The sequence below is a fragment of the [Eubacterium] eligens ATCC 27750 genome (assembly GCF_000146185.1).
Lineage (GTDB): Bacteria > Bacillota > Clostridia > Lachnospirales > Lachnospiraceae > Lachnospira > Lachnospira eligens.
Window position 1 is genome coordinate 1,682,397 of record NC_012778.1, and the last position, 115,343, is coordinate 1,797,739.

The window sequence follows — 115,343 nt, forward strand, 5'->3', positions numbered from 1 at the left end:
GGTGCTGTTATCTGGCATCCGTCATCCCAGTATACCTTATATCCATTGTATTCTGGAGGATTGTGGCTTGCCGTAACCATAATACCTGCTGTACAGTGAAGTTCTCTTACTGCAAATGAAAGTTCTGGTGTTGGTCTTAATGAAGGGAATATGTATACCTTAATGCCATTAGCCGCAAGACAAAGAGCTGCTTCCTGCGCAAATTCTCTTGACATTCTTCTATTATCATGAGAAATAGCAACACCCTTATCCTGTGTTCCTTCCTTGATAATAAAATTAGCTAACCCCTGAGTTGCCTTTCTTACAATGTATACATTCATTCTGTTAGTACCATTGCCTATGACACCTCTCAGTCCGCCTGTTCCAAACTCAAGATCCTTATAGAATCTGTCCTCAATCTCTTTCTCATCTCCTGCAATTGATTTGAGTTCTGCACGTGTGTCTTCATCAAAATATTCATTCTCACACCATGCTTTGTAAGTTTCCATATAACCCATACCCTTTACCTCTTTTCTTGATTTATATTAGTCCTGTAAAGCTTTTCTAAAGCTCTCAGAAACTGCTTTCAATGCTTCTTCTTCGTCCGGACCTTCTGCTATGAGAGTTATCTCATCTCCACAGCCAACGCCTGATGCAAGAATAGATATAACACTCTTTGCATTAACAACCTTATTCTTAAATGTGAATGTAATGTGTGAATCAAATTTAACAGCTGTATCACACATTGCTCCTGCAGGACGAAGATGTATTCCTAATGCACTTCCAACTAGTATCTTCTCACTTACCATATGAATCACCTCTCTGTTGTATTAGTTGTTCCAGCTTTTGTAGCAGTCTCTTCTGCCTTTGTTTCGGAATTATTACTTTTTAACTCAGCTTTAACCGTTAAATCCTTACTCTTCAATGTATAGCCTTCTGGTAATTTAACATCAAGCTTGACATTAACTTCTCCTGATGTTGTATAATCAGACAGACTTGCACTGACTGTTATTCTGGATGCATCCAGTGTTGCTGTATTATCAGCATTTCTTTCAACATCAATATTAATTGTCTTATCTATAAAATTATAACTCATACCTGTGTTCAAGCCAACAACTTTAATGTCTGATGTATTGAAAACTATCTTGTCTGAACTAACCGGTACAATCTTCACTGTTATTTCAACCCTTGAGTTATTCAATATATGAAGTGATTTATCAATGTAATTATCAAGTGAAAACTTAAACACTCTGTCCTCTGACAAATCTTCCACATTAATATTGCTGGCAGGAATGACTATTTTCTCCAGATTATTCAATGCATTTTCATCACCATATACCTGTACCTGATTCTTATTATAGGTTATTGAATTTACTCTATATCCATCCTTTGGTGTTCCGGATGTCTGTGCCTCTATAGATACATTTTTAAATCTGACAACCTGTGCTGTATAACTTACAGATGTCTGTGACATATCTATTGATTCATCCTTGATTTCATTAGCATCGTCATCATACAAATGAATATCTGCATCACCATGTACATCCCCTGTTGCTCCTGTGACATCATAAGAAATTCCTGCATATGATATTGTATCAATAACAGATGATGGTCCAGTCACTTTAATTGATGCCGGATTCAGCGACTCCTTTACAACCGCATGTCCATCTGCCGGATTTCCCGTTACATTAGTAACAACATTGACAGTTTTAGTATCCCTGTTCTCTATACTCAGTTTTACAGCAGATGTCTTAGGTGTTGCTTCTACACTATTAAGCACCTGACCATTCTGCACGACAGATACATGAATATCAACATAATCTGCAAAAGCACTTATTTTACTAAGATCAGCAGTTGCTACAATATCACTTGCCTTAATATTTGTTACAACACTCTTTGGACCACTTACATATACGGAAATCTTTCCTCCCTCCACAACCTCATAACTGTAATTCTTATCAGTAAGGCTTTCGGTATTAATTAACTGAACCGTAACATTACTGAATGTATAGCTTGTGGTAGGGTCATATATATTAACGATAATAGTCCAGAGAACAACTGCAAATACAGCAGACAATATTTTCAGACTAAGATTTTTAAACATCTTTTCCTTCATGCTTCAGCCTTCCTCTCCATATTCTGAACGACTTCACATCTATGGTCCTTCTGCGAAGATATTCTAATTTATTTCTAAGAGAATCTGCATCAATATCATGAATAAGCTCTCCGCCGACAGCAACTGAAACCTTGCCTGTTTCTTCTGATACAATTATCGTCATACTGTCTGTAACTTCACTTATTCCTACCCCTGCACGATGTCTTGTTCCCAAAGATTTATTAAGATTACCATTGTCAGAAAGTGGAAGATAACAAGTTGCAGCAACAACCCTGTCTCCTCTTATGATAACTGCTCCATCATGCAACGGAGTGTTATGCTCAAATATATTAACAAGAAGCTGGCTTGTAACAATACCATCCACCGCAATTCCCGTCTTTTCATATTCTTCAAGAATCATATCCTGTTCAACAACGATAAGTGCTCCTGTGTAAGCAGCACCCATGTCATAACATGCTCTTACAATCTCTTCAGCAGTCTTACTACTGAACCGTTCACCTTTATCCCTTCCATCACTGAACCTGAACAATCCAAAAACGATTTTTTTACGTCCAAGCTGTTCCAAGGCTCTTCTTAATTCAGGCTGAAAAATAATAACAAGCGCAATAATTCCAACACTTATTGTCTTACCAGCAATCCATAAAATAGTCTTAAGATTAAGAATATAAGCAAATATTGCAAATAAAGCAACAACTATAATTCCTCTTAGCAAAACCCATGCCTTAGTTTTCTTAATCCAAACCATTACATTATATAAAACAAAGGCAATTATAATTATTTCTATAATATCAGTCCATGTAATATGCGGAATATATAATTTAACCAGATAATCCTGTATGAAATTATTCAATATTATCTCGCCTCCATTTTATAATCTGTACAGCAATATATTGCCATTTATTATTTATCATCATTATCATAGAAAAGAATATCATCATCTTCTTCAGCTGATGCTGCCTGATATCCTGATTCTGCCCTATGTGAAGAAGTTTTCTTCATATCTCTTATATCTGAAGTTTTCTTTGTTTTCTTTGCATTTATGTGTTTAATTCTTACATCCTCACTTGCAACATTAAGTTTAGGTACAGCCTTAACATAGTAATAATATTCATCATCTTCATACTGTACATATTCCGTTCTCTTATAATCCAGAGCAAAGAACACAACATTGCATACATAGGCTACAGCAGCACCAAGTACAACACCAAGTATCATAAGAATAATACTAAAATCAGACTTAAATGCTATCTGCAACACAACAAGCATAAGAAATTCTGTAACGCTGCCAGCAACTATTGCAATTTCCCATGCATGATTAATCTTCTGTCTTCTTATGATGTAAACAACAAGAATTGTTATTACAGCTGCTATTACCATTACCAGCATCTGCCTGTTCTTAAGAAGACTTTCAACAAGATAAGTTATCTGCTTCATACTTTCTGTTATTGACTGATTAGATATAGCTGCCTCATAATCACTTGCAGTTCTTATAATATAATAAATAATTATTCCAAAACCTACCGGTATAACTGAAAGTGCTGTTGTGCATAATCCAATAACAACTGGTATTGCAAATGGAATTTTCATCCAGCATAAAATAGCTGTTATAATAAGTATATATGCTGTCTTTGGTGTAAATCTGAAATACAGCAGATACATAAGCAATACTATACATAATGTAAGCAATGCAAACTCCGCTGAGATAGCATATAAATGAAACAACATAAACATTGAAAGTATTACAAGAGTAAACCCTCCTGGCAAAAATGCACATACAACAGAAAGTAATATTGCAAATATAGGATTTTTTAATTTATCCATATATCCAATACTTGCATTAATCATCAAAAATGATATAAGTGCAATAATAAACCTTGCTGCTGGTACAATATATGTATTGTATTTGTTATAAAATGTTTTAAATCTTTCCTTGAATTCTAATAAAAATGCCATTGGAGCCTCCTACTAATTATTTCTTTTTCTGTCCTGTATAAAATCTTTCCAGCTTATTAAGCCTTGAAAAATATCTCTTAAGTCCCTTTCTTGTATGTTCATATCTGTAATAATACACAATACCAGAAATGATACTGAATACTATAAGCATAAGCACATAATATAATGATATCTTCTTGGCAAGGCCTACATAATCCAGATTATTTATCTGCTGTATCATTCCTTCTGCATTACACAGGAAATACATTGTCAGAAGTATTATAGCCGCAAATGTTGTTGCAATAACAGTCTTAAGAATTCCAAAAGCAATATAGTCGCCCTTGAAATATCTGGCTGTCTTTAACATACTTTTTCCTTCATTCTTTTCATATATTGCCATTTTGGTCATCATCTTAATTTTATTCTCATTAAGCAATTGTTTCACCTCGCAAGTTTAATGTTTTTAATTACATATGGTTAAATATAACATATTTTCTCTTAATTGTATATTACAATTTGAGAGTGTCCCCCACCTGTTGCAACAACAATACGTACCATTCTGTTATCTACAGTAAACGTTCTGTCTGTTGATGCAGATACATAACTATTCCATACATAAGAAGAATTTCCTGGTAATAAATTCTCAATTACACTTTGAATTCTGTTATCAAACGCAGCACTTCTCTGCTTTATATATATAATGGTTACATTACTCTGTGTAACAATCTCACCATAGTAAATTCCATCCTGTCTGCATACATACACATTTGATACAGTCTGCTCAAATCCATTACCAGAAAGCATACTTCCTATATCATCAGAACTATTTCCACCTTTCTGGCTGTTATCAGTATTGCCCGGAACTGACTGGTTATTTTCTGATGTAACACCACCTGTCTGACTATTTTCTGATGAAGAACTGCCTGTCTGTCCGTTTTCTGATGAAGAACTGCCTGTCTGTCCGTTTTCCTGCTGTCCATGACCTAAACCTGTACCGATACCTACCTGTTGTCCATGTTCACCTGAACTATCATATGTATTACCTTTTCCATTATTATTATTTCCTGTATACACAACAAATCCATTAGAAGAACCTTGCGACACTTTTGTGATTCCTTCTACAACCACGGCGTCAGATACACTTCCTACTGTAGCAGTAAGAGTTGCTGTTCCAACTCCGTTAATTGTTATTACACCATCCTTATCCACAGAAAACACCTGTTCATTACTGCTTGTCCATATAAGTGATTTCTCATTATCATCAGGAGATACTATTGCTGTAACCTTAAGGCTTGTTCCTACAGGAATAGCTGTATTTTCAAAAAGAATATCAATCTGTGTTCCTTCTTTAACTTCATATTCATCCTGAGCCTGTGATGGTTTAAGATTAATTTTACTTACATTAACATCTGCCTGCTGTTCATTTCCATCTGATTTATTAAATGATATTATTAAAACAACAGCCAGTACTACCGCAAGAATTATTCCCATTAATATAATAACTGTTGTACGCTTTATTTTTATATTTCTCATAATTTTCCTCATAAAAATATTATATTCAATACACATTATAATATAACAATTCATTCCACTTGTAAAAGAAAAAATGGATGATATACAATTTAATAATCTGTATATCATCCGTATTATGTCAGAATTCAATCCGTATTACAGTTCCCTTATTAATTTCACTGTCAAGATAAATTCTTGCATCATGAAGTTCAACAATATGCTTTACAATAGCAAGACCGAGTCCTGTTCCACCAGTTTCCTTTGATCGGCTCTTGTCAACTCTGTAAAATCTTTCAAACACCCTGTCCTGCTGATCCTTAGGAATTCCTATTCCATCATCAGTTACCTCTAGCCTTGGCTTCCCATCTACCATTCCCGCAAACACTTCCACATGTCCACCTTCTTTATTGTATCTTATTGCATTCTGTACAAGATTATCAATAAGCTCTCTTATCATATCCTTATTGCCGCGGATCATGCAGGCTGAACCTCTATATGAAAAATATATTCCTTGTTTCTGTGCATTAACCTGCAGAGACTCTGCACAATCCTTAACAAACTCATATAAATCAAAATTCTCATACTGTCTTGGCATTTCGCTGTGGTCTAATTCTGAAAGCCTTATAATATCATTAATTAATGATAATAATCTTTCTGAATTACGCTTAATCTCATGTGCAAAATGTATCCCCTGTTCATGACTTACCATCTCATTCTCAATAAGCTCTGCATAGCCTGAGATTGCGGTAAGAGGAGTCTTTAATTCATGTGATACATTTGCAGTAAAATCCTGTCGGCTTCTTGCAGCAGCAAGAATATTCTCATGCTGTGTCCTGATTTTCTCTGCAAAAGGGGCTATTTCTTTATATACAGGCTTCTCCTGTACGGAATCCATATTCTTAGCCATTCTTTCAATAGGCTCAATAAGTGTCCTTGTAAGTAATTGTGAAAGAACGATACACACTACTATAATTACTGCAAGTATTCCTGTTACAGCCGGAAATACATTGCCAAACACACTTAATAAACTGCTTGCATCACAGGATACTCTTATAACAGTCCCATCCTTCTGTTTTAGAGCATAATAAAAGGTATTCATATCCATCGTGTCAGAATTTCTTACACACTGACCATGTCCGGTATGAAATGCGTCCTGTATCTCAGGTCTGTCTTTATGATTAGGCATTACATTAATATCATTATCATTATCAAAAAGCACCACCCCATCTGAATCTATCCAAGTAACCCTGAGATTATTAATTGGAAGCTTTACATCTGCATATTGCGCTGACTTTTCAAAAACTCCCGTTTCCATGAGTACTTCTGCATTAGTTCTCAATCCGGCCTGGACCTGTTTCTTAAACAACCCATAATATATAAAAGTTATTCCAATAGCTGTAGCAAGAACTGCTATAACTGCTATTCCAATAAGCCTTAAATTAATCTTCTGCTTCATATATCCACCCTGTTCTGTCTGTTAATTATATCAGGCTACTCTATAACATATCCTACATTACGCACGGTTCTTATACGCGAGCCTGCATCACCCAACTTCTGTCTTAAAGTCTTAATATGCATATCCACAGTTCTTGACTCACCTTCAAACTCTGTTCCCCATACCTTAAGTACAATAGAATCTCTTGAAAGCACTATATTCTTGTTAGCCATAAGATATCTTAACAATTCATATTCTTTAAATGTAAGTTCAACCTGCTTTCCTGAGACCGTAACCACATGCCTTTCATGATTAAGTTCAATCTCTCCTACATCAAGCACGCCTGCCTCGTCTGTTTCTGTTCTTCTAAGAAGTGCTTTAACTCTTGTAATAAGCTCCATTACAGAAAACGGCTTCTTAATATAATCGTCAGCACCATCCTCAAGTCCCTTTATCATATCAAGCTCTGTAGACTTTGCCGTCACCATAATAACCGGCAGTCTCTTAGTTGCAGAATTCAGTCTTAACTTCTTAATGATGTCATAACCACTTTCATCAGGAAGCATAACATCAAGCAACACAAGGTCCGGAAGAATCTCATCAAGCTTCTTAAAAAACTCTTTGGAACTTCCAAATGCACCTACCATATGTCCACTGTTCTTAAGTGCAATTGTCTCTATTTCCCTTATGCTTTCATCATCCTCAACTATGTATATAAGAGCCATATTCTCATCTCCTGTTCTAGTCAGCTTTCTTTAATTCCGGAAGCTGATACTGTTTATAATACTGTCTGCATTCTTTTGCAAACTGAGGATTATCCTCATTAGTAAGATGCTCCAGATATCCATGTGTTTCAAAACCATTATCTCTTACTTCAATCATACATACAGCAACATTAGAGCAATGGTCTGATACTCTCTCAAAATTCGTCATAATATCTTCGAGTATAAGTCCTGTCTCAATTGTACATCTGCCTTTTCTTAATCTGTTGATATGACGCTGCTTAATTTCTAAGTTCAGACCGTCAATAACCTGTTCTAACGGCTCAATATGCTTTGCTGCCTCAATATCCTGATTTTCAAAAACCTGTACTGTGTTACTAACTATATCATGTACCGCTTTTGCAAATGTTTCAAGTTCTTTTCTTGCATTCTGTGAAAAAGATGACTCCTTGCTGTTCATCTCTTTTGCAGATTTTGCAATATTAATCGCATGGTCAGATATTCTTTCAAAATCACTCATGCAGTGAAGAAGTATTGAAAATGTATGATTATCATGTCTTGATAAATCGCAGTTACCAACCTTTACAAGATATGAACCAAGCTTATCCTCATACTTATCGACATCTTCTTCCATTACCACAACCTCATCATATGCAGCATCTGAATAATTATTAATAATGTCCAGTGCCTTATCTAACGCTCTCTGTGACAGATGTGCCATCTTCACGGCAGTATTCCTGCATAACTCCATCGCAACTGCAGGAGTCTCTAAAAATCTTTCATCAAGTGCTGCAAGATCTGCTGCCACACCTGTCTGAATAACTTCCTCATGTTTTCCATCCGGAATAGAAAGAGTTGCAAGCTTCACAAGCAGATTAGAAAATGGGAAAAGTATAATTACACATCCAATATTAAAGAGACTGTGAATCACTGCTATTCCTGCTGCATTTGCCGGTGTTGATAAAAATTCAAAATGAACAAACATATTCAGGCTGTAAAATATAACCATAAATATAACTGTACCAATCATGTTGAAATAAAGGTGTATCATTGATGCTCTCTTGGCATTCTTCTTTGCACCTACAGAAGATATAAGTGCTGTTACACATGTACCTATATTCTGTCCCATAATAATAGGAATTGCTGTTGCATAGTTAACCGCACCTGTTACACATAACGCCTGCAGTATACCAACCGATGCAGATGATGACTGTATAACTGCTGTAAGCACTGTACCTGCAAGAAGTCCGAATAACGGATTAGAAAACAGTGTAAGCATACCCGTAAACTTCTCATTGTCAGCCAGCGGTGCAACTGCGCCACTCATAGTTTCCATACCGAACATAAGAATTGCAAATCCAAGAAGAATATTACCTATATCCTTTTTCTTAGAATTATCCTTGCAGGTCATAGTCATAATTATGCCAATAACAGCAAGCACAGGTGAGAATGATGATGGTTTTAAAAGATTAATCCATCCTGCTCCACTTATACCTGTAAGTGATAACATCCATGAAGTCACTGTTGTACCAATATTGGCACCCATAATAATACCTACAGCCTGTGAAAGCTGCATAATACCTGAATTAACAAAGCCTACAACCATTACCGTAGTTGCAGATGATGACTGTATAACTGCTGTTACAGCCATACCAAGCAATACTGCCATAATTCTTTTAGAAGTAAGTTTTTCAAGTATCTGTTCTAATTTACCTCCGGACAGCTTTGCTAAGGAATCTCCCATGACATTCATTCCATATAAGAACAAAGCCAGTCCGCCTGCCATCGTAAGTACACCAAAAATATTCATTTTACATAAGCTCCTTTTTGAACGACTTTTTCACATATCATGTGTATTCTAAATGAGCATTGTAAAATGTATTATGTAAGTTATGTAAAATTTATGTAAAATTTGCAGCCACGTTTCTTATGCGCTCTGCATCAACAGGTTTTGATATATGTGCATTCATTCCAGCATCAAAAGCTGCCTTTACATCATTTGAAAATGCATCTGCTGTCATTGCAACAATCGGTATATCCTTTGCATCAGGATGCTTGAGCTGTCTTATGGCTTTTGTTGCCTCATATCCATCCATATTAGGCATTTGGACATCCATAAATATCAAGTCATACTGACCTTTTACCGAATGACTAAATGCATTCACGGCTGCCATTCCATCCTTTGCAATGTCACATAATGCCCCCTCGGACTTTAAAAATTCTCTCATCATCTCCGCATTAATAACATTGTCCTCTGCCACAAGGAATTTCTTTCCCTCAAGCACCCTGCTCTGTTTAATATCTTCTTGTGTCATATTGGCTGCATACCCTGTACCACTCTGAATATTTGTTTTCTTTTCAGAAATCATGAATTCCATTGTAACTTCAAATGTACTTCCTTCACCTTTCTTGCTTTTAACCTTTATAGTTCCTCCCATAAGGTCAATAAGGTTCTTTGTTATAGGCATTCCAAGTCCTGTTCCCTGCACATTATCAGTCACATTATTATCTTCCCTTGTAAAAGGTTTAAATATCTCTTTAATATAACCATCGCTCATTCCTATTCCGTTATCAGATATTTTAAACTTATACTTTGCAAACTGACTTCCTGTATGATTCATCCCTCTTATTTCAAATGTTATCATCCCATACTCTGGCGTATATTTTACGGCATTTGATAAGATATTCAGGAGTATCTGGTTTAAACGCAGTTTATCTGTTTTAATCCAGCCATATTCTACATTATCTGAGCTGATTATAAGTGTCTGCTTTTTCTGTTTTGCCTGTGGTCTTATAATGTTATCTATTTCCTGAACAATATCAGCAATATTTACATCACTTAAATTAAGAGTAGTATTCCCTGATTCTATTTTACTCATATCGAGAACATCATTTATAAGGTTTAACAAGTGCTGGCTTGATATCACTATCTTCTCAGCATATTTTTTTACTTTATCAGGGTTCTTTTCATGTCTTAATAATAACTGCGAAAATCCCACAATGGCATTCATTGGTGTCCTTATATCATGGCTCATATTAGCAAGAAACTGGCTTTTAGCAAGATTTGCAGCTTCTGCTGTATGAAGTGCATCCTCCATATGTCCTCTTATCTGCTGCTCATAGGTTCTATCAGAAATAATTACGACAAGGACATCATCCCCATCCTTATCCATATGATAACAGCCCTGTTTAAATAATCTGTACTCATTTGAATCAGCAGGCTTTATCCAGTATTCATTGACTACAGATTCTCCTATATCTAGTCCGGTAATATCATTCCAATCCGGGATTTCCCCCTTCTTATCAAGTTTCTTAAACTCATCTGTAAGTTCTGAATATTCATCATTTTTTAATCCCAGAACTCTCTCAATATTTCTGCTGACATAAAGTTTACGCCAATCGCCCCATGAAAGCATAATATATACATCATCAAGATTTTTTGCCATAATAGAAAATAAAATATCCCGCCTTGATATTTCGTGATTCTTTTCACTGATATATCTTCTGTAGTATGTATACAATACAACAACAGCCACTATAAAAAACAATCCACCTATCTGCATAGCCATCCACACTGTTCTCTGTTGTACTGCAACAATGCTTGAATTTGCAATTCTTATAGGAACCATTGATATAAGTCCCCAGTTATCAAAACCAACAGGAACATACACAAGGTAATACTGGCGGTTATCCAATGTAAATTCCATCTCACCAGACTCGCCAGCCTTAACGTCCTGCATGAATCCTTCAAGCGACTTTCCGTAAAAATCCGCATTTTTCAAATGATAAAATATATTCCCCCCTGTATCCATGCTTCCTTCTGACTTCAAAACTATATCGCCATTAGCATATACTATGTAACTGCTTGTATCCTTAGCAAATGCCTTGATTCCCAATTCTCTGTTAATACTGTCTGTATTGTACGAAACAGCTATTGAACTATAAGAAAAACCATTAATATATGCCGGATCTACAGGTATGGCAAAAAACATAACTTCATCACTGCCAGGATTTGAGCCGTCAACTATAACACTCTCCCTGTTTATAACAAGGCTCTTCCATGTATTTCCAAGCTCAAGATATCCCCTCCTGCCTGCCGATGACAAATAGTTACAGTCATCATCTACAAAATAAAATTCTGTATAATGCCACTCATTTTTCCATTCATTCAGAAAAGATCTGATATCTTCTTCATTTCCATCAGCCTCATTTATAAAATCGCCTGTCATTCGCAGCAGCTTCCATTGCTGCCCGGTTATCTGAAGGAATTTCTCACTTACCTGTTTATATACTTCATTAAGATTTCTCGAACTTGTCTCATATAATTCCTTTTTCACATTAACTGAGTAATTAAATAATATAATACCGACACACATAAATACAGCTATTGCCACTCCAACTGCTGCAAAAAAATATATGCCATTCTCATTTTTCTTCATCTGGCTTATTTCCTTTCCTCTGGTCAATCAGCTCTTTTCTATATATGCCTGTGGTTTTGGTAGTTTACCGCCATCTATAAAATACTTCAGCCATTGCTCTGACACACCAGTTGTATGAACTATATATCCGTCATATTTTCCCCCTTCTTTTATGTCAGTATCCTGCTTGTACATATGTACTCCACCATGTTCTGACATATCATAATTATATGCGCGTTCCAGCAAAGTATGACCAGAAACATCAACATAACAAAAAGAATATGTTTTTTCGTCAGCAATTGACTCTCCATCAGCAATAATATCCAGAAGGTGCATTTTTCCATCATCATCTCTTGATATCTTCATTGTAAATCCGCTCGATGCAGGGAGCATGTCCCATGATATCGGGTCATCATCACGCCCGCAGCCTTCCACAAGGCAACGCACAACATTTTTTATCTCAGCTCCCGTTGCGTCCTTTGTATAAAACTTTACTCCTCCACCCATAATAAGTGCCTGAAGCTGTGCCGCTGTATAATCCCCCTTATATATGTCACCTGCATTCATTGCTGCAGGCGCAATAAGCATGTCTGCACCACATATTTCCCGCAGAATATTAACTCTTACTGAAAATGACTCACTTCCTGTATCCGTAGATTTCCATGTATATTCTCTGTCAAATGTGGTTACAATATTTCCTTTTTCTTTAACATAATTATAATTATCATTAAATATTTTTACCGCCTGTCTGGCATCGCATTCATCACTTCACTGCTAAAAAAATATCTTACTATATCAAGTGCCAGTTCTTCACGCTTTCCTGCCCCCTTTAGTTTTCCGTTCATGGCTACTGAATATCCTGGTGTACTGAAATACCAGTCATCATTTTCTGTCTCCCCAAAATATGGCAGCAGCATAAGACTGGTCATTCCTTCAGCCTGATATTCAGCAATATTGGTGCTCTGGCGTATCATTGCCACCCTGCCTGACACAAAATCTTCGAATGTAACTGAATATCCTCTACTGACATCTTCTACCTGCACACCCGTATCTTTAAATACCTGTTCAAGTCTTGAAAACAACTGCGTTCCCAATTCATCAGGCAGATAATCAACATTTCCTTCTGATGCATCGTTGCGCCAAATTCTTCCTTTTGAACTCTGAAGCAATGGTATCGACCATGCCTGAAGCATATATGAATCTGTGCAATCATATTTGTAATCTGTTGCAAATCCCCTTATACCATATTCTCCAAACTTGTTGCACGCTTCAACAAATGTATCATAATTGTAAGGAAGCTGTATTCCATACTCATCAAAAAGTTCAGTATTAGCCAGTATTCCCTCAACACTTGCCGAACCAGGAAGCCAGTTTACTGAACCATCTTCATTGGTAAACCCATCAAGATATACTTTGTAAAACATATTTGTAATATCTGTCCATGAAAAATCATATAGATATTCTTCTGGATTAATATCATAGTCATCATCAAGTGTTGAAGTCTGTGTCCATGACGATGCATCTATTATTATATCTGCAAGGTCATCATTTACTGCTGCATCATTAAGATACTGTGCCCCTCCCCTGCTTATTACAAAATCAAATTCGACATCCGGGAAGTGTTCTTTCAACATTCTTCCTACACTTGCAAGCCAGTAATCCTGGTCAAGCTGTACAACAATTCTTTGTTTTACTTCCTTACTGTTCTTTAATGGCATACTGCATGACATCAAAAAAGCTCCGCAGAATACTATCATCAGCAAAACACACATTACCCTTTTCATTATATCCTCCAAAATGTTCTAATCCTATGTTGCTTAATAATAATACTCTTTATTTTTGTCGAAATATGTCGAATATAGTTATAACTATTATTACATCCAAACTATTACTTAAAAAAATATATCAACCGCACTTATACACATCAGCTTAAAATAATTTATTTTGTCAGAATTGCCCGCAGAATATAATTGGTGTATTATTTTATAAAAAGATATCAGAATATTATTATAACTTAAAAAATACAGGAGGGCTTATGTGTACAGCAGCTACTTATAAAACTAAAGATTTCTATATGGGAAGAACACTAGATTATGAATTTTCTTATGGTGATGAGGTGACTGTAACACCTAGAAATTATCCTATTAATTTCAGATTTATGGGTGTAAGGAATAACCACTTTGCGATGATTGGAATGGCACATGTGGCTGACGATTATCCTTTATATTATGAAGCATTTAACGAAAAAGGGCTTGGCATGGCCGGTCTTAACTTTGTTGACAATGCAGCTTACAGCGAACCGGACCTAAGAGGTCTTAACGGAGAGAGTAATATTGAAAATGTTGCCGTATTCGAATTCATTCCGTGGATATTATCGCAGTGTGCGACAGTTGACGAAGCGAAAGAAAGACTGCAGTTTATTAATCTTACCAACACTCAGTTTAATGAAATGTTTCCATGTGCTAATCTTCACTGGATTATCGCTGACAAGGAAAGCTGCATAACTGTTGAATCCATGTCAGACGGACTTCATATATATGATAACCCTGTTGGCGTGCTTACTAATAATCCGCCATTTAACATACAGATGTTTAATCTTAACAATTACATGGGATTATCTGCAAAACAGCCTGAGAGCAATTTCTCGGACAGACTTGATTTCAACAGATACAGCCGTGGTATGGGTGCACTCGGACTTCCTGGGGATCTGTCATCTCAGTCAAGATTCGTAAAGGTGGCTTTTACTAAGATGAATTCTGTTTCAGGTGACGATGAGAAATCAAGCGTAAGCCAGTTCTTTCATATATTAGGCAGCGTAGACCAGCAGCGTGGCTGCTGTCAGCTAGACGATGACAAATACGAGATAACAATATATACCTGCTGCTGCAATACAACTAAAGGCATATATTATTACACATCATATGACAACCATCAGATATGTGCTGTTGATATGCATAAGGAGAACCTTGACGGTGATAAACTGGTTCGCTATCCACTTATTACTGATGGCGAGATAAGGGCTGTTAATTAATATATATACCTGACAAAACGAGCTGGACGTTTAATTACCATCCAGCTCGTTTTTAACACATTTTTCTATGTCGTACGCAATCTCAGTGCATATATCTTTTCCTATTCCTGCTGCTGTTCCAACAGCAGCCAGCTCCTTAATTCCTGGATTTCTTCCATTGCCGTCTACTGTAGTAGTATGTTCCCCATAATATGTCGTACTATAAGTCAGGTCATATGCCGGGCTTAGTCTCCAGCCATCATTATTTTCATCATATATAAATGTAAAATTCTTTGAATGATCATCTCTGTTATGTGCAAACACATTAAAACACATTCGTCGGTACATATTCTCTATATCATGCTTATTGTCCCTTGTTAATATTTTTGTTAATTTCATAAGTTGGTGATAATCCATATTGGGCTGCCTGAAATCCAGTTCAAGAAGCGCTGCTGCTGTAAGCATATGGATTCTGTGTTCTCCAAATGAATCATTCTTACGATCAAATCTTTTAGTTCCAAAATATCCATCACATATATCAGATGGAAAAAGTCTGGTCTCTTCCATATCAATTCCACACTGCTTTGCACACTGTGAATATCGGTATTCCATCAGCCCCGCATTCTTTCCATCAACATGAGCAGGAAACTTGATAATCCAATCCTCGCCATCTATCTTAGTCATAATTTTAGGTCTTGCTCCACCACTTGTTCCACCAAGCCTGTATAATTCATCAAGCTTGTCAGAATATTCAGTATTAAGAATTTTCTGACACTGTTCAGATAATTCATCAAGACTGCTGAGTTTTTCCTGCTTTGGCATATCCAATTCCGGTCTGTATGTTAATGCTCCCATTCCTGATTCTCCAACAATTGCAAGCCTGTCAAGCATACTCACATTGTCTATATTACATCCCTTTTCTTTTAACATCCTGTCAAGCAGCAGCTGTCCCCATGCATCAGGCAGACTGTCTGCAAATACTCCCCATAAACCATTAAAATATTCTTTAACAGGGACACATACTTTCTTTTCAAGGGGCAATGAAAACGGACTTATTGAAAATCCGTTCTCCAGCCATTCATCTGCATATTCAAATGCAGCCTTTCTTTCGTTCGTCATAGCAAGAGTTCCAACAAGCCTGTCATGATAAAAAACATTTATAACTCTATCTTCTCTCATTAATTACCTCCTCAATACTGTTATAAGGAATCTCCGTAAAAATGTTTCTTAAATCATCAGCGATATTAAGTGCTACAGCTATCTTAGTCAGCGATAACAGTGAAATCTGTCCTGTTGTTTCAAATCTTTTTATCGAGCCAAGACTGACATTGCTAATCTTAGAAAGCTTCTCCTGTGAAATGGAGCGTCTTTTTCTTATTAGTCTTACCCTGTCAGCTATTTTTTTATCCAGTTCTTCACATGTCTCCCAGACATATTCATTCATATATTGATCTCTCCTTATGTGCAAACATATATATAATATATTAGCCGGTTTTCTGATATATATGCATTTATAGCTAATATTTTATCTATAATTATTATAGCACATAACTTAATATATTCAATCCTCTCCTTGCCAACTTCCCAGAATATGTTATTATATGATAGATTATTATAAGTGTTTAAAGCACAGAAAGAGGAATATATGTTAGTTTATGACGCTAATGCCAATTCTGGCAGCAATGCCGGTTTTGAGTGTACCTATACAACTTTTAAATCTGACAATTCTACAGCTTCACCAGAGAACCCAATCCTTGTTCTGGATAATTCTGAGAAAAAGTGGGATGAGACATCTTATGGTTTATTCACTAACCCTTATAAAAAGACTGCATTTGATTTCCAGATTAACGGTGAATCTTTTACAAGCAATATCTTAAAGATTGATTCAAGATTTACAAGCCTTATCAAATGGCTTGGTGAGAACAGAGTTAAAGTAAAGCTTACAGGTGCTAACTCATCTGAAGGATATAATGTATACAAGATTCAGGAAGTTGCATTTGGCAATGGTAACAAGTTATCCGCTGAAGACGGTTTTCTTCAGTTTATGATTGAAAGATTATTAGAGAGCAGTGCCGTTGCAGAAGACAATAGTGAAGAGCCTGATGAATCTGCTGATGATATGAAGCTTACAAGCCTTACAAGCATATCAGATTTTCTTAACTGTGCAGGAAGCACGCTTCCTGAGAATATCCGTTTATGGGCAAGACGCAATCTTGTTGTTGCCCGTTCAAGCGAGGTAACTCCTGAGGAGAAAAGACATGCACAGAGAGCACTTTCTATCATGCTTAATATTAAGTGGAAGAGCAATTACTTCGAATCAATTGACCCTGTGGAAGCAAGAAGAATTCTTGACGAAGAGCTTTTTGGTATGGAAAGTGTTAAACAAAGAATAATTGAGACAGTTATTCAGATTAACAGAACACACACTCTTCCTGCATATGGTATCCTTCTTGTTGGTCCTGCCGGAACAGGTAAATCACAGATTGCCTACCTTGTTGCCAAGATTCTTAAAATGCCTTGGACAACTCTTGATATGAGTTCAATCAATGACGCAGAACAGCTTACAGGAAGTTCAAGAATATACTCCAATGCAAAGCCTGGTATTATCATGGAAGCATTCAACATGGCTGGTGAATCTAACCTTGTATTCATTATCAACGAGCTTGATAAGGCAACTTCAAGTAATGGTAACGCCAACCCTGCGGATGTACTCCTTACACTCCTTGATAATCTTGGATTCACTGATAATTACATGGAGTGTCTCATCCCAACTTCAGGCGTATATCCTATCGCCACAGCTAATGATAAGGATAAGATAAGTGCACCGCTTCTTTCAAGATTTGCAGTAATTGATATTCCTGATTACACAAGAGAAGAGAAAAAGACAATTTTCCTTAAATATTCACTCCCAAAGGTTCTTAAAAGAATCGGACTTCACGAGGATGAGTGCCTGGTGTTTGATGACGGACTTGACGCTGTTCTTGATTACTGCAAGGATACTACAGGTATCAGAGACCTTGAACAGGCAGCAGAACATTTAGCAGCACATGCTCTTTATATGATCGAGGTTGAGCATGCCACAAGCGTTTCATACACAGCAGACATGGTAAATGAACTCTTTTAATTAAATTATTCAAACCCGATAACAAATACATGATATACAATAAGGAGCTGATATCACTACGATAACAGCTCCTTAAATAATCTTTACATATGTAATTGTAATTATCAGTCATTTCTTAACTTAAACTGTGCAACCATCTCACTAAGAGTTGTAGCCTGTGCTGTAAGCTCTTCACTTGTAGCTGATGTCTCCTGTGATGTTGCTGAATTAGCCTGTACAACTTCTGCAATTCTTGCAATTGCAACATCCGCCTGCTCCATACCTGCAGCCTGACTTGTAGATACATCTCTCATCTTCTTGGCACTCTCTGCGATAGACTGAACACCATCAACAACTTCCTTAAGTGAATCAGATGCCTTAGTAGCAATCTTATTCCCCTCTCCAACCTCGTAGATAGAAGCTTCTATAAGATTTCTTGAATCTACCGCTGACTTAGCACTCTGCTCTGCAAGTGTACGAATCTGGTCAGCAACTACTGCAAATCCTCTGCCTGCATCACCTGCTCTTGCAGCCTCAATGGAAGCATTAAGTGAAAGAAGGTTAGTCTGGCTTGCAATACTTTCAATCTCTGAAATGATATTGCCAATCTTCTCAGAAGCCTCACTGATACGAGCCATTGCCCCCATAAGAGCTTCCATGCTTTCTCTGCTGTTTTCTGCTGTATCAGCATATCTCTCTGCTTCTTTATATGAATTTTCCAGCTGTTCTGCTGTCTTCTGTATACCTTCATTAAGATCATTAATGGTTGCCTGCATCTCTTCGACTGTTGCAGCCTGATCTGTTGCACCTTCTGCAAGCGACTGTGCAGCATCTGAAAGATTAGCAGAACCTTCTGCCACCTGTTTAGAAGCATCTTCAACACCCTTTAATGTTGAATTCATCTGACGGTTCATGTTACGAATTCCAAGTAACAATGCATTGAATGCACCTGTATACTGATCTTCATGTTCGGTTGCGATAGCGAAATTACCATCTGCCATCTCTCCCATAAGTTTTCCGGCATCACTGATAATATTATGTAATCTTTCTGCCATAGCATGTGCACTATCTATGAGATCGGATATCTCATCTTTAGTCTCAACTTCAGGGAATGGTGAATCCAGATCTCCCTGTGCAAATGTCTCGAATCTGGCCATCATTCCATCTAACGGCTCTTCTATACTCTTTGCAATCGCATGTGCTGCTTTAGAAGCAACAACAACTACCGCAGCTATAATTCCAATTGCAGCAACAATCGCTATTATAAGAAATATTTCAAGCTTTAATTTTTCTGCATCACCTTTAGCAACATTAGTGTCCATAAGTTCATTAAGTGCATTATCAAGTGCCTCATACTTAGGTGCCGTCTCATTCAGCATCATCGACTGAGCCTTCAGTGACTGATTAGAATCTGTCGTAGCTCCCAGCTTTATAACTTTCTCATCAATTTCCTTATATTCAGCCCACGCCTTATCAATCTTATCCATACATTCCTTGCCAGCCTTACTAGACATTATAGGTCTTATCTGTTCAAGCTTGGCTTCAAATGCTTCGACATGCTCATCATGCTGCTTTTTCATTGAGCTGATAAGACTTACTGAATCATATCCTACAACTCCCCTTGAAGCTCCTCTTATCTCTGCTGCCTCAGACATAGCTGTAGCAATATCTCCCTGAGGGAATGCGTAACGCTTCAGCACCCTGCGGTAATCCATAGACATATAAATCATCATTGCACTTATAACAACTGCAACTACGGAGAACGCTATGATTATCAGTCTAAATACATAATTCAAACGCCCCTTTATATTCATATTATTCATTTTCTTTAACATCTTATAACTACCTGCCTTTCCATATGCATCATTTGTACAATGTATTTAATTGTTCCCTATTTCATTCAATTAACATATTATTCCTAATTTTAATTTTTTTCAAGGTATTTTCACAAAATACTCATATGTAATTGTCTGAGTCCGTCTATTTCATCACACAATTCCCTGCTTGAGCAAGTTGAACAATCCATTGTAAGACCGTTAAATATGTTGTTTAAGGAGTCAGTTATCTGTTCACATCTGTGTGCTTCACTTTTTAAAAATATGTAATCAATATCCTGCTCCGTGACAAAATATATGCTTACAGCCTCAACCTCAGGACGCTTCCTGTAGGCATTGATAAGCCCCTGTCCTACCGCTGCAAAATTAATCCCATGCGAAACTGCTTCCTTACTCACTCTCACAGGTTCTCTTTCCCTGACTGCTGATATTCTCATCATATATCCTTTAGGAAATGCATGGTATCTTACATAATCAGTTGCCCTCATTGAAGCATACAGTGCATTATCATCATGATTCTTAATATATTCACCATCCAGCCTGATTACAGTAATTCTTGCATATGAAATATCATTCTTAATATCACACAGGTCATCACCCACAAGATACACAGCATCTTCCGGCACAAGTTCCTCATCCTGTGTAAATGCAATGGCACTTACCGCTGCATTGCTCCCACCGCCAAGCTCATAAACCATCTCACTTTTAAGGATAAGATTCTCTTTATCAGTCATCTCCCACACTCTCTGTAATGGAAGTCTCTTTGCTCCATGATTTTCAAGCATTGATGTCAGCTTCTTTATCTCACCATCATATAAATCCATCGGCTGTTTCTGCCCTTCCTGTCATTCTTTCTGATACTGCCTCTGTTGTCACTCTTTCTGCTCTTCCTGCTTATGCTTCTTCGCCTCGCGCCTGTTCTTTGACCAGTTATAATATGCTGTAAGCGGCTTGATTAAAGATGCCGCAAACTTCATATCAAGATTAAAGAAATATATAACAAGAGTGAGAAAAAAAAGCACAACAAGCACGATTGCTATAATTGCCAGCACTTTTAATACTATCATACATTACTTCCCTTCTGTCTTGCATATTCTGCAGCACCTAATGCTCCCATAAGCTGTGGGTCTGTCGGCAGATCCACTACATTTATCTTAAGAACCTTCTCTATTGCTTTCTTCAAGCCTTCATTCTTGGCACATCCACCTGTAAGTGTAACGCTGTCAGCCGCACCTGCTTTCTTAGCCATGACAAAGCATCTCTTAGCAACCGATAACTGTATTCCTGCCGCTATCTCCTCCATAGGCTTACCCTCACCTACTAACGAGATAACCTCACTCTCTGCAAATACCGCGCACTGTGCTGTTATTGGAATCACGTTCTTCGCCGTAAGTGACAGATTAGAAAATTCATCTAAAGACATCTCAAATGCTCTTGCCATAGATTCAAAAAATCTTCCCGTTCCTGCTGCACATTTGTCATTCATCGCAAAATTAAGCACAGTTCCATCTGTGTCAATCGCAATTCCCTTAACATCCTGACCGCCGATATCAATAATCGCCTTAACCGATGGGTCAGTCACATGAACTCCCATAGCATGACAGCTTATCTCTGATATATTCTCATCTGCAAACGGTACTTTGTTTCTTCCGTAACCCGTACCAATCAGATATGTAAGCTCCTCTGCGCTGTTTAAACCGTCAACCTGGCTTACAGCCTCGTCAAGTGCATCCTTCGCACTAAGTACAGGATTAATCCTGCTTCTCTTAGTAACCGCAGCTGCGATTTTTCCATTCTCATCTATAATTACGCATTTGGTATATGTACTTCCTGCGTCACAACCACCGAAATATTTCATTCTGCTATCCTTTCCTGCCACGTATGCAGCATACACACTTCTTACCAGCTCTTAGAATCGTCAAAATCCTCAAGTGATGGGTCAAGCGGTTCTTCCCTGAAAACAGTTCTCATATATCTGTTAATCTCCGTTCTCATGTCTCTTCTTGTTCCATCCTCAGGACACATAAGATTGTGCGTTACCCATATTAAATGAATTCCATGTTTTCTCGCTTCTTCCTCAAATAGACCATGATATCCTGACATTGATTTGCAGCCCATATGAACATACATGATTACTATATCAATATTAAACATTTCGCAGAAACGCCAGAGTGCCTCTACACCTGTCTCATAACCGCCGTTAGAGCGGTTTCTCATAATCATGTTCTCATACAGATATGCAAGGTCTAACATTGCCTGGTGCTTATCCTCTGTGTTGACCATCTCTGTAGACACCATACTTAACATATCTGCAATAGTTACAACACCCCAGCAGTTAAGAAGCCAGATTGGGAGTGCCGTATAATATGCAGCCTGAACGCCCCATGTCATGGCTCTGTGGCGGTACTCCTTCGCCGCCATCTCTTTACTCTTATATGCATCAAGTGCCATCTTAGTAAGCTTCTTATCCATATCAAGGAATGCCTGATTTCTTCCACCGGCAGCCTGATATACACCATATCTGTAGAGTGCAAGCGTTACGCCCATAACCTGCGGATAATCTGTCTTGGAAATCTCCATCCACTCTAAGAATTCCTCTGTCTCTGCATTAAACCGCTTCATACTCTTAAAGAATGCATCCCAGTCGAACTTCTCTCCAGTCTGTTCCTCTATGAAATGGATTGCATTGACAACCTCTTCTGCCGCATACTCCTGTACGCTTTCCTGCCTGTGTCTTATTGGCACAGCAAGCTGAAATGTAGGAATCTTAAATGACCTTGCTTCAATCCCGTTACCCATAAGGCTTCCGTCACATGTCGTATTACACTGCACGGCACAGCAGCCTATAAGCGGGAAATCATCAGCCAATGCAACACCAAGCTCAGCTGCCGGCATAGGACAGACATCTGATGGCACACCATACTGGTGTGTAACGTCAACATAATAGCTTACTCCGTCCTGTGACATCATCGAGCTTGTATACACTGCAGGAACTTCCACTGACAACCATGTAAGGTTAGGAAAACCTCCCATCAGGGTACTCATCATATTTTCATCAAAAAGGACAATCTTGCTGTTTAGCTTCTTATCATTGCCGATAGCCGGGTCTGCCTTAAATATCTGTCCAAGCATCCCGCATATATCAGTAACGATAAGTCCCAGTGCCTGATGCGCCATTCTAAGCTGAGTTCCTCTCATGCCCTCGGTATGCCTGTCCATGAAATCAGGCAATGCAAGATAATTAATCATCCAGCGGTATCTGAAGAATCCCTTCATGTTATTAGGTTTTATTATAAATGTAATTAAAGTCTTCCAGTATCCAAGCCACCTTACATAGTCGTACCATGTATCCTTCAATCCGCGCCATTCTCTTCTTCTCTTCGGCTTTTTGCCTGTATAGAATCTGCCGAGTGGCTCGCTTCCTATATTCTTAGACATATTTATAATTTCCTTCCTGCATTGATACGCTTAATCTCAAGGCTCTCAACAAATGCCTGTATTCTTGTTCTTAACTGTCCAGAAGTTCCGACAGCATAAGGTCTGTCAATTGAAAGAACAGGATAGCCGTATTTTTCTTTCATGACATGGAATGCCGAAGCCCTCTCATAGCCCCAGTAATCACAGAATTTAATCTGCTGATATATAAGGCCATCCGCCTTATACTCTTTAGCTATTGCGTCAACATACTCCTGTCTCTCGATAATCTTTTCTGTATTCATGAATCTTGGACACTGTCCCCACTTCATATACTGTCTGCATATCTGTGTAAGAACATCCTCTGTATCGTTAAGAATAATCTCATCTCTTCCCGGAAGTGAACCAAAACAGAATCTGTCAGCCACAACCAGTGCACCTGCCTCCTCAGCAAGCTTTATAAGCTCAGGGTTATCAATCTCTGAACCAACCATTACGACCCTTGCCCTGTAATTACATTTTTTATCAGGTTCACGCGTCTTAAGCTCCTCAAGTGTTTCTTCGAGCTTTTCTATAAGTGCCTCTTTCGGGCAACAGTAGGTTGCAAGACACAGAACCGCGAATTCATACCCAGTAATTCTTGGATTTTCTTCTTTTCTGTAATCACCGATGCTTCTTATAAGCCGGCTTATCTTATTCTGCAATTCTACTGACTTTCTAAGTGCATCATCTGATATGTCTATTCCATATATATTATTAAGCGGTTCAAGCACATGAAGTCTCATCTGCTTAACAAAATGTCTTAACGCCGTCTCATCATTCTTCATCGGAACATCTGAATATTCCACGAAGAATTTTTCTTTCTCTATAAGGTGCTGTCTCTCAATATTCTCTACGCACCTGTTCATCTGCGCACATGCATCCGGCGCAATTATACAGTCAAGAAAGTTAAATCCGCCCTCAATTGCTCTCTCTAATATCGCACGACATCCCTCGCATAGCATACTGCTCATGTAATATGTACCCATCTCAATAGAACCTGTACGGGGTGCACGCAGTCTTACCGAAAAGCTGCCCGGAAGATTAATAAGCGGCTCCGGTATCTGGAAACAGACTGCACCGATTGCAATATCACCTTTTGCCTGCGCCTGCCTTACAAGATCGTTATTAACTTCCTCCAACAGCTTCTCAAAATAATACAGATTAGCTAAATCCTTCACATTTACCTCCTCTTACAATATTCCCATATTAACAAGTGCTTTCTTTGCACCCTCGACAATAATCGCATCATCAGGGAGATTGAATACATTTTCACCAAGCACATCTGCCTGCGCAAGCTTGGAATCGCTCTGTATTACTGAAAGCAGCTCAAGGCCGCCGATATCCATAAGCTTCGCAACCTCCATATCCGGTATTCTGTTAGCGATAACTCCGATTCTGTCATACATTACAAGCTCATCTGCAACTTTCTTGATTGTCTGCACAACCTGGCATCCCTTCTTGCTCGCGTCAGTAACAAGCAGCAGATGTGTTACCTTCTCCATAACTCTTCTGTTAATCTGCTCTATTCCTGCTTCTCCATCAATTACAACATAATCAAACTTATCTGAAAGCATTGTGATAACTTCTTTAAGATATGAATTAATCTTGCAGTAACAGCCTGCTGTCTCAGGTCTTCCTATTGCGATAAATGCATATCCGTCCTGTTCAACAACTGCATCCATTATCTCGTATTTGGCTTCTCCAAGTAACTCCACAGCAGTCTTGGTATCTCCGTCTTCAACATTCTTGATTACTTCTTTTCTTATATCATCTATAGTCTTTTCCACTTCAACATTAAGCACTGTAGAAAGTCCGACCGCAGGGTCAGCGTCAATCGCAAGTATCTTCTTGTCAGGATATGCCTCAACAAGAAGTTTTACAATAACTCCCGCTAAAGAAGTCTTACCAACTCCGCCTTTTCCTGCTACTGCTATAATCTGTGTTTTCTTATCCATTATTGTTCTCCTTAAAATATTTCGAATTTAATTCTTAATTATCAGTATCCAAAAAATGCACCAACGCCATTCACAAGTCCATTGGCAAGCATTTCTAATGTTTCATCACTATGGTCTGAGCTTGCATTCCCAAGTTCCATATCAACTGACGGAACTGTACTGTATGATGTCTGTGTCAGATCTATCGCCATGCTTCCAGAACCATGAATCTTTGCACCTTGTCCACGAAGTCCTTCAACAAGTGATGCCCCAAGTGAATCATGCTGCTGCCAGTGGTCTGCCACAGGACTCATATTCTTAATTGCATCGGGAACTGCTATATAAAAGCATCCCTTATCGTATGAAAGTCCATCACCATCCCAGTGCAATGATATATGACAGTCTGCAACATTGTTACATATTACAGTTCTTGCCACATTATCAAGCTGTACATCTGATGAATCCCTTATCATCAGCACATCATATCCTTCTAACAGAAGTTTATCTCTTAAAATCTCTGCCATCTTAAGTGTTACTTCGCTCTCTGGTGTCCCGTCATAAAATGTCATTCCGCCTGACACCGCCGTTGCTGTCGCAGCGCCAGCCGCCGTACTGCCTCCTGTACTCTTAAGAGAACCATCCGGATGGCACAATGTTCTGACCGCCGAACCTCCTGCCGTTCCATGCCCGGCATTAACTCCGACAACAATGTTCTTTCTCTGACCTGACGCTTTATAAAGAACAGCATAGCCATCACTTATAGCAGAATGGTCCGCATATTCCCATGTTGTATTCATATAAATGTGTTCCAGATTCTCATATACAGGGACTCCGGTATATGGTTCTTTCTGTCTTATATATGGATTCTGCGTCTCCTCCTGCCCTGCATCTGTTTCAATCTGTTCTGTATTCTCTTCAAAATCGCTTTCTGTCTGCTCTGTGCTTTCTGTTTCTGCTGTCTCCTCAGCAGACTGACTGCCTACATCTGAATCCTCGATTCCGCTTCCAGTCATATCCTGACTTGTTTCTTCAATGTCCGATTTATTCAATTCTGATGAAACATCAGTATTATTCTTTTTACAGCCTGACACCATCGTCACAGTAACTATCAGCGACATTATAATAGCTGCATATTTAGCAGCATTTGTCAATCTATTCATCTGTATCCTCCGGCCACACTGAACCTTCATCAAGTCCGTTATCAGTAAGCCATTTATCTTCTACTGTAATATATTTCTTAGCGCCAGCTTCATCAACAAGCATAACAGAAACCCTGGGTGTCTGCCCTTCTGCAAGTTCTTCACACCCATAATCTCCGTCAAATATCTGTTTTATCTTCCACATAACAATCTCCGTTTCAAATACTTAATGTTTTTATTATAAAACATTTTTACAAAATATGCTATAATATATCCATTATGAAAGTACGGCGGACATGATGGTGTAAGCTATGGTGTTGTATGTAACCGGGACGAGACATGTGGTGGATAAGTCCTGTCACTGGCGTAAAAAGTCACATTGGCAAATGCTCCGCCGATTCATTCACTGCTAAGAAATTTGCTAAAGTTGAGGGTGATGATACCGACAGGGTGCTGGTGATAAAGTAATAATAAAATGGACTTTCCCACGGATTTACCGTGCAGAAAGTCCATTTTGCTTTTATTTCAGTTTATCTTACCCCCAGATAAGCTTCTCCCAGAATTCCTTATCCCTGGCATACTTTAATATATCCTCTTCTTTTTCGTTATCGAGGTAATCCATAACCTTGTTGTAATCTGTCGGATTTTTAAAATCAATCTGCCACAAAAGTGTGCCTACTCCGTCCTTAAATTCCTTACATATAATTCCCTGCTCGGTATATGCAGTAACTGTCCACACTTTTTCTCCTGATTCATCATCACATGATGCACTTTCTGTTGCACCTTCTGTCTTGCTTACACCTTCTGTTGTGTCTCCTGTAAGCATAAGCTCCTGAGACTTGCTAAGGCTGTCCTGTGCTTTTTCATTGGCAATAGCTGCTTTATGAAGAATTGTCTGATTCTCTGTTTTCATGTCATATGTCCAACTGTTTTCTTCTATCCATTCTTCATCCTCAGTCTTTACATCCGATGCAAATCCATTGGCTGCTGCACTCTGCGCTGCGCTCGAAGCTGCATTTGCCTTCTGCCCTGCCGGTGCATTAGCTGCTGCCTTAGAAGCTGCTTCATTCTGAACTTCCTTAAGCTTTCTGATTTTATCCTTGATTGCATCAATATTCTGGTCAAAACTGTTTAAAAGCTTTTCCCATTCTTTGTCTGACATATCCCGCCAGTCCTTTTCCTCAAGATCGTCTGCTGTAAGCTCATACTGCTGTTTGAGCATTTCAATGAGATCCGCTACAGAATATCTTTCACCCGTTGCCTCATTTTCAAGTTCAATACCTGAACCAGCCAGTGCAGCATTCCAGTTTTTCTTTTCAGTTAAAGCTTCATCCAGTGAATTGTATGAATATGCCATATCATCTGTCAAATGTTTTAAGGCATTCCAGCTTCCCCATTTGTATGAACCTTCACTGGTTGAATCTGCATACTGGCAATATGCAAACATTTCCACAGCACTTGCATTGGATGGATCTATCTCGGAAAGATTAACATCATAATCCCTGAATTCATTTCCACCCAGTGCAATGCTTACTCTTACAATCGTGTCCTCACTGTCCGGATTAATAATCTGGGTTGCCCTCATTCCGTAGCCGGTATCACCCACATTTAAGAAGCCCATTCCTAATGATTTGTACTGGATATTATTGTCCGGCTTCATAGATTCTTCAAAACCGGTGTCACCTTTGCCAGTTTTGGTTGTTCTGAAACTGTACTCTGAATAAGCACCATACCTCATTTGTATGTTAATATTCATGTATTCTCCTTTCTGCAGCCGCTCAGTCAGTCGCAGCCGCGCCACTTTCCAGAAAGGTCCAAGTGGCAAATTATCATCGCTACTCGCGCAAGCAGCTCATACGCCAGAACTTTGTTCCGGCGTTGTCGCGGTGCTCCTCGAATATGCACAAAAAGCCAGCAGCCCGTGCAAGCACAGCCGCTATCTTTTTATGCATATTCTCATCGCTACTCGCGCAAAAAAGGCACATCCATCCAACAGCTTCAATCCATTGAATAAATGCGCCTTCCATGCCTAATATATATCGACATTATTTCATATATCATTATAGTAATTCAGAATTTCATTCCATATTTTTTCAGGTCAACCCTGCCATTAACAACCTCTATTCCGTCTGCCATAAGAAGTGCCGCCTGCTTTCCGGCTCCTCCAAATGCGAATTCCCCGGCAAGCTCTCCCTTCGAATTAACTACTCTGTAGCACGGAATATGTAACGGATCCGGGTTCTTATGAAGTGCATTGCCAACTGCACGCGCCATCTTTCTGTCGCCTGCAAGCTCTGCAATCTGTCCATATGTTGCAACCTGTCCTCTAGGAATCTTCTTAACAGCTTCATATATCCTCTTGGTCGGGCTGTAAGATACAAGGTCATAGCTTTCCGCAATCATGCGTCTGATATCTTCATCAGGAACAGTTCCATCAAGAATAATAGTATTCCAGTGTTCCTTATTCTGATGCCAGCCCGCAATTACAGAAGAATATGTACTCCTCCACAAATCCCGCCATTCAGGTGAAACTTTCACATTAAGATTAATATATCCGTCACGCTCGTATGTCCATAAAAATGCTTTCTTGCATCCTTTAACTCTTACCAGCTGCCAGTTCTGATCATGAAACGGTGCTTCCTGATAAGTATCTGGAAAAGAAAGTCCATATTCGAGTGCTTCTTCCCTAGTCGTCATATCATCAGTCCTTAATTATATTTGTAAAAGCCTTCGCCAGAAGACATTCCAAGCTTGCCCTCATCAATATATTTCTTAAGGATTGCTTCCATCTTCTTGAAATTATATGGCATCATCATCTTCTTAAGAAGTGGTGAGAAAATTCCCGGAACGCTCTGGTACTGGTGAACAATATTGTAGGCAGTATTAAGTCCTACTGTGTCAAATATCTGGAATGGTCCTTTAGGTGCTCCAGTTCCTCTTGTCCATGCAATATCAATACTTTCAGGATCAGATATTCCTGCTGCGTACAAATCAAGCCCGCTTAAAAGGAATGGAACAAGCATAGAATTAAGCAGATATCCGCTCTTTTCCTTTCTTACAGGAAGTCCGATCATTCGTATGTCGTTGGCAAACTGCATAACCTCGTTAAAATATTTTTCATCAGTCTGTGCCTGTGTCATAATTTCTGCAGTATTATTCTTCCATATAGAATTAGCAAAATGTAATGACAAATATTTGTCTGGTCTGCCAGTATATTTTGCAAACATTGATGGAAGAAGTGTCGATGAATTAGTTACAATCACAGTCTTTTCTGGAAGAAGTGGTGAAAGCTTTTCATAGAAAGCAATCTTATCCTTTTCGTTCTCAGCCATAGACTCAATCACAAGGTCTGCATCAGCAACAGCCTTAGCCATATCAAGTTCAAGCTTAAGATTAGCGTATGCATTTTCAACCTTCTTAAGACACTCTTCCTTGTCAAATGTATCTTCATCCGCAAGTCCTGCACACCACGCATTCTTATCCTCTGCCATCTTCTCAATAGCTTCAATATAAGTCTGCTTAAGATGGTCAATCTTAGGCTGTGTTCTTCCAATAGACCCCTCGCTTCTTAACCAGATAGTTACATTAAATCCACAATATGCTGCCTGAAAAGCAATCTGGCTTCCAAGCACTCCGCCTCCGGCAACAACAACATTTGAATATTTCATACTTATCCCCTTTCTCATGAATACTCACTACGCCATAAGACTTCTAAATGTATCAAGCACATCATTTCGTCCAATCATTATGTCATAATCAGGCTTTTCTGGCTCTCTTCTCAATGCCGGTTCCGGTGGAATAACCGGTTCTTTAGGCATTATTGGTTCTTTAGGCAATGCCAGCCGTGATAATTCGATCCTTACATTCATTATTTCCTTATCCTTCTTGGCTGCTTTTGCCCCAGCCATAAAACCTTCTATAAATCCTTTATCTTCCTGAAGTCTCTTTAACTCATATTCAAGTTTCTGCTTGTTGTCATTATATTCTTTCTTCTTGGCATTCCATTCTTCAATAGCTGCACCATTTACAGCCAGCCACTCATCATGTTCCTTCTGCTTCTCTTCAACATCCTTAACCCACTGCTGTCTGGCTTCCTCAAGATTATCTCTCTCATACTCCCACGAATCATGGTCTTTCTGATATTCTGCTTCACTGTTGGAAAGATTAGCATTTGCCATATCGTCTGCCTTCTTAAATGCATCCTCAAGCTTTGAAAAATATGCTGTTTCCTGCTGTCTGGCTGCCTCTATCTCTTGTTGTTCCTGTTCTGTTACATTCTTTAATATCTCGTCAAGATGCCTGTTTACATTAGCAACAAATTCTTCTATTCCGGCTGCCACCTCAGCATCGGCATTCTGCTTTGCCCTCTTGAAAAGCTCATTATCACTTAATATGTAATGCTCATTATTAGCTGCAATGGCACTCTTTGTATTCTCAACACCTGACTGATAGTTAAAATGTACATCAAACAGATTCGCATACTCTTCTTCTGAGAACAGATTAGCAACAGGATACTTGTCCTTTATCTCCTGACGCCTGTCTCTGATTTCCAGTTCATATGTATTATCTGATGTATTTCCAATTACCTGAAGATACAAATTATCTGCCATTTCTCTTGCATTAGTGCATTCCTGCTGCACAAGAAGCTGTCCCCAGTATGCCTTTGAATTATCAGGTTCTTCATCAAGGACCTGAAAGAAAAGCTTATTGGCTTTTTTCCAGTTCTTATCTGAAATTGCAGAAAATCCTTCATCAAGCAGCTTATTGATATTCACTGGTTCGATGATTTCTATTTCTTCAAGTTCAATCTCTTCCGCTGGTTCAGCCTTTTCTGGTTCTGGTGCTGGCTGGTTAACTGATTCCGGCTTCACCACATTTGCAATCTCAGCCATTATATTATTAAATGTATCATCGTTTCCAAGCTGGCACACCTTCAGACCTGCAAATTCTTTAGGAATATCATATTCATCAACATCTTTATAACATGGAATAAGACATTTGTTCTTATTCTTTTCTGCTATCTCAAGATATCTGTTCCATTCATTCTTAACCCAGACATCGTTATAATCATCATATGATGTACCAAGTGCAAGCATAACATTTGCTGAATTAAGAGCTGAATATATGTATGGTTCACATTCTGATCGCTTTTTTCCTTTAAGTGCGGCTTCTGATAAAAATACCCTGTATCCGGCTGATGTCAGCTTGTTATATAAATGTCCTGCTATTTCACTAACAGCCGTCTTATCTCCATTATCATCTTTTGCCCTGTAGCTTATATATATATCGTATGGCTGTTCACTTTCAGCAATCTGAATATATTTCTTACGATTTTCCTCTATGATCTTCGCTTCTTCCCTGAATATTGCTCTTGACTCTGAATCTGAATTCTCCATAACAAGTTCAAAATCTTCATCATCCATTACACTATCATAAGAGATTCTGTGACAAACAGGTACCTTTTTTCCACTCGCATTATCCGCATATTCAATACCATATTTGCAAAGGACTAATCCCCAGTATCCTTCTGCTTCCTCTGGGTAACTGTCAGTTATTGTATTATATATTCCTGCTGCTTTATCAAAATCGCAGTTAAAACGCAGTCTCCCGGCACGCTCAAACAGCTTAAGTTCTTTATCGTCCTCTATATCCGGAACTGTCTGGCTCGTTCCACATTTTTCGCATTTACAGACAGTAATCGAATCCTCTATCTCCAGATTACTTCCGCACATTTTGCACTTTAAGGCCCCCATTTGCATTCTCCTTATCATTAACGTATTTCACTTAATCGCGCATATAATACAATACTATTAAAGCCGTATAGAATATTATAGTATTTAGTTATTGGGGTGTCAATTTCGGATTTCGTTTCAGGCAGCCATGTAAATTCATCAATTCCTAGTACATCGTTTTCGAAATAACTACTCCATCCTCTGACTAAAGTGCTGTGTAAGTTTATTATTAATTTTCTCAGTCAGACAAAAAAGTTTATTAAATCTCATTATGGTTCAATCGACTTTTTAACTCCAAAATATCATGCTTTATTTGTTCAATGACTATCTTAAATTCCTCATCGCTTTTCCCAGTTGGATCTTCAAGTCCCCAATTATCATCAAATGGTCTGCCTATAAATGGACACCCTACATTGCATCCCATTGATATTGCAATATCCGGTTCTGGAATATCACTAACCAGCTTACTGAACTGTCCTTCTGCTTCCATATCTATATTATATAATTCCTTCATAATACGGACAGCATCCTGATTAATCCGTGGTTTTGTTTCTGTCCCCGCCGAATAACTTTGAAACACATCTGATGCCATATGTCTTCCAAAAGCCTCAGCAATCTGACTTCGGCAGGAATTATGGACACAAATAAAAGCTACTTTTATCTTACTCATAAAATGGACACCTCTCCTTTATACATTGCTCATTAAAATCTGTGAATCCGCATTGCATTTGTTCGTATTGCAATGTTACTCCATAATGAGCATTTACATAATCAATACCATTCTTAAATGCTATCATTGCATCTCTCTTACAGCATCTTGGTCCGTTTATGGTTCCTAATTCTCCAATTGCTTTCGAGGTAAACTGCATATGATTTCCCCATGTTCCATCCGTTGAAAGCGGACCTGTTCCGTCGATGATTGCTAGTGCAGCACCTATAGATGTGATTGCTCCGCATATTCCCCATAAACCGCACATTGCCCCCGGCATCCTAAGGCCCTCTGCCATAAGCCTGTCCAACGCCTGTTCTAAGTCTATCTCTCCACCTGCGTTTTTGTAGGCTACAAGCAAACTTGCACCATCTAATATATGGTGTTCCGGTCCATGAATACTGACATTGAAACGGATGAATAAAAGACCAATTTTTTAGGCAGGATAAGACACCGCAGACACATTTAATGTCTGCGGCGGAAGTAATTCAATATGTTTAGCGGATTACAGTTTGTAATCAACATCAGGGTTTATGGTGAGTGCAACACCGGTTTCAAATGTACCGTTACCGTTTTCGGCAAAAAGTGAAAATAATGTTCCTGTAAAAGTCATTGTACGTGTACCCTCCGTGCTGAGTCCGGCATTAAGTCCTGAACCGATTTCATGGCAGGCAATTTTTGCATCAAGATTCGTTGTATCAGCAAGGGCATAAGAAAAAGTATATTTTTCACGGTCAGTATCTATTTTTACAAGAAGATTGAGATTTTCATCTTCTTTAGATATAGGAATATGTGCAAGTTCTGCACCCATGTCGTGTATATGTTTATAAAATCCGACATATTTTCCGCTTTCATCGCTGCCAACATATATTTCATAGTGATAATCGTTGTTATAATAGGCAGCAACACCAAATCGTTTTGCTGTACTGTCTTTTATTTTTAATACAGCTTTAAGTGATGTTGTAAATTCCGGCTGCTTAAATGAAAGAACAGTCGGGGATTTACCTGGTTCATTCAATGTGATATCAGTACCTCTAAGCGTGAGACATCCGTTTTTACTGTCATAAATATAATGAGACATATCAGGATTTCTTGTGAACTGCAGGCGTTTGTCAATGGCATCGCGGTGGAAGTCAATATTGACGCTATGGTCTGCATGTAAAAATGGCCTGCCTGTTGCATCGTCTGTTATTGTATTAGCAATTGTCTCCGGCTCGTTCATGCCCGGAAGAGGTGCATCCATTACAAGTTCAATAGTCCCATTTCCGTTGTATCCGACAACAGGCCATCCGTCTTCATTCCATGTGACAGGTGCAAGAAAGGTTTCACGACCGAGATTGTGAAGAAGTGCATGGCTGAAGCGTCTTATTCCGAGGAATACAAGCCACCAGTTTCCGTTTGCATCTTCAACAAGGTCAGCATGTCCCGTAGCCTGAATTTCGGATTTTTTATACTCTTTATGAGAAATAATAGGATTGTGTGGACATGGTGTATAAGGACCGAATACATTTTTTGAACGCTGTATTGTTTCGCGGTGAGCATATTCTGTTCCGCCTTCCGCAATCATCAGGTAATACCAGCCGTCTTTTTTGTAGATATGTGGACCTTCTGCACATTGACCGCCGCAACCAGTGCTTATAAGGTGTTTGTCGGAAAGAATTTCGCCTGTCATTGGATTAATTTTAAATGCAACAATACCTCTTACACCGTCAAGATTACCGGTTGAACAGTAATAACAGCAGTCATCATCATCCCAGAAAAGTGATGGGTCTATACCACCTTGGTCAATCCATGCAGGGTCGGACCATTCTTTGTTTATATTGTCTGTATGGACAACAAAGTTTCCTTTATCGGTAACATTAGTTGTTATCATATAAAACATTCCTTTGTGGTGCCTTATTGTAGGTGCATATATACCACCGGAATTTCGGCAGCCTTCAAGTTCAAGCTGCGAACGTCTGTTAAGGCAGTATCCGGTAAGTTCCCAGTTTACAAGATTGCGGCTGTGATATATTGGTACACCGGGGAAGAATTCAAATGTAGAATTAACAAGATAAAAATCATCGCCAACGCGGCAGATGCTTGGGTCGGGATTGTATCCCGGAATAACAGGGTTTTTAAAAAGCATAATCTTATCACCTCAGAAAAAATATTGCATATAAAATAAAAATTAAAGTGCAGTTATATAAAATTCATTTAATAATTTATCTATAGAATATATTTATTAAAAGATAAATTCAAGGTAAAAGTGTGTCACAAATTATTTAATTTACAGAAAAACTTTTGACAAATCTGACACATAAATTTTGTATGTAACGTATATGGCGCTTGTTTTTAATCAGAAATAATTTAATATATGAAGTGCATGGCGGCAAAGTAGTTTACTTGAAATATGCCTCCTTCTTCCATGAGATTACAGCAAACGTAGTAGTAATGTCTGTCAAAAGGCTTTTACATATTAGATAAAAGCATGTAAAATTTCTTTTACATAGCTTAATTGCGGTCTATTTAGCTTGTTTCTTGACTACTCAGGAAAAATATTTCTACCCTCGCCCCACCTGTATTTTCAGAATTTGAAAGTTTAATACCTCCACCATATTTTTCAGCCACGGTTTTTGCAAAAAATAGTCCCATCCCATAATGGGCTTCGCCATTTCTACTTGTGTCATCCATAAAAAACTGCTCTGTGCCATGCAATAATGCTTCTTTTGTAAATCCTGATCCGCTATCCTCCACAATGAATGTCAGCCGGCCATCCTGCTCCTTTGCGTCAATATAAATGATTCCATTTTCTTTTGTATGCTCCACTGCATTCTGAATCATATTCATTACGGCCCGGAACATTGGATCATAAGCAATCGTTACCTTTTTATCACTTTGTCCCGCCTTCCAATCTATTTTCTGGTGATAGATTTCTACCAGTCTGAGTGCCTGTTCCTTTATATCTGCGAAAAAATCTTCTAACCTCACCGTTGTATAGGTAACATCACTGCAATTCCATGATTTTGTGACATCTATCAACTGTTTTACATAACTTTGTATCTGTGTTGTGCCGTTCAAAACATAAGTGATATTATTCCTCTGTTCTGTGGTCAGTTCAGTCTCTGAAAGTAGTTCTGCATTTCCCCGTACAATCGTAAGAGGTGTTTTAATATCATGCGCCAAAGCAGACATCTGTTGTTTCTTTTCCTGCTCTGTTTTCCACTGCTTTTCTAAAGATTCTCGCAATGCATCTCGCATATCATCGATTGCCGATAAACAGTCATCAAACTCTTTGATACCGGAACAGGATGTCTCATATTCCAGATTTTGATCCTTTATTTGTCCGATTGCGTCTAATACAGGCTGCATCTGCTTTTTGATTCTTTTTCCAAAACGTATGGACGGAATGATGATAATCGCTACCGCTCCAATCACAGACATAATACTCATCACATTCTGTGGTCCTATAAAATGCTCCCTCAAAAAAGCTGAATGATATTGAGGTGTCAGGCGATATTGCAATACAACATATTCATTTTCCCTTACAATTACTTTATAAAAATATTTCCCGGATGCGTTTCCGTACTTTGCAACATTCCATGCTATCTGTTCGTATTGTTCTGACAGATCTCCACCTATTTTCTCTCCATTCTCTGAAAAGATTACATAATCACAAGGTGCGGGAATCATCTCAGCAGTCACTTTATCTGCACATAGAATCGTATCATATGCTTCATTAATCTTTTGCTCTGCATAATTTGCCGGATAAATACAGCCCACACTAATCAAAAGGGACAGCAGCAGCCAAGCAACAATCACCAAACCTACTAATGATCCAAGCATGACCAGTACATATCTCATAAAAATCCAGCTGAGTGCATTGCTTCTCTTTACTCTTCCCATTTATATCCAATCCCCCAGACTGTTTTTATTGGCATATAATCATAATCCGCAAATTTTGCTCTTATATTTTTGATATGCGTGATTATAGTACTGTCATTACTCTCATTGTCAAAGCCAAAGACCGCTTCCAATATCTGTTCCTTCGAGAAAACCTGTCCTCTGTTTTTAGCCAGAAATTCACAGATTTCGTACTCTGCTTTCGTAAACGGAAGTTCTTTATCATCCATCAACAGTTTCTTTTGAGACATCTGAATGCAGACTCTCCCTAAAACCATCCGGACAGAATGTTCCCTGTGCTCTCTCCGTAGATGCGCGTTGATCCTTGCCCGAAGTTCCATCACTCCAAATGGCTTTGAAATATAATCATCTGCTCCTAAAGAAAGTCCGTTTACCAGACTGTTTTCCTCCGTTTTTGCCGTAAGAAACAAAATCGGACAATCCACAAGTGCCCTGATTCTTTTGCATAATTCAAAGCCGTCCATTCCAGGCATCATAATGTCAAGTAAAATCAGGTCATAACGATGTAATTCTTCCATATTAAGTTTCAGCGGATTACTTACTTTGGTAACCAGATGTCCATCCTTATTCAAAATGCTTTCTATCATTTCCAGAATTGCCGGTTCATCATCAACTGCCAGTATTTTTGCCATAGTTTCCCTCGATTCTATTCCGATATTCTATTTCCTTCCCAGTGGTTTACCCACCAAAAATAGTATACCATACTAATCCCTGTAAATATTAAGCAACCTGGTATGAATGACAACCATTCACCTACACTAGTTTCTCCCAATACAGATTGCAGATAAGTATATGGTACTCTACCCGTCCAGCAGACAAATACATATTTCCACACATAATCTCCAAGTCCGGTAAGCATCAATGCACTAATTAGTCCTGATATAATCCCTGCTCCAATGGATACCCCTTTTCCAAACTGAAAAGCCAGAATCAGCTGCCACAGATAAAGTGGAACACTGCTTCCCCACAGCAGCAATGCTGCAAATATACATCCTTTCATGATTTCGATATCGCTTGATGCGATTCTTCCAAATCCAATTCCGAATATGATTGCTGTCAATAGGATAGAGCACAGACACAAAACCAGTAGCATCAACAGTTTCGATAAAAATGCTGCAGGTTTATCCGGTAAAGACAACAGATTTTGAAAATCACCTGCATTTTGTTCCTGTTCCATCACACTTGCTGTAAAAATTCCAATAAGTACCGGAAGTCCTGCTCCTATTGCCTGATAAAATGCAATCACTTTCATATTTTCATTCCATGGTGAAAAAAAGTAATATATTAAAAATATAACGCTGGTTATAATCGGAATCAGTAAGTGTGCCAGAATCACAGATGTTCCTTTCATCTTTCGCAAGTCTGCATTAAGAGATCTTCCAATCATCTTATTTCACCTCTCTTCTCTCAAACCATTTCAAAAACAGAACCGTTACAAAAACAAACCAGATGATTGAGAGACACATTCCCGGAACAATGACTCCCGTATCCAAAAGAGGATTCCCTGCTTCTGCGGCAAGTCCATTTGGTAAAACATGAAGCAACGGGCACATCATTCGCATAGGGATTGCAGAAACAAGTACATACCAGATTCTGGTTTGTGATATTACCACACCGCTGACGGTAATAAATAGGCAGACGAACAGGTTTACAATCATTCCAAATCGTTCACTTAAAAATAAAGCTACCGGAATCTCCCATAACTCAGAAACCGTCAGAAACAATACTGCAATCAACGCTCCTCCAACTGGAACATGTGTCGTTAGAAGAAAGCCTCCAAGCGTTGCTCCTGCAAACACAATCACATTAGAAAACAAAATCATGTACCCAATATAAATAATTTTCCCCAGCAACAATTTTCTTCTGTCTGTGGGAATAGTCATTAAATGATAGTATTTTATCTTTTTCTCCTGCGCCACAGAAAGATAACAAAATAGAGCAATCATCCCCGGCAGCAAAAGTGTATACCACCAGTTCCAAACACTTTCTGCATAAGCATTTGTCATCCCAAGAGTAAATATAAATGCCATGACAAATGTAAGAAGAGGAAATCCCCAGATAAACTTTTTTCGCATGGTTCTTTTGGCTTTTTGATGTTCTGCTTTTATAATATTAACCATGGATTTCACCTGCTTTCTGGTTTTTTCTTACCACATTCATAAACAAATCTTCAAGATTATCTCCCTGCTTTAATGCTCCTTCGTATCCTAAGATTCCACATGAAATAATCCCGACTTTATCTGCAAGTAACTGTACCTCTGAGAGAATATGACTGGAGAGAATTACAGTGATTCCCTGTTCCGGAAAAGACCGGATCAGCTCTCGTAATTCCTCGATGCCTATTGGATCTAATCCATTCGTAGGTTCATCCAATATCAAAAGTTCCGGTGCTCCAAGCAATGCCATTGCAATGCCTAGTCTTTGCTTCATCCCCAAAGAAAACTGTCCTGCTTTCTTCTTTCCGGTGTTTGTAAGTGATACAATCTGCAAGACCTCATCAATTCTGTTTTCATCTGTACCAAGCAATAATTGTCTTACCTTCAAATTCTCTCTGGCGGAAAGATTTTCATAAATAGGCGGATTTTCAATTAACGCTCCTATTTTTGATAAATCTTTCCTATCCAAAAGTTTTCCATCAAAGTAAATCTTTCCTGCAGTTGGTTTCATCATACCGGTCAGCATTTTCAATGTGGTAGATTTACCAGCGCCATTCGGTCCAAGCAGTCCATAAATCTGTCCCTTTTCGATATTAAGTGAAACATTATTTACCGCTTTCTGTTTTCTAAAATATTTACATAGATTTTGTGTCTGTAACATCATTTCCATCTTTACTATCCTTCCTTCTATATTTCATTTCTTACTGAAATATAACCTAACAGAAAAAAATAAAGATTTGATGAAGATTTATTCCCGTATGGAATAAACCATCAATTGAATATCACCTACTTATAAAACTCAGAATCTGTAATATGAAAAGTTTCAAGATACTTATCCAATATTTCTGTATTAACAAGTACAAGCTGACCAATTTTATAAGCCTATATTAAGAAATTACAAAACGATAAAGACGGAATTTTCCTTATCTCACTCAATGAAAAGTATGCACCTATCAAGGTTAGTGAAAATGACCGCTTAGACATATTTGGAAAAGTTCTTGGAAAATCTGATGCTTCTGCTATTACAGGACATTGCCGATAAAATTGCAAGTCCTTTTTATCGGACACATTATTTTGCATAATGACAATAAGAAAATATCTATAGAACTGAAAGAAGGGATTTTTATGGCCGTTACCAATAATATCAGAGAAATCCGGGAGCAGCGTGGCATTTACCAGAACGACCTTGCCGCTGCTATCGGATACAGCACCAAAACTGTCGACAGGATAGAGCGTGGGGACAGTACCCCATCTGCCGAATTTATGCTGCAGATATCAAAGTACTTTAATATGCTGGTGGAAGATGTATTCCATGTGGAAGATTGAGTCGGAGCAGCAATTTTTTTGATTCTCCTCGTATGCCTTGTAATTCTTTTTGCGTGTTTCTGCTACTCTCATTCTGACACAGATAGAAGATGCCATATCCAAGAAGCCCCGCCACAGAAAAAACAAATATCACCGCTAATAAAAGTTGCAGAGTCAGGCATTTCCATTTCCATTCCCATACACGCCTTCTGCTTTGATTCCGTCTGTGTCTTTTCTTTCGCCTCTTCCGCAGCGTACACTCCCTGTTGTGTTTTCTTTGAAGAAAAGACGGACATACATGCCCGCCTTCTCCATGGTTATTTTCTCGTTTTATTTTTTAACTATCGTTTCTATGAATTCAAATTTTCTCTGCGTTTCTTTACGGTAATAATCAATCCCGTTCCGGAAAGAATTGATAGTATAAACAGCCATACACTCGGTGTGTTGTCTCCGGTTTTAGGTGCAGTCACATCCTTCTTATCAGTTCCACTCGATGGCTTGTCATCAGAGGAATTGCTATTGTTATTACTGTTATCAGAGATATTTGCTTTGGTGGTAAATGTGGTGCTTGCAGAACCATCCGTCCAAAGGATTTCAACTGTATGGTTTCCTGCCGAAAGTGTATTCAGGTAGGAAGCTTTCAGTGTGATAATGGTAGAGCCTTCCTTTGCAGTGTAGTTGCTCTTGTCTATCAAATTTCCGTCCACCTTAACTCCGGTAAACTTGGAGAAGTCTCCGTTACCCCGGATGGTGATATTACCATCACTGTCATGCGTCCAACTACTGTTTGCTCCATCAATAATCTGATAGGTGTTATTCGGTGTGTCAGGATTATCGGAACCGCCCGCATCCTGTACGGTCAATGTTGCAGAATTACTCTCTACGTTTCCTGCGCTGTTTGAAACAACACACTTATACTTAAATCCGTTGCAGCTTATATTGACTGTGGATGTGGTATAGCTCGTTGCCGTTGCACCGTCAATGTTTACCCATCCTTTCCCATCATTTCTGTATATCTGCCACTGATAGGTAAGATCTGTACCGCTTGCTGCTATGGTAAAGGACGCAGTCTCACCTACCTTCACTGTCGCATTTCCAGGCTGTGTGGTTATGCTTGGTGCAATCACATCCGGCACATCCGGTGTCTGGCTTTCCTGTTTAAAGGTAACTTCTATGGTGTGATCAGTATTCACATCACTAAAGGTGTAGCTTGTGGTTGCTGTCACTTCCGAACCATCCACCTTTACGTCCGCAATATAATATCCTTCGTTCGCCTTGATTGTATATGTAAGCTGACCTGCGGCAGATACCGTTGTCGTGCCACCGGGAGAGATTGTTCCACCGATACCTGCCGTTGCGGTAATCTTGTAGCTTGCTGTACCGCTCGGAGGCGTTATCGGCGCTGTATCCGCCGTAAAACTCCAACTTCCACGGAATACCACGGTTGTGCCGTTTAGGTTGCCGGCATCCCAGCCCGAAAAAGCCCATGTGCCGTTTTTACCATCCTTTTGTGCCTGAATGCGTGTTGTGGAGGTATATTTCTTATCCACAGCCGCCTTCGCCTGTTGCACACTCGAATAGGAGCTGCTATTTAGCGGCAGCGTTGCGCCTGTCGGGAATACAGAGCCCCAATTGTATTGCACCGTATAATTTTTTGTCACCGGCGGCTCGGGGCGTTCCTCAGACCTTTTATAAATATAACGAATCGTCATACCACTGTTCGGGACAGCATTTTCCATCCCCTCCGCTTTAACAAAAGTGTAGCCGTGCAGTTCCTGCGGCGGCTGCCAATCAACCTTTTTGCCTACCGGAACAGTAAAGGTAGTCGGCATGGTGTTTGGAACATCTGTGCCATCCTCCAGCTGATATTGGATGGTGACATTGACATAGCGCTGCTGCTCCGTATCATCATCAGCCAATACCTCGCCTGTCGCATGATCTACAATCTCAAAGCCGATGGTATCGCCGGATTGCAGAATGGCATTCTCCGGAATCGTGTAAACCAGAGAGCAGTTGACAAGGCCGGAATTAAAGTCGCTGCCCTCGTAATCCAACGCACCCTTTGTCCAGAATTTGCTTTTCTCTTTCCAAACAGGGATGTCAAACTCCTGCGTAGTGAAAACCTGCTCCCCATCTGTCGTGACCGCTTTTTCGCCGTTGGAATGTTCCACCCACAGGCGCAGGGTCACAGTCTTCGCTTGGGTATTCGAAAGATTTTGTATAATGGTGCGCAGCTCAACCTGCTGCCCCTTCATGCTGCTATAATCAAAGCTGTTTTTACTGCCGCCGCTTAATAGACGGCTATTCCTGTCATTTTGATAGCTCGCATATGCGGAGGAATTCGCTGCCTCAAAGGCAGAAGGATCTTTTGTGGGATTTCTGTAACCGCCGATATACTTTTTCACCTCAGGAACAGCCACATAAAGCGCAGGGGGATTTGTAATGAGCTGACTCATGACCTTTATGCCCTGTAGCTTGCACACATCGCAAAAATCATTCTGAAAGGTCTCTCGCATCAGACAATCCCTGCTGGAATTATAGGTATAAGGATAGTAGTCAAGATGCGGGCAGGTATAGGTATTACGGAAGCCAAGCAGCTGCTTCCACTTCACTTTCGTGGGATCTTTTGTTGCAGTCATATTCAGTGATGTAGTGTAATTCCACTCATCTACAGGAACAGTGCTATAATTATATTCATCTCCCAGATGGAACAGACCGTGTCCCAGTTCATGCCGCTGGGTAAACGCAGAATATGCGTTTCTCGCTGACGCAACAATATAGTGAATACCATATTGTTTATTATCATGAGAGCCACCGAAATACTCACCGCTATTCGCCAACACAACGAATTGGTTGATATTTTCATACACATAATCATACTGTCTATAATTATGATCCATCGTGTTTTCGTTTGGATGCGTTTCATTAGGAATATGTGCGTCATGAATCTTCTCGATAAACGCAGGGCCTATGATGCGCTCCAAAACATGGTTGCGCCAGTTCCCTTTGTTAGTAGAAATTCCTCCTTTGGCGGTCGCAGCAAAAAATGTGCTGGTACCGCCATAGCCATCCACCGATGCCGTGCAGAGTGCATAGACATTAAAGCGATCCGCCATGCTGCGATATGGCTCTATCTGCAATACCTCCCCCCACAGCTTTTTTACATCCTCGACAAACTGCTTTTGCTGGCTTTTGGTGTAGCCCTCGGCGCAGTACACAATCACCATGTTCTCCTTATCGCTGCGAGGCTTCTGGATTGTATACACCGGTACGGTTACATTTGCATATGCAGGATCCTCAGTGTAGAGGGTACTCATCTCCAGCTGTAGATACTCATCCGTGTTCACATTCCAGTCACCATTCACATCCTCTCGCACAGCGCCGGATATGCCAATGCTGTCATCCGGCGCATCCGGTGCGGAAACAACATAGGGGTCCTGTGCGCTCTGTCCTGTGCCGGATGATACGGTGTAATTTTCCGTATTCAGATAGAAGGCAGGACGAACGCCGTAATATCCCTTATAGGGTGCGTCACGCAAAATATTCCCTTGAGGGGTCACAAATCGCATATCATGGTTACAGGTTGTAATCGGTGTACGCAGCCAATAGTTCCATGCTACACCGCTTCTGTTTTTTGCGATATGGTAGCCGTTCAGGTTATCATTAACCGTTTTGAGCTGCTGAACATCCAGCAGAAAAACTCTATCCCAAATATATTCATAATGGGCACTGTCATACCCATCCGCTACCGTATCAATTGTGGTGTTATAGGGAAGATCAACACCGGCTGCGTCGATATAACCTGCCGTATACTCCGGATGGGAAACGATAGAACGCTGCTTCACCGTTCGAATCGCTCCCAGCTCATCCGAACGAAAGCTGCGAAGGAAGCCCTCCTTTTGGTCATATGCTGCCGTTTTAGGATAGACAGAATCCTCTGTTGGCGGATTTCCGCAAAGCCATTTCACTTTTCCTGCTTCAGCGTTGGAATTGAGCCAAGAACGTATGTTGCTGTCTCTCCAGTGGTTAGAACCAAAATTATCTCTCCAGCTATTGCGCCGGTGCGAGCCTGTTTCGGCATTTTTGTTGGTTTTTGCATCATAGGGCATGTAATCACACAATACTCTATCCGAAAGCATCAATGGCCCATTGCTATCCTTCGCTACACAACGCCACACAATTGGCACTCCCCCATAAGTACCCATCTGAATGTAGTCACCAATTTCGATGGTTGGCTTGTTATCTGCCTCGATGGTTGGCTTGTTATCTGCCGCCCTAACCTGCAAAGGGCATAGCACCAAAATTACCGCAAGCAGCAGAGATACCGTTCGTTTGCCATATTTATGTTTGATAATATTCATAAAGTCCTCCTTTTGTCATTCTCTCCTGAGCGTCATTCACGGTCAGTAGGCTTCTACCCCCCATTTTTGACATATGTCAATTTATACAATTGCTGCATCATCGATATTCACCTCATTTCTACTTGAGTTATTGCAAAAAATAGGTCTTTCTGCGATAACCCCTTGTGCCAAATGCTGAAACACCTTCATAAAGATGTAATAGCTTATTTATTTTAGAAAAGTATCCGACAAAAAACTCTACACTTCCGACAAAAAATATATATATTTCTCAAACCATATCATGGCGATGTACATTTGTCAATGATGTGACACCTCAAGATCACCACAGTCCTGATACTTCTTATACATGTCATTGATATAAATCGTAGGCGAAATATTCCTGCCTTCCTCTCGTAAGATGATGCCATCAAGAGTCACATTCACCTTTTCCACGGGTTCTGCCACAAGCTCCATTCCTTTGAACTTCTCAGGCATATAATCCATAAACTTTTCTTTTACTACTTCCTTAAAAATCTCGTAATTCATCATATTACGGTTCCTCCTTAATCTAAAAAAGCAGGGAACATAAGTCACTGGCTTACATTCCCCGCAAGGTTAATTGTTACTGTTTATTCTTTTTCTTTCTTCCACGAAGTCCTACTCCAACACCTGTAATAAGTGCAAGTGCACCAATTCCAAGATAAAGAAGCGGATTTGCATTGTCGCCTGTCTGTGGAAGCTTAGGCTCTGTCGGTACATTGATAAGCTTAAGAGTTGTTACAACAACATCCGGTGCATTGTCATCGTATCGAAGAGTTACATCGTGAGCTGTCTCATCGAGGATATATCCGTCAGCTGCTTTTGTCTCAACTACTGTATAATGGATATCTTCCTTGAATGATCCATCCTCGTTGTAAGTACAGATAGGAAGCTCCTTGCTCTCTGCATGACCATTCTTGTCAGTAGTGAGTGTGTCAAGCACCTTTCCGTCCTTATCTCTTACTTCAAATACAACACCATCGATCGGCTTTCCGGTTACTTTGTCAGTTTTCTCAATGACAATCTTTCCGACTGCCTGCTCGTCCTTCATGGATACCTTCTGGATTTCTGCTGTCTCCTTTACTTCAAAGGTTACATCACTTGCCACCTTATATCCATATGGTGCAGATTCCTCTCTGAGTGTGTACTTTCCGACAGGAAGTCTCTCAATCATATGAGTCTTTCCTGCTTCTGATGTCCAGCTCTCAACAAGCTTTCCATCAGCATCAATAACTGAAAGCTTTGCTCCAGGTAATTCTTTCTCGCCTGTGATATCAGTCTTTGAAATCTCTACCTTAATCGGTGCATTTTCAAATGCTGCCTCAAACTCGATAACCTTTACCTTATCTCCCTGATATGAAGCATCCACATCAAAAATCTTATCAGACTTCACATAGCCCTTTGGTGCCTCAATCTCTTTGACATAATACTGTCCAAGTGGAAGGTCAGAGGTAAATGCTGCCTTTCCGTCCTTGCCTGTTACTGTTCTCTCAATCTGTGTATCAGCTTTTACGATTACCTTGCCATCTTTGTTCACGATATCTTCTTTCGCAAATAAGCCGAATACTGCTCCTTCAAGTGCTTCCTTAGTCTCTGAATCAGTCTTGGTTACAGTAATCTGCACTTTCTGACGCTCATTTGTCACATCCATTCCTGCAAATACAAACTTTTTGTTCTGGTCGATATAAGAAAGGTCTGCCTCAATCGGTGTATCATCTAATACAAATCCATCAATTGTCTTTGTCTCAACAAGATAATACTTGCCAAGTGGAAGGTCATCAATTCTTGCGATACCCTTATCATTTGTCACGATGGTTGCCACCTTGTCTCCTGCCTTATGATATACAGTATCAAGTCCGTCGGCACTTACGATATCCTCTTTTGCATATACATCAAAAGTTACTCCTGCAAGGCTGTCCTTGAAGAAATTGAAGATAAAGTCGTACCAGTAACCCTTCATAAGAGTAGTATCTGTTACAAATTCGCCGTCCTTATTGATGACAATGGAACCTGTACTAATATGATAGCTGTGACTTTCATCTTCCAGGTACATGCCCCGTAAATTTACTACCTACAGATACCCTGCAGTGCAAACTACTTTGCAAATCTGTAACTGATTATTAAATTGTTCATCCCAAGTTTTTCTTGGAATGTCCATATATTACATTAGTTTCTATAATGCCGAAAGTGACAATCACGGGTCTTTTTTATCAAAACAGGTACTATTGTGGCCTTTTTTATCTTCGCCTGACAATTTATTCCAAATATGTTTGGGCAATGGTCTTGTTGGTTCCTTAAATTTCTCCAAATACATTTCAAAAATATCTGTATTAATCAATGCTGAATTTCCAACCTTATATACTGCCCCTGCTTCTGAAGCCAAAACCATAATCCTTGATTTACTTATGCCATAAATAATGGCTCCTTCAGTAGCATTTACATATTTTTTCATAATGTCTTTTGTATCTGAATAGAACTTATATGAGTTACTCATTCAATTCACCTTCTTCCTGTCCGTATAACGGCTCTTTCAAAGGTCTTACAGGTTGTCTGAATTGCTCCATATAATTATCAAATATTTCTAAATTAATTAGCACAGTCCCCCCTGTTCCCTCATTTATTTTATATGTTGCACCTGCTGCTCTAGCCAACTCGATAAATCTATGTCTGCCAATACTGTATATAATTGAAGCTTCTCCAATTCTCGCAAACTTTTTAATTATCTGTTTATTTGTTCCAGGCACTTTGTATATGTGTTTCATAAACTCATCAAACCTTTCCTTTTTTACTAAATGAATACGGGTAAGCTTGTATAAAGAACCTGCCGCCTTAGCAATATATTCAGTTTCTTCAACACTTAATCCATATTCCTGAGCTACCGCTTCGACCCTTATGTATCTTTTTATTACCTCTGCACCATGTAGGTAAGCCCTAACATCTGGCTGTAATTGTGTTACCATCCTTTTCACCTACTTATAAAATTCATCATCAACTATGTGGAATGTCTCAATGTACTCATCAAATATCTTCAAATTCACAAGTACTAACTGACCTAACTTATAGATTGCCTTGGCGTCCTTAGCCATTTGCATAAACTTTGATACGCTCATATGATACATTTCTGCTCCTTCGCTATACCTTACAAATTTTGTATTACCATTCTTCTTAAATTCCTGATATGTCTTTGTGTGCTCCATATTAATCTCCTTTCGCTATTTCAGTTGCTCCTATAACGCAAAAAGAGGACATCTTCTAAATTTCTTTAGAAAATGTCCTCTAAGTAATACAATCTTTAATTTTTCAGACTAAGCAATCTGTACTAACCTGTACTAATCTTTTTTTGACTATGCCAAAAATTGGTCAAATCTTGGTCAAAACCCCTTGACCAACTATATATTTTAGTACATCCAAGTGCTGAAACCCTTGATTTTCCTGCATTCTTACTTATCAATAGACTTCATTGTCGGGAAGAGCAGAACATCTCTAATTGCAGGTGAATCTGTAAGCAGCATAACAAGTCTGTCAATACCGTAACCGATACCGCCTGTTGGTGGCATACCTACTGCAAGTGCGTTAAGGAAGTCCTCATCTGTGTGCTGTGCTTCCTCGTCGCCGTTCTCTGCGTTCTTATCCTGCTGTGCGAAACGCTCTCTCTGGTCGATTGGGTCGTTAAGCTCTGAGTATGCATTACACATTTCCCATGTGTTAATGAAAAGCTCGAAACGTTCAACCTTCTCTGGATCAGATGGCTTCTTCTTAGTAAGTGGAGATATTGCAAGAGGATGATCCATAATGAATGTAGGCTGGATTAAATTCTCCTCGCAGTACTCCTCAAAGAAGAGATTGATGATGTCGCCCTTAGTGTGACGCTCCTCGAACTCAATTCCTCTCTCCTTAGCAAGAGCCTTAGCTTCTTCGTCAGTCTTAATTGTATCAAAATCAACACCGGCGTATTCCTTAATTGCGTCATTCATAGTAAGTCTTCTGAATGGCTTTCCAAGGTCAATCTCAGTGCCGTTGTAAGTAATCTTAGTTGTACCGCATACAGTCTCGGCAAGGTGTCTGAACATGCTCTCAGTAAGTTCCATCATTCCTTCGTAATCTGTGTATGCCTGGTAAAGTTCCATAAGTGTGAACTCAGGGTTGTGTCTTGTATCAACACCCTCGTTACGGTATACTCGTCCGATTTCGTAAACTCTCTCAAGACCACCAACGATAAGTCTCTTAAGATAAAGCTCTAATGAAATACGAAGCTTAACGTCCTCGTCAAGTGCGTTGTAATGAGTCTCGAATGGTCTTGCGGCAGCACCACCAGCATTAGATACAAGTGTTGGTGTCTCAACTTCCATGAAGTCTCTGCCATCAAGGAACTTTCTGATTTCCTTGATAATCTTAGATCTCTTTACAAATGTTTCCTTAACCTCAGGATTCATTATTAAATCAACATATCTCTGACGGTATCTCATATCAGTATCTGTGATTCCGTGGAACTTCTCTGGAAGTACCTGTAAACTCTTAGAAAGAAGAGTAATCTCCTCAGCGTGAACTGAAATCTCTCCTGTCTTAGTTCTGAAGATAAATCCCTTAATTCCGAAGATATCACCGATATCAGACTTCTTGAAGTCTGCATATGCTTCTTCGCCAATTGCATCTCTTGAAATATATGCCTGCATTCTGCCCTTAAGATCAGCAATGTTACAGAAAGATGCCTTTCCCATTACTCTCTTGAACATCATACGTCCGGCAAAGCTTACATTAATTGGAGAAGCGTCCATAATGGCTCTTCTCTCATTGTAATCGGCATTAACTGCTTCTCTTGCCTGCTGCTCATCTAAACCTTCAGTATTAACTGCTGGTCTGTCACCAAGAAGTTCCTTCTCATGTGCTTCATAGATGGCTCTGATTTCATCTGTGTGATGTGTTACATCATACTTTGTTATCTGGAATGGATCCTTACCTGCGTCCTGAAGGTTCTTTAACTTTTCCATACGAACCTTAATCTGCTCGTTAACGTCAGGCTGCTGTGCAGATTTATTATCTCCCATGAATGAGTATCTCCTTTTCTATATGTTACTGAAAATTAGTCGTTCTTTACAGATACAACTGTATATTCAATCTCTCCAACAGGTGCTTCTACCTTAACAGTGTCACCCTTCTTCTTTCCAATAAGAGCTGCACCAAGTGGTGACTCATTAGAAATCTTGTTATTAAGGCTGTCTGCCTCTGATGAACCAACGATTGTGTACTCAATATCCTCATCGATTTCTACATCGTGAAGTACAACAACGCTCTCCATCTTAACTACATCTTTATTCTTATCGTTATCCTGAATAACCTCACAGTTAGCAAGAATTGCTTCAAGCTCTGCGATTTCTGTTTCGATATCTCTCTGCTCATCCTTAGCTGCATCGTACTCAGCGTTCTCTGATAAATCGCCCTGTTCTCTTGCTTCCTTTAACTTCTGGGCAACTTCCTTTCTTCTGACAACCTTAAGCTCCTCAAGTCTTGCTACTCTTTCGTCATACCCCTTTTTAGTAAGAAACTGTTTCTCTGCCATGTTCTTATCACCTTTCTATATATATGCTACACTAATATGCTTCTGCTCTACTAGAGAATAAAACCCCACAAGCGTCACAATATTATAAACTATCAGTTCCTGTCTGTCAATGCAGCCCTTCCAGTATCATGTCCACAAGCCCATCAAACTGCTCCAGATTAGTAACCTGGTTAGCTTCATTTCTTAATGCTGCTGCATGCTTGATTCCTGCTGTATACCATGCAAAATGTTTTCTCATCTCGCGGATTCCTGTAAACTCGCCTTTTATCTCACACAGTCCTTTGGCATGTCTCTTAATCATCTGGCATATTTCTTCAACGGATGGTGGTTCAATTATTGTACCATTATTCATATATTCAGAAACCTGTCTGAATATCCATGGATTTCCTCTTGCTGCCCTTCCAATCATTATTCCGTCACAGCCTGTCTGCTTCATCATATTAACAGCATCTTCGCCGCTTTTAATATCGCCATTACCAATAACTGGAATCGATACTGCTTCTTTGACCTGTCTTATTATATCCCAGTCTGCATGTCCTGAATAATACTGCTGCCTTGTTCTTGCATGGACTGCAACGGCAGCCCCGCCAGACTCCTCAATAACATGTGCTATCTCAGGCGCATTTATACTATTCTCATCAAATCCTGCCCTTATCTTGATTGTAAGCGGCTTATCAAGTGCATCAGCCATCTTCTCGACTATTCTTCCGACAAGCACAGGGTCCTTCATAAGTGCCGAACCTTCGCCATTATTGACTACCTTTGGAACAGGACATCCCATATTGACATCAATTATATCGAACTCTCTTTCAGAAAGTCTCTTCGCTATATCTGCCATGATATCAGGGTCTGAACCGAAAAGCTGCAATGCAAGCGGACGCTCCCCTGGCACCGTCTTCATCAGGTCTTCTGTATTCTTATTGTTATACAGCACTGCTTTGGCGCTGACCATCTCTGTACACATAAGCCCACAGCCCTGCTCCTTGCATAAAAGTCGAAATGGCAGGTCTGTTACTCCTGCCATCGGTGCCAATGCAATATTGTTCTTTATCTCAACATTTCCAATTCTCATAATTACTCCATGCCTAAGAAGAATACCTTGAAGAACATCTCAAGTGATTCAAGAAGCTCTCTCTTCTCATACTGATACTTCTTGACGAGCATACCGCATGCTATCTCGTCATACAGTAAATCACCCTCGTCTGCTGATGATTTGAACAAAAGATTGCCCTCCTCATCGAATTCCATATCAAGTATCCCGCCTACTTCCTCTGTGAAAAGAACGCACATAATCTTTAACTCGTTCTTTACATCATCCGGAAGCTTATCGAAATCAGGGTTAAAATAGTATTTCTTCTCATAAGAATTAGATACACATAAAACTACATTTTCATCAAACATATCCATATAATCCTCTCACAGAAACCTCTCCGGTTCTGATAATCTTCTCGCCCTCGTCTGTCTTAATGATAAGCTCACCCTCATCATTGATTCCAATTGCTTTTCCAACAATTTCCTTGTCAGCATATATTGCCTTGACGTCGCCGCCCTTATTGACAAGCATTGAATTATAGTCTTCTTTAAGCCCAGCCAGATTCTGTGTCTTAACAAATGTATCATAGTACTTTGCAAAGCTCTCTGAAAATGCGGCTACTATACGGCTTCTTTTCAGATGGTCGCCAGTCTCAAGATACAATGAAGAAGCTGTTGCCTTGATTGAATCATCAAATTCTGTCGTATTAACATTAATTCCCATGCCGATAACCACATAATGTATGTAATCCATCTCAGCACTCATCTCTGTTAATATTCCACATACCTTCTTCTTATTAAGAACTATATCATTAGGCCACTTTATACGGCACTCTGCGTCATGTCCGTCCTCTTTAAGAACTGTGTGGATCGCCTCCTGCACAGCCATGGCTGCCACTATTGTAAGCATTGACGCATTAACTGGTGCAATATCCGGTCTTAAAAGAAGGGACATCCATATCCCGCTTCCTGCAGGAGACACCCAATTCCTGCCACGTCTTCCGCGGCCGCCTGTCTGGCTCTCTGTTATATAAAGTGTTCCATCAGCTGCATTATCTCTTTCTGCCGCTCTCTTAGCTTCGTTGTTGGTAGAATCTGTCTCATCATAATACACTACTTCGCGGATAATCCCGGTTGTACTGCCTGTATCCACACATGTAAGCTGACTCATTATCTCGCTTGATGTAAGAATATCAGGATACTGTGTTATATGATATCCCTTATTCTGGACTGCCTCTATAACATAGCCTTCTTCTTTTAACTGGTTTATCACCTTCCAGACAGCCGTTCTTGAAACCCCCAGCATATTACACAGTGCCTGCCCTGACACATATCCATCTGATTTTCTCAAAACATTTAAAATCTTAGTCTTCATACCATTACCCGCCATGCTATTACTGCCATAAGCAGAAGTCCTAACGTAACAACTGTAAGAATAACACCTGACACCGTTCTGTCGCTCATGAAATTCTTAGCTGCTGTAAGTCCGTTAACTAATGCTCCAAGCATGAATTCCACAGCGAATAATATTCCGCTTCCACTGCGCAAGAAAAGTATAATTATGAATACCACTCCTATTGCAAATGTGAGTGCTATATTGGCATAGTCTATGAGCATCTTGCTCTTTCTGTACGCGCCACTCGTTGTATAATACATAACGCCTCCATAATAAATATCTGGTGAATTACTATTTCATGCTGTGTCGTCCTGATTTTGGACTTTCACATGTCTTTCCACTGCTCTAACGTCCAATTCCGCGTGTCGGCTTCCCGATTTTGGACTTCCTCGTGCCTATTCACTGTTTTAAAGTCCAATCTGTCATTCTTTCTCGTCACTTTTGGACTTTCACATGTCTTTCCACTGCTCTAACGTCCAATTCCGCGTGTCGGCTTCCCGATTTTGGACTTCCGGCATGACACACGCCACTCTAACGTCCAATTTACTTATAAGCTCCAAGTGTAGCTGCCATTACAGCCTTGATTGTATGCATTCTGTTCTCTGCCTCGTCGAATACAACTGACTGCTCTGACTCAAATACTTCATCAGTAACTTCCATCTCGTCAAGACCGAATTTGTCATGAATCTCTTTACCAATCTTAGTCTTAAGGTCATGGAATGCAGGAAGACAGTGCATAAATATTGCGTCCTTAGAAGCATTGTCCATAACTGCCTTGTTAACCTGATATGGAAGAAGTGCCTTGATTCTTTCAGCCCATACTTCATCAGGCTCGCCCATTGATACCCATACATCTGTGTATAATACATCTGCGTCCTTAGTTCCTGCCTTAACATCTTCTGTAAGTGTTACAGAACCACCGCTTATCTTTGCCCATTCCTCACACTGTGCAACAAGTTCCTTGTCTGGGAAATATTCCTTAGCTGTGCAGGCTGTATAATGAAGTCCTAACTTAGCGCAGACAATCATAAGTGAATTACCCATGTTGTATCTTGCATCACCCATGTATACGAACTTAACGCCCTTTAATCTGCCAAGCTTTTCCTTGATTGTAAGCATATCTGCAAGCATCTGTGTTGGATGGTATTCGTTAGTAAGTCCGTTCCATACAGGCACGCTTGAATATTTTGCAAGGTCTTCAACTATCTCCTGACCGAATCCTCTGTATTCGATTCCTTCAAACATTGTACAGAGAACTCTTGCTGTATCAGCAATGCTCTCCTTCTTGCCAATCTGTGAACCTGTAGGGTCAAGATATGTAACACCCATACCAAGATCATGTGCTGCCACCTCAAATGAGCAACGTGTTCTTGTACTTGTCTTCTCGAATATAAGTGCAACATTCTTTCCGATAAGTGGCTGTTCTACAATGCCCTTTTTCTTCTTATCCTTAAGCTCTGCTGCTAAGTCTATCAAATATAAAATCTCCTCAGGTGTGTAATCCTTGAGTGTTAAAAAGTCGCGTCCCTTTAAATCCATGACATCCTCCTGTCTGTATGGCAAATTCGCCTACATTGAATAATTAATAACTTTGTTCATTCTATCGCAATTATAGTCCTTCGTCAAATGCGTTGTTTAATTTGTGTAGTTGCAAGACGGTCGGTTGTGAGAGATAGCAGATAGCTTCCGTTAAACTTCCGTCCGCCTATAAAAAAGGTGGTGTGGCTTTTCTGACTGCAAACTATGCACATAATAAAAGCATTGAGCAAAGTCACTACCTAAGTGTACGCGCGTCCACGGACGGACGCGCGAGCTGTCTCGCACACGGATGTGCGTTGACAGCGTAACGAGAACTTAAACAGCCTTCCACGCTCAATGCTTATTATTATGTAGCGTAGTTTGTACGGAAGAAAACCACACCACCTTTTTTATCCCTTAATGGAATATATGATCTCCAATTATTACAAAATCTGAATAGTTGTTAACATCTACAGTATATAATGCCCTGAATGATGTATAACCACCTATATTATTAACGCCTGATAATGCTTCAAGTGCTGCCTGCATGCATTCTGTGTTTCTTGGACCATTTGCAAGTCTTGCTGCAAATCTGTCTGATGGATTACCAGCGCCATCTGATACACCAGAGAACTGTGATCTCTGATAAACAACACCCGAAACTGTACCCGGATAATGTCCGCTTCTTACTCTATTAAGAATAACATTTGCAACAGCGAGCTTTCCTGCATATGGCTGATATGCAGCCTCCCAGTCTATGATACATGCCATAAGCCATATATCATCATCTGATACGCTCATAGTTGGGTTATATGTTATATCTGTTCCTGATATTGTATTAGCAATTATCTTCTGTCGTCTTGCTTCCTCTGCTGCAGCTGCCGCTCTTGCAGCTTCTGCCTCTGCCTCAAGTCTTGCTTCTTCTGCAAGTCTTGCAGCCTCTTCTTCTGCTTCAATAGCTTCAATCTCTGCCATTGTATATCCTGCAAGAAGATTATCTGTTCCAATCTGTTCTGCTATAGCCTCTGCTTCTTCTCCAAAACATAAGCACTGTGTCTGTACATAACCTTCGCAGTTTCCTGAACTAACTTTAGTCCATTCCTTTCCGACCATATCAACATCTACAAGTGTGTTAGTATATAATCTTCCCACAACCTGTGCTGTCTCTTCGTCAGAAGTGTCATAAACATCAAGATAAGGATCAGTAATTGCTACTGCCTTGTTCTTGTATGTTCCTGTTTCTTCATACCCAGTCACAAGAACCTCTTCTGTATTAGCTGAATAAGATGCAACCTTAATTCCCGTGTCAGTATTCTGTGTTTTCTCATAGGTAGTTGCCACTGCTGGAAGAACCGGTGTCATAAATAACACAATTGCAGCTCCCACATAGCAAGCAGCTTTGCTACTTCTAAGTTTCATATTATACTTCCCTTTCCGGCGGCTTATTTAGCTTCGCCTGTAAATTGTTACAGAAATGTTACAATTTATTACGGAAATATAATAGCAAAGTTACAGTAATTTGTCAAATATGTTAAAACCCGCTCTATGAGCGGGTTTGCGGGTTTGTTTATTAAATTCATTTTGCAAAATATAGTATATGACCATATATATAGTTGGTTATCTACACACTTCTCTGTCTGACAGCTTCGTATGTAAGAATTGTACATGCTATTGCCGCGTTAAGAGATTCAACCTCTCCCTGCATCGGAATTCTTATAAGTGTATCTGCCTGCTTAGTGATATCCTCTGTAAGTCCATTCCCCTCATTGCCTATTAGAAATGCGGTTCCTTCCCTGTAATCTTCACCAAGATATGTATTCTTTCCGTCAAGATGTGCAGCATATACCTTAATTCCGGCATTCTTACACTGTGAAACTGCATCGCTAAAATCCTGCACATAAACAAATGGCACTCTGAATATAGAACCCATTGTTGACCTTATTGTCTTAGGATTATATATATCCACAGTATTAGAGCTCATAATAACTCCGGTAACGCCTGCACCTTCACCCATCCTTAATATAGTTCCCAGATTACCCGGATCCTGAAGATTCTCAACAAGAATCAGCAACGGATTGTCGGTAAGCATATCTGAAATACTGCTGTCCTTCATTCTTACAACCGCCATAATCCCCTGTGGTGTCTGTGTCTGTGACATTCTGTCAAATACATTATCGGCGACAATCTCAATACTGTCAGAAGAAATCCCCTGCTTCTTAACCAGCTCATGCACATACTCAGGATTGTTACTATGAAATCTTTCAGACATATATATCTTCACCAGCAAATCTGCCGGCACCTCAGATACCATACGGACTCCCTCTACAACATATTCTTTATTCTTCTTTCTTTCCCTGGCCTTAGAAAGCAATGATATAACATGCTTTACCTGTGAACTGCTCGTACTGGTTATCATTATGAGGTTACCTTTCTGCCATGCATTACTTAGAAAGTAATGCACTTATATTAAATTCATAATCATTAATATCCTTAGTCATGGCAAGTGCTTCATCAATATCATAATCAACAAACTTACCATCCCTGTATGCTACAAGTCTGTTACTCTTTCCTTCAGCAAGAAGGTCAACAGCATAAGCACCCATAATAGACGCATACATTCTGTCCTTACATGTTGGTGAACCACCACGCTGCATGTATCCTAAAATAGTAGCTCTTGTCTCAATACCTGTTGCAGCTTCAATTCTTCTTGCCATTCCTGTAGAATGTCCGATACCTTCAGCATTAATAATAAGATGGTGTTTCTTGCCCTTCTTTCTTCCTTCTATAATATGATTAATAAGAGCCTGCTCATCATTATCATATCTTTCAGGAAGAAGGATATCCTCTGCACCATTGGCAATACCACACCACAATGCAATATATCCTGCATTTCTTCCCATAACCTCGATAATACTGCATCTTTCATGTGATGTAGATGTATCTCTTATCTTATCAATAGCTTCCATTGCTGTATTAACAGCAGTATCAAATCCAATAGTATAATCTGTACATGCAATATCAAGATCAATTGTTCCCGGAAGTCCGATAGTATTAATTCCCTGTGCTGCAAGCTTCTGTGCACCTCTGAAAGAACCATCTCCACCGATTACAACTATACCGTCAATTCCATGCTTTCTGCATACTTCAGCACCTCTCTTCTGACCTTCTTCAGTCATGAATTCCATGCATCGTGCTGTATAGAGGACTGTTCCACCACGCTGGATAATATCAGCAACGCTTCGCTTGTCCATATCAATTATCTCATCATTAAGAAGTCCGTTATAGCCCTTCTGAATACCCTTGACCTTAAGTCCCTTATTCAAAGCAGTTCTTACAACTGCACGGATAGCAGCATTCATGCCTGGAGCATCTCCACCACTTGTTAATACGCCGATTGTTTTAATTTCCTTTGCCATAACTTCCCCTTTCTTATCTCTTAATATTATTTTCTGTTTTATGTTACCACATTATAAAAGAAAAATCTTCTTTTTTTGATAATTTTTTACCAATGTTAATTAAAATTTATGTTGTAGCAACATTTTTCTCACCATATTTACTCTTAAGAATATAAAGCAGGTCTGATGTCACCTTCACGCACTGACTCTGAGGAAGCACTATTCTCTGTTTTTCTGCCACACAATATATTGTGACTGTGTCTTTACCGTCCGATTCTTTGAAAATATCAGCAAGCTCATCCCTGTGTGTCTCATACTCAGCAAGACTGTCAAACCTAAGCCACAATCTTCTTGGAACACTGTCAAAGCTCACAACACTGTCTGCCATAAGTCTTGCTGGTTTATCGGCATCTGCCTGTATTCTTCCTGTAATAAATACTTTGTTGGTCGTATCAAAAAATCTTTTATATTTTTCATAATTTCTTGGAAACATAATTACCTCAACGCTTCCAACAAAATCTTCTATTGTAAGGTACGCCATCTGCTGTCCTGAACCGGTAGTAATAACCTTAATATTACTTATAAGACCACCTATTGTCTGCTTTGAGCCGTTCATAAGCTTTGCCTGTCCGGTTTCCTCATCAATAAGAAAATCTGTACTTCTCGCAGAAATATGCTTCTCCCACATACCAGTATATTCATCCAGCGGATGTCCTGTTACATATACACCGAGAACTTCTTTTTCCCGTTCAAGCAGATCCTCCTTTTCAAACTCCTGAATATCAGGAACTCTCATTTCAAGACTCTGTTTATCCTCTTCACTTGCGAAATCAAATAGTGACATTTGTCCTGAAATAGCATCTTTATTCTGCTTAACAGCACTATCAATCATTCTCTCATAGACATTCATCATGCCCCGTCTTGTATTACCAAATGTGTCAAATGCACCTGCAAGTATAAGATGTTCCACTGTTCTCTTATTAATTACCCCTGCCATCCTTGTAATAAAATCCTGCATGGAGTGAAAATCGCCATTATTGGTTCTTTCTTCAATAATCGCAGTAATTGTAGGTCTTCCCATACTCTTTACCGCATTAAATCCAAACCTTATATTCTTACCTTCAACACCGAAATCAGCAACTGATTTATTGACATCAACAGGAAGAATACTAATTCCCATCTCTCTAGCTGCAAGAATATATTCTGCGACCTTACTTGTTTTATCAGTTACACTTGATATCAGCCATGCCATATACTGTACAGGAAAATGTACTTTCAGATATGCTGTCTGGTATGCCACAACCGCATAGCATGCCGCATGTGATTTGTTAAATGCGTATTTTGCAAAATCCATCATCTCATCATATATCTTATTGGCAGTCTGTTCACTTATGCCATTCTTAATACAGCCTGGTACTCCGTTAGCCTCATTACCATATACGAAATTCTGACGTTCCTGCTCCATTACATCAAGCTTTTTCTTAGCCATTGCTCTTCGCACATTATCACTACCGCCCCACGAATATCCGGCAAGGTCACGGACAATCTGCATAACCTGCTCCTGATAAACCATACAGCCATATGTCGGCTCTAAGATTGGCTCTAACTGCGGGCATTCATAGGTTATGTTTCCCGCGTTCTCTTTTCCTTTAATATACTGTGGTATGAAATCCATTGGTCCCGGTCTGTAAAGCGATATACCGGCAATTAAATCCTCTAAACAATCCGGTTTTAACTCTTTCATGAAGTTTTTCATTCCGCCACTCTCTAACTGGAATATACCTGCACATTTGCCCTGACTTATACATTCAAATACAGCCTTATCGTTATATGGTATATTATCCACCGAAAATGCAGGGTCAATCTGCTGTTCACATTTTTCAGTCTGTTGGATTACAGTTAAGTTTCTAAGACCTAAAAAGTCGAATTTTAACAATCCCAGATGCTCCAGAGTAGGCCCCTCAAACTGAGTAACCTTGACATTATCCGCTCCAACTGCAACCGGAACATACTCTCCAACATCCTTCTGACTGATAAGAACACCTGAGGCATGAACTGAAGCATGCCTTGGCAGTCCTTCAAGTCTCTTTGCTTTATCTATAAGATCTCTCACTGTCTCATCAGCTTCATACAATGCCTTAAACTCAGCATTTGGCTTAATGTCCCTGTCTGCGTCACCATTCATTGCACTGTCAATCGTAACTCCAACCTTCTGTGGTATCATCTTCGCAATGTTATCAACCATCGCATATGGAAGATCCATAACCCTTCCGACATCTTTAATAACAGCTCGTGCTGCCATTGTTCCAAATGTGATTATCTGGCACACACATTCTTTACCATATTTTTCTATAACATAATCAATAACCTTCTGTCTGCCTTCTGGTGCAAAGTCCACGTCAATATCGGGCATGGACACACGCTCAGGATTCAGGAATCGTTCAAATACAAGATTGTATTTAACAGGGTCAAGCGTTGTTATTCCAAGACAGTATGACACAAGACTTCCCGCCGCTGAGCCTCGTCCGGGTCCAACCGGAATATCATGTGTCTTGGCATAATTAATGTAATCCCACACAATCAGGAAATAATCGACATATCCCATTGAATAGATAACTGACAGCTCGTAAGAAAGTCTCTGGAATATATCATTCGAATCCTCTGCCCTTTTTATAACAACATCTTTTCTGTCTGCAACTATTGATGCTTTTGCCTGCTCTATAATATCTTCAATACATATATCTGCGGTCTTGTCCGGATATCTCTTCTTTAATCCCTCATAACATAAAGCATTAAGATACACCCATGAATTTTTTCCATATGCTTCAGGCACATCAAATGCTGGCAGCTTTGTAACTCCGAATTCTATCTCAACATTACATCTTTCTGCTATCTTATGAGTGTTCTCAACTGCTTCCGGTGCGTATTTGAACAATTCCGCCATCTCTTCCTCTGACTTTAAATAGAACTGTCCACCCTCATATCGCATCCTGTTTTCATCAGAAAGCTTCTTACCTGTCTGTATACATAATAATATATCATGTGCATCTACATCATCTGCATAAGTATAATGAACATCATTCGTACATACCAGTTCAATTCCGGTCTCATTATGCATACGCATAAGCTGTGGATTGACATAGTGCTGTTCTGCTATTCCGTGATCCTGTAATTCAAGAAAGAAATTTCCCTTTCCGAATATATCCTGAAGTTCAAGGGCAGCGTCTCTTGCAGTCTCATACATGCCTCTTGACAGATATCTCTGCACCTCACCTGCAAGACACGCACTCGTAGCAATAATTCCCTCGTGATATTCCCTTAACACTTCCTTGTCTACTCTCGGCTTATAGTAAAAGCCTTCTGTAAACCCCTTTGAGACTATCTTCATAAGATTCTGATATCCGGTGTTATTCTCTGCCAGCAATACAAGGTGATTATATTTATCCTCACTCTGTCCTGCGCCTTTATCAAACCTTGACCCCGGCGCTACATACACCTCACAGCCAAGAACAGGCTTGATTCCTGCCTTCTTAGCCGCCTCGTAAAATTCAATAACACCATACATCACACCATGGTCAGTTATTGCAAGGCTGTCCATGCCAAGTTCCTTTGCCCGTTTAGTAATCTCTTTTATCTTACTGGAGCCATCCAGCAATGAATATTCAGTATGCACATGCAAATGTGTAAAACTCATAACATCTCCTCCCTATGTCAAAAAATATAACATATTTTCGTTTATTAATCAGCAATTTTATGATATTCTATATTTAATTATTATTGTAAGGGAGTTGTATTATGTTAATATCTGATATTCCCGTAGGCGGGCCGATTTCAATTGAAATATCCATAGATAATGTCAGCTACGAAATGCCTTCCTCTGTTGTTGCATCCAAGAATGGATACATTCTCATAGCGCCTTTTACATCAAAAGGTGCTGTAATAGATTTTTCTTCTTATAAAGATATTTTATTTAATCTTTATACCATAGACCCGTCAACGCAGAACCGGGTAGTCTGGAAGAATATTAATATAGAAACTATCGGATATAAAGCTTCTGATTTTTCATCAGCATACTATAAAATATCGACTAATGTTTTTGCAAGCATTGCATCAGAATGTGACAGACGCTTCAATCAGCGTATTTCAACGGAAGCTTCTGGAAGTATTACTCTGAATTCCGACAATGAAATTATACCAGTAACTTTAATTGATGTATGTAATAAAGGTTTGTCCTTTTCCATCAACAATAAAACAGCCCCTGACTACAATAATATATACATAACATTTTCTGATATAGCCAATGGAAAACAATTTAATTTTCATTTTAAATGTGTAATAATACGCAGCCAGATATCAGGTGAGCGGTGCATTTGTGGATGTGTTGTACCTGCGCCGTCACGCGAATATCTTACATATGTTTTTCTTAAAAAGATTGAATATAGAATCAACGCCTCTAAAGAACAGGAACAGCAGAACGCTCTTAAAGATGCTGCCTATGTTGCTTCTCAGTCAATCGACAATACTTCATCAGGATTTCACTCACATATATCATCAAAAAGCAGATAAAAAGGGCATATCAAAACGATACGCCCTTTTTATTACTCATCATCTTTAGTTGTATCATCAGATGCATTACTATCTGAATCATCATGCTTTGTAATATTCTTCCATATATCGCTTTCCGGCTCACCACTTACTGTTGATGAATAGCTTCCATCATCATTAAATGTTACGCTTTCTGCCACCTTCTCAGATGTTGAGAATAATGAAGTATCAACAGGTTCAGGTATACCCTTTGCTTCTCTGAATATCTTCATAAATTCCTTACCAGTGATAGTCTCATGGTCGTACAGATATCTTGCAAGCTGATCCATTACATCTCTGTTATCTCTTATAATCTGCTTAGCTTCCTCATAACATGAAGCGATAAGCTTCTTTACCTCGTCATCGACCTCTGCCTCAGTTGCCTGTGCACAGTTCATAGATGCTCTTCCGCTAAGATACTCATCTTCGACTGTTGATAATGCAACTAGTCCGAATCTGTCTGACATACCATATCTTGTAATCATTGTCTTGGCAAGGTTAGTTGCCTTCTTGATATCATCATAAGCACCATTAGTAACTGAACCAAATACAACTTCTTCTGCAGCACGGCCACCAACAAGTGATATAAGGTCTGTCATAAGTTCATCCTTAGTCTCAAGATGCTTCTCTTCCTCTGGGAAGTTAAGCACATAACCAAGCGAACCGTTAGTATGAGGTATAATAGTAATCTTCTGGACCGGATCTGAATTGTTCTTTATAGCTCTTATAAGAGCATGTCCAATCTCATGGTAAGCAACAACCTGCTTTTCCTTCTTGCTAAGAACTCTTTCCTTCTTCTCCTTACCTGCTACAACTGTATCAAAAGCACCAAGAAGATCCTTCTGTGTAACAACATTTCTTCCATTCTTAACTGCCGCAATAGCTGCTTCATTAATGATATTAGCAAGGTCTGAACCTACAAGACCGCTTGTTGCCATCGCAATCTCATCAAAATCAACTGTATCGTCCATAAGTACATCCTTAGAATGTACCTTAAGAGTCTCAATCCTTCCCTTCTTATCAGGTCTGTCGACGGTAATTCTTCTGTCGAGACGACCTGGTCTAAGTAAAGCCTTATCAAGTACCTCCGGTCTGTTAGTTGCTGCAAGAATGAATATTCCCTTAGAAGAATCAAAACCATCCATCTCTGCAAGTAACTGGTTCAATGTCTGCTCACGCTCGTCATTGCCACCGCCATACTTGGAATCTCTGCTCTTACCAATAGCATCAATCTCATCAATAAATATAATACAAGGAGCCTGCTTAGTTGCTTCCTTGAACAAGTCTCTTACTCGTGATGCACCGACACCAACGAACATCTCAACAAAATCAGAACCTGCAAGTGAAAAGAAAGGCACATCTGCCTCACCGGCTACAGCCTTGGCAAGAAGCGTCTTACCTGTTCCCGGAGGTCCTACTAAAAGTGCACCCTTAGGAAGCTTTGCACCAATCTTGGCATATTTCTCAGGGTAATGTAAGAAATCAACAATTTCTGTAAGTGATTCCTTAGCTTCATCCTGACCTGCAACATCCTTGAATGTAACACCTGTCTTTTTCTGGACATATACTTTGGCGTTGCTCTTTCCAACGCCCATTCCACCCATCATTCCACCATTCTTAGCAATTCTTCTATATACAAATGCAAAGATTATATATATGAATAAGAATGGCAGTACATATGCAAGCAGAAATTCTACAATTGAAGAACTTGAATCCGGAATATATCCTTCAAACTCAATACCCTTTCTCTTAAGAAGTGGTACAAGAGTATCATCATTAACATACCCTGTATAATATGTGTATGAAACTCCTGCTATGCCAGACTGTTTCTCCTCTTCAACTGGTGTAATAAGAATTCTGTCCTGCTCTAATGCTACTTTCTTTACCTTATCTTCATCAATCATCTGCATGAACTGGTCGTAGCTTATCTCCTTGTAAGTTGCATTCCTAAACATATTGCTAAGAAGCGTAAGCCCGATAAATGTTACAACTGCCGCTATAATAATGAATATTATAAGGTTAACATTCTTTGGCTTCTTGTTATTATTGTTGTTATTACGATTATTGTTGCGGTTATCGTTATTATTATAACCATTGTCATAACCGTTGTTGTTATAATTATCCATACTCTTCTCCTGATATGATACTGTACTTATCTTAAGCATTTCCAAATAAGTCTGTTTTCATTATAAAGAAGGAAAAAATATAAATCAACCAAAATCTAAGTGTTTAATAAGATGTTTATATTTACTTTATATTCTTAGTTTTTTTCTTTAAACTATGGAAATTTATAATACAGGGCTGTATAATATTGCATATTTTTTTGATTACACATTCAGATTGGAGGAAAAGATGGCTGTTAAATATGTATTTGTAACAGGTGGTGTTGTTTCCGGTTTAGGAAAAGGTATCACTGCCGCATCTTTAGGCAGACTGCTTAAAGCCCGTGGTTTTTCTGTAACCATGCAGAAGTTTGACCCTTATATTAATATTGATCCAGGTACTATGAACCCTATCCAGCACGGAGAAGTTTTCGTAACTGACGATGGTGCTGAGACAGACCTTGACCTTGGTCACTATGAAAGATTTATTGATGAGAGCCTTAATAAGAATTCTAATGTAACTACCGGTAAAGTATACTGGTCAGTATTACAGAAGGAACGCCGTGGAGATTTCGGTGGAGGCACAGTCCAGGTAATCCCTCATATTACTAATGAAATAAAGAGCCGTTTTTTCAGAGATTATTCAACTGATGAAACTAAGATTGCAATTATAGAAGTCGGTGGTACTGTTGGAGATATCGAGAGTCAGCCTTTCCTTGAGGCAATCAGACAATTTCAGCATGAAGTAGGACATGAAAACGCAATTCTTATTCACGTAACACTTATTCCTTATCTTAAGGCATCTGGTGAGATGAAGACTAAGCCTACACAGGCAAGCGTTAAGGAACTCCAGGGAATGGGAATCCGTCCGGATATTCTTGTATGCCGTACAGAGCATCCTCTTGAGGCAGGTATCAAGGATAAGATAGCACTTTTCTGTAATGTACCTAAGTCTCATGTACTTCAGAACTTAGATGTTGAGATTCTTTATGATGCACCTCTTGCAATGGAAGAAGAACATCTTGCACAGGTAGCATGTGAATGTTTACACCTTGACTGTCCAGAACCAGATCTTGATGAATGGAGAGCAATGTGCAAAGCCTGGAAGAATCCTACCAAGAAGGTAACTGTTGCATTAGTCGGTAAATATATCCAGCTTCATGATGCTTATATCAGTGTTGTAGAAGCATTAAAGCATGGTGGTGTATATAATTCATGTGATGTAACTATCAAATGGATTGATTCAGAAACTGTAACTCCTGAAACTGCTGATGAACTTCTCTCTGACGTATCCGGTATATTAGTTCCAGGCGGATTCGGAGACAGAGGTACAGAAGGAAAGATTGAAGCTATCCGTTATGCAAGAGAGCATAATATTCCATTCTTAGGATTGTGCCTGGGAATGCAGCTTTCAATTGTTGAATTTGCAAGAAATGTTATAGGATATGACGACGCACACAGTGTTGAACTTAATCCTAACACAACCCACCCTGTTATACATCTTATGCCAGATCAGGAAGGCATTGATGATATCGGCGGTACATTAAGACTTGGTTCTTATCCTTGTGTACTTGATAAAACAAGTAAGGCTTATGAACTTTATGGTGAAGAGCTTATACATGAACGTCACAGACACAGATATGAAGTAAATAATGATTATAGAAAAGTTCTTACCGAGAACGGTATGATGCTTTCAGGAATATCTCCTGATGGAAGAATTGTTGAGATGATAGAATTAAAGAATCACCCATGGTTTGTTGCCACACAGGCACATCCGGAATTAAAGTCAAGACCTAACCGTCCACATCCATTATTCAGAGGCTTTATAACAGCAGCCCTTGAATATCAGGATAAGAACCATTAATTATATATACACATAATAAAAACATCACCTGACGAATCCGACTTTCGTATCAGGTGATGTTTTTATTGCTTTTGCTTATAAAATTATTACTTATTAAGACCATTAAGAATCTTCTTAATTCTCTTAATTTCATCGTCTTCTAACTTCTGTGATTCACAGATAGAAGCTACCATGTCAACAGCCTTGCCGTTGAACCAGAAATCAGCTTCTTCTTTTAAAAGCTGTCTTCTGTATTCCTCTTCTGAACGAAGCGGATGAATAAAAGCTGACTTTCCCTTACGGTATGTATCAACAAATCTCTTGTCCTTTAACTTACCTACGAAAGTAACAACTGTTGTTCTCGCATATTCCTTACCGTAATCGTCTCTTAACTGATCAATAAGCTCCTGAACAGGAATATCCTGTGGTGCCTCCCATATAAGCTTCATAATTAATGCTTCACATGGACTTAATTCATTAAAATGATTTCTGCTCATAAACCCTCCTTAGGCTTTTCAATAGATATACATGTTCTATATTATACCGCCATTATTAATATTTTTCAACTGTATAATGAATAGTTGGATATGGATTTCACAATTGTATTGCTGATAATCTGAATCCATCAACTTCCTTTTCTACAATAGTGAAATTCTGGGGAAATCCGCACATATACGCCGACATTTTCCCTTTCTCTAATCTATAAACTATTTTACCTAAAATGTCAAGCACACCTTGGCCTGTAGCCTTGCCATATGCCTCTTTAAGTGTCCATATTCTGAAGAATCTTTCGTCACTATCACACTCTTTAATCCATTCTGCTTCTGATATGTCAAAGAAACGTTTTGCCAGATTTTGTCTACCTTCACGGGTTTTTTCAATGTCAATTCCTACCGGTCTGTCGCCTATTACACACGCTACATAATTAGACGAATGTGAGATATTGAAAAAAATTTCACAATTTGATAAAAAATAAGGTTTCCCTTGCGAATTATATGCTATTTCATAATCAAAGTACTGATTATTTGCTTCAATCACAGAAATAATATCCACCGTCTCATATAGAATTTCATCTGTTTTATAATCCTTTTCTCCTTTTTTTATAGACCATTTTCCTACTGCATAATTAAGAAGTAGTCCTGCCGTCACAGTTTGCAGCTTATTTTCACGCATTTTCATCTTATCAGCCTTAACTTTCCTGTATTCCGGAATAAGCGAATAGGCCTTTTCATATAACTTTTCATCTGCTAATGCATCTGTCGTTGTCACAAATATCATCATAATCATTCACCATCTATACGCTTATTGTCTGTGCATCTGCCATATAACGCTTTGAGAACACGAATACTATATCACCTGATTTAATCAATGTCTCACCATTTCTTAACACTGCTGCAAGAATCAGTCCCCTTGGAATGTTAAGCTCACACACCTTCTTTTCATTCCAGTTGTGGTCCTTAGTTATAATAAGCTTGATAAACTTAAGTTCCTTCTCCATAAGGTAATCTGTAGACTTCTTAATAAGGCTGTACTGCTCAACGAAACCTGCAGATAAGATACCTGTTGGAATAGCGACCATTCCGACGCCAAGAAATGTAATGATAATACTGAACATTTTTCCAAGCACTGTCACAGGATAGATATCGCCGTAACCTACTGTAAGAAGTGTCGATACCGACCACCATATTCCTGAAAATGCATTCTTAAACACTTCTGGCTGGTACGTAATCGACTGTTCAAATGTATCAAATATCGCAATGAAAAGGTTGATTATAATTGCAGCAGTTATCGCAATATCAAATGTACGGCTTGCAACATCGCCCGCATAGCCAATCTGGATAATGTCAAATATACGTTTTTTCTTATTATTCACCATATCCCATCCTCCTACTTAAGCATATACCATGGAAGCAGCAATGCTCTTATATATTTTGCAAATGGCACATATGCCGTTATGTTAATGAATACCGGACATAATATAAGACACGCTATAAGAAGCACCGGTATTATTGAAATCATTGCATTGGCACTCCTAACAGGTATTGCCACAAGCCATGCAAATAAAGTAACTGCTATTACATACACAACCATATGAAGTATATCTGCTGCCCCATTAAGCTGTCCTGCCACCGCAAGTGTTAACATTGCTGATACCGCAAAAAGTACACACGATATGAATGCATACAGCGGCTTTCCTGCAACACGGTACATACGAGGCAGTGTTATAAATGTTCCTGAATTCTTATCAAGATAATATTCCACAATTCCAAAAAGTCCACCTATATATACAAGAATTATAAGCAATGCCCTTAATGGAAAATCTCCTGTCTTATCTTCAAGCTGTGTTCCATTATCCTGTACACCATCTAACACCTTAAAATCAATTCTGAATGTGTCATCTCCGGATATGTATTCCTCGTAACCTTTTCTTATCTCTTCCTCTGCCTTTTCTGAATGCTTTTTAAATATGTCTACAGAATCAACATAATTAACTGCAACCTCAGGCGAATATGCCTTAAACATAGCAGAAAAGAATATCTCATCAGTCATTGAGCTGACAAAATCTGACCTGCATATGATAAGCTCTATAATGTCTCTGTAGCTGCCACTGTCAAGCTTATCCTTAAGCCCGGTACCAACTACATAGCCACACTCTGTGTATTTATTCATTATATCCTGCTCAAGCTTTTCCTGCGATTCTGCTTCGTAGAATTGAACTGAATAATTGCCATTCACAAGATAATCTCTTGTCATTATGGCAATCTTATCGTCATCTTCAAGCACTATTCCAACCCTTACAGGCTCTGTATCCTTAAGAGACGCTGTATGCATAATTATTAACGCTGCAACAGGCATTGCAATAAGCACCACGACAATCACAGGATTCTTTAACTGCCTTTTAACAAGCAGATACAGCCAGTATAACAATCTCTTCATTATCTGTCTCTCCTTATCTTAACCGCCAATGCCCCTGCTGCCTGAAATATAATTATCCACAAAACATTTGTCATAATGGTACTGATATCCACAGTTCCCTTGATTATCTGACATGCAAGTGTGAATAAGCCGTTAGTCGGAAGATACATGCCAATAACCCTCACACCCGGCGCAAGAAATGCTGATGAAACAATACATCCGGATGCATACATGCACGCCATTCCAAGGATACACACCGTAATAACTGAATACACCGTGTCGTCAACTACTGAGAATATACAGTTTATAAATGAAACTGCCGCATACACAAGCACCACAATCCCCAGTATGGAAGCAATGAATTCTCCAACTGTCGAAACTGCCAGAACTCCTGATATTGCAGGCACCCCCAGCCTCATTACATTAATTATAATAAAAATCACTTCAAATATCATTATATACACAATGCCAACTCCGGTAGTTCTTGCAATTCCGGTATCAAATGCTGATATTCCCGCACCTTTAAGGCTCTTTGCAAGCGACCTGCTCTCCCCCTTCATATTGCCGGCACATGTTATTGTGCTAAGTAAAAGCAGCATCACAATTGCTGTGCATACATAGAACTGTACTGTACTCAAGCCTTCTTTAACCGATATATCTCTTGTCTTAAAGTATATGCTTCTGTTAAGTGCATACGAAAGATATATGTCATTAAGCTTATTCTCATGTGTTCCCCGCAGTCCCCTGTAATTCTTAAGCACTCCATTGAACAAGTCGTCAAATGTATATATCCCCGCTTCTGCAGTTGCAAGGTCTGAGCCTCCTGCTCTCACCATCTCACGGAATATCATTGATGTATTATTAACGCCCGCTGACGGACACACAACCTCAACAGGTGTATTCTCGCCCGACATAATATCTCTTATCATGTTCTCTGGCACGATAATAGCCATAACATAATAATTATTTCTTAAACCATCTATAGCCTGCTGTCTGTCAGTATATTCAAATGTACAGACATTCTTAATTGTGTCTATCTCACTGACATAATTGAATGCCATCTTAATATATCGAAACTCCTTATTATCATCTGCCGAATCAGAGTTTTCTGTCTCATCATAATCAGGATACACAACAGCAACCTTCATTCTCAGGTCACTGTCCTGTGCCGTTGCAATGCCCACGCATGTACTTATTGCAATCACAAGTACTGCCGTCACTATCGTACCCAGAATTATCTTCGGTATAGATAAAAATGCGGATTTTATCTGCAATTTTAATAATTCCAGTTTTCTTCTCATCTAATCCCCCAATTAAATCTATCTGTGAATAATCTCTAAAAGCTCATTGCCGGTAACCGGATGGTCAAGTTCATTAAGCTTACCATTCTTTAAAAGATACATTCTGTCAGCAAGCTTTAATTCACCTTCTTCGTGGCTTGTTATAATGACTGTACCTCCGCTTTTCGTATAAGCAGACAGATAATTCATAATATCCTGTTTACATACAATATCTAACGAAGCTCCCGGCTCATCTAGTATAAGTACAGGTGGATTCTTAGCCAGTGCACAGCATATACTTAAACGCTTCTTCATGCCTCCTGACAGCTTATCAACACGTTTGTCAAGATATCCTGATACTCCTAACACTGCAGGAACACCGTTTAATAAGTCTGCTTCCATATTTCTTCCGGTATCACAGTACCAGAATTTAAGATTATCTCTTGCCGACAGCTTCTCCATAAGTGGATTCTCCTGCGGCACAAAACCAATATATTTCTGAAACATCTTCGCATCTGCAAATGCATCTGTGCCATCTATCTTAAGACTTCCTCCATCTGCCTTAAGACTTCCTGCCAGTATCTCCAGAAGAGTAGATTTGCCACAGCCGTTGGCACCGACTATGGCAATATACTCTCCGCTGGCAGCATGAAACGAAGCGCCGTTAAGCACTATCGTTTTCCTGCCATATGATTTTCTAATATTTTCCACCTCTATAAACATACATATATCTCCACATTAATTCTGGGCTGCTGTATCAAACTGGCTGTAATACAGCTTGTGATAGAATCCGTTCTTAGCCAGTAATTCTTCATGATTACCCTGCTCTATAATATGTCCGTCTTTCATAACAAGAATAACATCCGCAGACTGGATAGTTGAAAGTCTGTGGGCTACAATAAAGCTTGTTCTTCCCTCCATCAGCTTTGCAAATGCATTCTGTATCTTTATCTCTGTTCTTGTATCAATAGAAGATGTAGCCTCATCAAGAATAAGCATTGGCGGCTTTGCAAGCATAATTCTTGTTATACATAAAAGCTGCTTCTGTCCCTGTGAAAGGCTTCCACCATCCTCGCCTATAACTGTGTCGAATCCGTTAGACATTCTCTTGATGAATCCATATGAATGTGCTGCCTTGGCTGCTGCAATAATCTCTTCCTCTGTAGCATCAGGCTTACCCATTACGATATTCTCTCTTATAGTCCCTGACTTTAGCCATGTCTCCTGAAGCACCATACCAAAGCCCTGTCTTAATGATTTTCTTGTCATCTGTCTTATATCAGTTCCTGATACATCAATGCTTCCACTGTTAACATCATAGAATCTCATAAGAAGATTAATAACTGTTGTTTTACCACAGCCTGTAGGTCCTACAATCGCAATTCTCTGTCCCTTCTTGACATGAAGATTGAAGTTCTCAATAAGCTTCTTGTCAGGTACATAGGAAAAGCACACATCATTAAGCTCAACTGTTCCGTCAACCTCATCAATAACCTTTGCGTCTTTAGCATCAGGAATCTCAGGGTCTTCTTCAATAAGTTCAAATATTCTGGCTGCACATGCAATAGCATTCTGAAGTTCAGTAACAACGCCTGATATCTCATTAAAAGGCTTAGTATACTGGTTGGCATAGCTTAAGAAGCTTGATAACTGGCCAACTGTGATACCTGCACTAACTCCGTTAATGCCATTGATAGCTGAAAATGCACCAACAATCGCAACACTCGCATATACAAGACTGTTTACGAATCTTGTTGAAGGATTAGTTATAGATGAGAAGAAGATTGCCTTTAAGGAATACTTCTGAAGTCTTTCATTAATCTCATCAAATTTTCTTACCGCCTCATCTTCATATCCGTAAGCCTTAACTACCTTCTGTCCGCCAATCATTTCATCAATAAGTGCTGTCTGCTCGCCTCTTGTCTCAGACTGAAGTTTGAACATGCTGAAGGTCTTCTTGGCAATAAAGCTTGCAACTAAAAACGAAAGTGGCGTGATAACAACAACAGCAAGTGTAATCTTAGCATTGATTGTAATCATAAATATAAGTGTTCCAAGTATAGTCATGACACCTGTAAAAAACTGTGTGAATCCCATAAGCAGACCATCTGCAAACTGGTCAACATCAGCTATTACACGGCTCACAATCTCACCATATGAATGTCCGTCAATGTACTTGAGTGGAAGCACCTGAATTTTTTCTATAGCCTCATTTCTTATATCTCTTGTTACTTCATATGTGATTCTGTTGTTACATATGTTCATAAGCCACTGTGAAAGTGCTGTAATTCCAACAAATATACCGATTCTTATAAGTATATTCACAATCTTTGCAAAATCCACATTATCCACACCGATAATGCAGTCAATTCCACGACCTACAAGAATTGGTACATAAAGTGTAGTTGCAACAGTTACTGCTGCCATAATAAGCGATAATATTATAAAAAAGCTGTGCTTCTTAATTCTTTTAAGGAGTTTTACAAATGTTGATTTATTCTTCTTCATTATGCTACACCCCCTTCTGAATCTGCTTTCTTAAACTGTGATTCATATATTTCTTTATAAACCTCACAATTTGCAAGAAGCTCGTCATGTGTTCCCATTCCTGCAACCTGTCCGTCATCTAATACGATAATGAGATCAGCATACATAAGTGATGCCGCTCTCTGTGAAACTATGAACACAGTAGGAGAATTGTTCATTCCCCTTATAGCTTTTCGAAGTGCTGCATCAGTTGCAAAATCAAGAGCTGATGCACTGTCATCAAGAATAAGCACATCCGGCTTTCTTACGATTGCTCTTGCAATAGTAAGTCTCTGTCTCTGGCCACCTGAAAGGTTCTTACCTCCCTGCTCTATAACATAATCCAGACGTCCCTGCTTAGAATCTACGAATTCCTTAGACTGTGAAATCTCAAGTGCTTCATCTATCTGCTCATCAGTAGCACCCTTCTTTCCCATCCACATATTCTCTCTTATAGTACCTTTAAAAAGTACTGCTTTCTGCATAACGATACCGACCTTATTTCTTAAAGTCTCAATATCATAATCTTTAACATTTACACCATCAACAAGTACTTCGCCCTGTGTAGCATCGTACAGTCTCGGAATAAGATTAACAAGACTTGATTTACCTGAACCAGTACCACCGATAACACCGATTGTCTGGCCTTTCATAGCCTTGAAATTAATTCCTTCAACTGAAGGTGCACCTGAACCGCTGTATGTAAGTGAAACATTCTTAAATTCAACACATGGCTGTTCTTCCCTGGCTGCAGCTTCCTTAACGCTGCCATCTGCCATTCCAGATGTCACTTCGAATACAGACTCAATTCTTCCTGCACATGCAAGTGCCTTAGTTATTGTAATGATAAGATTGGCAAGCTTGATAAGTTCAACTAATATCTGTGACATATAATTGTAAAGTGCAACGACCTGTCCCTGTGTAAGTGCACCGGCGTTAACTCTTACTCCGCCAATCCATATAAGTGCAATTATTGATACATTTACAACAACATAAGTAAGCGGATTCATAAGTCCTGATATCTTACCAACGAATTTCTGCAACCTGTTAAGGCTTTCGTTATCGTTTTTGAAACGCTTAACCTCATCCTGTTCCTTATTGAATGCTCTGATAACTCTCACACCGGTAAGGTTCTCTCTTGTTATTCCAAGAATCTTATCAAGTCCTGACTGTACATTTTTGTACATAGGTCTTGTTGCAAGCATGATACCGAATACGATAAGTGCAAGTACCGGGATTGCCGCAACAAATACAAGTGCTGCCTTCACATCAATAGTAAATGCCATAATCATCGCACCAAATACAATAAATGGTGAACGAAGGAACAGTCGCAGTACCATGTTGATACCATTCTGTACCTGATTAATATCACTTGTCATTCTTGTTACAAGTGTCGATGTACCAAGTGTATCCATCTCTGTGAATGAGAATGTCTGGATATGTGCAAATAAACTGTGTCTCATTCCTGTTGCTGCACCAACTGCAGCCTTGGCACTGAAATACTGTGCTGTGATGGCACATACAAGTCCTATGATTGCAAGAAGTATAAGCATAAAACACATCTGCATAATGTATCCCTTGTCTGCATTAACAATACCCTTATCGATAACTGATGATACTACCAGCGGCACAAACAGCTCAAATATCGCCTCAAGCATCTTAAAAAGCGGTGCCAGAACACATTCCTTTTTGTAATCCTTAAGGAATCTCATAATCATTTTCATAAGAAAACTTCCTCCATTAATTCAGTGACACTAAAGCGTCCATAAGAAACTTATATGAATAACATCTCTTCATGCCAAAGTACTCTCTATAAACTTCATAATTGTAATATGAATGTTCGAACTGTCTTGAATACAAATGTGCTATATCAACGCGCATTGTAAAATCAGGCGTACATCCGGACGCCTCATTAGCTGCTGCCATAATGTCCACTGCAAGTATGCCTATAACCGCATTCTTTGCTTTAAGCAGGATATCGTAATCATTCACTGCGTCAAGCATGTATCTATACACATAGTACATTGCAAGCTGCTCATATTCATGTGCAAATACTTCACTTCCCGCATGGTAAGTTTTCATTACCGCTGCAAGCCCAGAATCATCCGTCAGCCCGTCTAAGAACTGTCTTACTCTTGCCACATGAATATTCCAGTCAGGATTGATTACCTCCATTCCTTTAAAGTCATCAAAGAAATGCCTCAATCCCTTTATCAGCCTTTTGCCATGCAGCTTCTCATCCCGGCTTTTTAGTCTGTCAAGCAGCTCCTCTCTGTAATCAGGTCCACAGAACCTTTTTGCAACACCAGCTATAAGCTCGTCCCTTTCATCATCAAGATGCTTCTGGATACGCTTTGCATAATCAAGGTAGAGCATCAGTCTCTCAAATATACTTATATCCCTGTCTGATATTATTCCAAAAGCCACTATTCTTGCCTGCCGAAGCTGCATATATGTATATGCGTCTATATCATTAGGCTCAGGCGTAAGGCTGTTATCCTCAGCCGAATCAAATTTAAGTTCATCTTTATAAGAAAACATCAGCTCACCAGCCGTCTTACACGAGGGGGCTATGCCAATTTCTCTTATATTGCCATAATCGTTAATAAATCTTGGAAACTCTGCACATGTTTCACACAGCTTATCCTCTCCAAGTTCTATATATAAATCGCACAGATTATCATCATTAAGAAAAGGACATCGTCCTCCTTCTTTCAGTGTAAATGTACATTCTCCGTCCTGTGATGGTACCATTACACTCTTCAGGCGCTTTCCAAAAGCACCTTTAACTGTTTTATAATATTTGTAAGAATTCTTATCAACATCGACATCCCACCCGGCACAGCATGTATCTGTACAGGCTCCTGCAATGCATCTAAAATCCTTATAATAATGTGGTGTCATTACTTTCATTTTATTATCTCCCGCATATAAACCGGTATATTAAGTGCATCTGTTAACTACGCAAAAATTGTCTGCCACACCTTATTAGTGCAGCAGACACATTTACATGTACATATTATTATAATTACTGTTCTTTTTCTTGTCTACAATATACTTATACACTGTGACACACGCAAGAATAATCATAAGCCCCTCAGCTGCCATGTATGTATAGAACAGATATGGCTGTCTTAACGCTGACACAAGAAGCGGTGAGCTGACTGCAAAATCATACATTCCCGTATCACCTATATATTTAGACATAACAACCGTACTCATGATTGTTATATTAGGAAAAGACATATTACCAAGCACAAGTGCCACAATCAGCACCGTATTGCGTATCAGAAAAAATGTCCTGCTCACCTTAGCTTTACTAAGACAGCTCATAACAATGCCTCCAATTATACATACAAGAAATAAAAGAAACATCATATACATCTCAGAAGCTGCAAATGCAGACACTTCTGTTGTCGCAGTCTCATATCCTGTAAGCAGTGCAAAGAACCCAAATATAGAGCGGCCACCCATAATACATGCCGCTAGAACAAATAATAATAGTAATAAATTCCTTCTGTTTAACTTCCTGTTATCCATAATTCCTCCATTTGTATTATTATCGCAATTATGGAGACAGATTTCAAGTAATTTATATAAACTTACTGCGCCACTTAATTGCCTCGTCACGATACGCAATTGCTGTCTCCATAAGTTCATTATACTGTGCCTTTACACTTTCTATTGTTGCCTCAAGCTGGCTTATTGTCTGTATTGCCTGTCTGTTTTCCTGCATATATGTATTAAGCTGGTTTTCGTACTCTGATATTTTCTGTTCATTCTGCATCAGCATGTCTGTATCCTGACATTTAATGAATTTTCCATCTGATGTTATTTCATAGAAACTGTCTACATACAAAAATGCTTTTCCCTGCATTCCAAACACTTCATACATATCAACATTTTCACAATCAACAGGAATATTAAGACTGTCACCTTCTTCCAGTGGGTAGACAGCTCGCAGCGACAGTCTGTCCGTAAGCGGGTTTGTCACCATATAAAAAAGCATTAACCTGTCTTTATTTACTACAAGCTGTGGACAGTGCATATCTGGGTTCTCGCTGCTTTTCACACGAAAAAGTGCTTCGTTGTTCATCACATTTTTAACAAGAATATCTCCGTTCTGGTTCTGATATGCATAATATATTGTGTCTCCAAGCACTACATCTGAAAGTCCGTCCAGAAAGTCTGACACAAGCATTATCGGGCGTTCTATACCGTCTATGTACGCCGTTCTCAAAAATATATATCGTGATATGCTATAGATTATAAGCCGTCTGTCGCTGCCTGCTGTGTATACATTTGCCATAAAAGGACACTCCCGTTTTTATACTATTATATGGTCACGCGAATGTAGATAGAACATATAATGTAGTAAAGAAACGAAGAAGGAAAAGATAATGGCTAAATGTAAATGCAGCAAATGTGGTTCTACCCGCATTGTAAGCAATATTGTGCAGAACATGCCTAATGGCTGCTTTGATGTATGCACGAACCCGATATGCGGTTCCCCCGATGAACTCAGTATTCTTGCCCCTCTTATCTATGATGAGATAGGTATTAATCTGTGTACCACATTCGCTGTCGGCACAGATATTTCAACGACTTATCCAACAGCTACCAACGCATCAGTCAGTGTTATAGATATAGCCTACACTTATGGTGATGAAAATGTTGAAATCACCCAGATAGCCGGAAGACCTAACTGCTACTCTGTGAAACTTGCCAACCTTACTGTAACATTTGCAGTAACGCTTTATGATGAGTCATGCAGAGCATTAGCAACTCTTACCCCAACGGCAGTCTACCTTCCTAACTCAACTACTGCTGCAACTTATGATGAAGATACCAATCCGACATCTGTCACCCTTGAAATATTCGCTCCTTACGGAGTTTCCTACAACTCGAATAACGCAACTCCACCTGTTTATACGCCTGCACTTAACAGTATAGGTTTCTTGTCATCTGCCAATGTTGTAACCCAGGGACTCAACCTTTATGCAATACCTAAGCTTTTAGGTCTTGATACTACAGATGACGAGGTTACTGTAGGTCTCACTCTCATCTTACAGAGCCTTTACTTCTGTGGATACCGCGTAACAAGTGCCGGCAGAATCTCAACGCCTAAGGGAAGCATTGTTTCCGGTGAAGAATCTGACTGCATCAAGTTTGTTTGCGGAAACCTCTTAGACAGAGCCATCAAGCCTCTCGATTTAAGTCCACCTTCATGCGAAGGTAACTTAAAGAAAGACTGCAAGAAGCCTTGCATGAATGACTGCACCGACACTCTTAATACTAACAGCACAGCCTGCCAGAGTGCATGTAATAATGGCAATAGCAGCCAGACTTCCTCTGGTGCATGCACCGGACCTTGCAATGGCATATACAGCAAGACTAACTGATAACTTCTATCTGTGGGAACAGACGCCTGCTTGTCATCTGTTCCCATGTACATATTTTCTTCCTTTGGACTTCTGCGCGCCTTTCCTCCGCTTCAACGTCCAATCCACCGCTCTTTCTTGCTCCTTTTGGACTTCCTCCGTGTATTCCTCTGCTTCAATGTCCAATCCACCACTCTTTTCCGTTCCTTTTGGACTTCCTCCGTGCATTCCTCTGCTTCAACGTCCAATCCACCACTCAATTTCTTCCCTTTTGGACTTTTGCTTGCCTTTCCACTACTTCAACATCCAATTCCAATCTATACGCTCACATTTTCTTCCATCGCAAATATTTTAATTGCTAATTTCCCTACTATGTGTGTATAATTAATGAAATATATTATATTGAACTGTTGTATACACAGTCGCAAAGTGAATATATTTAGCTGTGGATGCTCTCTGGAGCAGCCACAGCTAAATATATTCGCTTTGCAGCGTCCGTATACACCACAGTTCGCATGGAAAGGAGTTACTAATGAATTTTAAAAAGTACAGGTCGAGATTCCTTTTGGTTTTTGCGGCCCTCACTCTCTTGTTCTCTTCTGTTCTTCTTACTTCATGTCAGGGCAAGAAGATTAAGAACACTGTATTTTCTGTAGATGATCTTGCAGGCAAGACTATTGGTGTTCAGTTAGGAACAACTGGTGATACTCTCGTAAGTGATTACGAAACTGACGGTTCTGGCACAACAGTATCAAGATACAACAAAGGTTCTGATGCTATACAGGCTTTAAAGCAGGGTAAAGCTGATGCTGTTGTTATTGATGAACAGCCTGCTTTAGCATTTGTTAAAGCTAATCCAGACCTTACAATTCTTGAAGAAGAATTTGCAAATGAGGATTATGCCATCTGTGTTGCTAAGGGCAATTCCCTTACTGCAAAGCTCAATGAGGCTATTGAAGTACTTATGGCAGATGGAACTATCCAGAAGCTTATTGACGATTATGTTGGCGATAATGCTACATTTTCAGGTTACAAATCACCAGACGGTATAAGACGTACTAATGGAACTCTTGTAATGGCTACAAATGCTTACTTCAAGCCATACGAATACTATGAAGGGGGTTCTATTATCGGTATTGACGCTGATATTGCACAGGCTATTGCTGATTACCTCGGAATGAATTTAAAGATTGAGGATATGGAATTTGATTCAATTATCACTGCCGTATCTTCTGGTAAAGCTGATTTCGGTATGGCTGGTATGACAGTTACTGATGAGCGTAAGAAAAATATCGATTTCACAACTACTTATACAACTTCTAAGCAGGTTATTATTGTCCGTGACGACAATGCGTCTGCATCAGGCATGAGCTTTGCTGAGAAGTTCAAGACAGACTTCGTCAAAGAAGCAAGATACACATATCTTCTTAAGGGTCTGTTAAATACAGTAATTATTGCATTCTTTGCAGCACTTATGGGTGTTGTTATTGGTTTCCTTATTGCAGTTGTCCGTTCTAACCATGATAAGACAGGACATATGAAGATTCTTAACTTCATTTGCAACATTTATCTTACTGTAATCAGAGGAACACCAACTATGGTACAGCTGCTTATTATCTACTATGTAATATTCAGTTCTGTACATATTGACAAGCTTATTGTTGCGATACTTGCATTTGGTATCAACTCAGGTGCTTATGTTGCCGAAATATTCCGTTCAGGTATTATGTCTATTGATAACGGACAGTTTGAAGCAGCACGAAGCCTTGGTCTTTCTTATAAAACAACTATGATAAGTGTTATTCTTCCTCAGGCATTCAAGAATGTTCTCCCAGCACTTGCTAATGAGTTCATTGTTCTGTTAAAGGAAACATCTATCAGCGGTTATATCGGTCTTAACGACCTTACAAGAGGCGGCGATATTATCCGAAGCATAACTTATGATCCAATGCTTCCACTTATTGGTGTTGCCATCATCTACCTTGTAATGGTTATGGGACTTTCACAGCTTGTTAAGAAACTTGAGAGGAGGTTAAGAAACAATGAGCGATAATACTAACGAAATCATACTTGAAGTTAAGGATTTGAAGAAATCTTTTGGCGACCATGTTGTATTAGAATCAATCAATACAACAGTCCGCAAAGGAGAAGTTATTGCAATTATCGGACCATCTGGCTGCGGTAAATCAACATTTTTGCGTTCACTTAACCTTCTTGAAACTCCTACAGAAGGTCATGTATTATTCCATGAGCAGGATCTTACAGATAAGAGTGTAAATGTGGATGAATTAAGAGAGAAGATTGGAATGGTGTTCCAGCATTTTAACCTTTTCCCTAATATGACTATAAGAAGAAACATAACCCTTGCTCCTACTAAGCTTGGACTTATGAGCAAAGATGAAGCTGATAAGAAAGCTGATGAGCTTCTTGCAAGAGTGGGACTTTCTGACAAAGCCGATGCTTATCCTAACCAGTTAAGTGGTGGTCAGAAGCAGCGAGTTGCTATTGCAAGAGCACTCGCAATGAATCCTGAGATAATGCTTTTTGACGAGCCGACATCCGCACTTGATCCTGAAATGGTTGGTGAGGTTCTCGCAATCATGAAGGAACTTGCTGCATCAGGAATGACAATGATTGTCGTAACTCATGAGATGGGATTTGCAAAAGAAGTTGCCAACAGATGCATGTTCTTCTATGATGGAGTCATCAATGAAGAGGGGGCTCCGGAAGAATTCTTTGGCAATCCTCAGAGTGAGAGATTGAAGGATTTCTTGTCGAAGGTGCTTTAATTAGTACAGTGAGGGAGTCGCTTGGGTGTATGTTTATATTGCATGCTCTCATGGATTCCTCGCCTAGTGAAAGTAAATAACGCCATCTGCAAAGTCTATTACTATGCATGAAATCAAACGCGCTTCGCTTGAACGAGATTTCATGCACAGACCTTCTGCAGATGGCGTTATTAACATTCACACGACTCGTCATAAATCGAGCACACAACATAAACATACACCCAAGCGACACCACCCCGCTACTAAGCAGCCAAGCCTTCCACGGCTGGTGCAAACGTATCTTATCAACAGAGGACATCACGCATTTCACCAGCCCCCACCCAGAATGCAATGCCGCAGGCGAGCATTCGTCCGGAGGCTGACTACTTGAAGAAGAAAAAGTCAGCCGTACAGTATGCTGTGGGATAGGTGTGTGGTATCCTTAGGTGTATGCCCGAATATTCTTATGTCGTGTGAAAGTTAATGCCGCAATCTGCTAAAGGTTGCGGCATTTAGTTTCACTAGACATAAGAATCCTGAGGGCAGATGCCTAAGGACATCTCACACCCTTCCACAGCACACTGTACGGCGTCCGGACTATCAAGCCTCCTTCGAGTAGTCAACCTTCAGAAGACACAATCCCTTCGCCGGCGCAGTTGCACCTGCAAGGCTTCTGTTTCTCTCCTCTAAAAGTTCATACATACTCTCTGGTGTTCTCTTTCCCTGTCCAACTTCAAGAAGTGTACCACTTAATATTCTTACCATGTACTGCAGGAATCCGCTTCCATGATATGTAAGATTAAGGAATGAACCCTTTAAAGAAACATCTATCGAATAAATCTCACGGACTGTCGATTTCTTCATCTTGGGATTACCACAAAATGATGCATAATCATGTTCTCCAGTAAGTATGTCTGCTGCCTTCTTCATGGCTTCAACGTCCAGCTTACCCTCAATTATATTGACATATTTTCTGTTAAATACAGGCTTCTTATCCCCAACATAACATGTATAGCAGTAAGTTTTCCCCTGCGCATTGTAACGGCTGTGGAATCTGTCAGATGCAATACGAACCTCCTGCACACAGATATCTTCCGGAAGATATCTGTTCATATAATCGCATATATCATCTTCCTTCATCTTAGTTTCCATATGCGCATTGGCTACCATTCCCTTTGCATGCACTCCGGCATCTGTTCTTCCTGCACCTATAACCTCAACCTCAGTTCCTGTCATGGCAGAAAGCACTGATTCTAACTTGCCCTGAATTGTCATATCTGTAGTTGGCTGATGTTCCCAGCCATAATACCTTGTACCATCATAAGTAATTATCATCTTATAATTCTTCATTCATATCTCCCATTCATTCTTCTGATTTGAAGCCATATAATTTCATACAATTAACATCTGTAATCTCATCTCGCAAAATACTGTCCATAAGCACATTTTCTCATCTTGCCAGATTCTGCTTCATACCATCGAGAAAATCATATATTTCATCCATAAACACCTTGCCATAGCGCTCATATTTATTCTCACCGACACCGCTTACTGACAGCATTTCTTCCTGATTAAACGGAACTTTAAGACACATATCTATAAGCGTCCTGTCTGAAAATATTACATATGGCGGAACGCCTACTGAAACAGCTATCTGTTTTCTTAACTCACGCAGTCTGTTAAACAACATAACACCTCTGTCATTAAGTGCATCCTCCGGCTTCTTTGACTTAGATGTTGCATATGCTGATTTTGCAGCAGCAGCAGAACGCTTCATTCTGTCTGCCACCATTGCAGCATTCCTTGATACAGGTGCACTGAAACGGTTTCCCGGATACATATAAGCCTCATCTGCTTCCTGCTCTGCCTCATCAACGACACAATTAGAGCAGTTATGGCAGTTATATCTTCCACCCTCTGGATTGTCTGGTCTTTCTCCAAAATATTTAAGTATATACTCTCTTAAACAACCTGTTGTCTTGCAGTAATCGACCATTGCATTAAGCCTTCTTTTATCAAGAATCATAAGCCGTGCCTGTTCTTCTGCATCAATATCAGGATTAGGCTCTCTGTGTTCTATGAAAAACTTATTTATCATGATATCCTGCGGAGAATACAGCAATACGCATTCTGAATCCTCTCCATCTCTTCCGGCACGTCCAGCCTCCTGATAATAATTCTCTATACACTGCGGCATATTATAATGAATTACAAATCTTACATTTGACTTGTCAATTCCCATTCCAAATGCATTAGTTGCAACAACAACCGGCTTGATATCATATATAAATGAATCCTGATTTTCTTTTCTCTCTTCTGCTGAGAGACCTGCATGATACTTAGTCACAGAAAGTCCGTTGGCATTAAGCATGTCATAGACTTTTTCAACATTTTTTCTTGTAGCACAGTATATAATTCCACTATCCTGTCTGTGGCTTACAAGGTAATCAAGTATATATGAATCCTTGTCCTTAATATGCTTGACCTTGAATGTCAGATTGCTTCTGTCAAAACCTGTAGTGAGTATTACCGGTCTTTCGAGGGAAAGAATCTGCAATATATCATCTCTTACTTTGCTTGTCGCTGTAGCTGTAAATGCGCTTATTATAGGACGCCTTGCCAGCTTCTTAACAAATGACAATATATTCAGATAACTTGGTCTGAAATCCTGCCCCCACTGTGATATACAGTGAGCTTCATCTACAGTAATCATAGATATCTCTACATGCGTGGCAAAATCAAGAAATCCCCAGGTTTCCAGCCTTTCAGGTGCAACATATATAATTTTATACCGTCCCTGCTTTGCATATGCGAGTGCCTTAGTTATCTGATTATCTGTAAGAGAACTGTTAATATAAGCTGCATGTACACCTGCCTGATTAAGTGCTCCAACCTGATCCTTCATTAGCGATATAAGTGGAGATACAACAAGAGTAATGCCGGACATTAACAATGCCGGCACCTGATAACATAATGATTTTCCCGCACCTGTAGGCATAATTCCTAACACATCCTGCCCAGCAAGAATAGCATCAACTAACTTTTCCTGACCTGGACGAAATGAATCATACCCAAAATAATGCTTTAATATTCCGTATTTATCCATATATCACTCTCTTTTCAATCTTCTCTTACTCTCATACATTTTCTTATCAGCTCTGCTTCTCGTATCTTCAAAGTTCTTATCTGTCTTTATATCATATTCGGCATAACCACATGCAATCTGTACATTAAGTCCTTTAATTCCAAGTTCCTTTTCAGCATACTTTTCAAGTTCCCTTAGTTGCTTCACATGTCTTGCATTATCAAATTTTTTTGACTTCTGATTAATTACAGTACAGAATTCATCCCCGCCTATACGATAACATTTGCCATGACTGCCAAATATCTCTTTAATAATTCTGGCTGATGCCTGAATATAGGCATCTCCTGCTGCATGCCCCAGATTATCATTACACCACTTGAGATTATTAAGGTCAAATGTTGCTATAGAATATCCTTCATAATCAGAAGTTTCATGTTCCCACTCCTGAAATGCAGAGCGATTATAAACCCCTGTCATAGTATCAGTTACAGCCATCTCTTTGTAGAAATCTGCCTTCTGTCCTTCTTTAATCTTCTCAAATGCTTCTGATATGCTCTCATAACCAAGCACAATAATAAATACAAGAATACCCAGTTTTCCTATAAGATCTGTCTGCTGCATTCCCTTATAATATGCAATAAGATCAACAATCATAGAAATCCCAAGTGCAGCCGCACCTATAATATTAGCTTTTACTTTTCTGTCAAAGCCATTGACATGTATTCTCTTAATCAGCACGCCGCAGAAATATATCAGTGATATAATAAGCATCATATGAATAATATATACACTATTTTTAAATTCCTTCACAGCAGTCATGTGGCATACAAGCAGTACTATATCTATTACAGTAAATAATGCACATAACACATTACTTACCACAGATTTCTTTTCTGCCTGAAAAAAATTCTTCTCTGCCTGTATAAATGGTACCGGCATTATCATAAGCAGCATATAACCGATGAGTGAAGCTATTTTACGGTCTTCAATAAGAAGTGTTGCAAGATCTGTCTCATTAAGTGCCCATGCACCTATAATCATTGCAAATAATCCAAAATAAAAAAGTGCTTCTGTCTGTGCTATATTTTTTCTGCATATAATCCACAGAATAACCATTGCAAATCCAACCAATATTATAAAAGAACTCAAAATTACTGACGGCAATGATTCTGCTATAAGTTCCTTTATAATCCTTGTTTCGTCACCATATTCAAATGAAGTTTCCCTTGCCTTATATCCATCATAAACATTGGTAAGTCTGACAACAACATCTGTTGTATATGAAGGTACATTGATTATTGTATAATTCGTTCCTGTAGTTGTTCCGTATATTGACTTATGATTCCTTACATAATATATAAGTTTATCACCTGCATATACTTCAACATTCTGATGTCTGCTGACAAATGCAAGTGCCATATTATTCCCTGACGTTGCATCAAGCTTAATGTGATATTCAATTTTACCATCACCGATATATCTGGTATTCTCAGGTTTTATAGATATCCTTGTCTTACTGTCAGCTGGTGTTTTCATATCAACCGTACTGAATATAAAAGCCGATCCCATAAAAATAAGAAATGCCAGGAGAATAACACAATATATAATTCTGTTAATTATCTTAATCCTTTTCATAAATAAAAAAGCCTTTCGACTGTATTATAGATTTGTCCGTAATACTTTCGACTCCATAATACAGTAGATTGGCTTCATTTTCAAATATTTTTTCTTTACTATTATATCAATTATATATTCTTTGCAAGATCAGCTGGGTTCTCTGAATGTTTAAGAGCAGCTTCTCTTGAAATAACCCTTGTCTTAACAAGATTAGCAAGCGAATAATTCAATGTATGCATACCTGATGAAAGATTTGACTGTAAAACGGTCTGAATCTGATTAGTTTTCTTTTCCTTAATAAGGTTGGCTACAGCCGTATTATTAAGCATAACCTCTGTTGCCGCAATTCGGCCTTCCTTTCTTGCAAAAGGTACAAGTGTCTGTGTAATAACACCCGTAAGAATTGAAGAAAGCTGGATTGTAAGAGCAGGCTGTGCCTCTATCGGGCATGCGCTGATAATTCTTTCAACGGTCTGTGCTGCACTCTTAGTATGCAATGTTGACATTACAAGATGTCCTGTCTCAGCAGCAGTAATAGCCGCATTGATTGTCTCATAATCTCTCATTTCACCTACAAGGATTACATCAGGATCTTCTCGAAGTGCTGAACGAAGTGCAGATGCAAAATTAGGGACATCTCTTCCAACCTGTCTCTGATGAATCATAGACTGCTTAAAACCATATACATACTCGATAGGATCCTCTACTGTAATAATATGTCTTGCCATATTATTATTAATATAATCAATCATTGCAGCAAGTGTTGTAGACTTACCACTACCTGTAGGACCTGTTACAAGAACAAGACCACTTCTCTTAGATGCTAGCTCTGCAAGCAACTTTCCTGGAAGTCCAAGATCCTCAAATGATGGTATATTTGCATCCAGTAAACGGATACTGGCTGCAAGATTTCTTCTCTGGTGATAGATATTAATTCTTAATCGTCCACCTGACTCGTCAGATGCAGCAACATCAATATCTTCTCCATTCTTAACCCTTCTTATATCCTCATCATTAAGAATATCAAACAGCATTTTTTCTGTTTCTTCAATCGTTGGCTTAATATCAATCAGTTTAAGTTCTCCAAATCTTCTTACTGCTACAAAATCTCCTGCTGTAATATGCAAATCTGAACATTGTACACTTCTTGCTTTTCTTATTAACTGTTTTAATTCCATGTTCCCCTCCCATACATTTTGTTCATTAGTATGAACAACAATAAGATACTACCACAATAAAAATACGTATTCAATCATACTTTTATCCCATTTTTCTTGCAGATATCATTAAGGCAGCATCTTTCACAATGCGGCGTAGTACGCGCCGTACATACTTCTCTTCCGTGGTCTACAAACCTGTGGCACAATCCGCTTCCTTCTTCCGGCGGGACTATCTTCCACAATGCCATCTCAACCTTCTTAGGCTCTTTCTCGTCTTTTACAAGACCTATTCTGTTACAAAGCCTTATACAGTGTGTATCTGTAACAATTGCCGGCTTTCCGAACACATCACCCATAATAAGATTGGCACTCTTTCTTCCAACTCCAGGAAGCTTTAATAATTCTTCCATGCTGTCAGGAACTTTATCGTTATACTGCTCATGAAGCATACGCATACATGCACATATATCCTTTGCCTTGCTTTTTCCAAGACCACAAGGTCTTATAATCTTTTCAATCTCTTCCGGAGATGCTGCAGCAAGTGATGCTATATCAGGATATTTCTCATACAGCCCCTTAACCACAACATTTACTCTTGCATCAGTGCATTGTGCCGCAAGTCTTACGCTTACAAGCAGTTTCCAGGCATCATCGTAATCAAGGCTGCACTCCGAATCCGGATATTCTGCCTTTAATCTTCTTATAACCTCTAAAGCAAGTTCTTTCTTAGTCATAGATTACGCATCTTTCTTCTTATAATTAGCAATTCCGAATATTGCAAGAAGCAATACACACGCAAATATCATCCAGCCAACAAGATAACCTGTTCCCCTTGGTTTAAATGTATCATAATAACCCTTAAGGTATACAACTACTATAATAGCCGGAAGTATATAACTCATATAGAATCTTAACCATTCAGGAAGCTTAGGACCTTTTCCTTCATTAGCTTCTTTTCTGAAGCCTTCCCAGCCCCAGCCATTCTTCTTGGTACAGAATAATACAAATATCATGCTTCCAAGAGGAAGCAGATTATATGAAACAAGGAAATCCTCCAGATCCATAATTGAACTTCCCGGACCAATAGGCTGGAAAGCTGCAAGCTTGTTAAAGCCTAATACAGCAGGAAGTGAAAGCAGTATCATGAATATAACATTACCTGCAACAACCTTTTTCCTTGAAAATCCCTTAAGGTCAATATAAAAAGCAATAATGTTCTCAAACACAGCAATTACAGTTGATAATGCTGCAAATGACATGAATACAAAGAATGCTGTTCCCCATATTCTTCCTCCCGCCATATGATTAAATATGTTAGGCAGTGTTATAAATAAAAGTGATGGACCGGCACCCGGAGCAACACCATATGCAAAGCATGCAGGAATAATTATGAATCCTGCCATAAGAGCAACAAATGTATCAATCAGAATTATATTAACAGCCTCTCCACCTATTGTTCTGTCTTTCTTTAAGTAGCTTCCGAATATCTCCATTGCGCCAATGCCTACACTAAGTGTAAAGAATGCATGTGTCATGGCATCAAATATAACCGGTCCTAAACCTCTTGATTTAATAGCATCCAGATTAGGCACCATATAGAATTTAACACCTTCTGATGCATTAGGAAGTACAAGTGAATGAACTGCCAGTACCACAATAAGGATAAGAAGAAGTAACATCATAACCTTAGTAATCTTCTCAACGCCCTTCTGTAATCCTAATACACATACACCAAACGAAAGTAAAACTGCAACAATCATCCAGATTGTCATTGTACCAGGCTGTGAAAGCATAGTTCCAAATGCTCCTGAAACCTCATCTGGCTCTAAACCTGCTAACGAACCTCTTGCCTCACGCCATGCATAATAAAGCATCCATCCTGCAACCATAGTATAGAAAGCCATTAATACATAGCTTCCTACTACCGATACCCATTTGAAATGATGCCATTTACTTCCCTTAGTCTCCAGTTCTTCAAATGCCCTTGCAGCACCTTTACCGCTTCCTCGTCCTACTGTGAACTCCGCACACATAATAGGAAATCCAAGAATTGCAAGAAATACAAGATAGATAAGCACGAATGCCGCACCACCATTTTCCCCGCATATGTATGGAAATTTCCACACATTACCAAGTCCCACCGCACACCCGGCAGACACTAAGATAAAGCCGAGTCGCGAGCCGAATTTTTCTCTCTCTTTCAAAATAAAACCTCCATCGTTAATATATTTACATTAATTAAGATTGTATCATATATTACTATATTTTCACAGCCAATTATTTCATACTCTCACTGACTTCTGATGTAATAGTCTGACCGCCCTGTTCATTCCATTCTTTTACAAATCTATCGAAGTAAGATATATCTTCTTCTCCGCTTATAATCTTTAAATATGCCTCTTTTTCTTTAGCCTTAAGTCTCCACCAATGGCTCTTCATTGTGTCTGTGGTCTTAAAATAAAGCGAGTCAACTACCTTTATATTATCCTGTGCAATCAGACTGCATGCCTTAATTCTTGACATATACGCTGCCCATTGCGTACTTGTTTTGTTAGCATTCTTGATATACTCACTACACGCATCATAAAATGAGCGTTCAAGAAGTTCCAGACTGTCAGGATTCTTTCTTCCTGAAATTGTGGCATCTATATTCCTGTAACATATTGAAAGTGCATTATTGTAATCAACATTTATTGATAAAGGTCTTGCCGTAGGTTCAACATTAAGCTGATAGTAATTCTTGAATTCTTCTGAGTCTGTACAGTCAAATCTTACCTTATCGAACATGACGCTTATCATCTTTGCTGCAATCTCAGGATGTTCATAGCCCTTTCTTACAACAACATATTTGTAACACGGATTCTGACTGTGATAACTCGTTGTCCCATCCGAATCTGTTGCTATTAAATATGGCTGCCAGTCTGCATCCGGATTCCTGCTTACTGCATTAGCAAGCGGATTATTCGGTGCCCACCATGGTCCGAAAAACGAGCCACACAGACCATTCTCTATAAGCTCACATATATTGGTTGATGTACGCAGAAGAAAATCATTATCTATAACGCCCTGATTGTACAGACTGCTTATATATGAAAGTGCTTCTTTTGCCTCATTTGTAACCGAACCATATACAATCTCACCATCGTCGTTCATTATCCACTGCTTTGGATACGCTCCAAAGCAGGCAAATATTATATCCAGCAGAAATTCACTGCTGTAACCACATTCACCTGTCACATCTGTATCCACTGCAAGCCCCACTGTATTAGGTTTTCCGGACGCATCCACGCCATTATTTCCAGGGTCTTCTGATATAAAATGCTTCACTATATTAACAACATCATCAATAGTGTGTGGCTCTGACAATCCAAGCTTATCCATCCAGTCTTTTCTTAACCACACAAGATTAGGTCCATCTGTTATATTAGTCTCCGGCAGTGCCATTATCTTTCCATCATATGTAACCATATCCTTAAGTGAATCGCCATAGCTTTCATACATTTTCCTGATTCTGTCACTTATACAGTTATTGTAGCTTTCTGTAAGGTCCTCTATAAGTCCTGCTTCCACTAACTGTTCAACCTCATCCTGACTTGATACAACCATAATATCCGGAAGGCTTCCCATTGAGATTACCATTGAAACATTAGTGTCATACTGGCTGTCGTTTGCTTCAAATACATCAACATTCTGCACATTTATCACAGACTTAATATAGCGTGTGTACGCATTATCCGTATAAGTGTCATTCTCCGGCATATTGGAATTATTAACACTTGTCATCTTTCCAAGTGTATATTCTATAGTCTCCGGGTAAGCTCCGAATGGAGTTGTTCTCGCTTCTTCCATTCTCGCATTGTATTCTTCATTATCATTAGACACAAAACCAGCCGGGCTTTTACACCCGGCTAATATAAGCATTATTCCTGTGACACCAAATGCCACACATTTTTTTAATGTTTGCTTTAATCTATTCATATATCTAACCCTTCACTGCACCTGTCATGCTTTCATTATAACATCTTTGCATTATCATAAACAAGGCTGCAATTGGAATTGATATAAGAACTGCTCCTGCTGCAAATCTTGTGTACCATACATCAACATACTCCTTTTCAAGCATCTGCCACAAGCCGATTGCTACAGTATAATACTTCGCATTTGCCCTGCAGATTACTCTTGCAAATATGAAATCCACCCAAGGTGCTATGAATGATGTAAGTATTGTATACACTATAATTGGTTTACTGAGAGGTATTGTTATCTTAGTAAATACCTGCCACTTCGTCGCTCCATCTATCATAGCAGCCTCATCTATTGTCTTAGGGATAGTATCAAAGAATCCCTTTGCAATGTAAAACTGTATTCCTGATGATGCTGAATATACAAGCACAAGCGCAACTCTTATCATTGCTCCTTCTGAAAGTCCTACTGCTTTAAGTATATAATATACGGCAACCATCGCCATAAATGCAGGGAAAAGTCCAAGTATCATTGCGATATTCATCATTGCTTTTCTCATCTTAAACTTAAGCCTTGACATACAGTAGGCTACTGACAGTACAAAAAATGTTGATATAATACATGAGAATACTGCTACTATCAGAGTATTGGTAAACATTCGTGGAAAATTAAGTATTCCTGTATCTGTAAAAAGCTTTACATAATTATCAAGTGAATACTGCTTTGGGAAGAAGGAGCTTGTATAAGCACCCTTCTGAGCCCTGAAGCTTGTGAGGAGTATCCAGAAAAGAGGACTTACCCACACTATCGCTAATATTGTAAGCACTGTATGTGCCAGTATATTTTTAATAGTCTTTTTCTTTTTCACTGGAATCCCTCCTCATCTTTATACGCTTTCGTTCTTCTGTATACAAGCAGTGAACCAATTGCTAAGAATATGAATGTCATAATACCGATAACAGCACCAAGATTATAATACTGATAATCTATTGTCATCTTGTACAGCCATGTTACCAGAAGGTCTGTCTTTCCTGCTGTTGCACCTGCCATAACCGGATCTCCCTTAGTCAGCAGGTAAACAATGTTAAAGTTGTTAATATTAGCAGTAAATGTAGTAATAAGATATGGTGCCGTTACAAATAACATATATGGCATTGTTATCTTAATAAACTTGACAAATCCATTAGCTCCATCTACATCTGCTGCCTCATACAGCTCCATAGGTATATTCTGTAATATACCTGTAACCTGCAGAATAGTATATGGAATACCTATCCACAGATTTACCACGATTACTGTAATTCTTGCCCAAGTCGCATTTGTAAAGAATGGCAGTGATTTTGTTATCCAGCCTGCATTCTTTAAAACAACATTTATAATTCCATCCTGTGCCAGCATGCTTCTGACAATAAGAAGTGAAACAAACTGTGGAATTGCGATTGAAAGTATAAATATAAATCTCCAGAAAGCCTTGAATTTCGTACCTTTTCTGTTGATAAGCAGTGCAACAAGTATTCCGAATATGTAATTAAGAAATGTTGCAAATATTGCCCACACTATAGTCCAGCCAAATACTGACCAGAAAGACTGTCCTATCATGCTTCCTGAATCGAATATCTGCTTGAAATTCTCAAGTCCTACCCAGTCGAAAAGCACCAGATGGCTGTCAACCTTACTATAATTAGTGAATGCCATGCTTATCATGAAAATAAGCGGAAGTATTGTGAATATAAGCACACCTGATACTGGAAGTGTAAGCAGCAGCTTATGAAGATTCTCATTAAACAGCGACTTCACGTCTTCTGCAAATGTGTTTATATGCTTTCCTTTTTCCTTTAACAGCTCCAGCTTATATGAGCTTTTTACAGCACTAGCTGCAACTATTATATAAGCTATAACAATGAATATTGTTGCTATTCCATACAGAAGCATAAGAAGTGAATTATCACCTGCAACATACTCATATATTCCAAGCTTTTCATTCCAGACCTCCTGCTGCGGTCTGCTTCCAAGACCTGGAAGCATCGCAAGGCAGTTAATTCCCTTCATAATCATAAAGCATACAAAGGCTGCTTCTATAGCTATATACATAATTCCCTTTATAATCTGCTTTCCTACAAGATTACCAAGTCCCGGAATCAGAATGCTTAACTTCGTAAATATATTTCCTTTTCTAAATGATTCAGTGAACTTAACTGCCATTATGCGCCACTCCTTTCAGCATTTAATCCCTATCAATTATTTTGCGATTGATGTATTAATCTGCTTATAGAAATCCTGTGTCTTAGCTGCTGCATTATCTGCTGTTATTTCACCATTTACGATTGCCTTAGCAAAGTTCTGTGCAGGTGCCCAGTAATCATTCATGCCTGTTACTGTTGGCTGGATTACTGATGTCTTGTTAAATGTATCATTCTGTGCTGTTACAAGTGCATCCTTCTTTACTTCATCAGTTGCAAGAAGCTCTGTATTACAAGGAATAACACCTCTTAATTCATAGTGCTTCTTCTGTGCATCCTTGCTTCCAAGATACTTTGCAAGTGCAACTGCTACCTGCTGATACTTGCAGTTAGGATTAACTGCGATTGCCTTAGAACCTGCAAATGCTAACATCTGCTTGTCTTTTCCACCAATCTTTACTGTAGGAAGTGAAACTGCTCCAAAATTGTCTCCAAGAATCTCTTTAACACTCTTATAATCCCATGATCCTGAGAAGTAAGCTCCAACTGAACCATCTCTTAAGCCAGCGATACCAACACCCTGAAGGTCATTGACAAAGTTAGGATTATTTACAAGTGAAACCATTGCCTGTGTTGCCTGTGTTCCCTTATCTCCTGAGATATCAACACCTGCTGAATTATCTTTTCCGTCTTTTCCAAAATATTTACATCCATTAGCAAGGAAGAATGATGACATATACCAGCCCTCTGTAATATTGAAAGCCACCTTATTCTTCTCAAGCATCTTATCAAGGCTCTTTACATCACTGTCTGTGAATTTGCTCTTGTCATAGTACATAAACCATGTATTAGTTGTAAATGGTACTCCGTATACAGCCCCATCTACTGATACTGAATCCACAATTGCATCTGAGTTAGTTTTCTTAACATAATCTGCTGTCTCTCCACCAAACTTTGCAATAGCGTTAGCATCAACAAGTGTCTGAAGCTGGTCGTTAGCAAAGAAGTATACATCTCCTGAATTCTCTGGATCCTGTGGAACTATCTTTCCTGCGTCCTGCTCTGAGCATACACCGTATTCAAATGTTAAATCCCAGTCAGGATGCTCTGAATTAAACTGGTCACACATTGTCTGAAGCCATTTGCCGTTCTCATCTGCCTGATCTTCTGCACAGCCCCATACCTTGATTGTAGCTGTGATTTTTTCCTCGCCTGCTGCTGTGTCATCCTTTTTAGCATTGCCACAACCTACAAAAAGTGACCCACACATTGTTGCTGCCATCACTGCAGCCGCTAATCTCTTAAACTTCATAAAAAACCCTCCTTAATAATTATCCGAGACAGCTTTGATTACTGTCCTCTTTTGATAATCTAATTATATTAAGGAGGGGTTAATATTAAAATATAAGATATTTTAGAAACATATCAGTTTTTTGTGTTGTATGGTTTTGCCGGGAATTTTATTGTTATTGTTGTTCCCTCATCAGGTATGCTCTGCACTTCCAGATGATAGCTTTCGCCGTAATAAAGTCTTATTCTGTCATTAACATTTCTTGCACCATACCCTTTTGACTGGACTGTTAAGAAGTTTTGTGCAGTTTCTTTGTCCATTCCTACACCGTTATCAGACACTGTTACACATACAAGCTTTTTACCTTCTTCATCCGTCTGCATCTTGGCCTCTACTGTTATTACACCTTTCCTGTCTGTCAGCAGATCTATACCGTGGTCTATTGCATTTTCTACCAATGGCTGGAGTATAAGGTTTAAAGATTCGCATGGCATAACTTCCTCTGATACATTTATCACCACATCAAATGAGTTGTCATGCATTATCTGCTGAATCTTAAGATACGACTGCATGTTGCTTAATTCCTGCTCAAAGCTTAGTATATTCTTTCCCTTATTAAGCGATGTACGGTAGTAGTTAGACAATGCAAGTGTTATCTCACTTATATCCTCCTGCTCATATTCTATTGCTTTCCAGTTGATAAGCGATAATGAATTGTAGAGAAAATGCGGATTAATCTGTGCCCTTAATGCCCGCATCTCTGATTCTTTCTGGCTTATACGTCCTTCATATACCTGCGTGATAAGATTCTTAATCTGGGTTGTCATGCTGTTAAAGCTATGAATAAGGTCACCTATTTCATCTTTGTCCTGTGTATTAATTACCGCATCAAAGTCTCCATTTTCAACCTTTGCCATACTGTTTTTTAATTTATTAATTCTTCTTGTAATGAAGCCTGTTGTAAATATACTCGCCGCAGCGGCACCTGCAACTGCTACCACAAATGCAACTACAATCATTGTAATCATTGAATTAGCTGACCTGAGCACAAGTTTTCTTGGTTCATAGACATATACTGTCCATCCGGTAACAGAGCTTTCCTTCTTTACTACAGAATAACCCTCTGTATTTCCACATGTATCATTATCCCATTCTGCCCCGTCGATTAACGAAAGCAGTTTCTTGCTGTTTAATCTGTATCTGGTGTTATTGTTTTCAAATGTGTCACTGCTGCATATAACTTTTCCATCAGCGTCAAGCACCACCATTCCGCAGTTCTGCTCAAGACCACCTGTAAATGAACTCATCATGCTGTCATAATCAACATCTATGTACATGATTCCAAGAATTCCTAACTGGTCAAGCGTTGACATTTTTCGTGCTGAAACAAGTGTCCTGCTGTCTTCATCAACAAACCACTGTATCTTAGTGCTTTCAGCAGCAGAATTATAAAAAGGTCTGTCTTTTATCTCTTCTATTGGAGCTATAGTCGTATCATGTTTAATAGCTTTATCCACATATATTGTTACTCTGTTAATATCATTGTGAAAATACTTTAATGATGAAAGCATAGGGTCAAATGTAGTGACAATCTGGTTATACATCTCATATGTGCTTTTGTAATCGTATGAAAGCACTCCCGACAGCGTATCATTAAATGTTATATAATTAGACAGATTATCATACACCTCTATCTGCCCATCCACCGTTGTAACAGACTGTTCAATTGTCCCCTTGATGCTCTTTAAGTCCCTGTCCATAAGAATGTTTCTCATCTGACAGTATGCAAAAACAAAAAGCACAATCAGGGGAATAAGTCCGGTCACTACATATATGATGACAAGCTTGTTCTGCAATCTTATATCATTGATTTTCTGCTTAATCTTTTTCAACTCAATTCTCCCTGATCCCTGAATTTCTGAGGACTTATACCAAAGTACTCCCTGAAGCTCTGTACAAAATATGAAACATTTGGATAACCCACCTGCTCACTTATATTCACAATCTTCATGTTCGTACCGGTAAGCAGTTCCTTAGCCTTCTCCATTCTGTACTGTTTAATATATTTGCTCAGATTCTGTCCTGTTTCCTTCTTAAAAAGTGAACTTAAATAGCTTGGTGCAAGATAAACCATATCCGCAAGCTGCTGTGCGCCAATCTCCTCACCATAATGGTTATGTATATAATTCTTTACGGTCTCAATCTCCCGGTGTGACGTGGCCGGCTCTTTTCCAAAACTCTTTTCCAACAAATCAATATAGTTATTCACTATATCCATAATGCATGAGAAATCCTCCGACTTATACAGTCTGTCAATCTCCCTGCCAAATTCCGCCTCATCAGCACCCGGAATATTGTCATAGAAATCTTTTAACAGATTGGAAAATACGAACTTGATGTATATATGTGAGAAGTTCGACTGCCCCCTGTATTTCTTACACAATGCATCAAAATGTATCCGTAAAAATGTGATATCCTTCATCTTGATATCCTGCTTCATCTGCTTCATAAGTGCATCATCATCAATCTGTACAAGCACAGGTGTATCTTCACTGATATTATCAGAAAAAATATATCTTCCTGTCTCATAAAACTTATTATTCATCAGTGTATCAACTGCATCCATTACCTGTGGAAGCTCATGATAATCGTTGAATAAACCGGACACAGCAATATACATAAACTGTCCTGTCTTTCTATATATATAGTCATGAATATTTGTAAACATTTCTTCAATGTTCTTATCAATATTACCATCTGCTGTGAATGATTTATCAGAAAATATGATAACTGACTGTAACGGGTTAAGATTAAGGTACTGATAATCCAGTTCCCCGGTTATCTCTTTAAATATGTCTTCACCTGTATCATATTTCCCAAAGAAATCAGTATTGAATTCTATAAGTGCAAGTCTGTTATACCCTGCCAGAAAATCCCCATTATCAAGTATTCCTGATGCATCACCGGAGTTGAGCAGCGTATACATGTAGTACTGTTTTATAAAGTTAGCCTGCCTGTTATAGTCCTCATCCTTCTTGTGTTCCTCGTCAAGCTCTGTTATAACCCCTGTAATTGTCGAACTGAATTCTGACGGATCAACCGGCTTTAATATATAATCTTTAACTCCTAATTTAACTGCCAGCTTGGCATACTCAAACTCGTTATAGCCTGAGAATATAATTGTCTTTAAACTGATGTCGTTGTGCATCACATTCTTAATAAGCTCTATCCCGTCCATAAACGGCATCTTAACATCTGTAAGCAGTATATCTATATGTCCAATTCCTGTATTCTTGTCAGATGTCAGATATTCCAGTGCCTGCTTTCCGTTGCACGCCTCAAATACTCCAAGCTCAATTCCCATTCTCTTAAGAAGCATTCTTATTCCGCTTCTTTCAATCTTTTCATCATCCACTATAAGTATATTATACATAAATCTACCCCGAAACCTTCCTCATTCACGAACTTTTGCTCTTATAATGATTATAGCTTCCGGGGCAATTATTATCAACTTATTTAGTTATATTAAAGATGCCATATATCTTCATTGTACTGTCGGATTGTTCTGTCTGATGAGAAAAATCCGGCATTTGCAATATTAACAAGCATTTTTTCTGCCCACGCATATCTGTCATCATAATCTGCGAGAGCCTTTTCTTTGGTTTCTATATAGCTTCGTAAGTCAAGCAATGCCATAAACCAGTCTTTTCCTACAATCTCATTATACAGTCTGTTAAGACTATGTGAATCACCTGCCTGAAGCATAGCATCCGATATTATAAAATCCACACATTTTTTTATAAGAGCATCTGTCTCATAAAGCTTCTTTGCGTTATAGTCACATTTTTCATAATGTGCAATAACTTCATCACTTGTTGCGCCAAATGTATATATATTATCTTTACCTACAAGCTCTGCAATCTCAACATTAGCACCATCCATTGTTCCTAATGTCACAGCACCATTGAGCATGAATTTCATATTGCCTGTTCCTGATGCTTCTTTAGATGCAAGTGATATCTGCTCTGATATATCACATGCAGGAATCAGCTTCTCTGCCAATGTTACATTGTAGTTCTGGACAAGCACAACCTTAAGGTAAGGACTTACATCTTTATCAGCCTCAATAACCTTACTCAATGTAAGTATCAGATGAATTATATCCTTCGCAATTGTGTATGCAGGTGCAGCCTTTGCGCCAAATATCACTGTAACAGGAGTCTTTGGAATGTTGCCTGCCTTGATGTCAAAATATTTATATATTATATACAGTGCGTTCATCTGCTGTCTTTTATACTCATGCAGTCGCTTTATCTGTATATCGTATATTGACTGTGGATTAATCTCTATTCCCTGTGTCTGCTTAAGGTATTCTGCAAGATTTCTCTTGTTGTCTGTCTTAATCTCAAGAAGATTATCGTAAACATTTTTATCACCGGCAAACTTTAAAAGGTCTTTTAACTTTTCTGCGTCATGTCTGTATTCACTTCCGATAAGTGTCTCAATGTATTTCGCAAGTCCGTTATTACAGTGGATAAGCCACCTTCTGAATGTGATTCCGTTAGTTTTGTTATTGAATTTCTCTGGATATATCCTATAGAAATTATTAAGCTCTGTATTCTCTAATATCTCAGTATGAAGCTTTGCTACTCCGTTGACGCTCATTCCATAATGAATATCGATGTGTGCCATGTGAACGAGATTATTATCGTCAATTATATACACTGATTTATCTGTGTACTTCTTACGCACTCTTCTGTCAAGCTCTTTTATAATCGGCATAAGCTGTGGCACAACCCTGTTAAGATAGTCCACAGGCCATTTTTCAAGGGCTTCAGCAAGGATTGTGTGATTAGTATACGCACAGCTTTTTGATACAATATCAATTGCTTCGTCCATTGTTATCGGACTTCCATCTATATCTCCATTTTCTGTAAGAAGTCTTATAAGCTCCGGGATTACCATTGTCGGATGCGTATCGTTAATCTGGATAACTGCAAGGTCTGACAGATTCTTAAATGTTTTTCCGGTGTTAATACATTTGTCCCTGCACTCATCTAATATAAGCCTTGCTCCATTGCTTACCATGAAATACTGCTGATAGATTCTAAGAAGCCTTCCCTGTTCGTCACTGTCATCAGGATAAAGAAACAGTGTAAGGTTCTTGGCAATATCTGACTTATCAAAGTCTATGCTGTCACCTTTTACGATGCTCTCATCAACTGTCTCCACATCAAACAAATGAAGCTTATTCGTTCTCTTTTCTCCGTACACATTGATATCATACATTCTTGAAACCACACTGATTTCACCGAAATTGATAGTGTATGTCACATCTGTCGGAACAAGCCAGCTATCCTTACCAATCCATGGATTAGGCACTTCCTTCTGCTTTCCATTCTCAAACACCTGCTTAAAAAGTCCAAGATGATAATTAAGTCCGATTCCGTCACCATTAAGACCAAGGTTAGCAATCGAATCAAGGAAGCATGCTGCAAGTCTTCCAAGTCCGCCATTACCAAGTGACGGCTCTACTTCCAGTTCTTCAATATCTGAAAGATTTTTTCCTGCCTGTGTAAGTTCTTCCTTAACTTCATCGTAGATTCCTAAATTAATAAGATTATTGGATAAAAGCTTTCCTATAAGGAACTCTGCAGAAATGTAGTATACCTTTCTGCCATTGTCTTTCACTATTCTATCACGTCCCTTTTGTGCAACCAGCTTCATAAGTGCATGAAAGCACTCCTCGTTGCTGCATAAGTGCAAGTCTTTTCCATATTCTTCCAAACATATAGTGTTAAGCATATCGTTGCCCTCCATTCTTGTATTTATATTTTATTATAGGGTTGCTGGAAAAATTCTCTTGCTTTATAATGGGATAAACTTGTACTATTCTATCATATTTAAGGAGAACCTTATGAATATAACAGATTATGGACCACTGAAAGAAACCAAGTCTCATTTTGATTCAGATTTTTTATATAACACTTACCCATGCTCTATCCCGCTTGATTTTACGGAAGTTCCGCTGCACTGGCATAATGAAATGGAGCTTATATACATCAAGAAGGGATGCATGATCGTAAGCGTTGACCTTGAGTATTCTGTTGTAAATGCTGGAGATATTGTTGTTGTCATGCCTGGACATATCCATTCTATTATCCAGAACGAGAGTGATTCATGCGAATACGAAAATATTCTTTTTAATCTTGATATGCTTGTTAGCAGGCAGTGTGATTATGATACCGTAAGCTTTTTTAACGGAATTGCCGGCTTTAATGGGTATTGCCCTCCTGTTATCAGTAAAACTGCGCCACACTATTCTGATTTAATTCATTATATTGATGAAGCTGATAATATATGCAAGTATTTCCCTGACGGGTACAGGCTGAAAATCCGTGCATGTCTTTTTAATTTCTTTTTTGAGCTTAATGCACATTTTTACACGCATACGGATATGCCTGTACACTTGTCTGATGATAAGATGGATAAGCTGAAACTGGTACTTAATTATATTGAGAAAAACTTCGCGCGTGCAATATCCATTGAAGAGATTGCTCAGTGGTGTCATTTCAGCCAGTCGCATTTTATGAAGTTTTTTAAGAACTGCACCGGCACATCTTTTATCACTTACTTAAACGACTACCGGCTTATTATTGCTGCAAGAATATTAAAAACCACAACCCAGCCAGTTATTATAGTGGCTTCTGATTGTGGTTTTGATAATATATCTTACTTTAATAGAAAATTCAAAGAAAAATATGGTGTTTCTCCGAGGGAATTCAGGAAATAAGGTGTTATTAATATAATCTGTTTTTTACATATTCTTCAAATCTTGGCAGTGCCATTGCTATATTCTCATGTAATGGTTTTTAATAGCTGCATAATTTTATAACTTTTATCAATTGCAAAATAAAAAATCCTGCTCTCAGGCAGCCATAACCACCTGAAAGCAGGATTAACATTTTAATTATTAACAGATTACATTAAACCATGTGCTCTGTTGTAAGCATTACATATCTTATTAGAATTCTTGATAAGAATATGCATTGCAACAAATGGTCCAATTCCACAGATAAAAGCACCAAATATCTGCCATAAAAGAACAGTTGTACCATTCTCCTGGATTGAAAGTCCATAACGAGGTCCGTTAGCTGCAAGTCTGTTACCAAGATTATAGTACCAGAACCATGCATATATACCACATGTTATGAGTGATAAAAGAACAAATGCAACAAGCCCTGATGTATTCTCTCCATCTCCATCACATGCAATATTAACATCATGTGCCATCTTGTAAATGAAATAATAGCCGTATATTCCACATGTGATAATTGAAAGAATTATGTATGAAGCAAGACCTCTGTCATCCTTTAATCTTGTACCTGAGTATGGTGGGATTGTGCCATTATTATAACCATTGCTGTAATTCTGATTAGCATTGTAACCCTGATTATTATTCTGATTATTGTTGCCTGTAAAGCTCTGCTTTACCTCATTAAAAGCACTTCCAAGTTCCTGCTCAGCCTTGTTGAATACCTGACTTGCCTGACCAGCAATATCCTGCTCCGGTGAACAATTTGCTCCACAATATGGGCAGAACTTAGTTGAATCTGGAACCTGTTTTCCACATTTTGTACAAAACATAATATTTCCTCCCCTTATAAGTTTAGTTTGCGAATGATTCGGAATACAATATTGTTCTGTGGTTCAAAAACCACCACATTGCCATCTCCAATAAACATTCTATACAAGTAAACTATAACAAATGCACCTGCCATTGTAAACATAAAAATTTTATAAAATTTAATATTTATTTTAGATTTCAGAAGCATAACTATAACAACAACCGGTGGCAGGAAAAAAAGTGGATGATACATGAATGCTTCATGTATATTAAAATGCATTAAAGCTATCCATGCCCTTGACATTCCACAGCCTGCACATGATATTCCTGTTATGTATTTTATAGGGCATGTAACCCCGAAGCTTTCTAGTATCACATACAGCACAACAACTGCCGCAACTGATGTTATCACTTCTATTCTTCTATGCGATTTTCTTTTATATGCATTGCCTCCGCTCATTATTCCCCCTGATAATGCTTTTTATTACATTATAATCTCTCCTGCAAGCAATGCAAGACAAGGAAGCGTAATTATGCTAATCAATGTAGACAAAGTAACTGCACCAACTGCGAGCTTCTGGTCGTGACCGAACTTAATCGCAAAAAGTGTTGTAATAGCCGCACATGGGCATGCCTCAAGTATAATTGTAATAACAGCAACCATTCCATGGGCATGTATCAGATACATAACCAGAGTGCAAATTACCGGTATAATAAACATCCTGAGAATAACCGTAAAATACACTCTTTTATCCTTTAAGATACTCAATAATGGGAACTGTGAAATAGTAATTCCTGTTATTATCATAGACAACGGGGTATTCATGCCTCCTACAACATTAAATGTATCCTTTAAAACATCCGCAACCGGAATTCTTGCAAGGAATATGACAAGACCGACCGCAACCGATATAATTGGTGGGCATGTAACAATCTTCTTTAAAAGTTCCTTGAAACTCATACTCTCTGAAACATACACAATTCCGACAGTCCATAAAAGAATATTGAATACAGTAACATATACGCTCGCATACAGTACACCTTCTGAACCATACATTGCCTGAATAAGTGGAAATCCCATATAAGCCGCATTAGAAAATGTAGTTGCAAATCTTATAATGCCGCGCACTTCCTTTTTCATCAAAAATGTTATGCCAATCGATAAAGCCATTCCTATGCATATAGTAAGTATGCTGTAAAAAAGCATTCTGCCCATATTCTTAAGAATCTCGGCATTGTATCCTGACATGTAAGAATTAATAATCATAAATGGAACAACAAAATATATAAGAAGGTTAGAAAGCATCCCCTTTCCTTCTTCGTTAACCATCTTAATCTTTCCTATAACAACTCCACACAGTATAAGTATGAATAACTCAAATACCTGCTTCGCTGTAATAAGTGCTAAATCCATAGCTCTCTTATCCTCCTTTTCATACACGCAAAAAACATGTTATATATTTCATCTTCTGAGATATATAACATGTTAATAGCAAAGTCAAGTAAAAATCTAATACTTTATCTCTGGCATAAGCTCTGCACTTATTACATTAAGCATACGCTCCATTGTCTCTAACTCTTCTTTAGAAAATCTGTCCTCAATCCTGCCCATTACAGTCTTAAGATACGTATTGCTGATATTATAATAATCTATATACTTCTGTGTTACCTCGAGATGATACTCTCTCTTGTCTTCCTCAGACTGTACTTTCTTTAAGTATCCCTTCTTAACAAGATTATTAATCTTATACGCCGCGTTAGGAGATGATATATTTGCCATATCAGCAAACTGTGCCACAGTAGGTTTATCAAGTGCATATATTATCTCCATGCAGAAAGTTTCTACAGTTGTAAGAGATGTCTCCCTCTCCTGTAGCTTTTCAAACATTTTCTGATAAAAATGCATCTTAAACTTCGTATATACCTTACTAAAAGAATCCTGCAGCACCTTACTTTACCTCCAAAGCTTTTTTAATTGTTTATTATTATAACAATAGCTCTATTCTATTGCAAATGTAAGTTCAGCTGACACTGCAAGTTTTCCGTCAACATAAGCTTCTGCCTTTCCTACTCCCACAGGACCTTTTCTTGCTATAATCTCGCATGACATTTCAAGCACATCCCCAGGTGTGACCTGAGCCTTAAACTTAGCATTTTTAATTCCTGCAAAAAGTGCTATATGTCCCTTATTCTTTTCTTCCGACAATAAAGCAACTGCTCCAGTCTGCGCCAGTGCCTCAATAATAAGTACTCCCGGCATTACCTTCTTCTGTGGAAAATGTCCTACAAAATGCATTTCATTGGCAGATACGCATTTAATACCACAAGCCTTCTTTCCAGGTTCACACTCTGTTATCCTGTCTACTAATAGAAATGGATATCTGTGTGGCAGAATCTGCTGTATTTCATCTGAATTAAGCTGCATCTTTACACCACCTTTCTAAGCACGATAGACGCATTATGTCCACCAAAGCCAAGTGAATTAGACATAGCATAATCAACTCTTGACTCTCTTGCCTTATTTGGAACGATATCAAGATCACAGTCATCATCCGACACCTGATAATTAATGGTTGGTGGAATTATATCATTCTTTACAGCAAGTGCCGATATAATTGCCTCAACAGCACCACTTGCACCTAACATATGTCCTGTCATCGACTTTGTTGAGCTTACCGCAAGCTTGTACGCATGTTCTCCAAATGCCTTCTTTATCGCGTTAGTCTCGCCCTTATCATTAAGCTTTGTACTTGTTCCATGTGCATTAATATAATCAATATTCTCTGGTTTTATTCCTGCATCCTTAACAGCCTCAGTCATTGCCTGTGCTGCCATGCTTCCGTCTTCGAGAGGGGCTGTAACGTGGTTTGCATCACATGTTGAACCATATCCTGCAATTTCACAGTATATCTTAGCGCCTCTTTTCAGTGCATGTTCATACTCTTCAAGAATAAGCACACCTGCTCCTTCTCCCATAACAAATCCGCTTCTTTCTTTATCAAACGGAATAGAAGCCCTGTTGACATCTTCTGCTTTGCTTAATGCATGCATTGATGTAAAACCACCAATTCCAAAATCAGTTATACAGCTTTCTGCACCTCCGCACACAATCACATCCTGATATCCATCCCTGATCTGTCTTAATGCATCTCCAACAGCATTGGTTCCACTGGCACATGCAGTAACAACACATGTACACATTCCATGTAGTCCAAATCTGATTGCAACATGTCCTGCCGCCATATTAGTTATCGACATTGGCACAAAATGTGGCGAAACTCTGTCATATCCTTTACTTTCGCCTCTTAAGCATTCTCTCTGTATAGTTGTAAGTCCACCAATTCCACTTGATAATATAACACCACATCTTAATGTGTCTTCTTTGCCAAAATCTATAGCTGAATCCTTCACTGCTTCATCTGCAGCAGCAAGTGCATATATCGTGAAATCGTCCATTTTCCTTAATTCTGCTTTATCAACAATACTCTCTGCGTCAAAGCCTTTTACTTCACCAGCAAGCTTGACTGCACTGTTTTCTGTATTAAAATGTGTTATCTTACCAATACCACATTTACCAGCCTTTACAGCTTCCCACATATCATTAACATTGTTTCCGACAGGAGTAACTGCTCCCATACCTGTTATTACAACTCTTCTCATATTGCCATTCCTCCGTCTACACAAAGTACCTGTCCGGTTATGTATCGTGCTCCGTCACCCGCAAGAAATGCTACTGTTTCTGCAATATCTTCCGGCTTTCCCATCTCTTTAAAAGGTATATTCTCCACCACTTTTTCTTTAACAGCATCTGACATTGCTCCAGTCATATCAGTTTCAATCATTCCCGGTGCAACCGCATTTACAGTTATATGTCTTGACGCAAGCTCTCTTGCAAGCGACTTCGTCATACCAATAACACCTGCTTTACTTGCAGAATAATTAACCTGCCCTGCATTGCCCATAACGCCAACTACAGAACTCATATTAATAATTCTTCCTGCTCTCTGTCTTAACATAAGCCTTGAAACTCCACGCATCATGTAAAATGTACCCTTTAGATTCACATCTATAACTGCATCGAAATCCTCATCCTTCATACGTCCAATAAGATTGTCCTTAGTAATTCCTGCATTATTGACAAGAATATCAATTCTTCCGCCAAGTAAATCCACAGCTTCCCTAATTAAACGCTCACATTCCTCTGAATTACTCACATCTGCCTTAATTGCATGGATTTCAATTCCATACTCTCTGCATAAATTAACTGTTTCACTGGCAGCCTCATCACCTGAACGGTAACTGAATACAATATCTGTTCCTTCACTTGCAAGCTTAACGCATATAGCCCTTCCTATTCCCCTGCTTGCACCTGTAATAAGTGCTTTTCTTCTCTCAGTCATTCCCTATCCTTTCCAAATCAATGTCAGATTTGCTCAACCAAAGCTTATATGTCCGATTTATTCAATCTATAATCTGTTATAATCTCATTAATAAGTTCCTGTACGCTCATTATCCGGTCAACTCTGTCTGCATTACTTCCTGCAAAAAACAGTCCATTATCCCAGTCACCCTTAACTGCTGCTATAAGTGCCCTGCTTATGCAATATGGTATACTGTCATCCTTCTTACATGCTGTAAGACAACCATTACATTTTCTTGCCGTGAAGGTTTCTCCTGCATCAAGCCTTTCAAGCAGTGGGCTGTTAATTGCACGTGCCGGCATTCCAACAGGACTTTTAATAATACGGATGTCTTCTCTCTTTGCATTAACAACAGCCTTTTTAAATGTATCTGAAGCATCACATTCATTGGTAGCAATGAATCTTGTCGCAATCTGTACACCTGCAGCACCTTCATTTACATAATGTGCCATATCTTTGCCATCAAACACACCTCCAGCGACAAAAACCGGGATATCCGCACCGTACTCTTCTATTACAGCAAGTACATCTGACAATATTTCATCGTTAGTCTGTGTTTTTCCCTGTGTAATGTCATCTGCACCAAAGCCTAAATGTCCTCCTGCCATGCTTCCTTCAATAATGAACATATCCGGATACACATCATAATGCTTCTTATAAGTTTTCATAATTATCCTGGCAGCCCTGCCACTTGAAACAATGGGTGCTGCCAGTGTATCTGTTCCCTTAGTAAACTGTGGCAGATTAAGCGGAAGTCCTGCACCTGAGATAATAATATCTGCTCCTGCTGAAACTGCGGTCTTACAGCTTTCCTCATAATGAGAAACTGCAGTCATAATATTTACAGCTACAAGTCCCTTCTTTGTACTTTCTGCTGCAATCTGCTTAGCTCTCTTAATATGGTAATCAAGTGCCCTTAGATTCGCCTTAAAGGGGCTGCTCTTAAAATCCTGTTCATCATAACCTGCATTAACAGAACTGATAACTCCACATGCCCCATTTGCTGCGACTGCACCTGCAAGGGATGAAAGAGAAACTCCGACACCCATACCGCCCTGAATTACCGGAACATCAAGCACTTTGTCCTTAATCTGCATACAATTCCTTTCGCACAGCCTCATATTCTTCATATATTTGTTCAAATATTTTCTCAATTGGCTGTATCTTATCAATCTGGCCTGCAACCTGACCTGCCATCAGTGAGCCATTCATTGTGTCACCGTCAAACACTGCCTTACGAAGAGAACCTAATGTATATTTCTCAAGTTCCATCTTATCAGCACCTGCCTTCTCCTGCTTTACATACTCGCGTGACATCTCATTTTTAAGCACACGCACAGGAGTACCAGCAATTCTTCCTGTAACTATCGTGTCATTATCCTTTGCTTTAAGTATTGCCTGCTTATAATTATCATGTATAGGACACTCTGTACTTGCCAGAAGACAAGTTCCCATCTGTACACCTGCAGCACCAAGTGCAAATGCTGCTGCAAGCTGTCTGCCATCTGCAATTCCTCCGGCCGCAATAACCGGAATATTCACACTGTCAACTACCTTTGGAACAAGTGTCATAGTTGTCATCTCACCGACATGACCACCACTTTCTGTTCCCTCTGCAACTACTGCATCAGCTCCGAAACGCTCCATTCTTATTGCAAGCGCTGCACTCGAAACAACCGGTATAACCATCATTCCGTTAGATTTCCATTTTTCCATATATTTGGCCGGACTTCCTGCTCCTGTTGTTACAATCTTTACATTTTCTTCCACAAGCAGTTCTGCCATTGCATCAGCTTCCGGATTCATAAGCATCAGATTCACACCAAATGGTTTATCCGTAAGTGTTCTGCATTTTCTTATGTTTTCACGAAGCATATCCGTGTTCATTCCACCAGCTCCAATAAGCCCCAGTCCACCTGCATTACTAACTGCAGCTGCAAATTCTCCTGTTGCAATATTAGCCATTCCGCCCTGTATAAACGGATATTTTATTCCTAACATCTTATCTAATCTCATTATGCTGCTCCTTATTATGTCTCTATCAAAGCACTGCTCCAGCTAAGCCCCGCTCCAAAGCCCGCAAGAATCAGCTTTCTGCCTTTGTCAAAGCATCCTCTTTGTGCTAACTCATCTAGTGCTATTGGGATACTTGCCGCTGATGTATTACCGTATTCCGCTATATTTATATAGAACTTATCTTCATGTCCCGGATATTTTTTCTTTACATGATTGATAATTCTTTCATTAGCCTGATGGCACACAATATAATCTATGTCATCAAGTGTCATGTCCGATTTTTTCAATATTTCATCAATTCCCTGTTTAAGAACATCAACTGCAAAACGGAACACCGCATTTCCATTCATCTTTACATATGCATCCTGTGCACCTATACCTCTGCATACAAGTACATCAGTATCGCCTCTTGTGTAATTAATCTGTCTATACATATTGTCAGCCGCTTTTATAAGAACTGCACCTGCACCATCTCCAAAAAGCACGCATGTTGAGCGGTCTGTATAATCTAATATCTTAGACATCTGCTCGCTTCCAATAAGCAGTATGTATTTATAATCAGTGCTGTTAAACAGTGCCTGTCCAACATTTAATGCATGCAGAAAACCTGTACATGCACTGCTTAAATCAAATGCAAGTACATTCTCAGCCAATCCAAGCTCCTTCTGTACAATTGCTGCAGTAGATGGAAATGCATTATCTGCAGTTGAAGTTGCAACTATAACTGCACCTATTTCTGCAATATCCACACCTGATGCCTCTACCGCTTCATATGCTGCTCTGACTGCAAGTGATGTAGTATTTTCCTGTGTACATCTGTATCTTTTCTTAATACCTGTTCTTGTTGTTATCCATTCATCATTTGTATCAACAATCCGGCTTAAGTCATCATTCGTAATTATCTCTTCTGGGAGTGCTTTCCCTGTGGACACTATCTGAATGCCTTTCACTTTATCTCTCCCCTGTCTATATTCCTGAATTTGTCATATCTTGAATTAACAAGCTCTTTTGATTTCATCCTGCCAAGAATTCCGAGTTCTTTTTCTAACATTCTTGCTATATCTGAAAAACACCTGTCTCCTTCTGCAATTACACCATCAACGAGTCCGGCAGTAAAAAGCTCCTGTGCAGTAAGCTTCATAATCTCACTTGCCTGTGGTGCTTTCTTAGCATCCTTATATATTATTGACGCAAAACCTTCCGGAGACAGAATCGAATATACTGCATTTTCAAGCATATACACCCTGTCGGCTGCTGCCAGTGCCAATGCACCGCCACTTCCGCCTTCACCTGTGATTACTGATATAACAGGTACTGTAAGCTTAAGCATTGCTGCTATACTTCCCGCAATCGCATTACTCTGTCCGTTGCTTTCTGCTTCCATGCCTGGATATGCACCTGGCGTGTCAACAAATGTTATGACAGGTCTCCTGAATTTTTCAGCCTGTTTCATAACACGGACTGCTTTTCTATACCCTTCAGGTGACGCCATTCCGAAGTTATATCTTATATTCTCTTCTATATTCTTTCCTTTACGGTTTCCAATAACAGTTACCGTTTTTCCATTAAATGAAGCAATTCCTGCAACAAGGCTTTTATCATCTTTATAGTATCTGTCACCATGCATTTCTATAAAATCATCGAAAAGCACTTCTATGTATTTCATAATATCCGGACGGTCACTTTTTCTGGCTGCAAGGACTTTCTCATATGGTGTTAAAACATTTTCACTGCTCATGCTTCTCCTCCGGTATTCACATGCATTTTCAATATCTTTGATAAAGTCTGCTTCATATCTTTTCTGTCAACTATCATATCTATCATGCCATGTTCTAACAGAAACTCTGAGTGCTGGAAGCCTTCCGGCAGCTTCTGTCCGATAGTCTGTTCAATAACTCTTGGCCCGGCAAAGCATATAAGTGCTCCTGGTTCAGCAATTATAATGTCACCAAGACTTGCAAAGCTTGCGCTCACACCACCTGTTGTCGGATTAGTGAGATATGATATAAATAATCCACCAGCATCCTTGAACTTTTCAATTGCCGCTGTTGTCTTTGCCATCTGCATAAGCGAGAAAAGGCCTTCCTGCATTCTCGCTCCACCGCTTGCAGCAAATATTATAAGTGGCAGTTTTCTTTTCATTGCATATTCTGTGAGTCTTGTAATCTTTTCACCTACCGCAATTCCCATGCTTCCCATAAGAAATCTTTTATCCATAACTGCAACAGCTGTTTTGACTCCGCCAATTCGGCATGTTCCAGTAACTACTGCATCCTGCTGGCCTGTCTTTAATCTGTTTGCTTCAACCTTTTGCTCATATCCCGGAAAGCTGTTTGGATTGCCTGTCTTAACCTGTGCATACAATTCCCTAAAACTTTTGTCATCACTTATAAGTGCAATTCTTCTTGATGGTGTAAGGCTTCCGTCTGCCTGTTCCTCACTATCCCTTAATCTGTTGATAATACCCCACCTTTTCTTACGCTTTAAGAAAATGTCATTGATATTCATTTAACTGTAATTCCTTCCTTAAGCCACTTTTCAATTTCGGTATGATTCTTCTCCCAGAAACCTGTATTGTAATTTCCTCTTATAAAATCCTTATGATATGTAAGAAGATGCATGAACTCTCTGTTAGTCTTAACTCCTTCAATTATCAGTTCCTCAAGAGCTCTTCTTAATCGTCTTACCGCCTCAAGTCTGCTGCTTCCAGTCACTATAATCTTGGCAATCATTGAATCATAAAACGGACTCACTTCATAACCTTCAAAAAGATGGCTCTCAACTCTTACTCCATAACCATCTGGAAAATGTAAGAATTTAATAACTCCCGGTGTAGCCGCATTTATTCTGCACTCAATTGCATGTCCATTGACACATGTATCTTCCTGAGTGATATTAAGCTTCATTCCGGCAGCTATTCTTATCTGTTCTCTTATAAGGTCAATTCCTGTAACCTGCTCAGTTACCGGATGTTCAACCTGTATTCTCGTATTCATCTCTATAAAATAGTAGTCACCCTGTTCATTCACAACAAATTCAACAGTTCCTGCACTATAATATCCTGCTGCTTTCGCAGCTCTTACTGCAGTCTCTCCCATGACTGTCCGCTGATCTTTACATAATCTTGCACTCGGAGCTTCCTCTAAAAGCTTCTGATTATTACGCTGGATTGAACAGTCACGTTCTCCAAGATATATTGTATTGCCATATTTATCTGCAAGAATCTGTATCTCAATATGCCGTGGATTGATTATCAGCTTCTCTATGTACATATCATCGTTGCCAAATGCAGCTTTAGCTTCACTCTTAGCGGTTTCAAATGCATTTTCTATATCTTCTCTGCTGAATGCCTTGCGCATTCCTTTTCCACCGCCTCCAGCTGACGCTTTAATAAGTACCGGATAACCAATTTTTTCTGCAATGTGTGCTGCTTCCTCTGCTGTTGCAACCAGACCATCAGAACCTGGTACAACCGGAACCCCGCATTCAATCATAAGCTGCCTTGCCGACTGTTTATCTCCCATGCTGCTTATTATGTCTGCTGATGGTCCTATAAATATAAGATTGTTCTCCTCACATTTTCTTGCAAATGCAGCATTCTCAGACAGAAAGCCATAACCAGGGTGGACTGCCTCACACCCTGTCAGTATTGCTGTTTCTATTATCGCATCCTGATTAAGATAACTTTCAGCCGCCTTTGCCGGTCCAATGCAAACTGCCTTGTCTGCTGCCATAACAGCAAGTGAATCCTTATCTGCTGTTGAATATACAATTACGGTTTCTACATCCATCTCACGGCAGCATCTGATTATCCTTAACGCTATTTCACCACGGTTTGCTATCAGTATTCTCTTAAACACTTCTGCTACCTCCGTTAATTAAGGATTACAAGCGGCTGTCCATACTCAACCATAGTGCCATTCTCTGCTGCCACTTCCTTAACCGTACCGTCACAATCTGCTGTAACTTCGTTCATCAGCTTCATTGCTTCAATTATTCCAATAACATCACCTGCATGAACGCTCTGCCCTGGTTTTACAAAAGGTTCCTCATCAGGACCTGCTGCTGTATAGAAAGTTCCAACCAGTGGCGCTTTAATTTCTTTAATATGCTCATCTGACTGTGGCTGTACGTCCTGAATAGTTGTAACGGTCTGTTCCTGTTCTGTATTAATGCGAACAATATCTCTCTTTACAGGCACATCACATATGGCTTCGTGCATTGTTTTCTTCAGTCCAAGGCATATGCCATTCATCTCCAAATTCAGTTCGCTGCATCCACTTGCATCAAACTTATCTATAATCCCATAAATATCATTAATATCCATAACAAACTGTCTTCCTTAAAATCTTTATGTTAAGCTGCATTCTTGTCAACATACTCAACAATTGCTTTAACTGATGTAAGATTAGGAAGTTCTTCTTCTGGAACAGTAATTCCATAAGCATCTTCAACTGCCATCATAAGTTCCATAGAATCAAGTGAATCAATTCCAAGATCATCCTTTAAATTCGCTTCTAATGTAATCTTATCCTCTGAGCAGTTAATAGTATCCATAATAATTTCTTTTACCTTTTCAAATGTCATTATTTTGTTCTCCTTAAATAATTTTATCTAAATATATTTAACTAATATATTTGAGCTAATTATAAGAGCACAAATCAGGTTTGTCAATACTATTTTGATATTCAAAGTATTTATTTTGTTTCACAGCTGAGTATTATTCCACCTCGCTCAGCATAATAACTGCATAATCCTCCTGCTTTATATACGCACACATCCGTAGTACCATATGCCTGCTTTATCATATCAGCTATCTTATCTGCAAGAGCTTCATTCTCAACATGACATATTCTCAGCTTTCCGCCTTCATATCCTGCATCGTCAAGTAATGCCTGCAGTTTTACAAGAAGCTTTTTATCACCTCTGCATTTACCGATTGCTTCCAATGTTCCATGACTGCTTGCTGTTCCTATTACACTTATGCCAAGAACCTCCGCAGCCGATGCTACAACCTTGCTTACACGACCATTCTGTGCAAGATTATGCAATGATTTTAATGAACAGAACAGTCTTGTTTTCTGCATATATGCATCTATCGCTCCATCTATCTCTTCAAATTTCTTTCCTTCTTCAATCATTTGCTGCAATTGTTCCAGTATAATACGCATCTGTGGACCAGTGCTTTTAGAATCTATTACCCTGACTTTAGCCTGTGGATGTTCCTCCAGATATACTGCCCTCGCTGCCATTGCAGAATTATATGTTCCTGACATTCCTGCAGTTATTGTTACAACAAATATCTCATCATCATCACCAAAAGCTTCAAGCCATGCATCTATTCCAGGGCACGCAGTATATGAACGTCCCTTATGTTTTTCAAGAATATCAAGCATTCTGTGAATATCAAGCTGCCCATCATCACAAAACTCCTCGTTATCTGTAGATATTGTAAGCGGAACTGCCTTAAAAACCATTCCCCTAAGTTCTTTTATATCGCATGCTGAATCTGCTACTAATCTCATTATTAATCCTCCTGTTTGCCGGATATACTCCGTTTTGATGTAGTTTTGAATACTATGTCATATTGTATTTTATAACTTATAGTGTTACAATATACAAAAATAGCGTTTTTGTATATTTCAGGAGTACATTATGAATATAGTTAACAAAGATTCTAAAAATACATTTACACGAATGTGCATAGGTGAAGCAATAATCAAGCTTCTTAAAGACACTGATTTTGATAAGATTCGAATTACGAGTGTGGCGAAATGTGCCGGTGTATCACGCATAACTTTTTACAAATATTATGAATCAATCCATGATGCACTATGCGACTATCTTAATATTATTATAATTGAATATCTGGAAGAATGTGCCAACAACCCTGAAAACGGGAGCTTTCTGGATTATTCCCACATTCTTTTTGCACTTGAATTCTTTAACCGGTATAAGGATTATTTTCTTACTCTTTCAAGATGTGGACTTCATTCTATTCTTATTAACAGTATTAATAATTTTATGTCTGAACATTTTACAAATCCTAAGAATTACTCTGAGTACAGACTATACTGTTACTCTGGCGGATTGCTTAATACATTTTTAAAATGGGAAGAAAACGGATGTGACTGTGATGCTGGCGAGATAGCCAGGACTCTTGAAGAACTTTATAGTTAATAAGCCACTCCTTCCGGAATGGCTTAAATATTTTATAATCATTTATTAATCTGTGAATGCACTTTTCGACGTACTACAAGGAAACATATAACCTGCATAATTATCGTTGCCGTCCATGATGCCGGATATGATATGAACAGGTCATAAAGTGTTCTGTGACTTGGGAATATGACGAATATCCAGAATATTCTCATTCCTACTGTACCAATAACTGATAATATCATAGGTACTAGCGAATACCCCATTCCACGAAGCGCGCCCGGAAACAGATCCATTATTCCACATAAGAAATATGGTACTGTAGTAATTGATAATATCTCAACACCACATTTGATAACATCTTCACTGTTAGTGTATATCATAAGCACTTTATCACCAAATATATATGCACCGCATCCAAATACAAGTGATGCTCCTACCGAAAGTATTGCACAATCTATAAGCACCTTGTCCATTCTCTTGAACTTTCTTACACCATAATTCTGACTTGTAAAACTCATGCAGGCCTGTGTTACTGAATTAATTGATGCATATAGAAAGCCAAGAATATTGTTGGCTGCTGTATATCCTGCCATTGCTGTTGAACCGAATGAATTAACCGACGACTGCAGCAAAGCATTTGAGAAATTAATAACTGTACTCTGTATTCCTGCCGGAATTCCAACCTGAAATATCTGTTTAAGATAGTATCCCTTTATCTTTAGCTTTGAGAATCTCAACTGGTAACTTG

At 39.0% G+C, this 115,343-nt stretch carries 105 protein-coding genes and 4 pseudogenes (2 of these 109 cut by a window edge); 12 read left to right on the plus strand and 97 right to left on the minus strand.

The window, feature by feature from the left end; genetic code table 11:
- The 13 genes from EUBELI_RS07805 to EUBELI_RS07865 form a co-directional block, all read right to left on the minus strand.
- Nucleotides 1-497: the start of a phospho-sugar mutase gene (locus EUBELI_RS07805; RefSeq protein WP_012739849.1), read on the minus strand. The gene continues 1,231 nt to the left of window position 1, outside the view; the window shows 497 of its 1,728 coding nt (coding positions 1-497); the start codon lies at nt 495-497; the stop codon falls past the left edge of the window.
- A gap of 27 nt (nt 498-524) precedes the next feature.
- On the minus strand, nt 525-788 hold the full coding sequence (locus EUBELI_RS07810; RefSeq protein ID WP_022098476.1) for an HPr family phosphocarrier protein: 264 nt from the start codon (nt 786-788) through the stop codon (nt 525-527).
- 5 nt (nt 789-793) lie between these two features.
- A complete protein-coding gene (locus EUBELI_RS07815) occupies nt 794-2,095 on the minus strand; it encodes a CdaR family protein (protein ID WP_012739851.1) in 1,302 nt (433 codons plus the stop codon).
- Entirely contained in the window at nt 2,076-2,945 is an 870-nt protein-coding gene (gene cdaA / locus EUBELI_RS07820; RefSeq protein WP_012739852.1) for a diadenylate cyclase CdaA, read from the minus strand. The genes EUBELI_RS07815 and cdaA overlap by 20 nt, the downstream gene beginning before the upstream one ends.
- Nucleotides 2,946-2,995: 50 nt before the next feature.
- Nucleotides 2,996-4,048, minus strand: coding sequence for a hypothetical protein (locus EUBELI_RS07825; protein ID WP_012739853.1), 1,053 nt, complete (start codon nt 4,046-4,048; stop codon nt 2,996-2,998).
- A 16-nt stretch (nt 4,049-4,064) separates the two neighbouring features.
- Complete coding sequence (locus EUBELI_RS07830; RefSeq protein WP_012739854.1) at nt 4,065-4,472, minus strand: hypothetical protein; 408 nt, start codon at nt 4,470-4,472, stop codon at nt 4,065-4,067.
- 53 nt (nt 4,473-4,525) lie between these two features.
- On the minus strand, nt 4,526-5,560 hold the full coding sequence (locus tag EUBELI_RS07835) for an Ig-like domain-containing protein (protein ID WP_041688228.1): 1,035 nt from the start codon (nt 5,558-5,560) through the stop codon (nt 4,526-4,528).
- A 118-nt stretch (nt 5,561-5,678) separates the two neighbouring features.
- Entirely contained in the window at nt 5,679-6,995 is a 1,317-nt protein-coding gene (locus tag EUBELI_RS07840) for a sensor histidine kinase (protein WP_012739856.1), read from the minus strand.
- 35 nt (nt 6,996-7,030) lie between these two features.
- The gene (locus EUBELI_RS07845) at nt 7,031-7,699 is read right to left on the minus strand and encodes a response regulator transcription factor (RefSeq protein ID WP_012739857.1); all 669 of its coding nucleotides are present in this window, start codon (nt 7,697-7,699) and stop codon (nt 7,031-7,033) included.
- Between the two features lie 16 nt (nt 7,700-7,715).
- The gene (locus EUBELI_RS07850; RefSeq protein WP_012739858.1) at nt 7,716-9,506 is read right to left on the minus strand and encodes a Na/Pi cotransporter family protein; all 1,791 of its coding nucleotides are present in this window, start codon (nt 9,504-9,506) and stop codon (nt 7,716-7,718) included.
- A gap of 91 nt (nt 9,507-9,597) precedes the next feature.
- Nucleotides 9,598-12,135: an ATP-binding protein gene (locus EUBELI_RS07855; RefSeq protein WP_148231345.1), complete on the minus strand. Its 2,538-nt coding sequence runs from the start codon at nt 12,133-12,135 to the stop codon at nt 9,598-9,600.
- Nucleotides 12,136-12,162: 27 nt separating this feature from the next.
- Nucleotides 12,163-12,702, minus strand: coding sequence for a bifunctional UDP-sugar hydrolase/5'-nucleotidase (locus EUBELI_RS07860; RefSeq protein ID WP_012739860.1), 540 nt, complete (start codon nt 12,700-12,702; stop codon nt 12,163-12,165).
- A gap of 149 nt (nt 12,703-12,851) precedes the next feature.
- Nucleotides 12,852-13,898, minus strand: coding sequence for an ABC transporter substrate-binding protein (locus EUBELI_RS07865; protein ID WP_041688229.1), 1,047 nt, complete (start codon nt 13,896-13,898; stop codon nt 12,852-12,854).
- Between the two features lie 251 nt (nt 13,899-14,149).
- Between EUBELI_RS07865 and bsh the strand changes: the two genes are divergently transcribed.
- The gene (gene bsh, locus EUBELI_RS07870) at nt 14,150-15,145 is read left to right on the plus strand and encodes a choloylglycine hydrolase (RefSeq protein WP_012739862.1); all 996 of its coding nucleotides are present in this window, start codon (nt 14,150-14,152) and stop codon (nt 15,143-15,145) included.
- Between the two features lie 30 nt (nt 15,146-15,175).
- Here bsh and EUBELI_RS07875 read toward each other — a convergent pair whose 3' ends face one another.
- Both EUBELI_RS07875 and EUBELI_RS07880 read right to left on the minus strand, forming a co-directional pair.
- Entirely contained in the window at nt 15,176-16,303 is a 1,128-nt protein-coding gene (locus EUBELI_RS07875) for a type II toxin-antitoxin system HipA family toxin (protein WP_012739863.1), read from the minus strand.
- Nucleotides 16,290-16,568 carry a helix-turn-helix domain-containing protein gene (locus EUBELI_RS07880; protein ID WP_012739864.1) on the minus strand — a complete coding sequence of 93 codons (279 nt, stop codon included), beginning with the start codon at nt 16,566-16,568 and terminating at the stop codon, nt 16,290-16,292. Before EUBELI_RS07880 ends, EUBELI_RS07875 begins: the two co-directional genes overlap by 14 nt.
- A gap of 201 nt (nt 16,569-16,769) precedes the next feature.
- Here EUBELI_RS07880 and EUBELI_RS07885 point away from each other — a divergent pair, with 201 nt between their 5' ends.
- Entirely contained in the window at nt 16,770-18,248 is a 1,479-nt protein-coding gene (locus EUBELI_RS07885) for an AAA family ATPase (RefSeq protein ID WP_041688231.1), read from the plus strand.
- Between the two features lie 104 nt (nt 18,249-18,352).
- Here EUBELI_RS07885 and EUBELI_RS07890 read toward each other — a convergent pair whose 3' ends face one another.
- The 9 genes from EUBELI_RS07890 to EUBELI_RS07930 form a co-directional block, all read right to left on the minus strand.
- On the minus strand, nt 18,353-20,062 hold the full coding sequence (locus EUBELI_RS07890) for a methyl-accepting chemotaxis protein (protein ID WP_012739866.1): 1,710 nt from the start codon (nt 20,060-20,062) through the stop codon (nt 18,353-18,355).
- A gap of 110 nt (nt 20,063-20,172) precedes the next feature.
- The gene (locus EUBELI_RS07895) at nt 20,173-20,886 is read right to left on the minus strand and encodes a hypothetical protein (RefSeq protein ID WP_012739867.1); all 714 of its coding nucleotides are present in this window, start codon (nt 20,884-20,886) and stop codon (nt 20,173-20,175) included.
- A 48-nt stretch (nt 20,887-20,934) separates the two neighbouring features.
- Nucleotides 20,935-21,129, minus strand: coding sequence for a hypothetical protein (locus tag EUBELI_RS07900; protein WP_012739868.1), 195 nt, complete (start codon nt 21,127-21,129; stop codon nt 20,935-20,937).
- Nucleotides 21,126-21,920, minus strand: coding sequence for an acyl-CoA dehydratase activase (locus EUBELI_RS07905; protein ID WP_041688745.1), 795 nt, complete (start codon nt 21,918-21,920; stop codon nt 21,126-21,128). Before EUBELI_RS07905 ends, EUBELI_RS07900 begins: the two co-directional genes overlap by 4 nt.
- Nucleotides 21,921-21,961: 41 nt before the next feature.
- Nucleotides 21,962-23,500 (minus strand): 2-hydroxyacyl-CoA dehydratase family protein, encoded by a 1,539-nt coding sequence (locus EUBELI_RS07910; RefSeq protein ID WP_012739870.1) that lies wholly within the window; start codon nt 23,498-23,500, stop codon nt 21,962-21,964.
- Between the two features lie 2 nt (nt 23,501-23,502).
- On the minus strand, nt 23,503-24,696 hold the full coding sequence (locus EUBELI_RS07915; protein WP_012739871.1) for a 2-hydroxyacyl-CoA dehydratase family protein: 1,194 nt from the start codon (nt 24,694-24,696) through the stop codon (nt 23,503-23,505).
- A 12-nt stretch (nt 24,697-24,708) separates the two neighbouring features.
- Complete coding sequence (locus EUBELI_RS07920) at nt 24,709-25,473, minus strand: ATP-binding protein (RefSeq protein WP_012739872.1); 765 nt, start codon at nt 25,471-25,473, stop codon at nt 24,709-24,711.
- 41 nt (nt 25,474-25,514) lie between these two features.
- Nucleotides 25,515-26,612, minus strand: coding sequence for an N-acetylmuramoyl-L-alanine amidase family protein (locus EUBELI_RS07925; protein ID WP_012739873.1), 1,098 nt, complete (start codon nt 26,610-26,612; stop codon nt 25,515-25,517).
- Nucleotides 26,605-26,796: a hypothetical protein gene (locus EUBELI_RS07930; protein ID WP_012739874.1), complete on the minus strand. Its 192-nt coding sequence runs from the start codon at nt 26,794-26,796 to the stop codon at nt 26,605-26,607. The genes EUBELI_RS07925 and EUBELI_RS07930 overlap by 8 nt, the downstream gene beginning before the upstream one ends.
- Nucleotides 26,797-26,930: 134 nt before the next feature.
- On the opposite strand from EUBELI_RS07930, the gene EUBELI_RS14975 reads away from it, so the two are divergent.
- The gene (locus EUBELI_RS14975) at nt 26,931-27,059 is read left to right on the plus strand and encodes a hypothetical protein (protein WP_012739875.1); all 129 of its coding nucleotides are present in this window, start codon (nt 26,931-26,933) and stop codon (nt 27,057-27,059) included.
- A gap of 67 nt (nt 27,060-27,126) precedes the next feature.
- On the opposite strand, the gene EUBELI_RS07935 is transcribed toward EUBELI_RS14975, so the two are convergent.
- The 13 genes and pseudogenes from EUBELI_RS07935 to EUBELI_RS14945 all read right to left on the minus strand — a co-directional run.
- Nucleotides 27,127-28,347: a hypothetical protein gene (locus EUBELI_RS07935; protein WP_041688233.1), complete on the minus strand. Its 1,221-nt coding sequence runs from the start codon at nt 28,345-28,347 to the stop codon at nt 27,127-27,129.
- A 314-nt stretch (nt 28,348-28,661) separates the two neighbouring features.
- Nucleotides 28,662-29,288 (minus strand): methylated-DNA--[protein]-cysteine S-methyltransferase, encoded by a 627-nt coding sequence (locus tag EUBELI_RS07940; RefSeq protein WP_012739878.1) that lies wholly within the window; start codon nt 29,286-29,288, stop codon nt 28,662-28,664.
- Between the two features lie 11 nt (nt 29,289-29,299).
- On the minus strand, nt 29,300-30,259 hold the full coding sequence (locus EUBELI_RS07945; protein ID WP_041688235.1) for a 3-hydroxyacyl-CoA dehydrogenase: 960 nt from the start codon (nt 30,257-30,259) through the stop codon (nt 29,300-29,302).
- A gap of 27 nt (nt 30,260-30,286) precedes the next feature.
- A complete protein-coding gene (locus EUBELI_RS07950) occupies nt 30,287-32,344 on the minus strand; it encodes a toll/interleukin-1 receptor domain-containing protein (protein WP_041688237.1) in 2,058 nt (685 codons plus the stop codon).
- A gap of 238 nt (nt 32,345-32,582) precedes the next feature.
- Nucleotides 32,583-32,993: an arsenate reductase ArsC gene (locus tag EUBELI_RS07955; RefSeq protein WP_012739881.1), complete on the minus strand. Its 411-nt coding sequence runs from the start codon at nt 32,991-32,993 to the stop codon at nt 32,583-32,585.
- Entirely contained in the window at nt 32,986-33,393 is a 408-nt protein-coding gene (locus EUBELI_RS07960) for a DUF5714 domain-containing protein (protein WP_012739882.1), read from the minus strand. Before EUBELI_RS07960 ends, EUBELI_RS07955 begins: the two co-directional genes overlap by 8 nt.
- 144 nt (nt 33,394-33,537) lie before the next feature.
- Complete coding sequence (locus EUBELI_RS07965; protein ID WP_012739883.1) at nt 33,538-35,160, minus strand: glycoside hydrolase family 43 protein; 1,623 nt, start codon at nt 35,158-35,160, stop codon at nt 33,538-33,540.
- Between the two features lie 380 nt (nt 35,161-35,540).
- Nucleotides 35,541-36,917, minus strand: a complete 1,377-nt coding sequence (locus EUBELI_RS07970; RefSeq protein ID WP_012739884.1) for a sensor histidine kinase — start codon at nt 36,915-36,917, stop codon at nt 35,541-35,543.
- Nucleotides 36,905-37,567, minus strand: a complete 663-nt coding sequence (locus EUBELI_RS07975; protein ID WP_012739885.1) for a response regulator transcription factor — start codon at nt 37,565-37,567, stop codon at nt 36,905-36,907. Before EUBELI_RS07975 ends, EUBELI_RS07970 begins: the two co-directional genes overlap by 13 nt.
- Before the next feature lie 14 nt (nt 37,568-37,581).
- A complete protein-coding gene (locus EUBELI_RS07980) occupies nt 37,582-38,322 on the minus strand; it encodes a lantibiotic immunity ABC transporter MutG family permease subunit (protein WP_005330844.1) in 741 nt (246 codons plus the stop codon).
- A gap of 1 nt (nt 38,323) precedes the next feature.
- Nucleotides 38,324-39,055 (minus strand): lantibiotic immunity ABC transporter MutE/EpiE family permease subunit, encoded by a 732-nt coding sequence (locus EUBELI_RS07985; protein ID WP_004853398.1) that lies wholly within the window; start codon nt 39,053-39,055, stop codon nt 38,324-38,326.
- Nucleotides 39,048-39,761: a lantibiotic protection ABC transporter ATP-binding protein gene (locus tag EUBELI_RS07990; RefSeq protein ID WP_012739886.1), complete on the minus strand. Its 714-nt coding sequence runs from the start codon at nt 39,759-39,761 to the stop codon at nt 39,048-39,050. Before EUBELI_RS07990 ends, EUBELI_RS07985 begins: the two co-directional genes overlap by 8 nt.
- Nucleotides 39,762-39,877: 116 nt before the next feature.
- Nucleotides 39,878-39,967: pseudogene (locus tag EUBELI_RS14945) on the minus strand (DUF6462 family protein); the annotation flags it as partial.
- 4 nt (nt 39,968-39,971) lie between these two features.
- On the opposite strand from EUBELI_RS14945, the pseudogene EUBELI_RS14655 reads away from it, so the two are divergent.
- A pseudogene (locus tag EUBELI_RS14655) lies at nt 39,972-40,133 on the plus strand (S24 family peptidase); the annotation flags it as partial.
- A gap of 83 nt (nt 40,134-40,216) precedes the next feature.
- Nucleotides 40,217-40,417 carry a helix-turn-helix transcriptional regulator gene (locus tag EUBELI_RS07995; protein WP_041688239.1) on the plus strand — a complete coding sequence of 67 codons (201 nt, stop codon included), beginning with the start codon at nt 40,217-40,219 and terminating at the stop codon, nt 40,415-40,417.
- Nucleotides 40,418-40,570: 153 nt separating this feature from the next.
- Here EUBELI_RS07995 and EUBELI_RS14385 read toward each other — a convergent pair whose 3' ends face one another.
- The 18 genes and pseudogenes from EUBELI_RS14385 to EUBELI_RS08085 form a co-directional block, all read right to left on the minus strand.
- Nucleotides 40,571-40,711 (minus strand): hypothetical protein, encoded by a 141-nt coding sequence (locus EUBELI_RS14385; protein ID WP_156327317.1) that lies wholly within the window; start codon nt 40,709-40,711, stop codon nt 40,571-40,573.
- A gap of 35 nt (nt 40,712-40,746) precedes the next feature.
- Complete coding sequence (locus EUBELI_RS08005) at nt 40,747-44,757, minus strand: M64 family metallopeptidase (RefSeq protein WP_012739889.1); 4,011 nt, start codon at nt 44,755-44,757, stop codon at nt 40,747-40,749.
- A 312-nt stretch (nt 44,758-45,069) separates the two neighbouring features.
- Nucleotides 45,070-45,285, minus strand: a pseudogene (locus tag EUBELI_RS08010) (DUF5688 family protein); the annotation flags it as partial.
- 73 nt (nt 45,286-45,358) lie between these two features.
- A pseudogene (locus EUBELI_RS08015) lies at nt 45,359-46,795 on the minus strand (SpaA isopeptide-forming pilin-related protein); the annotation flags it as partial.
- Nucleotides 46,796-46,969: 174 nt separating this feature from the next.
- Nucleotides 46,970-47,269: a DUF6462 family protein gene (locus tag EUBELI_RS08020; RefSeq protein ID WP_012739892.1), complete on the minus strand. Its 300-nt coding sequence runs from the start codon at nt 47,267-47,269 to the stop codon at nt 46,970-46,972.
- Nucleotides 47,262-47,735, minus strand: coding sequence for a DUF6462 family protein (locus EUBELI_RS08025; RefSeq protein WP_041688241.1), 474 nt, complete (start codon nt 47,733-47,735; stop codon nt 47,262-47,264). Before EUBELI_RS08025 ends, EUBELI_RS08020 begins: the two co-directional genes overlap by 8 nt.
- Nucleotides 47,736-47,744: 9 nt before the next feature.
- Complete coding sequence (locus EUBELI_RS08030) at nt 47,745-47,972, minus strand: DUF6462 family protein (RefSeq protein ID WP_012739894.1); 228 nt, start codon at nt 47,970-47,972, stop codon at nt 47,745-47,747.
- Between the two features lie 243 nt (nt 47,973-48,215).
- A complete protein-coding gene (lysS, locus tag EUBELI_RS08035) occupies nt 48,216-49,820 on the minus strand; it encodes a lysine--tRNA ligase (protein ID WP_012739895.1) in 1,605 nt (534 codons plus the stop codon).
- A gap of 35 nt (nt 49,821-49,855) precedes the next feature.
- Nucleotides 49,856-50,332, minus strand: a complete 477-nt coding sequence (gene greA, locus EUBELI_RS08040) for a transcription elongation factor GreA (RefSeq protein ID WP_012739896.1) — start codon at nt 50,330-50,332, stop codon at nt 49,856-49,858.
- 106 nt (nt 50,333-50,438) lie between these two features.
- Complete coding sequence (gene dusB / locus EUBELI_RS08045) at nt 50,439-51,404, minus strand: tRNA dihydrouridine synthase DusB (RefSeq protein ID WP_012739897.1); 966 nt, start codon at nt 51,402-51,404, stop codon at nt 50,439-50,441.
- A 2-nt stretch (nt 51,405-51,406) separates the two neighbouring features.
- Nucleotides 51,407-51,739, minus strand: a complete 333-nt coding sequence (locus tag EUBELI_RS08050) for a DUF6145 family protein (RefSeq protein WP_012739898.1) — start codon at nt 51,737-51,739, stop codon at nt 51,407-51,409.
- The gene (locus EUBELI_RS08055; protein ID WP_012739899.1) at nt 51,726-52,739 is read right to left on the minus strand and encodes a biotin--[acetyl-CoA-carboxylase] ligase; all 1,014 of its coding nucleotides are present in this window, start codon (nt 52,737-52,739) and stop codon (nt 51,726-51,728) included. The genes EUBELI_RS08050 and EUBELI_RS08055 overlap by 14 nt, the downstream gene beginning before the upstream one ends.
- On the minus strand, nt 52,736-53,020 hold the full coding sequence (locus EUBELI_RS08060; RefSeq protein ID WP_012739900.1) for a hypothetical protein: 285 nt from the start codon (nt 53,018-53,020) through the stop codon (nt 52,736-52,738). The genes EUBELI_RS08055 and EUBELI_RS08060 overlap by 4 nt, the downstream gene beginning before the upstream one ends.
- Nucleotides 53,021-53,303: 283 nt before the next feature.
- Nucleotides 53,304-54,299, minus strand: coding sequence for an ornithine carbamoyltransferase (gene argF / locus EUBELI_RS08065; RefSeq protein WP_012739901.1), 996 nt, complete (start codon nt 54,297-54,299; stop codon nt 53,304-53,306).
- A gap of 396 nt (nt 54,300-54,695) precedes the next feature.
- Nucleotides 54,696-55,697: a cell wall hydrolase gene (locus tag EUBELI_RS13680; RefSeq protein ID WP_012739902.1), complete on the minus strand. Its 1,002-nt coding sequence runs from the start codon at nt 55,695-55,697 to the stop codon at nt 54,696-54,698.
- Between the two features lie 202 nt (nt 55,698-55,899).
- Nucleotides 55,900-56,694, minus strand: coding sequence for a TrmH family RNA methyltransferase (locus EUBELI_RS08075; RefSeq protein ID WP_041688243.1), 795 nt, complete (start codon nt 56,692-56,694; stop codon nt 55,900-55,902).
- 25 nt (nt 56,695-56,719) lie between these two features.
- Nucleotides 56,720-57,694 (minus strand): 6-phosphofructokinase, encoded by a 975-nt coding sequence (pfkA, locus tag EUBELI_RS08080; protein WP_012739904.1) that lies wholly within the window; start codon nt 57,692-57,694, stop codon nt 56,720-56,722.
- 106 nt (nt 57,695-57,800) lie between these two features.
- Entirely contained in the window at nt 57,801-61,367 is a 3,567-nt protein-coding gene (locus EUBELI_RS08085; RefSeq protein ID WP_012739905.1) for a DNA polymerase III subunit alpha, read from the minus strand.
- Between the two features lie 101 nt (nt 61,368-61,468).
- Between EUBELI_RS08085 and EUBELI_RS08090 the strand changes: the two genes are divergently transcribed.
- Nucleotides 61,469-62,239, plus strand: coding sequence for a PilZ domain-containing protein (locus EUBELI_RS08090; RefSeq protein WP_012739906.1), 771 nt, complete (start codon nt 61,469-61,471; stop codon nt 62,237-62,239).
- 32 nt (nt 62,240-62,271) lie between these two features.
- Here EUBELI_RS08090 and ftsH read toward each other — a convergent pair whose 3' ends face one another.
- Entirely contained in the window at nt 62,272-64,383 is a 2,112-nt protein-coding gene (ftsH, locus tag EUBELI_RS08095; protein ID WP_081458321.1) for an ATP-dependent zinc metalloprotease FtsH, read from the minus strand.
- 226 nt (nt 64,384-64,609) lie between these two features.
- On the opposite strand from ftsH, the gene EUBELI_RS08100 reads away from it, so the two are divergent.
- Nucleotides 64,610-66,223 (plus strand): CTP synthase, encoded by a 1,614-nt coding sequence (locus tag EUBELI_RS08100; protein ID WP_041688244.1) that lies wholly within the window; start codon nt 64,610-64,612, stop codon nt 66,221-66,223.
- 86 nt (nt 66,224-66,309) lie between these two features.
- Here EUBELI_RS08100 and EUBELI_RS08105 read toward each other — a convergent pair whose 3' ends face one another.
- From EUBELI_RS08105 to EUBELI_RS08155, 11 genes are all read right to left on the minus strand, one after another.
- The gene (locus EUBELI_RS08105) at nt 66,310-66,699 is read right to left on the minus strand and encodes a BlaI/MecI/CopY family transcriptional regulator (RefSeq protein WP_012739909.1); all 390 of its coding nucleotides are present in this window, start codon (nt 66,697-66,699) and stop codon (nt 66,310-66,312) included.
- Nucleotides 66,700-66,796: 97 nt separating this feature from the next.
- The gene (locus EUBELI_RS13685) at nt 66,797-67,483 is read right to left on the minus strand and encodes a 4'-phosphopantetheinyl transferase family protein (RefSeq protein ID WP_049777960.1); all 687 of its coding nucleotides are present in this window, start codon (nt 67,481-67,483) and stop codon (nt 66,797-66,799) included.
- 13 nt (nt 67,484-67,496) lie between these two features.
- Nucleotides 67,497-68,078, minus strand: a complete 582-nt coding sequence (locus EUBELI_RS08115) for a potassium channel family protein (protein WP_012739911.1) — start codon at nt 68,076-68,078, stop codon at nt 67,497-67,499.
- Between the two features lie 11 nt (nt 68,079-68,089).
- Complete coding sequence (locus tag EUBELI_RS08120) at nt 68,090-69,139, minus strand: hypothetical protein (RefSeq protein ID WP_012739912.1); 1,050 nt, start codon at nt 69,137-69,139, stop codon at nt 68,090-68,092.
- Nucleotides 69,139-70,419 (minus strand): ABC transporter permease, encoded by a 1,281-nt coding sequence (locus tag EUBELI_RS08125; RefSeq protein WP_012739913.1) that lies wholly within the window; start codon nt 70,417-70,419, stop codon nt 69,139-69,141. The genes EUBELI_RS08120 and EUBELI_RS08125 overlap by 1 nt, the downstream gene beginning before the upstream one ends.
- A gap of 18 nt (nt 70,420-70,437) precedes the next feature.
- Nucleotides 70,438-71,121 (minus strand): ABC transporter ATP-binding protein, encoded by a 684-nt coding sequence (locus EUBELI_RS08130; protein WP_012739914.1) that lies wholly within the window; start codon nt 71,119-71,121, stop codon nt 70,438-70,440.
- Between the two features lie 15 nt (nt 71,122-71,136).
- Nucleotides 71,137-72,906, minus strand: coding sequence for an ABC transporter ATP-binding protein (locus EUBELI_RS08135; RefSeq protein WP_012739915.1), 1,770 nt, complete (start codon nt 72,904-72,906; stop codon nt 71,137-71,139).
- Nucleotides 72,906-74,648 carry an ABC transporter ATP-binding protein gene (locus EUBELI_RS08140; RefSeq protein WP_012739916.1) on the minus strand — a complete coding sequence of 581 codons (1,743 nt, stop codon included), beginning with the start codon at nt 74,646-74,648 and terminating at the stop codon, nt 72,906-72,908. Before EUBELI_RS08140 ends, EUBELI_RS08135 begins: the two co-directional genes overlap by 1 nt.
- 16 nt (nt 74,649-74,664) lie before the next feature.
- Entirely contained in the window at nt 74,665-75,837 is a 1,173-nt protein-coding gene (gene fliB / locus EUBELI_RS13690) for a flagellin lysine-N-methylase (protein ID WP_012739917.1), read from the minus strand.
- A 93-nt stretch (nt 75,838-75,930) separates the two neighbouring features.
- Nucleotides 75,931-76,464 carry a hypothetical protein gene (locus EUBELI_RS08150; protein WP_012739918.1) on the minus strand — a complete coding sequence of 178 codons (534 nt, stop codon included), beginning with the start codon at nt 76,462-76,464 and terminating at the stop codon, nt 75,931-75,933.
- Nucleotides 76,465-76,516: 52 nt separating this feature from the next.
- Nucleotides 76,517-77,233, minus strand: coding sequence for a hypothetical protein (locus EUBELI_RS08155; RefSeq protein WP_012739919.1), 717 nt, complete (start codon nt 77,231-77,233; stop codon nt 76,517-76,519).
- A gap of 91 nt (nt 77,234-77,324) precedes the next feature.
- Between EUBELI_RS08155 and EUBELI_RS08160 the strand changes: the two genes are divergently transcribed.
- The 3 genes from EUBELI_RS08160 to EUBELI_RS08170 all read left to right on the plus strand — a co-directional run bounded on the left by EUBELI_RS08160 (nt 77,325) and on the right by EUBELI_RS08170 (nt 81,094).
- Nucleotides 77,325-78,326 carry a hypothetical protein gene (locus tag EUBELI_RS08160; protein WP_041688246.1) on the plus strand — a complete coding sequence of 334 codons (1,002 nt, stop codon included), beginning with the start codon at nt 77,325-77,327 and terminating at the stop codon, nt 78,324-78,326.
- Between the two features lie 511 nt (nt 78,327-78,837).
- Nucleotides 78,838-80,358, plus strand: coding sequence for an ABC transporter permease subunit (locus tag EUBELI_RS08165; RefSeq protein WP_012739922.1), 1,521 nt, complete (start codon nt 78,838-78,840; stop codon nt 80,356-80,358).
- Complete coding sequence (locus EUBELI_RS08170) at nt 80,348-81,094, plus strand: amino acid ABC transporter ATP-binding protein (RefSeq protein WP_012739923.1); 747 nt, start codon at nt 80,348-80,350, stop codon at nt 81,092-81,094. The genes EUBELI_RS08165 and EUBELI_RS08170 overlap by 11 nt, the downstream gene beginning before the upstream one ends.
- Before the next feature lie 579 nt (nt 81,095-81,673).
- On the opposite strand, the gene truA is transcribed toward EUBELI_RS08170, so the two are convergent.
- The 13 genes from truA to EUBELI_RS08235 all read right to left on the minus strand — a co-directional run bounded on the left by truA (nt 81,674) and on the right by EUBELI_RS08235 (nt 100,174).
- Nucleotides 81,674-82,423, minus strand: coding sequence for a tRNA pseudouridine(38-40) synthase TruA (truA, locus tag EUBELI_RS08175; RefSeq protein ID WP_012739924.1), 750 nt, complete (start codon nt 82,421-82,423; stop codon nt 81,674-81,676).
- Nucleotides 82,424-82,523: 100 nt separating this feature from the next.
- A complete protein-coding gene (locus EUBELI_RS08180; protein ID WP_012739925.1) occupies nt 82,524-84,179 on the minus strand; it encodes a RecQ family ATP-dependent DNA helicase in 1,656 nt (551 codons plus the stop codon).
- Nucleotides 84,180-84,182: 3 nt separating this feature from the next.
- Complete coding sequence (locus EUBELI_RS08185; protein ID WP_012739926.1) at nt 84,183-85,793, minus strand: GGDEF domain-containing protein; 1,611 nt, start codon at nt 85,791-85,793, stop codon at nt 84,183-84,185.
- Between the two features lie 110 nt (nt 85,794-85,903).
- On the minus strand, nt 85,904-86,953 hold the full coding sequence (locus EUBELI_RS08190; protein WP_012739927.1) for a type IV pilus twitching motility protein PilT: 1,050 nt from the start codon (nt 86,951-86,953) through the stop codon (nt 85,904-85,906).
- 74 nt (nt 86,954-87,027) lie between these two features.
- A complete protein-coding gene (locus EUBELI_RS08195; protein WP_012739928.1) occupies nt 87,028-87,669 on the minus strand; it encodes an endonuclease III domain-containing protein in 642 nt (213 codons plus the stop codon).
- Between the two features lie 3 nt (nt 87,670-87,672).
- The gene (locus EUBELI_RS08200; RefSeq protein ID WP_012739929.1) at nt 87,673-89,139 is read right to left on the minus strand and encodes a sodium-dependent transporter; all 1,467 of its coding nucleotides are present in this window, start codon (nt 89,137-89,139) and stop codon (nt 87,673-87,675) included.
- A 73-nt stretch (nt 89,140-89,212) separates the two neighbouring features.
- Nucleotides 89,213-90,913, minus strand: a complete 1,701-nt coding sequence (locus EUBELI_RS08205) for an extracellular solute-binding protein (RefSeq protein WP_012739930.1) — start codon at nt 90,911-90,913, stop codon at nt 89,213-89,215.
- A 4-nt stretch (nt 90,914-90,917) separates the two neighbouring features.
- Nucleotides 90,918-91,766: a sugar ABC transporter permease gene (locus EUBELI_RS08210; protein ID WP_012739931.1), complete on the minus strand. Its 849-nt coding sequence runs from the start codon at nt 91,764-91,766 to the stop codon at nt 90,918-90,920.
- Nucleotides 91,763-93,100, minus strand: a complete 1,338-nt coding sequence (locus EUBELI_RS08215; protein WP_012739932.1) for a carbohydrate ABC transporter permease — start codon at nt 93,098-93,100, stop codon at nt 91,763-91,765. Before EUBELI_RS08215 ends, EUBELI_RS08210 begins: the two co-directional genes overlap by 4 nt.
- 36 nt (nt 93,101-93,136) lie before the next feature.
- Nucleotides 93,137-94,390, minus strand: a complete 1,254-nt coding sequence (locus EUBELI_RS08220; RefSeq protein ID WP_012739933.1) for an extracellular solute-binding protein — start codon at nt 94,388-94,390, stop codon at nt 93,137-93,139.
- Nucleotides 94,391-94,503: 113 nt separating this feature from the next.
- Nucleotides 94,504-96,261: a sensor histidine kinase gene (locus tag EUBELI_RS08225; protein WP_012739934.1), complete on the minus strand. Its 1,758-nt coding sequence runs from the start codon at nt 96,259-96,261 to the stop codon at nt 94,504-94,506.
- On the minus strand, nt 96,258-97,802 hold the full coding sequence (locus EUBELI_RS08230; protein ID WP_012739935.1) for a response regulator transcription factor: 1,545 nt from the start codon (nt 97,800-97,802) through the stop codon (nt 96,258-96,260). Before EUBELI_RS08230 ends, EUBELI_RS08225 begins: the two co-directional genes overlap by 4 nt.
- A gap of 92 nt (nt 97,803-97,894) precedes the next feature.
- Nucleotides 97,895-100,174: a glycogen/starch/alpha-glucan phosphorylase gene (locus tag EUBELI_RS08235; protein WP_148231347.1), complete on the minus strand. Its 2,280-nt coding sequence runs from the start codon at nt 100,172-100,174 to the stop codon at nt 97,895-97,897.
- Nucleotides 100,175-100,286: 112 nt separating this feature from the next.
- Here EUBELI_RS08235 and EUBELI_RS08240 point away from each other — a divergent pair, with 112 nt between their 5' ends.
- Complete coding sequence (locus EUBELI_RS08240) at nt 100,287-101,162, plus strand: AraC family transcriptional regulator (RefSeq protein WP_012739937.1); 876 nt, start codon at nt 100,287-100,289, stop codon at nt 101,160-101,162.
- A gap of 188 nt (nt 101,163-101,350) precedes the next feature.
- Here the strand turns inward: EUBELI_RS08240 and EUBELI_RS08245 are convergent, their stop codons facing one another.
- The 16 genes from EUBELI_RS08245 to EUBELI_RS08320 all read right to left on the minus strand — a co-directional run bounded on the left by EUBELI_RS08245 (nt 101,351) and on the right by EUBELI_RS08320 (nt 113,958).
- Nucleotides 101,351-102,016: a DUF4234 domain-containing protein gene (locus EUBELI_RS08245; RefSeq protein ID WP_012739938.1), complete on the minus strand. Its 666-nt coding sequence runs from the start codon at nt 102,014-102,016 to the stop codon at nt 101,351-101,353.
- A 14-nt stretch (nt 102,017-102,030) separates the two neighbouring features.
- Nucleotides 102,031-102,456, minus strand: a complete 426-nt coding sequence (locus EUBELI_RS08250) for a DUF2752 domain-containing protein (RefSeq protein WP_012739939.1) — start codon at nt 102,454-102,456, stop codon at nt 102,031-102,033.
- A 24-nt stretch (nt 102,457-102,480) separates the two neighbouring features.
- Complete coding sequence (locus EUBELI_RS08255; protein WP_041688253.1) at nt 102,481-103,410, minus strand: AEC family transporter; 930 nt, start codon at nt 103,408-103,410, stop codon at nt 102,481-102,483.
- A gap of 96 nt (nt 103,411-103,506) precedes the next feature.
- Nucleotides 103,507-103,944 (minus strand): MarR family winged helix-turn-helix transcriptional regulator, encoded by a 438-nt coding sequence (locus EUBELI_RS08260; RefSeq protein ID WP_012739941.1) that lies wholly within the window; start codon nt 103,942-103,944, stop codon nt 103,507-103,509.
- A 51-nt stretch (nt 103,945-103,995) separates the two neighbouring features.
- Nucleotides 103,996-104,421 carry a 3-hydroxyacyl-ACP dehydratase FabZ gene (gene fabZ / locus EUBELI_RS08265; RefSeq protein WP_012739942.1) on the minus strand — a complete coding sequence of 142 codons (426 nt, stop codon included), beginning with the start codon at nt 104,419-104,421 and terminating at the stop codon, nt 103,996-103,998.
- A gap of 2 nt (nt 104,422-104,423) precedes the next feature.
- Nucleotides 104,424-105,656: a beta-ketoacyl-ACP synthase II gene (gene fabF / locus EUBELI_RS08270; protein ID WP_012739943.1), complete on the minus strand. Its 1,233-nt coding sequence runs from the start codon at nt 105,654-105,656 to the stop codon at nt 104,424-104,426.
- A complete protein-coding gene (fabG, locus tag EUBELI_RS08275) occupies nt 105,653-106,396 on the minus strand; it encodes a 3-oxoacyl-[acyl-carrier-protein] reductase (protein ID WP_012739944.1) in 744 nt (247 codons plus the stop codon). The genes fabF and fabG overlap by 4 nt, the downstream gene beginning before the upstream one ends.
- A 44-nt stretch (nt 106,397-106,440) precedes the next feature.
- Nucleotides 106,441-107,514, minus strand: coding sequence for an NAD(P)H-dependent flavin oxidoreductase (locus EUBELI_RS08280; protein ID WP_012739945.1), 1,074 nt, complete (start codon nt 107,512-107,514; stop codon nt 106,441-106,443).
- Complete coding sequence (locus tag EUBELI_RS08285; RefSeq protein WP_012739946.1) at nt 107,504-108,433, minus strand: nitronate monooxygenase; 930 nt, start codon at nt 108,431-108,433, stop codon at nt 107,504-107,506. The genes EUBELI_RS08280 and EUBELI_RS08285 overlap by 11 nt, the downstream gene beginning before the upstream one ends.
- Before the next feature lie 14 nt (nt 108,434-108,447).
- Nucleotides 108,448-109,383 carry a beta-ketoacyl-ACP synthase III gene (locus tag EUBELI_RS08290; RefSeq protein WP_012739947.1) on the minus strand — a complete coding sequence of 312 codons (936 nt, stop codon included), beginning with the start codon at nt 109,381-109,383 and terminating at the stop codon, nt 108,448-108,450.
- Nucleotides 109,380-110,171, minus strand: coding sequence for a carboxyltransferase subunit alpha (gene accA / locus EUBELI_RS14660; protein WP_012739948.1), 792 nt, complete (start codon nt 110,169-110,171; stop codon nt 109,380-109,382). Before accA ends, EUBELI_RS08290 begins: the two co-directional genes overlap by 4 nt.
- A complete protein-coding gene (locus EUBELI_RS14665) occupies nt 110,168-110,941 on the minus strand; it encodes an acetyl-CoA carboxylase carboxyltransferase subunit beta (protein ID WP_012739949.1) in 774 nt (257 codons plus the stop codon). Before EUBELI_RS14665 ends, accA begins: the two co-directional genes overlap by 4 nt.
- Entirely contained in the window at nt 110,938-112,293 is a 1,356-nt protein-coding gene (accC, locus tag EUBELI_RS08305; RefSeq protein WP_041688255.1) for an acetyl-CoA carboxylase biotin carboxylase subunit, read from the minus strand. The genes EUBELI_RS14665 and accC overlap by 4 nt, the downstream gene beginning before the upstream one ends.
- Nucleotides 112,294-112,307: 14 nt before the next feature.
- The gene (gene accB, locus EUBELI_RS08310; RefSeq protein WP_012739951.1) at nt 112,308-112,760 is read right to left on the minus strand and encodes an acetyl-CoA carboxylase biotin carboxyl carrier protein; all 453 of its coding nucleotides are present in this window, start codon (nt 112,758-112,760) and stop codon (nt 112,308-112,310) included.
- A 29-nt stretch (nt 112,761-112,789) separates the two neighbouring features.
- Entirely contained in the window at nt 112,790-113,020 is a 231-nt protein-coding gene (gene acpP / locus EUBELI_RS08315) for an acyl carrier protein (protein ID WP_012739952.1), read from the minus strand.
- Nucleotides 113,021-113,130: 110 nt separating this feature from the next.
- Nucleotides 113,131-113,958, minus strand: a complete 828-nt coding sequence (locus EUBELI_RS08320) for a DegV family protein (RefSeq protein WP_012739953.1) — start codon at nt 113,956-113,958, stop codon at nt 113,131-113,133.
- Between the two features lie 130 nt (nt 113,959-114,088).
- On the opposite strand from EUBELI_RS08320, the gene EUBELI_RS08325 reads away from it, so the two are divergent.
- Nucleotides 114,089-114,613, plus strand: a complete 525-nt coding sequence (locus tag EUBELI_RS08325) for a TetR/AcrR family transcriptional regulator (RefSeq protein ID WP_012739954.1) — start codon at nt 114,089-114,091, stop codon at nt 114,611-114,613.
- 38 nt (nt 114,614-114,651) lie between these two features.
- Here EUBELI_RS08325 and EUBELI_RS08330 read toward each other — a convergent pair whose 3' ends face one another.
- On the minus strand, nt 114,652-115,343 hold the 3' portion of the coding sequence (locus EUBELI_RS08330) for an MATE family efflux transporter (RefSeq protein ID WP_012739955.1). It continues 664 nt past the right edge of the window; the window shows 692 of its 1,356 coding nt (coding positions 665-1,356); the start codon falls outside the window, past its right edge — the gene reads right to left on this strand; it ends in the stop codon at nt 114,652-114,654.

What these genes read in the sequence shown, in the direction of transcription:
- EUBELI_RS07810 (WP_022098476.1), bottom strand. Translation starts at nt 788, where the DNA reads ATGGTAAGTGAGAAGATACTAGTTGGAAGTGCATTAGGAATACATCTT.
- EUBELI_RS07815 (WP_012739851.1), bottom strand. Translation starts at nt 2,095, where the DNA reads ATGAAGGAAAAGATGTTTAAAAATCTTAGTCTGAAAATATTGTCTGCT.
- EUBELI_RS07825 (WP_012739853.1), bottom strand. Translation starts at nt 4,048, where the DNA reads ATGGCATTTTTATTAGAATTCAAGGAAAGATTTAAAACATTTTATAAC.
- EUBELI_RS07835 (WP_041688228.1), bottom strand. Translation starts at nt 5,560, where the DNA reads ATGAGAAATATAAAAATAAAGCGTACAACAGTTATTATATTAATGGGA.
- EUBELI_RS07840 (WP_012739856.1), bottom strand. Translation starts at nt 6,995, where the DNA reads ATGAAGCAGAAGATTAATTTAAGGCTTATTGGAATAGCAGTTATAGCA.
- EUBELI_RS07845 (WP_012739857.1), bottom strand. Translation starts at nt 7,699, where the DNA reads ATGGCTCTTATATACATAGTTGAGGATGATGAAAGCATAAGGGAAATA.
- EUBELI_RS07850 (WP_012739858.1), bottom strand. Translation starts at nt 9,506, where the DNA reads ATGAATATTTTTGGTGTACTTACGATGGCAGGCGGACTGGCTTTGTTC.
- EUBELI_RS07855 (WP_148231345.1), bottom strand. Translation starts at nt 12,135, where the DNA reads ATGAAGAAAAATGAGAATGGCATATATTTTTTTGCAGCAGTTGGAGTG.
- EUBELI_RS07860 (WP_012739860.1), bottom strand. Translation starts at nt 12,702, where the DNA reads ATGCTTATTGCGCCTGCAGCAATGAATGCAGGTGACATATATAAGGGG.
- EUBELI_RS07865 (WP_041688229.1), bottom strand. Translation starts at nt 13,898, where the DNA reads ATGAAAAGGGTAATGTGTGTTTTGCTGATGATAGTATTCTGCGGAGCT.
- bsh (WP_012739862.1), top strand. Translation starts at nt 14,150, where the DNA reads ATGTGTACAGCAGCTACTTATAAAACTAAAGATTTCTATATGGGAAGA.
- EUBELI_RS07875 (WP_012739863.1), bottom strand. Translation starts at nt 16,303, where the DNA reads ATGAGAGAAGATAGAGTTATAAATGTTTTTTATCATGACAGGCTTGTT.
- EUBELI_RS07880 (WP_012739864.1), bottom strand. Translation starts at nt 16,568, where the DNA reads ATGAATGAATATGTCTGGGAGACATGTGAAGAACTGGATAAAAAAATA.
- EUBELI_RS07885 (WP_041688231.1), top strand. Translation starts at nt 16,770, where the DNA reads ATGTTAGTTTATGACGCTAATGCCAATTCTGGCAGCAATGCCGGTTTT.
- EUBELI_RS07890 (WP_012739866.1), bottom strand. Translation starts at nt 20,062, where the DNA reads ATGTTAAAGAAAATGAATAATATGAATATAAAGGGGCGTTTGAATTAT.
- EUBELI_RS07895 (WP_012739867.1), bottom strand. Translation starts at nt 20,886, where the DNA reads ATGGATTTATATGATGGTGAGATAAAGAAGCTGACATCAATGCTTGAA.
- EUBELI_RS07900 (WP_012739868.1), bottom strand. Translation starts at nt 21,129, where the DNA reads ATGATAGTATTAAAAGTGCTGGCAATTATAGCAATCGTGCTTGTTGTG.
- EUBELI_RS07905 (WP_041688745.1), bottom strand. Translation starts at nt 21,920, where the DNA reads ATGAAATATTTCGGTGGTTGTGACGCAGGAAGTACATATACCAAATGC.
- EUBELI_RS07910 (WP_012739870.1), bottom strand. Translation starts at nt 23,500, where the DNA reads ATGTCTAAGAATATAGGAAGCGAGCCACTCGGCAGATTCTATACAGGC.
- EUBELI_RS07920 (WP_012739872.1), bottom strand. Translation starts at nt 25,473, where the DNA reads ATGGATAAGAAAACACAGATTATAGCAGTAGCAGGAAAAGGCGGAGTT.
- EUBELI_RS07925 (WP_012739873.1), bottom strand. Translation starts at nt 26,612, where the DNA reads ATGAATAGATTGACAAATGCTGCTAAATATGCAGCTATTATAATGTCG.
- EUBELI_RS07930 (WP_012739874.1), bottom strand. Translation starts at nt 26,796, where the DNA reads ATGTGGAAGATAAAACAGATATTTGACGGAGATTATGGGTGTGAAGAA.
- EUBELI_RS14975 (WP_012739875.1), top strand. Translation starts at nt 26,931, where the DNA reads ATGTGGTGGATAAGTCCTGTCACTGGCGTAAAAAGTCACATTGGCAAA.
- EUBELI_RS07935 (WP_041688233.1), bottom strand. Translation starts at nt 28,347, where the DNA reads ATGAATATTAACATACAAATGAGGTATGGTGCTTATTCAGAGTACAGT.
- EUBELI_RS07940 (WP_012739878.1), bottom strand. Translation starts at nt 29,288, where the DNA reads ATGACGACTAGGGAAGAAGCACTCGAATATGGACTTTCTTTTCCAGAT.
- EUBELI_RS07945 (WP_041688235.1), bottom strand. Translation starts at nt 30,259, where the DNA reads ATGAAATATTCAAATGTTGTTGTTGCCGGAGGCGGAGTGCTTGGAAGC.
- EUBELI_RS07950 (WP_041688237.1), bottom strand. Translation starts at nt 32,344, where the DNA reads ATGGGGGCCTTAAAGTGCAAAATGTGCGGAAGTAATCTGGAGATAGAG.
- EUBELI_RS07955 (WP_012739881.1), bottom strand. Translation starts at nt 32,993, where the DNA reads ATGAGTAAGATAAAAGTAGCTTTTATTTGTGTCCATAATTCCTGCCGA.
- EUBELI_RS07965 (WP_012739883.1), bottom strand. Translation starts at nt 35,160, where the DNA reads ATGCTTTTTAAAAACCCTGTTATTCCGGGATACAATCCCGACCCAAGC.
- EUBELI_RS07970 (WP_012739884.1), bottom strand. Translation starts at nt 36,917, where the DNA reads ATGGGAAGAGTAAAGAGAAGCAATGCACTCAGCTGGATTTTTATGAGA.
- EUBELI_RS07975 (WP_012739885.1), bottom strand. Translation starts at nt 37,567, where the DNA reads ATGGCAAAAATACTGGCAGTTGATGATGAACCGGCAATTCTGGAAATG.
- EUBELI_RS07980 (WP_005330844.1), bottom strand. Translation starts at nt 38,322, where the DNA reads ATGATTGGAAGATCTCTTAATGCAGACTTGCGAAAGATGAAAGGAACA.
- EUBELI_RS07985 (WP_004853398.1), bottom strand. Translation starts at nt 39,055, where the DNA reads ATGGTTAATATTATAAAAGCAGAACATCAAAAAGCCAAAAGAACCATG.
- EUBELI_RS07990 (WP_012739886.1), bottom strand. Translation starts at nt 39,761, where the DNA reads ATGGAAATGATGTTACAGACACAAAATCTATGTAAATATTTTAGAAAA.
- EUBELI_RS07995 (WP_041688239.1), top strand. Translation starts at nt 40,217, where the DNA reads ATGGCCGTTACCAATAATATCAGAGAAATCCGGGAGCAGCGTGGCATT.
- EUBELI_RS14385 (WP_156327317.1), bottom strand. Translation starts at nt 40,711, where the DNA reads ATGGAGAAGGCGGGCATGTATGTCCGTCTTTTCTTCAAAGAAAACACA.
- EUBELI_RS08005 (WP_012739889.1), bottom strand. Translation starts at nt 44,757, where the DNA reads ATGAATATTATCAAACATAAATATGGCAAACGAACGGTATCTCTGCTG.
- EUBELI_RS08020 (WP_012739892.1), bottom strand. Translation starts at nt 47,269, where the DNA reads ATGAGTAACTCATATAAGTTCTATTCAGATACAAAAGACATTATGAAA.
- EUBELI_RS08025 (WP_041688241.1), bottom strand. Translation starts at nt 47,735, where the DNA reads ATGGTAACACAATTACAGCCAGATGTTAGGGCTTACCTACATGGTGCA.
- EUBELI_RS08030 (WP_012739894.1), bottom strand. Translation starts at nt 47,972, where the DNA reads ATGGAGCACACAAAGACATATCAGGAATTTAAGAAGAATGGTAATACA.
- lysS (WP_012739895.1), bottom strand. Translation starts at nt 49,820, where the DNA reads ATGGGAGATAATAAATCTGCACAGCAGCCTGACGTTAACGAGCAGATT.
- greA (WP_012739896.1), bottom strand. Translation starts at nt 50,332, where the DNA reads ATGGCAGAGAAACAGTTTCTTACTAAAAAGGGGTATGACGAAAGAGTA.
- dusB (WP_012739897.1), bottom strand. Translation starts at nt 51,404, where the DNA reads ATGAGAATTGGAAATGTTGAGATAAAGAACAATATTGCATTGGCACCG.
- EUBELI_RS08050 (WP_012739898.1), bottom strand. Translation starts at nt 51,739, where the DNA reads ATGGATATGTTTGATGAAAATGTAGTTTTATGTGTATCTAATTCTTAT.
- EUBELI_RS08055 (WP_012739899.1), bottom strand. Translation starts at nt 52,739, where the DNA reads ATGAAGACTAAGATTTTAAATGTTTTGAGAAAATCAGATGGATATGTG.
- EUBELI_RS08060 (WP_012739900.1), bottom strand. Translation starts at nt 53,020, where the DNA reads ATGTATTATACAACGAGTGGCGCGTACAGAAAGAGCAAGATGCTCATA.
- argF (WP_012739901.1), bottom strand. Translation starts at nt 54,299, where the DNA reads ATGGATTTAAAGGGACGCGACTTTTTAACACTCAAGGATTACACACCT.
- EUBELI_RS13680 (WP_012739902.1), bottom strand. Translation starts at nt 55,697, where the DNA reads ATGAAACTTAGAAGTAGCAAAGCTGCTTGCTATGTGGGAGCTGCAATT.
- EUBELI_RS08075 (WP_041688243.1), bottom strand. Translation starts at nt 56,694, where the DNA reads ATGATAACCAGTACGAGCAGTTCACAGGTAAAGCATGTTATATCATTG.
- pfkA (WP_012739904.1), bottom strand. Translation starts at nt 57,694, where the DNA reads ATGGCAAAGGAAATTAAAACAATCGGCGTATTAACAAGTGGTGGAGAT.
- EUBELI_RS08085 (WP_012739905.1), bottom strand. Translation starts at nt 61,367, where the DNA reads ATGAGTTTTACACATTTGCATGTGCATACTGAATATTCATTGCTGGAT.
- EUBELI_RS08090 (WP_012739906.1), top strand. Translation starts at nt 61,469, where the DNA reads ATGTTAATATCTGATATTCCCGTAGGCGGGCCGATTTCAATTGAAATA.
- ftsH (WP_081458321.1), bottom strand. Translation starts at nt 64,383, where the DNA reads ATGGATAATTATAACAACAACGGTTATGACAATGGTTATAATAATAAC.
- EUBELI_RS08100 (WP_041688244.1), top strand. Translation starts at nt 64,610, where the DNA reads ATGGCTGTTAAATATGTATTTGTAACAGGTGGTGTTGTTTCCGGTTTA.
- EUBELI_RS08105 (WP_012739909.1), bottom strand. Translation starts at nt 66,699, where the DNA reads ATGAGCAGAAATCATTTTAATGAATTAAGTCCATGTGAAGCATTAATT.
- EUBELI_RS13685 (WP_049777960.1), bottom strand. Translation starts at nt 67,483, where the DNA reads ATGATGATATTTGTGACAACGACAGATGCATTAGCAGATGAAAAGTTA.
- EUBELI_RS08115 (WP_012739911.1), bottom strand. Translation starts at nt 68,078, where the DNA reads ATGGTGAATAATAAGAAAAAACGTATATTTGACATTATCCAGATTGGC.
- EUBELI_RS08120 (WP_012739912.1), bottom strand. Translation starts at nt 69,139, where the DNA reads ATGAAGAGATTGTTATACTGGCTGTATCTGCTTGTTAAAAGGCAGTTA.
- EUBELI_RS08125 (WP_012739913.1), bottom strand. Translation starts at nt 70,419, where the DNA reads ATGAGAAGAAAACTGGAATTATTAAAATTGCAGATAAAATCCGCATTT.
- EUBELI_RS08130 (WP_012739914.1), bottom strand. Translation starts at nt 71,121, where the DNA reads ATGTTTATAGAGGTGGAAAATATTAGAAAATCATATGGCAGGAAAACG.
- EUBELI_RS08135 (WP_012739915.1), bottom strand. Translation starts at nt 72,906, where the DNA reads ATGAAGAAGAATAAATCAACATTTGTAAAACTCCTTAAAAGAATTAAG.
- EUBELI_RS08140 (WP_012739916.1), bottom strand. Translation starts at nt 74,648, where the DNA reads ATGAAAATGATTATGAGATTCCTTAAGGATTACAAAAAGGAATGTGTT.
- fliB (WP_012739917.1), bottom strand. Translation starts at nt 75,837, where the DNA reads ATGAAAGTAATGACACCACATTATTATAAGGATTTTAGATGCATTGCA.
- EUBELI_RS08150 (WP_012739918.1), bottom strand. Translation starts at nt 76,464, where the DNA reads ATGGATAACAGGAAGTTAAACAGAAGGAATTTATTACTATTATTATTT.
- EUBELI_RS08155 (WP_012739919.1), bottom strand. Translation starts at nt 77,233, where the DNA reads ATGGCAAATGTATACACAGCAGGCAGCGACAGACGGCTTATAATCTAT.
- EUBELI_RS08160 (WP_041688246.1), top strand. Translation starts at nt 77,325, where the DNA reads ATGGCTAAATGTAAATGCAGCAAATGTGGTTCTACCCGCATTGTAAGC.
- EUBELI_RS08165 (WP_012739922.1), top strand. Translation starts at nt 78,838, where the DNA reads ATGAATTTTAAAAAGTACAGGTCGAGATTCCTTTTGGTTTTTGCGGCC.
- EUBELI_RS08170 (WP_012739923.1), top strand. Translation starts at nt 80,348, where the DNA reads ATGAGCGATAATACTAACGAAATCATACTTGAAGTTAAGGATTTGAAG.
- truA (WP_012739924.1), bottom strand. Translation starts at nt 82,423, where the DNA reads ATGAAGAATTATAAGATGATAATTACTTATGATGGTACAAGGTATTAT.
- EUBELI_RS08180 (WP_012739925.1), bottom strand. Translation starts at nt 84,179, where the DNA reads ATGGATAAATACGGAATATTAAAGCATTATTTTGGGTATGATTCATTT.
- EUBELI_RS08185 (WP_012739926.1), bottom strand. Translation starts at nt 85,793, where the DNA reads ATGAAAAGGATTAAGATAATTAACAGAATTATATATTGTGTTATTCTC.
- EUBELI_RS08190 (WP_012739927.1), bottom strand. Translation starts at nt 86,953, where the DNA reads ATGGAATTAAAACAGTTAATAAGAAAAGCAAGAAGTGTACAATGTTCA.
- EUBELI_RS08195 (WP_012739928.1), bottom strand. Translation starts at nt 87,669, where the DNA reads ATGACTAAGAAAGAACTTGCTTTAGAGGTTATAAGAAGATTAAAGGCA.
- EUBELI_RS08205 (WP_012739930.1), bottom strand. Translation starts at nt 90,913, where the DNA reads ATGAATAGATTAAAGCAAACATTAAAAAAATGTGTGGCATTTGGTGTC.
- EUBELI_RS08215 (WP_012739932.1), bottom strand. Translation starts at nt 93,100, where the DNA reads ATGGCAGTTAAGTTCACTGAATCATTTAGAAAAGGAAATATATTTACG.
- EUBELI_RS08220 (WP_012739933.1), bottom strand. Translation starts at nt 94,390, where the DNA reads ATGAAGTTTAAGAGATTAGCGGCTGCAGTGATGGCAGCAACAATGTGT.
- EUBELI_RS08230 (WP_012739935.1), bottom strand. Translation starts at nt 97,802, where the DNA reads ATGTATAATATACTTATAGTGGATGATGAAAAGATTGAAAGAAGCGGA.
- EUBELI_RS08235 (WP_148231347.1), bottom strand. Translation starts at nt 100,174, where the DNA reads ATGCTTAACACTATATGTTTGGAAGAATATGGAAAAGACTTGCACTTA.
- EUBELI_RS08240 (WP_012739937.1), top strand. Translation starts at nt 100,287, where the DNA reads ATGAATATAACAGATTATGGACCACTGAAAGAAACCAAGTCTCATTTT.
- EUBELI_RS08245 (WP_012739938.1), bottom strand. Translation starts at nt 102,016, where the DNA reads ATGTTTTGTACAAAATGTGGAAAACAGGTTCCAGATTCAACTAAGTTC.
- EUBELI_RS08250 (WP_012739939.1), bottom strand. Translation starts at nt 102,456, where the DNA reads ATGAGCGGAGGCAATGCATATAAAAGAAAATCGCATAGAAGAATAGAA.
- EUBELI_RS08255 (WP_041688253.1), bottom strand. Translation starts at nt 103,410, where the DNA reads ATGGATTTAGCACTTATTACAGCGAAGCAGGTATTTGAGTTATTCATA.
- fabZ (WP_012739942.1), bottom strand. Translation starts at nt 104,421, where the DNA reads ATGCAGCTTAATTCAGATGAAATACAGCAGATTCTGCCACACAGATAT.
- fabF (WP_012739943.1), bottom strand. Translation starts at nt 105,656, where the DNA reads ATGAGAAGAGTTGTAATAACAGGTATGGGAGCAGTTACTCCTGTCGGA.
- fabG (WP_012739944.1), bottom strand. Translation starts at nt 106,396, where the DNA reads ATGACTGAGAGAAGAAAAGCACTTATTACAGGTGCAAGCAGGGGAATA.
- EUBELI_RS08280 (WP_012739945.1), bottom strand. Translation starts at nt 107,514, where the DNA reads ATGCAGATTAAGGACAAAGTGCTTGATGTTCCGGTAATTCAGGGCGGT.
- EUBELI_RS08285 (WP_012739946.1), bottom strand. Translation starts at nt 108,433, where the DNA reads ATGAGATTAGATAAGATGTTAGGAATAAAATATCCGTTTATACAGGGC.
- accA (WP_012739948.1), bottom strand. Translation starts at nt 110,171, where the DNA reads ATGAGCAGTGAAAATGTTTTAACACCATATGAGAAAGTCCTTGCAGCC.
- EUBELI_RS14665 (WP_012739949.1), bottom strand. Translation starts at nt 110,941, where the DNA reads ATGAATATCAATGACATTTTCTTAAAGCGTAAGAAAAGGTGGGGTATT.
- accB (WP_012739951.1), bottom strand. Translation starts at nt 112,760, where the DNA reads ATGGATATTAATGATATTTATGGGATTATAGATAAGTTTGATGCAAGT.
- acpP (WP_012739952.1), bottom strand. Translation starts at nt 113,020, where the DNA reads ATGACATTTGAAAAGGTAAAAGAAATTATTATGGATACTATTAACTGC.
- EUBELI_RS08320 (WP_012739953.1), bottom strand. Translation starts at nt 113,958, where the DNA reads ATGAGATTAGTAGCAGATTCAGCATGCGATATAAAAGAACTTAGGGGA.
- EUBELI_RS08325 (WP_012739954.1), top strand. Translation starts at nt 114,089, where the DNA reads ATGAATATAGTTAACAAAGATTCTAAAAATACATTTACACGAATGTGC.